At 73.8% G+C, this 112,734-nt stretch carries 111 protein-coding genes and 1 tRNA gene (2 of these 112 running past the window's edge); 30 read left to right on the top strand and 82 right to left on the bottom strand.

Features of this window, described 5'->3' with window-relative positions; all coding sequences use genetic code 11:
* From prcB to dop, 3 genes are all read right to left on the bottom strand, one after another.
* Positions 1-669, bottom strand: the 5' portion of a protein-coding gene (prcB, locus tag Q6350_RS09265; protein WP_304604031.1) for a proteasome subunit beta. Its footprint begins 183 nt before the window's first position; the window shows 669 of its 852 coding nt (coding positions 1-669); the start codon lies at positions 667-669; its stop codon lies beyond the left edge, outside the window.
* Positions 670-870 (bottom strand): ubiquitin-like protein Pup, encoded by a 201-nt coding sequence (locus Q6350_RS09270; RefSeq protein WP_171248285.1) that lies wholly within the window; start codon positions 868-870, stop codon positions 670-672. It abuts the gene before it with no gap.
* 71 nt (positions 871-941) lie between these two features.
* Positions 942-2,564 carry a depupylase/deamidase Dop gene (gene dop / locus Q6350_RS09275; protein ID WP_304604454.1) on the bottom strand — a complete coding sequence of 541 codons (1,623 nt, stop codon included), beginning with the start codon at positions 2,562-2,564 and terminating at the stop codon, positions 942-944.
* A gap of 69 nt (positions 2,565-2,633) precedes the next feature.
* Between dop and Q6350_RS09280 the strand changes: the two genes are divergently transcribed.
* Positions 2,634-4,211: a PP2C family protein-serine/threonine phosphatase gene (locus Q6350_RS09280; RefSeq protein ID WP_305065987.1), complete on the top strand. Its 1,578-nt coding sequence runs from the start codon at positions 2,634-2,636 to the stop codon at positions 4,209-4,211.
* Between the two features lie 26 nt (positions 4,212-4,237).
* Here the strand turns inward: Q6350_RS09280 and arc are convergent, their stop codons facing one another.
* The 3 genes from arc to Q6350_RS09295 form a co-directional block, all read right to left on the bottom strand.
* Entirely contained in the window at positions 4,238-5,893 is a 1,656-nt protein-coding gene (gene arc / locus Q6350_RS09285) for a proteasome ATPase (protein WP_304604033.1), read from the bottom strand.
* 171 nt (positions 5,894-6,064) lie between these two features.
* Positions 6,065-7,063, bottom strand: coding sequence for a tRNA (adenine-N1)-methyltransferase (locus Q6350_RS09290; protein WP_370375392.1), 999 nt, complete (start codon positions 7,061-7,063; stop codon positions 6,065-6,067).
* 5 nt (positions 7,064-7,068) lie between these two features.
* A complete protein-coding gene (locus Q6350_RS09295; protein WP_304604035.1) occupies positions 7,069-8,199 on the bottom strand; it encodes a site-2 protease family protein in 1,131 nt (376 codons plus the stop codon).
* Between the two features lie 101 nt (positions 8,200-8,300).
* Between Q6350_RS09295 and Q6350_RS09300 the strand changes: the two genes are divergently transcribed.
* Positions 8,301-9,203 carry a PD-(D/E)XK nuclease family protein gene (locus Q6350_RS09300; RefSeq protein ID WP_304604036.1) on the top strand — a complete coding sequence of 301 codons (903 nt, stop codon included), beginning with the start codon at positions 8,301-8,303 and terminating at the stop codon, positions 9,201-9,203.
* Positions 9,204-9,207: 4 nt separating this feature from the next.
* Here Q6350_RS09300 and Q6350_RS09305 read toward each other — a convergent pair whose 3' ends face one another.
* The gene (locus tag Q6350_RS09305) at positions 9,208-9,900 is read right to left on the bottom strand and encodes an HAD family phosphatase (protein ID WP_304604037.1); all 693 of its coding nucleotides are present in this window, start codon (positions 9,898-9,900) and stop codon (positions 9,208-9,210) included.
* 83 nt (positions 9,901-9,983) lie between these two features.
* Between Q6350_RS09305 and Q6350_RS09310 the strand changes: the two genes are divergently transcribed.
* Positions 9,984-10,877 (top strand): PAC2 family protein, encoded by an 894-nt coding sequence (locus Q6350_RS09310; protein WP_171248278.1) that lies wholly within the window; start codon positions 9,984-9,986, stop codon positions 10,875-10,877.
* Positions 10,878-10,923: 46 nt separating this feature from the next.
* Here the strand turns inward: Q6350_RS09310 and mshC are convergent, their stop codons facing one another.
* Together mshC and uppP are read right to left on the bottom strand one after the other, a co-directional pair.
* Positions 10,924-12,213 (bottom strand): cysteine--1-D-myo-inosityl 2-amino-2-deoxy-alpha-D-glucopyranoside ligase, encoded by a 1,290-nt coding sequence (gene mshC / locus Q6350_RS09315; RefSeq protein WP_304604038.1) that lies wholly within the window; start codon positions 12,211-12,213, stop codon positions 10,924-10,926.
* A gap of 18 nt (positions 12,214-12,231) precedes the next feature.
* On the bottom strand, positions 12,232-13,107 hold the full coding sequence (gene uppP / locus Q6350_RS09320; protein WP_304604039.1) for an undecaprenyl-diphosphatase UppP: 876 nt from the start codon (positions 13,105-13,107) through the stop codon (positions 12,232-12,234).
* A gap of 104 nt (positions 13,108-13,211) precedes the next feature.
* On the opposite strand from uppP, the gene Q6350_RS09325 reads away from it, so the two are divergent.
* Positions 13,212-14,183: an aldo/keto reductase gene (locus Q6350_RS09325; RefSeq protein ID WP_304604040.1), complete on the top strand. Its 972-nt coding sequence runs from the start codon at positions 13,212-13,214 to the stop codon at positions 14,181-14,183.
* A gap of 9 nt (positions 14,184-14,192) precedes the next feature.
* On the opposite strand, the gene Q6350_RS09330 is transcribed toward Q6350_RS09325, so the two are convergent.
* Positions 14,193-14,453, bottom strand: coding sequence for a primosomal protein (locus Q6350_RS09330; RefSeq protein ID WP_305065988.1), 261 nt, complete (start codon positions 14,451-14,453; stop codon positions 14,193-14,195).
* Between the two features lie 73 nt (positions 14,454-14,526).
* On the opposite strand from Q6350_RS09330, the gene Q6350_RS09335 reads away from it, so the two are divergent.
* Genes Q6350_RS09335 through Q6350_RS09345 form a run of 3 tightly spaced genes read left to right on the top strand, consistent with a single transcriptional unit; the run spans position 14,527 to position 16,013 of the window.
* Entirely contained in the window at positions 14,527-14,733 is a 207-nt protein-coding gene (locus Q6350_RS09335; protein WP_171248273.1) for a DUF5703 family protein, read from the top strand.
* A gap of 1 nt (position 14,734) precedes the next feature.
* On the top strand, positions 14,735-15,514 hold the full coding sequence (locus Q6350_RS09340) for a fructosamine kinase family protein (RefSeq protein ID WP_305065989.1): 780 nt from the start codon (positions 14,735-14,737) through the stop codon (positions 15,512-15,514).
* A gap of 4 nt (positions 15,515-15,518) precedes the next feature.
* The gene (locus Q6350_RS09345; protein ID WP_305065990.1) at positions 15,519-16,013 is read left to right on the top strand and encodes an NUDIX domain-containing protein; all 495 of its coding nucleotides are present in this window, start codon (positions 15,519-15,521) and stop codon (positions 16,011-16,013) included.
* A gap of 6 nt (positions 16,014-16,019) precedes the next feature.
* Here the strand turns inward: Q6350_RS09345 and Q6350_RS09350 are convergent, their stop codons facing one another.
* The 9 genes from Q6350_RS09350 to Q6350_RS09390 all read right to left on the bottom strand — a co-directional run bounded on the left by Q6350_RS09350 (position 16,020) and on the right by Q6350_RS09390 (position 24,932).
* On the bottom strand, positions 16,020-17,363 hold the full coding sequence (locus tag Q6350_RS09350) for a M20/M25/M40 family metallo-hydrolase (RefSeq protein ID WP_305065991.1): 1,344 nt from the start codon (positions 17,361-17,363) through the stop codon (positions 16,020-16,022).
* Between the two features lie 47 nt (positions 17,364-17,410).
* The gene (locus Q6350_RS09355) at positions 17,411-19,009 is read right to left on the bottom strand and encodes an ABC-F family ATP-binding cassette domain-containing protein (protein ID WP_305065992.1); all 1,599 of its coding nucleotides are present in this window, start codon (positions 19,007-19,009) and stop codon (positions 17,411-17,413) included.
* Positions 19,010-19,237: 228 nt separating this feature from the next.
* On the bottom strand, positions 19,238-20,179 hold the full coding sequence (locus Q6350_RS09360) for an SDR family oxidoreductase (protein ID WP_305065993.1): 942 nt from the start codon (positions 20,177-20,179) through the stop codon (positions 19,238-19,240).
* Entirely contained in the window at positions 20,176-21,096 is a 921-nt protein-coding gene (locus tag Q6350_RS09365; protein WP_305065994.1) for a bile acid:sodium symporter family protein, read from the bottom strand. Before Q6350_RS09365 ends, Q6350_RS09360 begins: the two co-directional genes overlap by 4 nt.
* Positions 21,093-22,451: an NAD(P)/FAD-dependent oxidoreductase gene (locus tag Q6350_RS09370; protein ID WP_305065995.1), complete on the bottom strand. Its 1,359-nt coding sequence runs from the start codon at positions 22,449-22,451 to the stop codon at positions 21,093-21,095. Before Q6350_RS09370 ends, Q6350_RS09365 begins: the two co-directional genes overlap by 4 nt.
* A 106-nt stretch (positions 22,452-22,557) precedes the next feature.
* Positions 22,558-23,160, bottom strand: a complete 603-nt coding sequence (locus Q6350_RS09375) for a GNAT family N-acetyltransferase (protein ID WP_305065996.1) — start codon at positions 23,158-23,160, stop codon at positions 22,558-22,560.
* 31 nt (positions 23,161-23,191) lie between these two features.
* Entirely contained in the window at positions 23,192-24,349 is a 1,158-nt protein-coding gene (locus Q6350_RS09380) for an AI-2E family transporter (protein WP_370375385.1), read from the bottom strand.
* A 109-nt stretch (positions 24,350-24,458) separates the two neighbouring features.
* Complete coding sequence (locus tag Q6350_RS09385) at positions 24,459-24,626, bottom strand: hypothetical protein (protein ID WP_305065997.1); 168 nt, start codon at positions 24,624-24,626, stop codon at positions 24,459-24,461.
* 221 nt (positions 24,627-24,847) lie between these two features.
* Positions 24,848-24,932, bottom strand: a tRNA-Leu gene (locus Q6350_RS09390).
* Positions 24,933-25,056: 124 nt separating this feature from the next.
* Between Q6350_RS09390 and Q6350_RS09395 the strand changes: the two genes are divergently transcribed.
* The 3 genes from Q6350_RS09395 (at position 25,057) to Q6350_RS09405 (ending at position 28,916) form a co-directional block, all read left to right on the top strand.
* Positions 25,057-26,892, top strand: coding sequence for a glycoside hydrolase family 15 protein (locus Q6350_RS09395; protein WP_305065998.1), 1,836 nt, complete (start codon positions 25,057-25,059; stop codon positions 26,890-26,892).
* Between the two features lie 9 nt (positions 26,893-26,901).
* Positions 26,902-27,951: a glucose 1-dehydrogenase gene (locus Q6350_RS09400; protein ID WP_304604051.1), complete on the top strand. Its 1,050-nt coding sequence runs from the start codon at positions 26,902-26,904 to the stop codon at positions 27,949-27,951.
* A 131-nt stretch (positions 27,952-28,082) separates the two neighbouring features.
* Complete coding sequence (locus tag Q6350_RS09405) at positions 28,083-28,916, top strand: metal-dependent hydrolase (protein WP_305065999.1); 834 nt, start codon at positions 28,083-28,085, stop codon at positions 28,914-28,916.
* Between the two features lie 4 nt (positions 28,917-28,920).
* Here Q6350_RS09405 and Q6350_RS09410 read toward each other — a convergent pair whose 3' ends face one another.
* From Q6350_RS09410 to Q6350_RS09520, 23 genes are all read right to left on the bottom strand, one after another.
* Positions 28,921-29,667, bottom strand: coding sequence for an MBL fold metallo-hydrolase (locus Q6350_RS09410; RefSeq protein ID WP_305066000.1), 747 nt, complete (start codon positions 29,665-29,667; stop codon positions 28,921-28,923).
* A gap of 18 nt (positions 29,668-29,685) precedes the next feature.
* Entirely contained in the window at positions 29,686-31,818 is a 2,133-nt protein-coding gene (locus Q6350_RS09415) for a primosomal protein N' (RefSeq protein ID WP_305066001.1), read from the bottom strand.
* A 36-nt stretch (positions 31,819-31,854) separates the two neighbouring features.
* A complete protein-coding gene (gene metK, locus Q6350_RS09420; protein ID WP_304604055.1) occupies positions 31,855-33,063 on the bottom strand; it encodes a methionine adenosyltransferase in 1,209 nt (402 codons plus the stop codon).
* Positions 33,064-33,137: 74 nt separating this feature from the next.
* Positions 33,138-34,373 carry a bifunctional phosphopantothenoylcysteine decarboxylase/phosphopantothenate--cysteine ligase CoaBC gene (coaBC, locus tag Q6350_RS09425; protein ID WP_304604056.1) on the bottom strand — a complete coding sequence of 412 codons (1,236 nt, stop codon included), beginning with the start codon at positions 34,371-34,373 and terminating at the stop codon, positions 33,138-33,140.
* A gap of 22 nt (positions 34,374-34,395) precedes the next feature.
* Positions 34,396-34,734, bottom strand: a complete 339-nt coding sequence (gene rpoZ / locus Q6350_RS09430; protein ID WP_171248256.1) for a DNA-directed RNA polymerase subunit omega — start codon at positions 34,732-34,734, stop codon at positions 34,396-34,398.
* 75 nt (positions 34,735-34,809) lie between these two features.
* The gene (gene gmk / locus Q6350_RS09435; protein ID WP_305066002.1) at positions 34,810-35,466 is read right to left on the bottom strand and encodes a guanylate kinase; all 657 of its coding nucleotides are present in this window, start codon (positions 35,464-35,466) and stop codon (positions 34,810-34,812) included.
* Between the two features lie 22 nt (positions 35,467-35,488).
* Positions 35,489-35,800 (bottom strand): integration host factor, actinobacterial type, encoded by a 312-nt coding sequence (gene mihF / locus Q6350_RS09440; protein WP_171248254.1) that lies wholly within the window; start codon positions 35,798-35,800, stop codon positions 35,489-35,491.
* A 171-nt stretch (positions 35,801-35,971) separates the two neighbouring features.
* Complete coding sequence (gene pyrF, locus Q6350_RS09445; protein ID WP_304604057.1) at positions 35,972-36,841, bottom strand: orotidine-5'-phosphate decarboxylase; 870 nt, start codon at positions 36,839-36,841, stop codon at positions 35,972-35,974.
* Entirely contained in the window at positions 36,838-40,212 is a 3,375-nt protein-coding gene (gene carB, locus Q6350_RS09450) for a carbamoyl-phosphate synthase large subunit (protein WP_304604058.1), read from the bottom strand. Before carB ends, pyrF begins: the two co-directional genes overlap by 4 nt.
* Positions 40,212-41,489, bottom strand: a complete 1,278-nt coding sequence (gene carA / locus Q6350_RS09455; RefSeq protein ID WP_305066003.1) for a glutamine-hydrolyzing carbamoyl-phosphate synthase small subunit — start codon at positions 41,487-41,489, stop codon at positions 40,212-40,214. The genes carB and carA overlap by 1 nt, the downstream gene beginning before the upstream one ends.
* Positions 41,486-42,040 carry a hypothetical protein gene (locus tag Q6350_RS09460; protein WP_305066004.1) on the bottom strand — a complete coding sequence of 185 codons (555 nt, stop codon included), beginning with the start codon at positions 42,038-42,040 and terminating at the stop codon, positions 41,486-41,488. The genes carA and Q6350_RS09460 overlap by 4 nt, the downstream gene beginning before the upstream one ends.
* A complete protein-coding gene (locus tag Q6350_RS09465; RefSeq protein WP_305066005.1) occupies positions 42,037-43,374 on the bottom strand; it encodes a dihydroorotase in 1,338 nt (445 codons plus the stop codon). Before Q6350_RS09465 ends, Q6350_RS09460 begins: the two co-directional genes overlap by 4 nt.
* Positions 43,371-44,360: an aspartate carbamoyltransferase catalytic subunit gene (locus Q6350_RS09470; protein WP_171248248.1), complete on the bottom strand. Its 990-nt coding sequence runs from the start codon at positions 44,358-44,360 to the stop codon at positions 43,371-43,373. The genes Q6350_RS09465 and Q6350_RS09470 overlap by 4 nt, the downstream gene beginning before the upstream one ends.
* Positions 44,357-44,962: a bifunctional pyr operon transcriptional regulator/uracil phosphoribosyltransferase PyrR gene (gene pyrR / locus Q6350_RS09475; RefSeq protein ID WP_304604062.1), complete on the bottom strand. Its 606-nt coding sequence runs from the start codon at positions 44,960-44,962 to the stop codon at positions 44,357-44,359. Before pyrR ends, Q6350_RS09470 begins: the two co-directional genes overlap by 4 nt.
* Positions 44,963-45,084: 122 nt before the next feature.
* Entirely contained in the window at positions 45,085-45,501 is a 417-nt protein-coding gene (gene nusB, locus Q6350_RS09480; RefSeq protein ID WP_171248247.1) for a transcription antitermination factor NusB, read from the bottom strand.
* Between the two features lies 1 nt (position 45,502).
* Positions 45,503-46,066, bottom strand: a complete 564-nt coding sequence (gene efp / locus Q6350_RS09485; RefSeq protein ID WP_171248246.1) for an elongation factor P — start codon at positions 46,064-46,066, stop codon at positions 45,503-45,505.
* Between the two features lie 97 nt (positions 46,067-46,163).
* Positions 46,164-46,535, bottom strand: coding sequence for a hypothetical protein (locus Q6350_RS09490; protein ID WP_171248245.1), 372 nt, complete (start codon positions 46,533-46,535; stop codon positions 46,164-46,166).
* Between the two features lie 4 nt (positions 46,536-46,539).
* Complete coding sequence (locus tag Q6350_RS09495) at positions 46,540-47,220, bottom strand: hypothetical protein (protein WP_305066006.1); 681 nt, start codon at positions 47,218-47,220, stop codon at positions 46,540-46,542.
* A gap of 60 nt (positions 47,221-47,280) precedes the next feature.
* Positions 47,281-47,736: a type II 3-dehydroquinate dehydratase gene (locus Q6350_RS09500; RefSeq protein WP_305066007.1), complete on the bottom strand. Its 456-nt coding sequence runs from the start codon at positions 47,734-47,736 to the stop codon at positions 47,281-47,283.
* A gap of 32 nt (positions 47,737-47,768) precedes the next feature.
* Positions 47,769-48,203 (bottom strand): TIGR03668 family PPOX class F420-dependent oxidoreductase, encoded by a 435-nt coding sequence (locus tag Q6350_RS09505; protein ID WP_305066008.1) that lies wholly within the window; start codon positions 48,201-48,203, stop codon positions 47,769-47,771.
* A 6-nt stretch (positions 48,204-48,209) separates the two neighbouring features.
* On the bottom strand, positions 48,210-48,575 hold the full coding sequence (locus Q6350_RS09510) for an iron chaperone (protein WP_171248241.1): 366 nt from the start codon (positions 48,573-48,575) through the stop codon (positions 48,210-48,212).
* An 81-nt stretch (positions 48,576-48,656) separates the two neighbouring features.
* Entirely contained in the window at positions 48,657-50,036 is a 1,380-nt protein-coding gene (locus Q6350_RS09515) for an MFS transporter (protein WP_305066009.1), read from the bottom strand.
* A 63-nt stretch (positions 50,037-50,099) separates the two neighbouring features.
* Positions 50,100-50,975 carry an oxygenase MpaB family protein gene (locus Q6350_RS09520; RefSeq protein WP_305066010.1) on the bottom strand — a complete coding sequence of 292 codons (876 nt, stop codon included), beginning with the start codon at positions 50,973-50,975 and terminating at the stop codon, positions 50,100-50,102.
* Between the two features lie 47 nt (positions 50,976-51,022).
* Between Q6350_RS09520 and Q6350_RS09525 the strand changes: the two genes are divergently transcribed.
* Together Q6350_RS09525 and Q6350_RS09530 are read left to right on the top strand one after the other, a co-directional pair.
* Positions 51,023-51,982, top strand: a complete 960-nt coding sequence (locus Q6350_RS09525; protein ID WP_304604067.1) for an alpha/beta hydrolase — start codon at positions 51,023-51,025, stop codon at positions 51,980-51,982.
* Positions 51,979-52,785 carry a glycerophosphodiester phosphodiesterase gene (locus Q6350_RS09530; protein ID WP_305066011.1) on the top strand — a complete coding sequence of 269 codons (807 nt, stop codon included), beginning with the start codon at positions 51,979-51,981 and terminating at the stop codon, positions 52,783-52,785. The genes Q6350_RS09525 and Q6350_RS09530 overlap by 4 nt, the downstream gene beginning before the upstream one ends.
* Before the next feature lie 77 nt (positions 52,786-52,862).
* Here the strand turns inward: Q6350_RS09530 and aroB are convergent, their stop codons facing one another.
* From aroB to Q6350_RS09585, 11 genes are all read right to left on the bottom strand, one after another.
* A complete protein-coding gene (aroB, locus tag Q6350_RS09535; RefSeq protein ID WP_304607111.1) occupies positions 52,863-54,005 on the bottom strand; it encodes a 3-dehydroquinate synthase in 1,143 nt (380 codons plus the stop codon).
* Positions 54,002-54,529, bottom strand: coding sequence for a shikimate kinase (locus Q6350_RS09540; protein WP_304604070.1), 528 nt, complete (start codon positions 54,527-54,529; stop codon positions 54,002-54,004). Before Q6350_RS09540 ends, aroB begins: the two co-directional genes overlap by 4 nt.
* Positions 54,526-55,743, bottom strand: coding sequence for a chorismate synthase (gene aroC, locus Q6350_RS09545; protein WP_171248234.1), 1,218 nt, complete (start codon positions 55,741-55,743; stop codon positions 54,526-54,528). The genes Q6350_RS09540 and aroC overlap by 4 nt, the downstream gene beginning before the upstream one ends.
* A 77-nt stretch (positions 55,744-55,820) precedes the next feature.
* Entirely contained in the window at positions 55,821-56,702 is an 882-nt protein-coding gene (locus Q6350_RS09550) for a shikimate dehydrogenase (protein WP_304604072.1), read from the bottom strand.
* Positions 56,702-57,850 (bottom strand): endolytic transglycosylase MltG, encoded by a 1,149-nt coding sequence (mltG, locus tag Q6350_RS09555; RefSeq protein WP_304604073.1) that lies wholly within the window; start codon positions 57,848-57,850, stop codon positions 56,702-56,704. The genes Q6350_RS09550 and mltG overlap by 1 nt, the downstream gene beginning before the upstream one ends.
* Before the next feature lie 42 nt (positions 57,851-57,892).
* Positions 57,893-58,399: a Holliday junction resolvase RuvX gene (ruvX, locus tag Q6350_RS09560; RefSeq protein ID WP_304604074.1), complete on the bottom strand. Its 507-nt coding sequence runs from the start codon at positions 58,397-58,399 to the stop codon at positions 57,893-57,895.
* Positions 58,392-61,088, bottom strand: a complete 2,697-nt coding sequence (gene alaS / locus Q6350_RS09565) for an alanine--tRNA ligase (RefSeq protein ID WP_305066013.1) — start codon at positions 61,086-61,088, stop codon at positions 58,392-58,394. The genes ruvX and alaS overlap by 8 nt, the downstream gene beginning before the upstream one ends.
* Positions 61,089-61,163: 75 nt before the next feature.
* Positions 61,164-61,511, bottom strand: a complete 348-nt coding sequence (locus tag Q6350_RS09570) for a hypothetical protein (RefSeq protein WP_304604076.1) — start codon at positions 61,509-61,511, stop codon at positions 61,164-61,166.
* Positions 61,508-61,885 (bottom strand): DUF948 domain-containing protein, encoded by a 378-nt coding sequence (locus Q6350_RS09575; RefSeq protein WP_171248228.1) that lies wholly within the window; start codon positions 61,883-61,885, stop codon positions 61,508-61,510. The genes Q6350_RS09570 and Q6350_RS09575 overlap by 4 nt, the downstream gene beginning before the upstream one ends.
* Before the next feature lie 105 nt (positions 61,886-61,990).
* On the bottom strand, positions 61,991-62,617 hold the full coding sequence (gene rpsD, locus Q6350_RS09580) for a 30S ribosomal protein S4 (protein WP_171248227.1): 627 nt from the start codon (positions 62,615-62,617) through the stop codon (positions 61,991-61,993).
* Positions 62,618-62,851: 234 nt separating this feature from the next.
* Positions 62,852-64,243 carry a replication-associated recombination protein A gene (locus Q6350_RS09585; RefSeq protein ID WP_305066015.1) on the bottom strand — a complete coding sequence of 464 codons (1,392 nt, stop codon included), beginning with the start codon at positions 64,241-64,243 and terminating at the stop codon, positions 62,852-62,854.
* A gap of 184 nt (positions 64,244-64,427) precedes the next feature.
* On the opposite strand from Q6350_RS09585, the gene Q6350_RS09590 reads away from it, so the two are divergent.
* On the top strand, positions 64,428-66,203 hold the full coding sequence (locus Q6350_RS09590) for an SLC13 family permease (protein WP_305066016.1): 1,776 nt from the start codon (positions 64,428-64,430) through the stop codon (positions 66,201-66,203).
* Positions 66,204-66,227: 24 nt separating this feature from the next.
* Here the strand turns inward: Q6350_RS09590 and aspS are convergent, their stop codons facing one another.
* Positions 66,228-68,009: an aspartate--tRNA ligase gene (gene aspS / locus Q6350_RS09595; protein WP_304607107.1), complete on the bottom strand. Its 1,782-nt coding sequence runs from the start codon at positions 68,007-68,009 to the stop codon at positions 66,228-66,230.
* Positions 68,010-68,129: 120 nt separating this feature from the next.
* Here aspS and Q6350_RS09600 point away from each other — a divergent pair, with 120 nt between their 5' ends.
* Entirely contained in the window at positions 68,130-68,603 is a 474-nt protein-coding gene (locus Q6350_RS09600) for a PPOX class F420-dependent oxidoreductase (RefSeq protein ID WP_304604079.1), read from the top strand.
* Between the two features lie 12 nt (positions 68,604-68,615).
* On the opposite strand, the gene Q6350_RS09605 is transcribed toward Q6350_RS09600, so the two are convergent.
* Positions 68,616-69,680: a hypothetical protein gene (locus Q6350_RS09605; protein WP_305066017.1), complete on the bottom strand. Its 1,065-nt coding sequence runs from the start codon at positions 69,678-69,680 to the stop codon at positions 68,616-68,618.
* Between the two features lie 62 nt (positions 69,681-69,742).
* Between Q6350_RS09605 and Q6350_RS09610 the strand changes: the two genes are divergently transcribed.
* Positions 69,743-71,131, top strand: a complete 1,389-nt coding sequence (locus tag Q6350_RS09610) for a hypothetical protein (protein ID WP_304604081.1) — start codon at positions 69,743-69,745, stop codon at positions 71,129-71,131.
* A 31-nt stretch (positions 71,132-71,162) separates the two neighbouring features.
* Here the strand turns inward: Q6350_RS09610 and Q6350_RS09615 are convergent, their stop codons facing one another.
* The 3 genes from Q6350_RS09615 to Q6350_RS09625 form a co-directional block, all read right to left on the bottom strand.
* Positions 71,163-73,304: an intein-containing Rv2578c family radical SAM protein gene (locus tag Q6350_RS09615; RefSeq protein WP_370375386.1), complete on the bottom strand. Its 2,142-nt coding sequence runs from the start codon at positions 73,302-73,304 to the stop codon at positions 71,163-71,165.
* 65 nt (positions 73,305-73,369) lie between these two features.
* A complete protein-coding gene (hisS, locus tag Q6350_RS09620) occupies positions 73,370-74,734 on the bottom strand; it encodes a histidine--tRNA ligase (RefSeq protein WP_304604082.1) in 1,365 nt (454 codons plus the stop codon).
* A 55-nt stretch (positions 74,735-74,789) separates the two neighbouring features.
* Entirely contained in the window at positions 74,790-75,518 is a 729-nt protein-coding gene (locus Q6350_RS09625) for an MBL fold metallo-hydrolase (RefSeq protein WP_304604083.1), read from the bottom strand.
* A 146-nt stretch (positions 75,519-75,664) separates the two neighbouring features.
* Between Q6350_RS09625 and Q6350_RS09630 the strand changes: the two genes are divergently transcribed.
* The 4 genes from Q6350_RS09630 (at position 75,665) to Q6350_RS09645 (ending at position 79,862) form a co-directional block, all read left to right on the top strand.
* A complete protein-coding gene (locus Q6350_RS09630; protein WP_304604084.1) occupies positions 75,665-76,456 on the top strand; it encodes a peptidylprolyl isomerase in 792 nt (263 codons plus the stop codon).
* Positions 76,453-78,018 carry a DUF349 domain-containing protein gene (locus Q6350_RS09635; protein ID WP_171248216.1) on the top strand — a complete coding sequence of 522 codons (1,566 nt, stop codon included), beginning with the start codon at positions 76,453-76,455 and terminating at the stop codon, positions 78,016-78,018. The genes Q6350_RS09630 and Q6350_RS09635 overlap by 4 nt, the downstream gene beginning before the upstream one ends.
* Before the next feature lie 119 nt (positions 78,019-78,137).
* Complete coding sequence (locus Q6350_RS09640; protein WP_304604085.1) at positions 78,138-78,761, top strand: hypothetical protein; 624 nt, start codon at positions 78,138-78,140, stop codon at positions 78,759-78,761.
* Between the two features lie 24 nt (positions 78,762-78,785).
* On the top strand, positions 78,786-79,862 hold the full coding sequence (locus Q6350_RS09645; RefSeq protein WP_304604086.1) for a DNA polymerase domain-containing protein: 1,077 nt from the start codon (positions 78,786-78,788) through the stop codon (positions 79,860-79,862).
* Positions 79,863-79,871: 9 nt separating this feature from the next.
* On the opposite strand, the gene Q6350_RS09650 is transcribed toward Q6350_RS09645, so the two are convergent.
* The 12 genes from Q6350_RS09650 to pdxT all read right to left on the bottom strand — a co-directional run bounded on the left by Q6350_RS09650 (position 79,872) and on the right by pdxT (position 92,049).
* Entirely contained in the window at positions 79,872-80,456 is a 585-nt protein-coding gene (locus tag Q6350_RS09650; protein ID WP_370375387.1) for a dihydrofolate reductase family protein, read from the bottom strand.
* Positions 80,453-81,619 (bottom strand): ATP-dependent DNA ligase, encoded by a 1,167-nt coding sequence (locus Q6350_RS09655; RefSeq protein WP_305066019.1) that lies wholly within the window; start codon positions 81,617-81,619, stop codon positions 80,453-80,455. Before Q6350_RS09655 ends, Q6350_RS09650 begins: the two co-directional genes overlap by 4 nt.
* A gap of 38 nt (positions 81,620-81,657) precedes the next feature.
* Complete coding sequence (locus Q6350_RS09660) at positions 81,658-84,009, bottom strand: bifunctional (p)ppGpp synthetase/guanosine-3',5'-bis(diphosphate) 3'-pyrophosphohydrolase (RefSeq protein WP_304604089.1); 2,352 nt, start codon at positions 84,007-84,009, stop codon at positions 81,658-81,660.
* Positions 84,010-84,059: 50 nt separating this feature from the next.
* Complete coding sequence (locus tag Q6350_RS09665) at positions 84,060-84,635, bottom strand: adenine phosphoribosyltransferase (protein ID WP_304604457.1); 576 nt, start codon at positions 84,633-84,635, stop codon at positions 84,060-84,062.
* Between the two features lie 11 nt (positions 84,636-84,646).
* Complete coding sequence (gene secF, locus Q6350_RS09670; RefSeq protein ID WP_171248210.1) at positions 84,647-85,750, bottom strand: protein translocase subunit SecF; 1,104 nt, start codon at positions 85,748-85,750, stop codon at positions 84,647-84,649.
* A complete protein-coding gene (secD, locus tag Q6350_RS09675) occupies positions 85,750-87,693 on the bottom strand; it encodes a protein translocase subunit SecD (protein ID WP_370375388.1) in 1,944 nt (647 codons plus the stop codon). Before secD ends, secF begins: the two co-directional genes overlap by 1 nt.
* A gap of 79 nt (positions 87,694-87,772) precedes the next feature.
* A complete protein-coding gene (yajC, locus tag Q6350_RS09680; protein WP_304604090.1) occupies positions 87,773-88,204 on the bottom strand; it encodes a preprotein translocase subunit YajC in 432 nt (143 codons plus the stop codon).
* 65 nt (positions 88,205-88,269) lie between these two features.
* Positions 88,270-89,373 (bottom strand): Holliday junction branch migration DNA helicase RuvB, encoded by a 1,104-nt coding sequence (gene ruvB / locus Q6350_RS09685; RefSeq protein WP_305066021.1) that lies wholly within the window; start codon positions 89,371-89,373, stop codon positions 88,270-88,272.
* Positions 89,366-89,989 (bottom strand): Holliday junction branch migration protein RuvA, encoded by a 624-nt coding sequence (gene ruvA / locus Q6350_RS09690; protein WP_171248208.1) that lies wholly within the window; start codon positions 89,987-89,989, stop codon positions 89,366-89,368. Before ruvA ends, ruvB begins: the two co-directional genes overlap by 8 nt.
* Positions 89,986-90,582 carry a crossover junction endodeoxyribonuclease RuvC gene (gene ruvC / locus Q6350_RS09695; protein ID WP_171248207.1) on the bottom strand — a complete coding sequence of 199 codons (597 nt, stop codon included), beginning with the start codon at positions 90,580-90,582 and terminating at the stop codon, positions 89,986-89,988. Before ruvC ends, ruvA begins: the two co-directional genes overlap by 4 nt.
* A 68-nt stretch (positions 90,583-90,650) precedes the next feature.
* Positions 90,651-91,409: a YebC/PmpR family DNA-binding transcriptional regulator gene (locus tag Q6350_RS09700; RefSeq protein WP_171248206.1), complete on the bottom strand. Its 759-nt coding sequence runs from the start codon at positions 91,407-91,409 to the stop codon at positions 90,651-90,653.
* A 7-nt stretch (positions 91,410-91,416) separates the two neighbouring features.
* The gene (pdxT, locus tag Q6350_RS09705; RefSeq protein ID WP_305066023.1) at positions 91,417-92,049 is read right to left on the bottom strand and encodes a pyridoxal 5'-phosphate synthase glutaminase subunit PdxT; all 633 of its coding nucleotides are present in this window, start codon (positions 92,047-92,049) and stop codon (positions 91,417-91,419) included.
* Positions 92,050-92,107: 58 nt separating this feature from the next.
* Between pdxT and Q6350_RS09710 the strand changes: the two genes are divergently transcribed.
* Positions 92,108-93,481: a chloride channel protein gene (locus Q6350_RS09710; protein ID WP_305066024.1), complete on the top strand. Its 1,374-nt coding sequence runs from the start codon at positions 92,108-92,110 to the stop codon at positions 93,479-93,481.
* Here Q6350_RS09710 and Q6350_RS09715 read toward each other — a convergent pair.
* The 8 genes from Q6350_RS09715 to thrS all read right to left on the bottom strand — a co-directional run bounded on the left by Q6350_RS09715 (position 93,478) and on the right by thrS (position 101,132).
* The gene (locus Q6350_RS09715; RefSeq protein ID WP_304604094.1) at positions 93,478-94,056 is read right to left on the bottom strand and encodes an NUDIX hydrolase; all 579 of its coding nucleotides are present in this window, start codon (positions 94,054-94,056) and stop codon (positions 93,478-93,480) included. The two genes, Q6350_RS09710 and Q6350_RS09715, sit on opposite strands and share 4 nt — an antisense overlap.
* Positions 94,053-94,976: a pyridoxal 5'-phosphate synthase lyase subunit PdxS gene (pdxS, locus tag Q6350_RS09720; RefSeq protein ID WP_171248202.1), complete on the bottom strand. Its 924-nt coding sequence runs from the start codon at positions 94,974-94,976 to the stop codon at positions 94,053-94,055. The genes Q6350_RS09715 and pdxS overlap by 4 nt, the downstream gene beginning before the upstream one ends.
* A 105-nt stretch (positions 94,977-95,081) precedes the next feature.
* On the bottom strand, positions 95,082-95,681 hold the full coding sequence (locus Q6350_RS09725; RefSeq protein ID WP_171248201.1) for a hypothetical protein: 600 nt from the start codon (positions 95,679-95,681) through the stop codon (positions 95,082-95,084).
* The gene (locus Q6350_RS09730) at positions 95,678-96,889 is read right to left on the bottom strand and encodes a glycosyltransferase family 4 protein (protein WP_304604459.1); all 1,212 of its coding nucleotides are present in this window, start codon (positions 96,887-96,889) and stop codon (positions 95,678-95,680) included. Before Q6350_RS09730 ends, Q6350_RS09725 begins: the two co-directional genes overlap by 4 nt.
* Positions 96,890-96,897: 8 nt before the next feature.
* The gene (locus Q6350_RS09735; protein ID WP_304604095.1) at positions 96,898-97,848 is read right to left on the bottom strand and encodes a phosphatidylinositol mannoside acyltransferase; all 951 of its coding nucleotides are present in this window, start codon (positions 97,846-97,848) and stop codon (positions 96,898-96,900) included.
* Positions 97,848-98,483, bottom strand: coding sequence for a phosphatidylinositol phosphate synthase (pgsA, locus tag Q6350_RS09740; protein WP_305066025.1), 636 nt, complete (start codon positions 98,481-98,483; stop codon positions 97,848-97,850). The genes Q6350_RS09735 and pgsA overlap by 1 nt, the downstream gene beginning before the upstream one ends.
* 68 nt (positions 98,484-98,551) lie before the next feature.
* Positions 98,552-99,049, bottom strand: a complete 498-nt coding sequence (locus Q6350_RS09745; RefSeq protein WP_171248337.1) for an HIT domain-containing protein — start codon at positions 99,047-99,049, stop codon at positions 98,552-98,554.
* 67 nt (positions 99,050-99,116) lie between these two features.
* Positions 99,117-101,132, bottom strand: a complete 2,016-nt coding sequence (gene thrS, locus Q6350_RS09750; protein ID WP_305066027.1) for a threonine--tRNA ligase — start codon at positions 101,130-101,132, stop codon at positions 99,117-99,119.
* A 290-nt stretch (positions 101,133-101,422) separates the two neighbouring features.
* Between thrS and Q6350_RS09755 the strand changes: the two genes are divergently transcribed.
* The 3 genes from Q6350_RS09755 to Q6350_RS09765 all read left to right on the top strand — a co-directional run bounded on the left by Q6350_RS09755 (position 101,423) and on the right by Q6350_RS09765 (position 103,283).
* Positions 101,423-101,899 (top strand): aromatic ring-opening dioxygenase LigA, encoded by a 477-nt coding sequence (locus tag Q6350_RS09755; RefSeq protein WP_304604098.1) that lies wholly within the window; start codon positions 101,423-101,425, stop codon positions 101,897-101,899.
* A gap of 80 nt (positions 101,900-101,979) precedes the next feature.
* Complete coding sequence (locus Q6350_RS09760) at positions 101,980-102,750, top strand: uracil-DNA glycosylase (protein ID WP_305066029.1); 771 nt, start codon at positions 101,980-101,982, stop codon at positions 102,748-102,750.
* Positions 102,747-103,283 (top strand): DinB family protein, encoded by a 537-nt coding sequence (locus Q6350_RS09765; RefSeq protein WP_305066030.1) that lies wholly within the window; start codon positions 102,747-102,749, stop codon positions 103,281-103,283. The genes Q6350_RS09760 and Q6350_RS09765 overlap by 4 nt, the downstream gene beginning before the upstream one ends.
* Positions 103,284-103,289: 6 nt before the next feature.
* Here the strand turns inward: Q6350_RS09765 and Q6350_RS09770 are convergent, their stop codons facing one another.
* Genes Q6350_RS09770 through Q6350_RS09780 form a run of 3 tightly spaced genes read right to left on the bottom strand, consistent with a single transcriptional unit; the run spans position 103,290 to position 105,382 of the window.
* Positions 103,290-104,621 carry a chloride channel protein gene (locus tag Q6350_RS09770; RefSeq protein WP_305066031.1) on the bottom strand — a complete coding sequence of 444 codons (1,332 nt, stop codon included), beginning with the start codon at positions 104,619-104,621 and terminating at the stop codon, positions 103,290-103,292.
* A gap of 7 nt (positions 104,622-104,628) precedes the next feature.
* A complete protein-coding gene (locus Q6350_RS09775) occupies positions 104,629-104,961 on the bottom strand; it encodes an SHOCT domain-containing protein (protein WP_171248195.1) in 333 nt (110 codons plus the stop codon).
* A gap of 1 nt (position 104,962) precedes the next feature.
* Positions 104,963-105,382, bottom strand: a complete 420-nt coding sequence (locus tag Q6350_RS09780; protein WP_304604102.1) for a DUF6325 family protein — start codon at positions 105,380-105,382, stop codon at positions 104,963-104,965.
* Between the two features lie 238 nt (positions 105,383-105,620).
* Between Q6350_RS09780 and Q6350_RS09785 the strand changes: the two genes are divergently transcribed.
* The 5 genes from Q6350_RS09785 to Q6350_RS09805 all read left to right on the top strand — a co-directional run bounded on the left by Q6350_RS09785 (position 105,621) and on the right by Q6350_RS09805 (position 108,966).
* Positions 105,621-105,827, top strand: coding sequence for a hypothetical protein (locus tag Q6350_RS09785; RefSeq protein ID WP_171248193.1), 207 nt, complete (start codon positions 105,621-105,623; stop codon positions 105,825-105,827).
* A 130-nt stretch (positions 105,828-105,957) separates the two neighbouring features.
* On the top strand, positions 105,958-106,803 hold the full coding sequence (locus Q6350_RS09790; protein WP_171248192.1) for a DUF4397 domain-containing protein: 846 nt from the start codon (positions 105,958-105,960) through the stop codon (positions 106,801-106,803).
* Positions 106,800-107,555 (top strand): class F sortase, encoded by a 756-nt coding sequence (locus Q6350_RS09795; protein WP_305066033.1) that lies wholly within the window; start codon positions 106,800-106,802, stop codon positions 107,553-107,555. The genes Q6350_RS09790 and Q6350_RS09795 overlap by 4 nt, the downstream gene beginning before the upstream one ends.
* Before the next feature lie 75 nt (positions 107,556-107,630).
* Positions 107,631-108,218 (top strand): RNA polymerase sigma factor, encoded by a 588-nt coding sequence (locus tag Q6350_RS09800; RefSeq protein ID WP_171248190.1) that lies wholly within the window; start codon positions 107,631-107,633, stop codon positions 108,216-108,218.
* The gene (locus Q6350_RS09805; RefSeq protein ID WP_304607099.1) at positions 108,202-108,966 is read left to right on the top strand and encodes an anti-sigma factor; all 765 of its coding nucleotides are present in this window, start codon (positions 108,202-108,204) and stop codon (positions 108,964-108,966) included. The genes Q6350_RS09800 and Q6350_RS09805 overlap by 17 nt, the downstream gene beginning before the upstream one ends.
* Positions 108,967-109,067: 101 nt before the next feature.
* On the opposite strand, the gene Q6350_RS09810 is transcribed toward Q6350_RS09805, so the two are convergent.
* Entirely contained in the window at positions 109,068-109,643 is a 576-nt protein-coding gene (locus Q6350_RS09810) for a 4'-phosphopantetheinyl transferase superfamily protein (RefSeq protein ID WP_305066035.1), read from the bottom strand.
* Between the two features lie 52 nt (positions 109,644-109,695).
* Here Q6350_RS09810 and Q6350_RS09815 point away from each other — a divergent pair, with 52 nt between their 5' ends.
* Both Q6350_RS09815 and Q6350_RS09820 read left to right on the top strand, forming a co-directional pair.
* Entirely contained in the window at positions 109,696-112,299 is a 2,604-nt protein-coding gene (locus tag Q6350_RS09815) for an AMP-binding protein (RefSeq protein WP_305066036.1), read from the top strand.
* Positions 112,300-112,313: 14 nt separating this feature from the next.
* On the top strand, positions 112,314-112,734 hold the start of the coding sequence (locus Q6350_RS09820) for an extracellular solute-binding protein (protein ID WP_305066037.1). The gene runs 617 nt beyond the window's last position; the window shows 421 of its 1,038 coding nt (coding positions 1-421); it begins with the start codon at positions 112,314-112,316; the stop codon falls past the right edge of the window.

A 112,734-nucleotide genomic window follows, 5' to 3' on the forward strand; every position in this document is an offset into this window, starting at 1 on the left:
CACGGCCACGGCGACGGCGGCGTCCGCGTCCAGACCCTGGCGCCAGCGCTTCTTCAGCGACCCCCGGGCGAAGACCGAGCCCGACCCCACCGAGTGGTGGTCGTGCTCCTCGTACCGCCCGCCGGTGACGTCGTAGCTGAACAGCCGGCCGGTGGACCGGTCGAGGTCGAAGCCGCCGAACAGCGGCACGACGGCCAGCCCCTGCATCGCCAGCGGCAGGTTGCCGCGGATGATCGCCGCGAGCCGGTTCGCCTTGCCGTCCAGCGAGAGCTGGGAGCCTTCGATCTTCTCGTAGTGCTCCAGCTCGAGCTGGAACAGCCGCACGAGCTCGAGCGCGATCCCGGCGGACCCGGCGATCCCGACGGCGGAGTGGTCGTCGGCGTCGAAGACCTTCTCGATCTCGCGGTTCGCGATGAGGTTGCCCATCGTCGCCCGGCGGTCGCCCGCCATGACGACGCCGCGGCCGTGCTCGTCGTCCCCGAAGGTGAGGGCGACGATGGTGGTCGCATGCGGCGCCATGTCCGAGGCCGACCCCGTCAGGCCGGTCGGACGGTTCCCGGGCAGCAGCGCCGGGGCGTGCTCGCCCAGGAAGTCGACGAACGAGCTCGACCCCGGACGCAGGAACGCGTCCGGCAGCCGGCCGGAGGACTCAGCGGATGAGGCGGTCACTCACTGCCCACCCTTCTGCACGAATCCCCGGACGAACGACTCCGCGTTCGACTCCAGGACCTCGTCGATCTCCTCCAGCAGCGAGTCGACCTCCGCGTCGCGGTCGGCGGCCTGCGGGGCGGCCGGGGCAGGGGCCTCCGCGTCGTCGTCCTCGGGCGTGCGGTCGTGGTCCTGCGGGTTGATGCGTTCCTGACCGGCCATGGTCCGCCTCCTTCGCGTTCCCTGCGGGTGTTGGCAAGCCTATGTCGTCCTGGGCGAGGTGCAGCGCAGACTCACGATTCCCCCCGCAACCCCGTCAGCAGGGTGGTCGCGTCCGGGCTCGCGTCCAGGAGCTGGCCGATGTGCTGGGCGGTGCCGCGCAGCGGGTCCGGCATCGGCACGCGCTGCAACGAGGCGGCACCCGCGACGTCGAAGATCACCGAGTCCCAGCTGGCCGCCGAGACCTCGTCGGCGTAGCGCTCCATCACCTCGCCGCGGAACCACGCCCGCGTGTCCGTCGGCGGGTGGTGCACCGCGCGGGCGACCTCGTCCTCGGTGGTGATCCGCTCCACCGCCCCGGAGGCCACCAGCCGGTGGTAGATCCCCCGCTCGGGGCGCACGTCCGACCACTGCAGGTCGAGGGCTCCCAGCCGCGGGTGGTCCCAGTCCAGGCCGTCGCGGGAGCGCAGGCGCTCCAGGAGGCGCAGCTTGGCCACCCACTCGACCTCGCGGGCGCAGGACATCGGGTCCTCGGCGAGCCGCTCGAGGACGTCGCGCCAGCGGGCGACGACCTCGTCGGACGCGGCGTCCGAGCCGAGGGCCGCCAGCGACCGCGTCACGAGGTCGAGCAGTCGCCGCTGGATCTCCAGCGCGGTGGCCGTCGTCCCGTCGGCGAGGTCGAGACCGGCGTCCAGGTCGAGGTCGCGCGAGACCTGCCGCACGGCCGGGACCGGGTCGGCGAGCCGGAGCCGGGACAGCTCGGCGCGGGCCGCGACCCCGGCCTCGGCGAGGTCGTCCAGGTGCTCGAGCACCCACAGCACCAGCGAGGTGGTGCCCAGCTTGAGGTAGGTGGCGACCTCGAGGTGGTTGGCGTCGCCGAGGATGAGGTGCAGGCGGCGCCAGCGCGTCCGATCGGCGTGCGGCTCGTCGCGCGTGTTGACGATCGGTCGGCGCAGGGTCGTCTCCAGGCCGATCTCGGCCTCGATGTAGTCGGCACGCTGCGAGAGCTGGAACCCGGGCTCGTCCCCGGTCTGGCCGAGCCCGACACGGCCGGAGCCGGTGTACACCTGCCGGGTGACGAGGAACGCGGTGACCAGCTCCGCGAGCGTGCTGAAGGGCAGGTCGCGGTCGACCAGGTAGTTCTCGTGGGTGCCGTAGCTCGCGCCCTTGCCGTCGACGTTGTTCTTGTAGAGCACGATCTCGGTGCCCGGCACCTGGGCCAGGTGCCGGGAGGCCGCCAGCATCACCCGTTCGCCGGCCACGTCCCACACGACGGCGTCGCGCGGGTTGGTGACCTCCGGCGAGGAGTACTCGGGATGGGCGTGGTCCACATACAGCCGGGCGCCGTTGGTGAGGATGCAGTTGGCGGCGCTCGGGTCGTCGTAGTCCTCCGCCTCCGGGCGCTCGACGCTCTCGGGCGTGGCCGCCGTGTCCCCGGCGCCGTCCGTGCCGGACGGCGCCGGGGCGTCCGGGTCGTCCGTCAGCAGGGACGGGTGGGCGGAGGCGCGGTCGAGGTGGAAGCCGCGGGCGTCCGCCAGCGGGTCCTCGTCGTCGTAGTCCCACCGCGCCGGCGGGTGGCCGGGACGGCCGTCCTGGACCAGCGCCCGATAGGTGGTCACGACCTGGGAGCTCATCAGCATCGGGTTCGCCATCGGGCGCCCCGGGGACAGCACGCCGTACTCGGTCTCGATGCCCATCACGCGTCGCACGCTCACACGCCCACCCTATGCGGGGACCGGTCCCCACCGCGTCGATAGGGTGAGCCCGTGGTGGATTGGTTCACGCGGGCCGTGCGCGGCCACGACTGCGGCGAGGCCGCGCTCGCCGTCGACTGGTCGGCGACGCCGCTCGGCCCTCCCGACGCCTGGCCCACGGGCCTGCGACGGGCCGTCGATCTGTGCTTCAGCACCCGGTTCGCCGTCCTGGTGACCTGGGGCCCCGAGCTCACCATGATCTACAACGACGGGTACCGCGAGATGCTCGGTCGCGACCTGCACCCGCAGGCCATGGGCGCTGCCGCGCCGAAGCTCTGGGGACAGATCTGGGACGAGGTCGGTCCCCTGTTCGACGACGTCATGCGCACGGGCAGGCCCACCTGGGACGTCGACATGCCGTTGATGATGGACCGGTCGGGGTTCGTCGAGGAGACCCGGTTCACCTTCTCGTACAGCCCGCTGCGAGACGACGACGGTGTGGTGCAGGGCGTCATGGACATCGCGACCGAGACCACCGACCAGGTCGTCGACCGACGTCGCCTGTCCACCCTCAGCCGCCTCTCGTTCGCGCTCCACGGCCACCACGGCGACCCCGAGGATGTGGCCGACCTGGCCACCGCGGTGCTGCGAGACGCCGAGGACGTCGGCTTGGTGCACGTCTCCCTCGGTGACCCGGGCGGGCCGGACCGGCACGACGAGGCGACCGACCGCCGGGACACGGCATGGCCCGCGGGACCGGTCTGGCACGGCCGGACGCTGTTCGCTCCCCTGGACACCCACCCGGAGCGGCCTCCGCTCGGGACGATCACGCTGCGGGGCAACGAGCAGCGGCCTCTCGACGAGACGCAGCGCGCCTTCCTCCTGCTGCTCGCGTCGACCGTGTCGCACGCCGTCGCCGCGGCGGAGGAGCACCGGAGCCGCGTCGGTCGGCTCACCAGCGTCAGCGACGCGCTGCAGCAGGCCATGGTGCCCGCCACCCCGGCGTCACCACGTTGGCAGACGCACTACCGACCCGCCGACCACAGGATGGCGGTGGGCGGGGACTGGTTCGACGTGGTCGAGCTGTCCTCGGGCCGGTTCGGGCTGGTCGTCGGCGACTGCGTCGGCCACGGTGTCGTGGCGGCCGCGTCCATGGGGAGGCTCAGCAGCGCGGGACGCGCGCTGATGCTGGCGGGGTCCGGTCCCGCGCAGGTCCTCACGATGCTCGACGAGTTCGCCCGGACCGTGCCCGGTGCCGAGCTCGCGACGGTCTTCTGCGGCGTGGTCGAGCCCGCGACGATGACGCTCACCTACTCCAGCGCCGGGCATCCCCCGGGACTGCTGGTCGGCACCGACGGCGCCAGCGCATGGCTGGACGGTGCCCGCGGCCCGCTGCTCACCCTGCCGCACGCCGGCCGGTCGGAGCACACGACGACGCTCGCCCCCGGCGACACCGTGCTGCTCTACACCGACGGCCTGGTCGAACGGCGCGACACGAGGATCCGGGACGGCCTCGAGCGTCTCGCGGCGTTGGCCCGCGCCGAGTGCCGCGGCACCCCGCTGGGCGAGCTGCCCGAGCGCCTCCTCGACGCGATGCTGCCCGACGGCGCCCGCGACGACGTCGCTCTCGTGGCCTACCGCACCGACTGAGCGCCGCACCCCCACGGCCCCCCCGGTTACAGGTACTGACCGGTGGAGTGCACCGTGTCGATGGTCCGCGGCGTGCTGTGCTCGCCCTTCTTCTTCGAGATCGTGCGGATGAAGACGATCCGCTCGCCCTTCTTGCCGCTGATACGGGCCCAGTCGTCGGGGTTCGTCGTGTTCGGCAGGTCCTCGTTCTCCTGGAACTCGTCGACGCACGCCGCCAGCAGGTGCTCCACGCGGATCCCGCGCTGACCGGAGGCCAGGAGGTCCTTGATCGCCGACTTCTTGGCCCGGTCCACGACGTTCTCGATCATGGCCCCGGAGTTGAAGTCCTTGAAGTACAGCGTCTCCTTGTCGCCGCTGGCGTAGGTGACCTCGAGGAACTGGTTGTCCTCGTCCTCGGCGTACATCCGCTCCACGACGGACCGGACCATCGCCTGGACGGCCTCCGCCGGGTCCCCGCCGTGCTCGGCGAGGTCGTCGGTGTGGATCGGCAGGTCGGGGGTGAGGTACTTGCCGAAGATCTCCGTGGCCCCCTCCGCGTCGGGACGCTCGATCTTGATCTTCACGTCCAGCCGCCCGGGACGCAGGATCGCCGGGTCGATCATGTCCTCCCGGTTGGAGGCACCGATGACGATGACGTTGTCGAGCCGCTCCACCCCGTCGATCTCGGCGAGCAGCTGCGGCACGATCGTGGTCTCGACGTCCGAGGAGAGCCCCGTCCCGCGGGTGCGGAACAGCGACTCCATCTCGTCGAAGAACACGACCACGGGCATCCCCTGGCTGGCCTTCTCCCGGGCCCGGGCGAAGATCAGGCGGATGTGCCGCTCGGTCTCCCCGACGTACTTGTTGAGCAGCTCGGGGCCCTTGACGTTGAGGAAGAAGCTCTTCGCGTTGGGGTCGCCCCCGCGCTTCTCGGCCACCATGTGCGCCAGCGAGGAGGCGACGGCCTTGGCGATGAGGGTCTTGCCGCAGCCCGGAGGGCCGTAGAGCAGGACGCCCTTGGGCGGGCGCAGCCCGTGCTCGCGGAACAGGTCGGGGTGGGAGAAGGGCAGCTCGACGGCGTCACGGATCGCCTCGATCTGCTCCCCCAGGCCGCCGATGTCCTCGTAGGCGATGTCCGGCACCTCTTCGAGGACCAGCTCCTCGACCTCCGACTTCGGCACCACCTCGAAGACGAACCCGCTGCGTACGTCGACCGTCAGGGCGTCGCCGACCCGCAGCGTGTCGGCGGCGACGGAGCCGGCCAGACGCACGACGCGCTCCTCGTCGGCGCGTCCGACGACCAGCACGCGCTCGTGGTCGAGGACCTCCTTGACCGTGACGAGCTCACCGGTGCGCTCGTAGCCCCCGGCGCCGACGACGGTCATCGCCTCGTTGAGCTTGACCTCCTGGCCCGGGGCGAGGTCGGCCAGCCGCAGCTGGGGACTGGCCTGGACGTGCATCTTGCGGCCCTGCGAGACGACGTCGACCGACCCGTCGTCGTGCGCCGACAGGAACGTGGCGTAGGTCCCGGGCGGCTTGGCGAGGTCGTCGATCTGCTTCTTCAGCTCGACGATCTGCTCGCGGGCCGCGCGCAGCGCCTCGGCGAGCCGCTCGTTCTTCGCCGCGAGCAGCGCCAGCTGGGCGTCGCGACCGGACGGCGCCGGCGTGTCCGAGTGCTCCGGGCGAACAGGCTGGTCGGTCATGGCGTCCCCTTCCGTGCGGCCCGGGCATCCTCCCCTCCGCTGAGAGGATTCCTCCCGGGTGACAGCACCCTACGGGTCAACGCCGACAACGTGTGGCACATTTCACGGTCGGGTCCCGACGTTCACACGATGACGACCGAACCGTGACTCCCCCGCAATCTGCCGGGAACGTCACTCCGGTTCCTGGCCGACCTGACGACGCACGCGACGGATCTTCTTGTCCGAGACCGCCTTCTCGCCGAGCTCCTCCTCGTTCCAGCGGCCGGCGCCCCACTGTTCCTCGTCGCCCGGGCGCGAACCCTTGGCCGGACGCCGCTTGCGCACCGGCGGGGTGACGCCGTCGGCCAGCCGGCGCGCGGTCAGCAGGAAGCCGGTGTGCCCGACCATCCGGTGCTGCGGCCGGACCGCCAGGCCCTCGAGGTGCCAGCCGCGCACCATCGACTCCCAGGCGGACGGCTCGGCGAACCGTCCGTCGGCGCGCAGCGCCTCGGCGGTCCGGGACAGCTGGGTCGCGGTGGCGACGTAGCAGACCAGCACACCGCCCGGGATCAGTGCCTCGGCGACCGCGTCCACGTTCTCCCACGGCGCGAGCATGTCCAGCACGACGCGGTCCACCGAGCCAGGGTCCACGACCTCGCCCGCCCGGTCGGCCAGGTCGCCGGTGTGCAGGTGCCAGGCGGGGTGGGGGCCGCCGAAGAACGTCTCGACGTTGCCGCGCGCGATCGCGGCGAAGTCCTCTCGGCGCTCGATCGAGTGCAGCTCGCCCGCGTCGCCGACGGCGCGCAGCAGCGACATGGTCAGCGCCCCCGAGCCGACGCCGGCCTCGAGGACCCGGGCGCCGGGGAAGATGTCCGCCATCTGGATGATCTGGCCGGCGTCCTTGGGGTAGACGACGGCGGCACCCCGCGGCATCGACAGCACGTAGTCGCTGAGCAGCGGGCGCAGGGCGAGGTACTCGATCCCGGCGGTGTTGGTGACCACCCACCCCTCGGGGCGACCGATGAGGTCCTCGTGGCGGAAGTAGCCCTTGTGCGTGTGGAAGGTGGCGTTCTCGGCGAGCGTGATCGTGTGCATCCGACCCTTGGGGTCGGTCAGCTGGACCTTGTCGCCGACGCGGAAGGGACCGCGGCGGATGTCGGCACCGGTGGCGGAGGAGGAAGTCACGCCGATCGAGTCTACCGGCGGCCCGCCGGGCGGACCGCCGCCGCGACCCGTGCCACGTCCAGCACCCCGACGACCCGGCCGCCGTCCGTCACCGGCACCACGCGCGCGCCGCCGGAGACACGGGCCAGGTGCTCCAGCAGCTCGGGTCCGGACTGCTCGAGCGCGACGGCCGCTCCCGCGGGGAACGGGACGAGCGCCGACTCGACCGGGACGGCCGCCGCCTGGTCGGCCGGGACGGCGGCCGCGGCCTGCGGGTCCACCCACCCGGTCGGCTCCCCCCGGTCGTCCACGACCACGACCGCGACCTCGCCGTGGCCGCGCGCCGCCCGACCGGCCTCGGCGACGGGAGTCCCCGCCGGGACCACGACGGCGGTGGTCATCAGGGTGCGCACGTCGATCCGGCTGACGGCGTCGCGCCGCCGGCCGGCACGCATGGCCTCGGAGGCACCGGACCAGAGGAACGCCCCGATGAGCGCGGCCCACATGACGGTGAAGAGGTCCGGGCTGCGCCCGTCGACGAGCGGCCAGACCAGGGCGCCGAGCACGACGGCGAGACCGACGGCACGGCCGACCCACCCGGCGGCCACCGTGCCCGTCGTCCGGGACCCGGTGAGGGCCCAGACGGCGGACTCGAGCACCTGCCCGCCGTCGAGCGGAAGGCCGGGGAGCAGGTTGAACGCCCCGACGAACGCGTTGGAGAACGCCCCCGCGTACAGCAGCAGCGCAGGGATCGACGACGACGACTGGGCGGTGAAGAGGAACCAGAACGCGGCGGCGAGCGCCAGGTTCGTCAGAGGTCCGACGACGGCGATCAGCGCGCTGTCCCGCGGGCGGCGCACGGCCCCCGAGTAGGCCGTGTGACCACCCCACAGCGTCAGGGCCAGCTCGTCCACGCGGTGACCGCGCGCCCGCGCCACCAGCGCGTGCGCGACCTCGTGGCAGAACACCGAGGCGAACAGCAGCAGGACGAACGCGAAGGCCACGACCAGGACGCCGACCGTTCCCATCGCCGGGGCGAAGGCGCGCACCGTCGGCGCGAAGAGCAGCGTCAGCACGACGGCTGCCACGAACCACGACCGGGTCACCAGGACGGGTGCACCGGCCACGCGGCCGATCCGCCACCCGGAGGAGCGTTGAGTCACCGGTCCAGGCTATCCGGCGTGGCGCCCGGGAACCGCTGGCGCCCGGGAACCGCTGGCGCCCGGCAGCGGTCGTGTGGGCGGCCGGCCGTAGGGTGTCACGCATGACGACGACGGCGGATCCTGCCACCGGTTCACCGGACGCCACGGAGGTCGACACCGCGGCGGAGGCGCCCCGCAGACCGGCCCTGTCGCCGTCGCGGGCGAACGACTTCATGCAGTGCCCGCTGCTGTTCCGGTTCCGGACGGTGGACCGGCTGCCGGAGCCTCCGTCCTCGGCCGCGGCGCGCGGCACCCTCGTCCACGCCGTGCTGGAGCGCCTCTACGACGCCCCGCTCGGGGAGCGCACCCCCGAGGCGGCGCGCGCCCTGCTGCCGGGCGAGTGGGAGCGGCTGGTCGAGGTCGAGCCCCGCTACGCCGAGCTTTTCACCCCCGGCGGCGACGCCACCGGCCAACCCCTCGAGACCTGGCTCGAGGGCGCCGGACGACTGCTGGGCACGTACTTCACGCTGGAGGACCCGAACCGGCTCGAACCCGCGGCGCGCGAGCTGAAGGTGGAGAGCCAGCTCGAGGACGGGCCGCTGCTGCGCGGCGTCGTCGACCGCCTCGACGTCGCCCCCGACGGGGCGGTCCGCGTGGTCGACTACAAGTCCGGCCGGTCGCCGCGCCCGGGTTTCGAGGCCTCGGCGCTGTTCCAGATGCGGTTCTACGGTCTGGTCGTCTGGCGCGAGCGGGGCGTCCTGCCGAAGATGCTGCAGCTCGTCTACCTGGGGGACGGCCAGGTGCTGCGCGCCGAGCCCCGCGCACGCGAGCTGGAGGTCACCGAGGCCAAGGTGCGCAGCCTGTGGGACGCCATCACCACGGCGGCCCGCCGGGGGGAGTTCGTCCCGAAGCAGAGCAAGCTGTGCGGCTGGTGCGCCCACCAGGCCGTGTGCCCGGCCTTCGACGGCACTCCCCCGCCGCTCCCGGCCGACGCCCTGCGCCGACGGCTGGGGGTCGAGGTCTAGCGGCTCAGGTGGCGGCCGGGGTGAGGTCGAACACCTCGCCCGCGACGAGGCGACGCATCGTGCCCAGGTCGACGTCCGCGAGGCTGGCCGCGCGGCTCAGCCCGGGCCGTGGCTCGACGGGCAGGACGGCCTCGACGCCGAGGGTGCGCGCCCCGGACGCCAGCGCGGAGGAGATGCCGGCCGGCGAGTCCTCGAGCGCCACGCACTCCTCGACCGGCACGCCCAGCCGCTCGACGGCGACCAGGTACGGCTCGGGGTCCGGCTTGCCGCGGGTCACCTGGTCGCCGGTGACGAGCGTCTCGAACGCCCCGGGCACGTGCGCGGTGACGGCCTCGGCGAGCACCGTGTAGCTCATCGTGACCAGGGCGCAGCGCACGCCGGCCTCACCCAGGGCGGCGAGCAGCTCGCGGGCACCGGGCCGCCACGGCACGGACTCGGCGACCTGGGCCTGCACCCGTCCCAGGAGGTGCTGCACGATGGCGTCGAGGGGCAGGTCGACGCCGGCCTCCTGCAGGACACCCGCCGAGACCGTCAACGGGTTGCCCACGAGCTCCAGCGCCTGCTCGTGGGACCACCGGCCACCGTGGGCGGCGACGAGCTCGTGCTCGGCGCGGATCCAGTACGGCTCGGTGTCGACGAGGGTGCCGTCCATGTCCCACAGGACGGCGGCGGGCAGCGCGGCGGTGTCGTCAGGCATCACCCCGTCATCGTACGAGGGCCGTCGGCGGGACCCGGGGCCCGTCGAGGACGGTTCCGGGCCCGCCTGTATAGGCTGACCAGATGACCACCGAGCAGCCGGTCGGCCGTCACGCCGCACGTCAGACCGTCATGATCGCGGCCTTCGAGGGGTGGAACGACGCGGGCAGCGCCGCCACGGACGCCCTCGAGCACCTCGCCGACGTGTGGGGAGCCTCACTGCACCGCGAGCTCGACCCCGAGGACTACCACGACTTCCAGGTGAACCGACCGATGATCGGCAGCGGGCCGGACGGACGTCGGATCATCGCCTGGCCCACCACGACCGTGTCCGTCGCCGAGCTGGCGGACCGCCGTGTCGTGCTGGTGCACGGCATCGAGCCGTCGTTCCGCTGGAAGACCTACTGCCGCGAGCTGCTGGACATCGCGACGGAGCTGGGGGTGCGGACCGTGGTCACGCTCGGGGCGCTCCTCGCCGACGTGCCGCACACCCGCCCCATCCCCCTGACGGCGACCACGGAGAGCCCGGGGCTCCGAGCGGTGCTCGACGTCGAGCCGAGCACCTACGAGGGTCCGACCGGGATCGTCGGGGTGCTGCAGCACGAGGCCGCCGCCCGCGAGTTCCAGGCGGTGTCGTTGTGGGCGGCGGTGCCGCACTACGTCGCCAACCCGCCCTCGCCCAAGGCCACGCTCGCCATCCTGACCCGGGTGGAGGACCTGGTGGGCGCGTCGGTGCCGATGCGTGACCTGCCCGAGGACGCCGAGGCGTGGCAGGAAGGGGTGGACGAGCTGGCCCGCGAGGACTCCGAGATCTCCGAGTACGTGCAGCAGCTCGAGGAGGCGAAGGACACCGCGGAGCTGCCGGAGGCGTCCGGGGAGGCGATCGCCCAGGAGTTCGAGCGCTACCTGCGGCGCCGGGACCTGGGACCGGGCCGGGGTGGCGGCCACGGGACACCGGGGAACCCGGACAAGAGCTGACGCCCCGCCCGCGGCGGGCCCGGCCGGCACCGTGCCGGCCGGGGCGTCACAGCCGGACGCCGAGCAGCGCGTTGACGGCGCGGGCGACGACGCCGGGAGCGCCCTCGGTGTCCGCGGAGGTGTCCCGCCCCGGCGCGAGCGCCTCGTCGGCCCACGCGTCGACGGCCGCGAGGGCACGCGGGGCGTCCAGGTCGTCGGCGAGAGCGTCCCGCATCTCGGCCAGGGTGGCCTCCCAGGCCGGCCCCCCGTTGCCGGACACGGCCTCCCGCCACCTGTCCAGGCGGGCCTGCGCGGTCGTGAGCAGGTCGTGCGTCCACTCCCACTCGGCGCGGTAGTGCTGCGACAGGATGCCCAGCCGCACCGCCATCGGGTCGACGCCCTCGCGGCGCAGGGCCGAGACCAGCACGAGGTTGCCCCGCGACTTGCTCATCTTGTGGCCCTCGTAGGCGATGAGTCCGGCGTGCGCGTGCGCGCCGGGCGCGGAGGACGGGCCGGCGAGCATGCGCCCGTGCGAGACCGACATCTCGTGGTGCGGGAAGACCAGGTCCGAGCCGCCGCCCTGGACGTCGAAGGGCAGCCCGATCCCGTCGCGGGCGATGACCGTGCACTCGACGTGCCACCCGGGGCGCCCGGTGCCCAGGACGCCGCCGTCCCAGGTGGGCTCGCCCGGCCGCTCACGGCGCCACAGCAGCGGGTCGAGCGGGTTCTTCTTGCCCTCGCGGTCGGGGTCGCCGCCCCGCTCGGCGAACAGCTCGGCCATCGTGACCCGGTCGAACCCGGAGACGGCGCCGAAGTCGGGGTCGGCGGTCAGGTCCGCGTACACGTCCCCCAGACAGGGGTCGTCGCCGCCCGCCCCGGGCTCGACGGGGACGCGGTAGGCGCTCCCTTCCTCCAGCATCCGGGCCACGGCCTCGGCGATCGGCCCCACGTACTCGGCGACACCGGTCCACGGGTCGGGCGGGATGACGCCGAGCGCCGTCATGTCCTCGCGGAAGAGCGCCACCTGCTCGGCCGCGAGCTCGTGCCAGTCCACGCCGGTGGCCGCGGCCCGCTCCAGCAGCGGGTCGTCGACGTCGGTGACGTTGGAGCTGTACGTCACGTCCTTGCCGGCGTCGATCCAGGCCCGGTGCAGCAGGTCGAACGCGACGTAGGTCGCGGCGTGCCCGAGGTGGGTCGCGTCGTACGGCGTGATCCCGCACACGTAGCTGCGTGCCGTCGACCCGGGGGCCGCCTCGACGAGACATCCGGTCGTCGTGTCGTGGATGCGCACGACGGGACGGCGGCCGTCCGCGGGCGCGGGCAGCTCGGGGATCTGAGGGGTGGGCCAGGATCGCACGGCCCCAGGGTACCGGCGTCAGACGGTGGTCACGGCGGGGTCGGCCTCCAGGACGCCCGTGAGAATCAGCACGACGACCAGCACCGCCAGGCCGTAGCGGTAGTAGACGAACGGCTTGTAGGAGTACGTCGAGACGATCTTGAGGAAGCCGATCAGCACGACGTAGCCGAGGGCGAAGGCCACGAGGGTCGCGATCAGGGTCGCGCCCCACCCCGCCGACCCGGGCGCCGGGTCTCCCCCGGCGGCCTTGGCCAGCTGGTAGAAGCCCGAGCCCAGCACGGCCGGGATCGCCAGGAGGAACGAGTAGTCGGCCGCGGCGCGCCGGGTGAAACCCATCGCGAGCCCGGCCGTGATGGTGCCACCGGACCGCGACACGCCGGGGATGAGCGCCAGCGCCTGCGCGAGCCCGTACCCGATCGCCCGCTTCGGGGTCAGGTCCTCCACGACGCGGGTGCGCCGCCCGTAGCGGTCGGCCAGGTCGAGCAGGACGCCGAAGACCACCAGCGTCGCCACGGTGATCCACAGGTTGCGCAGCGTGGTCTCGATCGCCTCGTCGAAGAGCACGCCCAGCACGACGATCGGCAGCGAGCCGAGGGCGATGTACCAGGCCATGCGGGCGTCGGCGTCGTGCGCGCCGAACCGGTCGCGCCACGTGGTGCCGTGGTCGCCGCGCAGCGAGGTCCACCACCCCACGCAGATGTCCCGGATCGCGCGGCGGTAGTACAGCAGGACCGCCACCTCGGTGCCGATCTGGGTCACGGCCGTGAACAGGGCGCCCGGGTCGGCACCACCGATCAGCTCACCGACGATCCTCAGCTGTGCGCTGGAGGAGACCGGCAGGAACTCGGTGAAACCCTGGACCAGACCGAGGATGATCGCTTCCCACGCACTCACGAGCGGCCACACTACCGTTCCTGCAGGTGGGCTCCGGCACGTGCCGTCCCGGCCTCCGGCGAGGTTCCGGGGCGCGGTCGCGCCCCGCCGGTAGGGTCACGGCCATGGAAAGACGCCAGGTGGGAGGCTCGGGGCTGCACGTCTCGGCGCTGGGACTCGGCACCATGTCGTGGGGTCGCGACACGGACGCGGACGACGCTGCACAGATCCTGCGGGCGTTCCTGGACGCGGGCGGGTCGCTCGTCGACACCGCGGCCGCGTACGGCGACGGGGACGCCGAGCAGATGCTCGGCGACCTGCTGGACGGCCCCGTCGCACGCGAGGAGCTGGTGATCGCGACGAAGGCCGGGGTGCGCCACGGCCCGGAGGGCACGCGTCGCGACGCGTCGCGCGGGGGGCTGCTGGGCGAGCTGGATGCCTCCCTGCAGCGGCTGGGCACCGACCACGTCGACCTGTTCCTGGTCGCGTGCCCCGACCCCGTCACGCCGCTGGAGGAGACCGTCTCGGCCCTGCGGCTGGCCGTGACGTCCGGCCGGGCACGCTACGTCGGGCTCTCGAACTTCCCGGCCTGGGCCTCGGCGCGGGCCGCGACGCTGCTGGAGTCGACCGACGGCATCGGGCTCGCGGCCCTGCAGCTGGAGTACTCGCTGCTGCAGCGCGGGCTGGAACGAGAGGTCGGGCCGGCGGCCGCCGCCCTGGGTCTCGGGCTGCTCGCCTGGTCGCCGCTCGGCCGCGGCGTGCTGACCGGCAAGTACCGGCGCAGCGTCCCGGCGGACTCACGGGGTGCCTCGAACCGGCTGGCCGGCTTCGTCGAGCCGTACGTCGAGGACGCGGGCGCGGCGTCCGTCGTCGAGGCCGTCGCCACGGCCGCGGACGGTCTGGGCCGCGCCCCCCTGGAGGTGGCCCTGGCCTGGCTGCTCGCCCGCCCCCAGGTGGCGTCCGCCATCGTGGGGGCGCGGACCCCGGTCCACCTGCGCGGGGCGACGGGGGCGGTGGACCTCGACCTGCCGGCCGAGGTGCACGGGGCCCTCGACGACGTCTCCGGACTGTCCCTGGGCTATCCCGAGCGCTGGTAGCGGCCCGCCTCAGCGGGCACTGGCCTCGTCCTCGTCCTCGTCGTAGTCCTCGTCCTCGTCGTCGTCGTCATCGTCGTCGAGGTAGAACGGCGTCACCTCGCTGTAGGCCTGCGCCAGCGCGTCCTCGTACACCTCGAACGCGTCGGCGAGCACCTCGTAGGCGTCGTCGACGGCGGGGTCCTCGTCCCCCCGGCGGGAGGACACCGCGTGGAAGTGCCCCTCGAGGGCGGCGACGAAACGGTCCAGCGCGGCACGCGGGTCAGCGGTCATGCTCCGACCGTAGCGCCAAGAGCGGCAGAATGGGCACACGAAAACGACGCACGGCCTGATCGGGAGGCGACGGATGGCATCGAGCTGGCGCACGCACGGGCAGTACGAGTACCGGGTGGTCACGATCGACCGCGGCACCTCGGTGCCGGACGCCCGCAAGCGGCTCACCGAGGAGGCCGAGTACGGACGGTGGGAGCTCGCCCGCACCCGCCTCTACCTGGGTGGAGAGCGGCGGGTGTGGCTGCGTCGCAAGATCATCAAGGCGACCTCGACGCTCTGAGATGGAGACCTTCCGCAAGTCCCGCGCCGGCGCGCCGGCCGGGTTCTTCGACACCGAGGCGGCGGGGCTGCGCTGGCTCACGGTCGACGGCGGGCCCCGGGTGGCCCGGGTGCTGGAGACCGGCCCGGGGCACCTCGACCTCGAACGTCTCGACGCGGCCCCGCCGACCGCGGCGGCCGCCCGCGCGTTCGGCGGCCGGCTGGCGACGCTGCACGACGCCGGAGCCCCCGCCTTCGGCGCCCTGCCCCCGGACGCCGAGCGGGGATGGTTCGGGCCGCTGGAGGACCCGCTCGACATGCCCGCCGGCGCGTTCGAGGACTGGCCGACGTTCTACGCCGAGGCGCGGCTGCGACCGATCGTCGCCCAGGGGCTCGAGCGCGGGGTGCTCGGTCGCCGCGACGCCGAGGCGATGGAGGCGGTGTGCCGGGTGCTGCCCGACCTCGCCGGTCCGCCGGACTCCCCGGCGCGGCTGCACGGCGACCTGTGGTCGGGCAACCTGATGTGGACCGCCGACGACGACGGCGGCGGCACCGAGGCGGCGCTCATCGATCCCGCCGCCCACGGTGGCCACCGGGAGACGGACCTGGCCATGCTCGCTCTCTTCGGTGCGCCGCACCTGGACGAGATCCTCGTCGGCTACGACGCCGTGCACCCGCTGGCCCCCGGGTGGGAGGACCGCGTCGCGCTGCACCAGCTCTACCCCCTGGCGGTGCACGCGGTGCTGTTCGGCGGCGGGTACGTCGACGGGACCAGGCGGTCGATGGCCGCGCTGAGCGGGTGACACCGTGCCGGTCACGAGCGCCGGGCTGCTCTTCTACCGTCGCACCGACGGCCGGCTCGCGGTGCTCCTGGCGCACATGGGCGGCCCGTTCTGGGCTCGCCGCGAGGTGGGCGCCTGGACGATCCTCAAGGGTGAGGTCGCTCCGGACGAGGACGCCCACACCGCCGCCGTCCGGGAGGCCGCCGAGGAGCTGGGCGTGCCGCTTCCCACGGAGACCGTGCCGGACCTCGACCTCGGCGAGGTGCGCCAGCGCTCCGGCAAACGGGTCCGGGCGTGGGCCCGGCGCTGGCCGCCGCCCGGCCCCGACCCGGAGGCGGTGCGCAGCAACACCGTCCGGATCGAGTGGCCGCCCCGGTCGGGCCGGCACGTGGACGTCCCGGAGATCGACCGGGTCGCCTGGTTCAGCCCGGACGAGGCGCGCCGGGTGGTCGTGCGCGGCCAGGCCGACCTGGTCGACCGGCTCGAACGGGCGCTGGACGACCGGGACGCCGCGACCTGAGGTCGGTCAGCAGGTCGACAGCATCCGGTCCAGGACCCGCGTGCCGAACTTCAGGGCGTCGACCGGAACACGCTCGTCGACGCCGTGGAACATGCCGGCGAAGTCCAGCTCGGCGGGCAGGCGGAGGGGCGCGAAGCCGTAGCCGGTGATGCCGAGGCGGGCCAGCGACTTGTTGTCCGTGCCGCCGGACAGCGTGTAGGGCAGGACGGCGGCGCCCGGGTCCTCGGCGTGCAGCGCGTCCACCATCGCGTCCACCAGTCCCCCGCTGAAGGGCACCTCCAGGGAGCGGTCGGCGTGGATGGTCTCGACGCGCACCTGCGGGCCGGCGAGCTCGCGCAGCACGTCCCAGGCCTCGGCGTCGTGGCCGGGCACCGTGCGCATGTCCAGCGCCGCGGTGGCGGACCCGGGGATGACGTTCGCCTTGTACCCGGCGTCGAGCTGGGTCGGGTTGGTGGTGTGCCGCACGGTGGCCCCGACGAACTTCGCGGCGGGCCCGAGGGCGGCCACCAGGGCGTCCACCTGCTCCCGGTCGGCGCCGCCCTCCGGGTCGAAGGGCAGGCCGGTCAGGTCCGACACGCCGCGCAGCAGCCGCTCCACCGTGGGGGTCAGCGTGTACGGCCAGGCGTGCTTGCCGATGCGGGCCACCGCGGCCGCCAGCTCGGTGACGGCGTTCTCGTGGTTGACCTGCGACCCGTGGCCGGCCCGGCCGTCGGCCACCAGGCGCAGCCAGGCGAGACCCTTCTCGGCGGTCTGGACCAGGTAGGCGCGCCGGCCGCCGACGTCCACCGAGAACCCGCCGACCTCGCTGACGGCCTCGGTGGCCCCCTCGAAGAGCTCGGGGTGGTGGTCCACCAGCCAGCGCGCGCCCAGCACGCCGCCGGCCTCCTCGTCGGCGAACATGCCGATCACGACGTCCCGTGCCGGGCGGCGGCCCTCGCGGACCATCTGGCGCACGACCGCCAGGATCATCGCGTCCATGTCCTTCATGTCGACGGCGCCGCGCCCCCACAGCAGCCCGTCGATCTCCTCGCCGGCGAACGGGTCGACCGACCAGTCCGACGCCTGCGCGGGCACGACGTCGGTGTGCCCGTGCAGGACCAGCGCGTCCCGCGTCGGGTCGCTGCCCTCGAACCGGGCCACGACCGAGGCGCGGCCCGGCCGGGACTCGAAGATCTGCGGCTCGAGCCCGACGTCGGCGAGCAGCCCGGCCACGTACTCGGCGGCCTTGCGCTCGCCGGGTCCCTGGTTCTCGCCGTAGTTGGACGTGTCGATCCGCAGCAGGTCCTGGCAGATCCCGGCGACCTCGTCGGCGGCGGTGGGCTGGTGCTGGTCGTTCCCGGGTGCGTTCACGCACACACCGTACCCACGCCGGACACCCTCCCCCGCGCCTCCGCCGCTCAGGAGGTCTCCGTCAGGCGGCCGTCAGACCTGAGCAGCAGCCGGGTGTCGACGCCGACCCGGTCCAGGAACGCCCGGTCGTGGCTCACCACCAGCAGCGCGCCCCGGTACGACGTCAGTGCCTGGACGAGGCGGTCGACGCTGGCCAGGTCCAGGTTGTTCGTCGGCTCGTCCAGCACGAGCAGCTGCGCGGGCGGTTCCGCGAGCAGCAGCCGGGCCAGGTGCACCCGGAACAGCTCTCCGCCGGACAGGGTGGCGACGGTGCGCTCGACCTGGGCGCCGCGCACGAGGAACCGGGCCAGCCGGGCGCGCAGCTCGCCCGGTGGGACGCCGGGGGTTCCGGTGCGCACGGCCTCCAGCACGGTGGCGCGCGGGTCCAGGCCGTCCAGGCGCTGCGGCAGGTAACCGACCCGGTCCGTGCACAGCTCACCGGCCGGGGACGGGCCGGCGAGCAGCCGCTGCAGCAGCGTCGTCTTGCCCACGCCGTTCGGCCCGGCCAGGGCGACACGCTGCGGGCCGGCGACGACGACGTCCCGGCCGTCGGACGACCCGAGCACCGCGATGCGCCGCGACGCCGGGACCTGCGGGTCCGGCAGGTCGACCGTGATGCGGTCGTCGTCACGGACCGCGCTCCGGGCGGTCTCGACGGCCGTGCGCGCCGTGCTCTCCGCGGCCGCGGCGGCCCCGCGCCGGGCGCCCTGCGACTTCTCCGCGCTGTTGCGTCGGTCGTTGATCGCCGCCTTGACGAACTTCGCGTCGGCCGCGTCCTTGCGCCCCTGACGCTGGGAGTGCGCGACCCGCTCGGCGATCTTGATCCGTTCGCGGCGTTCGCGGCGCCAGGTCTGCTCGGCGTCCCGCACCGACCGCAGGGCGGCCTCCTGCTGCACGGCGAGGTGCCGCTCGTACGCGCTGTACGGTCCGCCGAAGGTCGTCAGCGACCCGGCGCGCAGCTCGGCGGTGGCGTCGGTGAGCTCGAGGAGGTCCCGGTCGTGGGACACCACGACCAGGGCGCCGCGCCAGGTGCGCACGAGCTCGGCGAGGCGCTCCCGGGCGTGGCCGTCGAGGTTGTTGGTGGGTTCGTCGAGCAGCGCCACGTCGGGACGGCGCAGTCGCAGGCCGATGACGGCGGTGAGCACGGCCTCGCCGCCGGACAGCGCGCCGACGGCGCGGTCCAGGGCGCCGCCGGTGTGCGGAAGCCCCGCGGCCGCGAGCGCCGCCACGGCCCGCTCCTCGACGTCCCAGTCGGCCCCGACGGCGTCGAACAGCTCGGGGCGCACGTCGCCGTCGGCGATCGCCCGCACGGCGTCGAGGGCGGTCCGGAGGCCGAGGAGGTCCGCGACGGTCGCGTCGGTGTCGAGGGTGAGGCGCTGCGGCACGTAGCCCGCGGTACCGGCCACGGACACGGTCCCGGAGGACGGGGCGAGCTCGCCGGCGATCAGCCGCAGCAGCGTGGACTTGCCGGTGCCGTTGTCACCGACCAGGCCGGTGCGGCCGGTCGGGAAGGTGCCGGTGACGCCCGTCAGCGCGGGGGCGCCGTCGGGCCAGGTGAAGGTGAGGTCGCGCAGGGCGACGGCAGGGGACGGAGCAGGGGTGGGCACGGGATCTCCCGGGGGCGCGGCGGTCGTGCGCCGACGGCGGCCGTCCACCGGGAGGTGCACCGGTCCGGGTGCGGGTGGGCAGGCGTCAGCGCGAGGTCGTCGGACCGTGCGCCGTGTCGGTCACCGGCGTCCCTTCCGTCCGCCCCCTGTCACACGCGGCCTGCCCGCGGGGGCTCCCCAGCAGGCTGGCACCCGCGGGGCAGGCACCGCAACGCCTTTTCGCGCCGGTCAGGCGCGCACGCGCAACCACTGCTCGAACGCCTCGGCGCTGGTGTACCGCGGGGTGTACCCGAGCTCGGTGCGCAGCCGGGTGTTGTCCAGCACCGGGCGGTGCTGCAGGAACCCGACGCGTTCGGGCCCGTGCACGGTCAGGCGCAGCGCCCTGCCGACGCGCAGCCCGGCGGCGAGCAGCGGGGCGGGCACGTCCAGCGTCCGCTTGCCGAGCCGGTCGGCGATGTCGGCGACGGTCAGGCGTCCGTCGCCGCACACGTTGAACGCCCCGGTCGCCGTCCCGGTGGCCCCGGTGACGATCGCTCCGGTGACGTCGTCGACCCAGGCGAAGACGAACGGCCCCTCCGAGCCCCGCACGCGGATCAGCCGCGGCGCGTCCCACAGCGCGGTGATCTGGTTCGCCACCCCCGGGCCGAGGATCGTGCCGATGCGCAGGATCACCTGCTCCAGCTCCGGGTGGTCGCGCCGGTAGGTGGCGAGCAGCTCCTCCACGAGGCGCTTGTGCCGGGAGTAGGTGAACTCCTCGTTGCCCCGCAGCGGGTCGCTCTCGCGCAGCGGGACGGGGTTGTCGGCGTGGTAGCCGTAGGCGGCCCCCGAGGAGGAGATCACCACACGGCGCACTCCCCCGTCGACGCACGCCTCCAGCACGTGCCGGGTGCCGTCGACGTCGACGCGGCGCTCGGTCTCCTCGTCCAGGGTGCCGGGGTTCACGATGGCCGCGAGGTGGACCACGGTGTCGACCCGGTGCGTCGCGATCGTGTCGCGGACCGCGGCGGCGTCCGTGACGTCGAGCGTGACCGCGGTGACGCCGTCCGCCACCGTGGCGGGCGTGCGCAGGTCGGCGGAGACGACGTGCGCGACGTCGTCCCGTGCGGCGAGCGCCGCGACGGCGTGCGACCCGAGGAACCCCGAGCCGCCGGTGACCAGGACCCGCCTCATGCCGACACCTCCTGGGCCTGGCGCACGCGGGTGCGCCGCGCCCACACGGTCGCCAGCGCGAGCCCGGCGATGATGTCCCACACACCCCACCAGCCGGCCACGACGGCCATCCCGCCGATGCCGTCGAAGAACGTCATGACCAGCCCCAGCCCGAGCGCGGCGTTGCGGATGCCGACCTCGAAGGTCACGGCCTTGCGCTCGCGGACGGCGAGGCCCCCGGCGCGCGCGGCGGCGTACCCGAGCGCCAGGGCGACGGCGTCGTGCAGGAACACGGCCACCAGCACGACGCCGACCCAGGCGACGAAGACGGCGAAGTTGCCCGCGAGCGCGGCGACGACGAAGCCGACCAGGGCGAGGATGCTGACGACGTGCACGGGTCGGTGCACCCGTGCCGCGATCGCGGGCCAGCGCGTGCGCACCAGCAGCCCGAGGGCGAAGGGCACCCCGATGATGAGGACGATGTCGAGCATCATCTCCAGCGGGTCGAGGCTGACCTCGGCGAGGATGTCGCGGCCGGTGGGGTGCAGGCTGCCCCACAGGGCGATGTTGAGCGGCATGGCGACCAGGTAGAGCGCGTTGCCGACGGCGGTCAGGGACACCGACAGCGCGACGTTGCCGCCGGAGCGGTAGGTGAGGATCTGCGAGACGTTCCCCGGCGGGCAGCAGGCGACGAGGATCATGCCCAGCGCGATCGACGCCTGGACGCCGAGCAGGAGCGTCAGCAGGAAGGTCACGGCCGGCAGCAGCACGATCTGGGCGGCCAGCGCCAGGACCGCCGCGCGCGGGGCGCGGCGCAGCACCCGGAAGTCCGCCGGGGAGGTGTCCAGCGCGATACCCAGCATGATGAGGGCCAGCACGAGGCTGAGGGCGACCATCGAGCCCTCGGAGAAGTTCACGGCGACGTCGTCGATGGTCATCGGTCACCCTCCCCCGCGAGCTGGTCGGCCAGCCGGCGCACGGTGCGGCGGTAGGCGTCCTTGTTGACGTAGTAGCTCATCCGCTCCAGGCCGAGGTAGCGGTAGCCGCCGGTCAGGTCGGGCCATCGCTCGCCGACACGGCGCCGGAACGCCGCCACGCGGTCGCGGGCCGCGGTGTCGCCGTCGGCGCTCGCGGCGTCGGCGGCCAGGTAGCGCGCCACGAGCTCGGCCTGCTCGGCGCGTCCCTGCCACCCGATGCCCGAGGCCTCGAGCATCCCGACGACGAAGAGCCCGTTGAGCGACGGCGGGACGATGTTGCAGAACAGCCCGGGGGCGGTGCCCGAGCCGGGGCCGTCCCAGGCGAGGTGCTTGGGGTCCACGAACGGGTAGTCCAGCCGGTACCCGGTGGCCAGCAGCACGAGGTCGTACTCCCCGCTGGTGCCGTCGACGAAGTGCACGGTGCGGCCCTCGAAGCGGTCGATGTCGCGCCGGACCCGCAGGTCGCCCTGGCCCGCGTGCTGCAGCACGAGGGAGTTCACCACAGGGTGGGACTCGTAGATCTTGTGGTCCGGCGCCGGGAAGCCGAACCGTTGCGGGTCGCCGTTGAGCAGGGTCAGCACGCGCGAGTCCACGGCCTGCTTGATCCGCGCCGGCAGCGGCCGCCCCTGGTTGAGGGTGTCGGTGGGGCGCCCGAGCAGGTACCGCGGGACGAACCAGTAGCCGCGCCGCACCGACAGGTCGACCGACGCCGCCCGGTGCACGGCGTCGACCGCCACGTCGCAGCCGGAGTTGCCGCCGCCGACCACCAGCACCCGCTTGCCGGCGAACACCTCGGCCCGCTTGTACTCCGACGAGTGAAGCAGCTCCCCGGTGAACTCGCCGGCGAAGGTCGGCACGTTCGGCTCGGCCAGGGTGCCGTTGGCGACGACGACGTGGCTGAACCGCTCCCGCCTCGAGGCACCGTCGGGCCCGGTGGAGCAGACGTCCCACCCGGAGCGCCCGCTCGCGTCCCCGTCCCCGGGCTCGACGGCGGTGACCCGCGTGCCGAACCGGTAGTGGCGGCGCAGGTCGAAGGTGTCGGCGTAGTCGTGGAAGTAGCGCAGCAGCTCGCGGTGGCTCGGGTAGTCGACCTGCGTGGCCATCGGCAGCTCGGCGAACTCGGTGGTGGTCCGCGAGGAGATGAGGTGCGCCGACTCGTAGACGGTCGAGCGGGGGTTGTCGATGTCCCACAGACCGCCGACGTCGTCGTGGGCCTCGAACCCCGTCAGCGCGAGTCCGTGCCGGTCCAGGGCGCGGGCGGCGGCCAGGCCGGACGGTCCGGCACCGACGACCGCGACCCGTCGTGGCTGCGTCATGGCGTGAGCACTCCTTCGTGTCCCCCACGCCCGGGTGTGACGTGGGTCGCACGGGAGTGTACGGCGAGCACCGCCGCGGGTTTCCCAGCAGAGGCCCAGCGGACGCTCAGGAGGTCGCGGCCTCCTGCGGCCAGGGTTCGCTCGCCTCGCGGGGGTCCTCCGGCAGCAGCGAGGCGATCCAGTCGTCGCAGACCGTGCCGTTCCGCACGCCGTGCCGTCGCAGCAGGCCCTCGTAGCGGAACCCGAGCTTCCAGGCCACGCGCCGCGAGGCCCAGTTGCCCTCGAAGCCGCGCCACTGCAGACGCTCGAGGGCGAGCCCGGACGGGTCCAGCGCCCAGTCCGCCGCGAGACGGCCGGCCGCGGTCGTCAGCCCCCTTCCGCGGGCGTCGGGCGCGGTCCAGAAGCCGATCTCCCCGGCGTGGGCGTCACCCGGGCCGCCGGGGATCAGGCCGATGGCCATCATCCCGAGCACTGTCCCGTCGGGCTGCCCGGGGGCGCGGACGGCCCACGTGAACATGGTCTCGCGCGCCCAGCCGTCGACGACCATGCCGGTCACGAAGGTCTCGGCGTCGGCGCGGGTGTACGGCGAGGGGACGGTCGTCCATTCCGCGATCGCCGGATCGGTGCAGACGGCGGCGATGCGGTCGATGTCGGCCGAGGTCGGGACGGACAGCAGGACCTCAGGACTGTGCAGGACGAACGGTGGCATGGGCGAATCGTGTCACGCGCGACGGCGCGGGTCAGACCGCCCTGCGGCCCTCGGGCCCCGGCGCCGGGCCCGGCTCGTCGTCGCCGTCGTCGTCGGGGGGATCCGGCGACGCCATCGCCCCCGGTGGCACGGGGACGGGCCGGTCGCCGCGCAGCGTCGAGAACACCGTCCAGGCCACCGCCACCAGCGGCACGGCCACCACCGCGCCCAGCAGCCCGGCCAGCACGGTTCCCGCGAGGACGACCACCGCGACCACCACCGGGTGCAGGGCCACCTGCTTGCCCATGATGAGCGGCTGCAGCACGTGTCCCTCGAGCTGGCCGATGGCGGCGATGCCGAGCGTGACGATCAGCGCTGTGATGAATCCCTCGGCGGCGAGGGCGACGACGGCGGCGATGATCATCGCCAGCGGCGCCCCGATGAGCGGGATGAACGCGCCGATGAACACGAGCACCGCCAGCGGTGCGGCCAGCGGCACCCCGAGGATCATCAGGAGGACGAAGGCGAGGATGCCGTCGATGAACGCGATGATGACGGTGCCGCGGGCGAAGCCCGAGAAGGTGTACCAGCCGGCACCGGCCGCCTCGACCCACCGCCGGCGGTGCTCGGCGGGCACCTGGTGCAGGAACCAGTGCCACATCTGCTCGCCCGAGTAGACGAAGAACACGGTCAGGAAGATCGCCAGCGCGGCGACCATGAACCCCTCGAGCACGGACCCGGCGCTCTCGGCGGCCTGCCCGACGAGGTTCTCCGCGTTGTCCGCCACCCACTGCTGCCCGGAGTCCAGCCACTCCTGGAGCTGGCCGGCGCTGATCGACAGGCCGAAGAGCCCCGTCTCGAGGAAGTCGAGGATCTGCTGCACACCGGTCTCGAACTGCCCGCCGAGCTCGGTCCACTGCCCGGCCACCGACGCCACGACGTAGGCGATCAGACCGCCGAACACCACGACCCCGCTGAGCAGCGCGAGCGCCGTGGCCAGCGCGCGGGGCATCACCTTCTGGTACAGGTCGGTCAGCGGGCTGAACACCGAGGTGAGCACGAGCGCCAGGAAGATCGCGAAGAACACGAACTGCACCTGGGCCGTGGCGTACACCACGAGCGCGACGGCCACCACGAGCATGACCAGCCGCCACGACCAGCCGGCCGCGCTGCGCAGCCACTGCGGGACGTTCTCCCTGGCCTCCGCCACGACGCTCCCTCCACCTCGGACGAGACCAGTGTGCTGCGCCGACGTGCTGGGTGCACGAGGACCCGCCGTCCCGGCGCACGTCCGCGGGCCGGGACGCCCGGACGATGCGTCAGTCCTCGGTGGTGCTGGTCGCCTCGGTGCGGAGTCTCCTGAGCTCGACGAGCGCCGCGTCGATCGTCGCTTGCAGCTCGGCCACGGCGGCGTCCGCCGCTCTCGCCCGGTCAGAGGCCTCGGCAGCCTGCCGCGAGCGGTCGCTCCGCGTGTCCTGAGATTCCACGTCGCTCTCCGTCGTCAACTCGATGAGTTCGTCCCACGTCATGCCGGACGTGCCGGCACGCAGCCGGGCGGGCAGCCCCTACCCACCCACGAGTGGTGGTGGGACTCGCGCACCTCATCGTGGAGGAGAGCCCGACGCTCCTCGGTGATACGTCGGCCCGAGAACGACGAAGGCCCCCGGTCGTGGAACCGGGGGCCTTCGACGTCGCTGTCTCAAACGAGTGTCCGGAGGGGGACTTGAACCCCCACGCCCTATAACGGGCACTAGCACCTCAAGCTAGCGCGTCTGCCATTCCGCCACCCGGACGAGTGGACCGTCCCGGAGCTCCTGCTCCGTTCCGGCGCGGTAAGAAAGATAGCACGGCGAGGCCCCTGACCTGCAAACCGTCGAGCCGTGGCGCAGGTCACGCCGCTGCCCTAGCGTGAAGCGGGTGGCGCTGCGCATCGAGGACTACGGCATCGTCGGCGACCTGCAGACGGTCGCCCTCGTCGGGCGCGACGGCAGCGTCGACTGGCTCTGCCTGCCGGACATCGACTCCCCGGCCTGCCTGGCGGCCCTGCTGGGGGACGACTCGCACGGGTCGTGGCGCGTCGCTCCCGCCGGCGCCGGGACGTGCACGCGGCGCCGCTACCGCGGCGAGACCCTGGTGCTCGAGACGGAGTGGGAGACGCCCGACGGCCACGTCCGGGTGACGGACCTCATGCCGCCGCGTGGACGCACCCCCGACATGGTCCGGATCGTCGAGGGCGTCAGCGGCCGCGTCGCCGTCGAGAGCGTCCTGCGCCCACGGTTCGACTACGGGGCCGTCGTCCCCTGGGTCACCGAGTCGCCGAGCGTCCTGGGTACCGAGCGCAGCGGCACGGTCTGCGCGGTCGCGGGCCCCGACGCGCTGAACCTCGCCGCGACCGTTCCGCACACCGTCTCGGGCGAGACGATCGGCTCCCGCTTCGAGGTGTCCGCCGGCGACCGCGTCTCCTTCGTGCTCAGCTACCACCGCTCCTACGACCCCGTCCCCGAGCCGGTTGACGCCGAGGAGGCCCTGTCCGACACCCTGGAGTACTGGCGCGACTGGGTCGGCCGCACCCGGTACGAGGGCCGGTACGGCGACGCCGTGCGGCGGTCGCTCATCACGCTCAAGTCGCTCACCTACGCCCCGACCGGGGCGATCGCCGCGGCGGCCACGACGTCGCTGCCCGAGCAGCTCGGCGGTGTCCGCAACTGGGACTACCGGTACTGCTGGCTGCGCGACGCCGCGTTCACCCTGCTGGCCCTGCTCAGCACCGGCCATCGGGAGGAGGCCAAGGCCTGGCGCGAGTGGCTGCTGCGCTCGGTGGCGGGCGACCCGGCGGATCTGCGGATCATGTACGGCCTCGACGGCCGGCGCCGGCTCCCGGAGACCACGCTCGACTGGCTGCCGGGGTACGAGGGCAGCACCCCGGTCCGCGTGGGCAACGGCGCCGCCGACCAGCTCCAGCTCGACGTCTGGGGCGAGGCCCTCGTCGGCCTGAGCCTGACCCGGTCGAACGGGATCGCCGAGGACGAGGACACGTGGCGGCTGCAACGGTCCCTGCTCGACCACCTGGAGGGTCACTGGGACGACGTGGACAACGGTCTGTGGGAGGTGCGCGGACCGCAGCGGGCGTTCGTGCACTCGCGCGTCATGGCCTGGGCCGGTGTCTCCGCCATGATCCGCGGCGTCGAGCGGTTCGGCCTCGACGGACCGGTCGACCGGTGGCGGAGGCTGCGCGAGTCGATCCGCACCGACGTGCTCACCCACGGCTACGACGCCGAGCGGAACACCTTCACCCAGTTCTACGGGTCCCGCGGTCTCGACGCGGCCCTGTTGCTCATTCCCCGAGTGGGCTTCCTGCCGTGGTCGGACCACCGGGTGATCGGCACGGTCGACGCCGTGCAGCGTGAGCTCGGTCGGGACGGCCTGCTGCTGCGGTACCGCCAGGACGCCGACGGCGTCGACGGGTTGGCGGGCACCGAGGGCACGTTCCTGATCGCCAGCTTCTGGCTCGTCGACGCCCTGCACGCGATCGGCCGCGACGCCGAGTCGCACGCGCTGTTCGAGCGGCTGCTCGGTCTGCGCAACGACCTCGGGCTGCTGGCGGAGGAGTTCGACGTCACCGCGGGCCGTCAGCTCGGCAACGTCCCGCAGGCGTTCAGCCACCTCGGCGTCGTGAACTCCGCGCGCATCCTGTCCGGCATCCGGGGCGCCGGCACCGACATGACCGGCATGCCCGAGCATCCCACCGACTGAGGAGCACGCGTGAGAGCACTGACCATCGTCCCCGGGCAGGCCGACTCCCTGGCCGTCACCGACGTGGCCGACCCTGTCGCCGGTCCGGACGAGCTGCTGGTCGACGGCGTGGCGGTCGGGATCTGCGGCACGGACCACGAGATCGCCCGCGGCGAGCACGGCGCCCCACCGCCCGGCCAGGAGCGGCTCGTGCTCGGTCACGAGTCCCTGGGACGGGTCCGCGAGGCGCCGGACGACTCCGGGTTCTCCCCCGGCGACCTCGTGGTCGGGGTCGTCCGCCGTCCCGACCCGGTGCCCTGCGGCGCCTGCGCCCACGGCGAGTGGGACATGTGCCGCAACGGGCTGTTCACCGAGCACGGGATCAAGGAGGTCGACGGCTTCGCCGCCGAGCGGTGGACGGTCGCGGCGGACCGCGCCGTGCGCCTCGACCCCGACCTGGCCGACGTGGGCGTGCTCCTCGAGCCCACGACCGTCGTGACCAAGGCCTGGGAGCAGGTGGACCGGATCGGCGCGCGCTCGTGGTTCGACCCGCAGCGGGTGCTCGTGACGGGCGCCGGGCCGATCGGCCTGCTCGCCGCCCTGGTCGGAGCCCGGCGCGGGCTCGACGTGCACGTCCTCGACCGCGCGACCGACGGCCCGAAACCCGGCCTCGTGCGCGACCTCGGGGCGACCTACCACCACGACGACCCGACCGCCGTGGCCGACCGGGTCGAGCCGGACGTGATCGTCGAGTGCACCGGCGCACCCGCCGTCGTCATGGACACCGTCACGTCCACGCGGCCCTACGGCATCACGGTCCTGACCGGCATCTCCTCCGCGGGTCACCAGGTGCCCGTCGACGCCGGCGCCGCCAACCGGTCCGTCGTGCTGGAGAACGACGTCGTCGTGGGCTCCGTGAACGCCAACCTCCGGCACTACCGCGCCGCGGCCGAGGCCCTGGCCGGGGCCGACCGCGACTGGCTGGCGCGCCTCGTCACCCGGCGTCTGCCCCTGGACCGCGCGGTCGAGGCCCTCACGCCGCAGGACGACGACGTCAAGGTCGTCGTCGACCTCGCCTGACCTGGGCGCGCGTCGACCATCGCGCCGGCAGCGCCCGGCTCTGCGGTGCTCGCGAGGGAGGTGTAGCGTTCCGTCCGACCCCGACCAAACGGTCATCAAGGGGCACACCGGACGAAGGAGGACGACGCACCATGATGGGTGGGCACCACGCCGCCTCCGGGGCAGCCGCCTGGGTGGCGGTCACGGCCTCGACCCCGATCGCCTTCGGGTGGTACCCGGTGTCCGACGTCGGCGTGATGACCGGTGCCCTGGTCTGCGCCGGGGCGGCCCTGCTGCCGGACGCCGACCACCACAACGGCACCATCTCGCACTCGTTGCCGCCGCTGTCGGAGGCGCTGACGAAGTTCGTCTGCACCATCTCCGGCGGCCACCGCAACGGCACCCACTCGATCCTGGGGATCGCGGTCTTCACGCTCATCGCGTGGGCGATGAGCTTCCTGACGATCAGCACCGAGACGTTCGGCGAGGTGCTGATCGGCCCCGGCATCATGGCCGTGCTGCTCGTCGCCTTCGCCCTCCGAGCCCTGCACCTGACGGGGCGCCGACGCTGGTGGACCTGGACGTCGTCCATCTCCCTCGCCCTGTTCATCGCGGTGTTCGCCCCCGAGGAGTGGTACTGGATGCCGTTCTGCGTGGGCCTCGGCGCCACGGTGCACATCCTCGGCGACCTGGTCACCACCCAGGGGGTCCCGTTGCTGTGGCCGATCCGCTTCGGCTCGCCCCGATGGGTGCGCCGGCACCGGTGGCTCCCGCTGGATGACATGTGGGGCCGCACCGGCAACATCGCCGTGCCGGTGCTCGGGGACGCCGGCTCCTGGCGCGAGTGGCTCGTCATGACCCCGGTCAGCGTCTACGCCGTCGTGGGCGTCGCCTGGGCCGTGCTCTCCCAGATGGGGTTCGACGCCACCGGCGCCTGGAACGACGGCACCGCGCTGCTGACCTCCGCGGTGGCGTCGCTGGGCTGAGCGCTCAGCGCGCGGCCTCCCGGGGGTCGTCCGGGTCGCGCCCGGCCAGCAGCGCGTCGACGTACCGGCGGTCGGCGTCGAGCCGGGTGCGCGCGTGCCGGGTGGGCGTCCCGTGCCCGGGCACGACGACCTCGGCCCGCGCCACGTACGGGGCCAGCCGTTCGAGCCCCTCGCGGTAGCCGACCAGGTCGGTGTCTCCGGAGATCTCGTCCGCGGGCAGCGGCGGCTCGACGTCGGACAGCATGTCCCCCGCGACCAGGACGCGGGCGTCCGGCAGCCACAGCGCCACGTGCCCCGGGGCGTGCGCGTCGTGCACGACGAGCTCGGAGCGCGGCAGCTCACCGTCCGGGTCGGGCACGCGGTCACCCGGCAGCGCGGCCACGGCGGCGAAGAGCTCCAGCACGGCCTCCCGCCGGCCCTCGGACCGGACCACGGCGTCCAGGACGTCCCGGTGGCTCCGCACGACCTCCGTCGCCCGCGACGACGCCCACCGCGGCCCCGCCCCGAACCGCGGGTGCCAGAGCAGATGGTCGTGGTGCGCGTGCGTCGACAGCCCGGCGGCCACCCGCACCTGCCGCGCGACCAGCTCGGCGGCGATCCCCTCCAGCTCGTCGTCGTCCCAGGCCGGGTCCACGAGCAGGGCGGGACGCCGCCCGGTCGCGCGCCGCGGCCCGAGGGCGAGGACCGACGTCGTGACGTCGCGCCGGCTGGTGCGGACCAGCACGTCCGGGGCCACGGCGCGGAAGGTCATGCCCGCACGCTAGCGCCCCTAGAGCATCTCCTGCGGGTCGACCTGCACCCGCACCCGGCCGCCTTCGCGGCGGGCCGACCGCACGGCCGTCGACGCGCGGAGCTGGGCCGCGAGCTCCGCGCCGTCGGCGAGGGGCACGCGCACGACGACGCGCACCCGCGCCTCGAGCCGGTCGTCGGCGGGCAGCTCGACCGGGCCGAGGACGGTCTCGGGCGTGGCGAGCGCGACGCGGTCGACGACGGCGCGTACGGCGTCGGCGTCCCCCGTCACCGCCGCCACGCGGACCGCGGGCGGCAGGTCGAGCTCGCGACGCTCGTCCAGCTCCCGCTCGGCCAGCCCGGCCGGGTCGAAGCGGACCAGCGCGCCGGTCGGTGCCGGCGCGGCGTCCCCCACGAGGAGTACCTGCCCGTCCGGACCGGGCCGCACGAGCGCGGCCGCCGCGATCCACCGGTGCAGGGCACGCGTGGCCATCGCGAGGTCGGTACCGGCGGTGGCCGTCGCGGCGTCGAGCAGCAGCGCGGCCGCGTAGCCGTTCTCGGCCACCGGCTCGGCACCCGGGGTGGCCACTACCAGGGCGGGACGCTCCTCGACGTGGTCGAGGATCCCGCCGGGCGCCGAGGAGGCCGAGACCCGCACCGGCACCCCGGCGAAGGCTCGTCCGAGCTCCTCGGCGGTGCGTTCGGACCCCACCCGCACGGCGCGCACGCGGTCGTGGCCGCACTCGTCGCAGCGCCAGGTGCCGGCGAGCCGGCCGCACCAGGTGCACTGCGGGGTGGCGCGCGCACCCCGCAGCCCGAGAGGGCCGTGGCAGTGGGTGCAGCGTGCGGCCGTCCGGCAGGCGGCGCACGCCACGACCGGCAGGTAGCCGGTCCGCGGCACCTGGACGAGCACGGGTCCCCGCTCCAGAGCAGACCGAGCGGTCCGCCACGCGGCCGTCGGCAGGCGTGCGGCCGCCCCCGGCCCCTCGGACGCCAGCTCGACCGACGTCAGCGCGCGCACCCGCGGCGCCCGGGCCCGCACGACGTCGCGCGACGCCGCGATCTCGGCGGCCCAGCCGCGCGCGAGCATCGCCTGGGCCTGCACCGTGCGGCCCGGGGAACCGAGCAGGAACCCCGCACCCTCCGCTTCGGAGCGCATCGCCAGCACCTCGCGGGCGGCCGGGTACGGGGCGTGCGGTTCGTCGAGGGTCTCCTCGCCGTCGCCCCACAGCACGACCAGCCCCAGGTCGGGCACGGGGGCGAACATCGCGGCCCGGGTCCCGACCACCACCGAGGCCAGTCCGTGCCGGGCGTGCAAGAAGGACCGGTAGCGGGGCGCCGGACCGTCCTCGGCCTGCAGCGTCCGGACGTCGGCGACCCCGGCGGCCTCGAGCGCGGCGCGGATCCTGTCGACGTCCCGGGCGTCCGGGGCGACGACGAGCGCCCGCCGGCCGCCGGCCAGCGCCGCCCGTACCGCACCGGCGATCGCGGCGGCCCAGTGCGGCACGCGGGCCGCCGTCTCCTCGCCCGCGGGTGGCTGGAGCCCCGGCAGCGGCGTCCAGACGGCCCGGGGCGCCTGGCCGCCCAGAAGGTGACGGCAGAACGCCTCGCCCGACCGGTACGGTGCCCAGACGCCGGGCCAGCCCTCCCCCGCAGGGGCGGACGGCGGCGGGACGACCCCGTCGTGCGTCCGGTCGTCCAGGTCGGCGAGCTGCGCGAGCACCTCCGCCTCGACCCGCGCGTGGCGCGGGGGGACGGCCAGCCGCAGCACGTCCGGGACGGTCCCCGCGTAGCGGGCCGCGACCCGACGCGCCAGGTCCAGCACCGCCGGGCTCAGGACCGGATCCGCGGAGACGACCCGCCGCAGCGGTTGCAGGCGCCCCTCGTGGTCCGAGGTCGCCGAGCGCGCGACGACGAACCCGGCGACGTCCTGCGGCCCGAACCGGGCCCGGACGCGCACCCCGGGCACGGCGTCATCGGCCATCGCCGCCGGGACCAGGTAGTCGTACTCGCGGTCCAGGTGCGGTGGGGACAGGTCCAGGACCACGCGGGCGACGGGGTCCACCGCGGCGGGCTCGCTGCCGGGCTTGCGCCCCGTCCGGCGCCGCGGGGCGGCCGGGACGTCGTCGAGCCCGAGCAGGGCGGGCTGCTCGGGCTCGTCTGGGGTGGTCACAGGGCTATGCCACCACGAGCCACCGACGTCGTGCGCTCAGCGCACGGCGGCACGCAGCTCCTCCACCCGATCGGTGCGCTCCCAGGTGAACTCCTCGAGCTCACGCCCGAAGTGGCCGTAGGCGGCGGTCGCCGCGTAGATGGGCCGCAGCAGGTCGAGGTCGTGGATGATCGCCGCCGGGCGCAGGTCGAACACGGCACGGATCGCGGCCTCGATACGCACCGGGTCCACGGTCTCGGTCCCGAACGTCTCGACGTAGAGCCCCACCGGGTGCGCCTTGCCGATGGCGTAGGCCACCTGCACCTCGCAGCGGCGGGCCAACCCGGCCGCGACGACGTTCTTGGCCACCCAGCGCATCGCGTAGGCGGCCGACCGGTCGACCTTCGAGGGGTCCTTGCCGGAGAACGCCCCGCCGCCGTGCCGGGCCATCCCGCCGTAGGTGTCGACGATGATCTTGCGGCCCGTCAGCCCCGCGTCGCCCTGGGGGCCGCCGATGACGAACTGCCCGGTCGGGTTGACGAGCACCCGCACCTCGTCGGTCCGGATGCCGGCGGAACCCGCCACCTGCGCCACGACCGGGTCGATGACGTGGGCGCGCACCTCGGTGGCGAGCTTGTCCTGCTCGAGGTCGGCGTCGTGCTGGGTGGACAGCACCACCGTGTCCAGGCTCACGGGGCGGTCGCCGTCGTAGCCGACGGTCACCTGCGTCTTGCCGTCCGGTCGCAGCCCGGCGACCTCGCCGGTGCGGCGCACCTCGGCCAGCCGCTCGGCCAACCGGTGCGCGAGGAAGACGGGCAGCGGCATCAGCGACGGGGTCTCGTCGGTCGCGTAGCCGAACATCAGACCCTGGTCGCCCGCGCCCTGTGCGTCGTAGGGGTCGAGGTCGTCGGCGTTGGTCCGACGCTCGAGCGCCGTGTCGACACCCTGGGCGATGTCGGGCGACTGCTGGCCGATGGAGACCGACACGCCGCAGGAGTCGCCGTCGAACCCGATGGACGACGAGGTGTAGCCGATCCCCCGCACGACCTCGCGCACGATCTGCGGGATCTCCACGTAGGCCTCGGTGGTGACCTCGCCGGCCACGTGCACCAGCCCCGTGGTGACCATGGTCTCCACCGCGACGCGCGAACGCGGGTCCTGGGCGAGCAGCGCGTCGAGGATGGCGTCCGAGATCTGGTCGCACACCTTGTCCGGGTGCCCTTCGGTCACGGACTCGGACGTGAACAGGCGCAGCGCTTCGGTCATGGGATCAGCCTACGGTTCACCGGGGCCGGACGACGCCATGTGAGCACTCCGGTCGCTCACATGCTGAGACAATCTCACGATGCGGTCATCCGGGCGACGGCGGCGTCCCAGATCGCGTCCGCCACCTCCCGCTTCGAGCCCGCGGCCTTCGCCACCGTCTCACCGTGCTCGTCGAGCAGCGTGACCTCGTTGACCTCGGTGCCGAACCCGAGCGCCTCGCCGACGGCGTTGACGGCCAGCAGGTCGGCACCCTTGCGGCGCGCCTTGGCGCGGCCGTGCTCGAGCACACCGCCCGTCTCGTCACCCGTCTCGGCGGCGAACCCGACGACGACCTGTCCCGCGCGCAGCCGCTCGGCGGCCAGCTCCGCCAGCACGTCGGGGTTCTCGACCAGCTCGATCGACGGCGGCGCCTGCCCGGCGACCTTCTTGATCTTGGCCTCGGTGGCGGCCACCGGCCGGAAGTCCGCGACCGCGGCGGCCATGACGACGGCGTCGGCGCCGACCGCTGCCCGGCGGACCGCCGTCCGCAGCTCGGCGGTGGTCGAGACCGGCACGACCTCCACGCCGGCGGCCACCAACGGGTCGGTCAGGTCCGCGGCGACGTGGGCCGCGACGAGCGTCACCCGGGCACCGCGGGCCCGGGCGGCTGCGGCCAGGGCGGCACCCTGGCGACCGCTGGACCGGTTGCCGACGAACCGCACGGGGTCGATCGGCTCCCGGGTACCCCCGGCCGACACGACGACGGACCGGCCGGTCAGGTCCTGGTCGGTGACCGGCTCGGCGGGACCGGCCGCCACCGCCAGTGCCACCCGGGCGATCTCCTCGGGGTCGGGCAGCCGACCGGGACCGGTGTCCTTGCCGGTCAGACGGCCCGACGCGGGCTCGATGACGTGGACCCCCCGGTCGCGCAACGTCGCGACGTTGGCCCGGGTGGCCGCGTGCTCCCACATCTCGGTGTGCATCGCCGGGGCCATGACGACCGGGCACCGCGCGGCGAGCAGGCTCGAGGTGAGCAGGTCGTCCGCGCGTCCCGTCGCGGCCCGCGCCAGCAGGTCCGCCGTGGCCGGAGCGACGATCACGAGGTCGGCACCCTGCCCGAGCGCCACGTGCTGGACGTTCTCGACGTCGTCGAACACCTCGGCGCTCACCGGCTCGCCCGACAACGCCTCGAAGGTGGGCGCGCCGACGAACCGCAGCGCCGCCGCGGTGGGCACGACCCGCACCGCGTGGCCCTGCTCGCGCAGCAGGCGCAGCAGCAGCACCGCCTTGTAGGCGGCGATACCGCCGGAGACCCCGAGCAGAATCCTCATCGACGACGCCCGCGCACTCGGCTCAGACGATCTCGTCGTCGCCCACGGCGTGCTCGGACTCGGCCGTCGGGTCGGCCGGCGTCGAGGCGGACTCGGTCGGCTCCGGGGCCGGCTCGGCGGTCAGGAGCCCCTGGTTGATCTCGCGCATCGCGATCGACAGCGGCTTCTCCTGGTTGCGGGCCTCGACGAGCGGGCCGACGTTCTCCAGGAGCCCCTCGTTGAGCTGGGCGTAGTAGGCGTTGATCTGACGCGCCCGCTTGGCCGCGTAGAGCACCAGCCCGTACTTGGACTCGCTGTGCTGCAGCAGGTCGTCGATGGGCGGGTCGGTGATGCCGATCGGCTGCGGCGTCGTTCCTGCCATGTGTCTCACTCCAAGCAGAGGTCGGGGCCGGTGGCGAGCGCCACCGGTGGAAGATCAGGGGTTCGGCTGGCCAGTCTACCGTCCGCCGTGCGAGGGCTCGGGGCGGCGTTCCTCACCGTCGGCCCCGGGGACGCCCAGCAGTCCCGCGAGCTCGTCCGTGGCGCGCGTCACGTCGTCGTTGACGATGGTCACGTCGAACTCGGGCTCGGCCGCCATCTCCACCTCGGCGGTGGCCAGCCGGCGCGCGCGTTCCTCGGCGTCCTCCGTGCCGCGTCCCACGAGGCGCCGGACCAGCTCCTCGGTGCTCGGCGGGGACAGGAACACGAACTGGGCGTCCAGGGCGCTGTCCCGCACCGCCTCCCGCACCTGGCGGGCTCCCTGCAGGTCGATCTCGAGCAGCGTCGGACGGCCGGCGGCCAGGTGCTCCTCGACCGGGCCGCGCGGGGTGCCGTACCGATGGCGGCCGTGCACGACCGCCCACTCCAGCATCTCCCCCTCCGCGACCATCCGGTCGAACTCCTCGGGCGTGACGAAGAGGTAGTGCACGCCGTGCACCTCACCGGGGCGGGGTGACCGGGTCGTGGCGGACACGGACAGCCACACCTCGGGGTACCGGGCGCGGATGTCCGCCGACACGGTTCCCTTGCCGACGGCGGTCGGCCCGGCGAGCACGGTCAGCCGTGCCGGGCCTCGCGCATCGTCGGGGACGACGGTGTCTCGGGGTGCCGGCACGGCGGCGGATGGTGCGGAAATCTCAGCCAAACCTCTCGATCAGCGCCTGGGACTGGTGCGGTCCGAGACCGCGGACCCGGCGGGTCTCGGCGATCCCGATCTCTTCCATGATCGCCCGGGCCTTCACCTTACCGACTCCGGGGAGCGACTCGAGCAGGGAGACGACCTTGAGCTTGCCCACGACGTCGTCCTTCTGACCCTGCTCGATCACCTCCTTGAGCGACCCCTGGGAGTACTTCAGACGGTTCTTGATCTCGGCGCGCACCCGGCGCGCCTCGGCTGCCTTCTCGAGGGCCGCCGCACGCTGTTCCGGGGTGAGGGGAGGGAGGGCCACGCAAGTCACCTACTCAGTCGGACCGACAGGGAGTACTGCTCCCTCGAAAGTAGCCACGACCTGCGGGAGCGGCAATCGCTGGGGGCCCCTGTGGGAAAACCCACGCCGGCCGACCGTCGACATTCGTCCCGAACCGCATCCAACCGGACGCGGCCGGGACGTCCCGGCCGGTCAGCGCGCCGGACGCAGCGCCGCGGACACCTCGGCGACGGCCGCCGCGGCAGCACCGCGCAGAGCGCCGGCGTCGGGTCCGGCGGCCAGCACGCCCCGCGACGACGAGGCCAGGACCTGGCCTCGCGCGGCGCCGAACACGGCGGCCAGCTCGCGCTCCCCCGCGCCCTGCGCCCCGACCCCCGGGGCCAGCAGCGGACCGTTGACGGCCGACAGGTCCGTCCCGGTCGCGCGCACCGCGTCCCCGACCGTCGCACCGACCACCAGGCCGACCGACCCCAGCGGTTCGGCGTCGGCGTTCAGGGCCGCCGCCTCGGCCGCGACCGACGCGGCGACGCTGCGCCCGTCGGCGGCGACCGCGTGCTGCACCCGCGCGCCCTCCGGGTTGGAGGTCAGGCACAGCACGAAGACGCCGCGCCCCGTCCCGGCCGCCAGGTCCAGCGCCGGCCGGAGGGAGCCGAAGCCGAGGTAGGGGGTCAGGGTGACGGCGTCGCCCGCCAGGGGCGAGCCGTCCGCGAGGAACGCCTCGGCATAGCCGGCCATCGTGGAGCCGATGTCGCCGCGCTTGGCGTCGACGACCGTCAGGGTGCCCGCCGCGCGGGCGGCGGCCAGGACGTCCTCCAGGGCCGCCAGCCCCCGCGAGCCGTGCCGCTCGAAGAACGCCACCTGCGGCTTCAGGGCCGCCACCCGGCCGCCGAGCGCCTCGACGACACGCAGGCCGAACTCGCGCACACCGGTGGCGTCGTCGGGCAGGGACCAGGCCTCCAGCAGCGCCGCGTGCGGGTCGATGCCCACGCAGAGCGGGCCGTGGTCGTCCATGGCCCCGGCCAGCCGGGCCCCGAACGGCACCGGACCTGCCGGCGCGGTCACGCGTCCGCCCGGACGGCGGCCTCGCGACGCGCCACGGTGGCGGCGGTGTGCTCCTGCAGGCTGCCGACGTCGAACGGGCCGCCGCGCACGGCCTCGATCCCCTGCACCGCCGCGGCGAGCTGGTCGACCGTGGTGACCATGGGCTTGTCGGCGGCCGTCGTGGCCGCCCGGATCTCGTACCCGTCGGCACGCGCGCCCTGACCGGACGGCGAGTTCACCACCAGGTCGACCTTGCCGTCGTTGATGAGGTCGACGACGGTCGGCTCACCGTCCGCGCCCTCGCCCTGGGAGTACTTGCGCACGGTCGTGGCCGCGATGCCGTTGCGGGCCAGCACCTGGGCGGTGCCGGCCGTGGCCAGCACCTCGAAGCCGATCTCCGCCAGCCGCAGCACGGGGAAGACGATCGAGCGCTTGTCCCGGTCGGCGACCGAGACGAACACGGTGCCCCCGGTGGGCAGGCCCCCGTAGGCGGCGGCCTGCGACTTGGCGAAGGCGTGCGGGAAGTCCTTGTCGAACCCCATCACCTCACCGGTCGACCGCATCTCCGGACCGAGCACGGTGTCCACCACGTGCCCCTCGGCGGTGCGGAAACGCTTGAACGGCAGCACGGCCTCCTTGACGGCCAGCGGTGCGCCCAGGTCCAGGCTGCCGCCGTCGCCGGTGGCCGGCAGGACGCCCTCGGCGCGCAGGTCGGCGATCGACTCGCCGACCATGATGCGCGCGGCCGCCTTGGCCAGCGAGGCGCCCGTGGCCTTCGAGACGAACGGCACGGTGCGCGAGGCCCGCGGGTTCGCCTCCAGCACGTACAGCACGTCCGAGACCAGCGCGTACTGGACGTTGAGCAGCCCCCGCACGCCCACGCCGCGGGCGATCGCCTCCGTGGACCGGCGGATCCGCTCGATCTCGGCCTCGCTGAGCGACACCGGGGGCAGCACGCACGCCGAGTCGCCGGAGTGGATGCCCGCCTCCTCGATGTGCTCCATGACGCCGCCGAGGAACAGCTCCTCCCCGTCGAACAGCGCGTCGACGTCGATCTCCATGGCGTCGTCCAGGAAGCGGTCGATGAGCAGCGGGGCGGGCAGGACGCCGGGGGCGCGGGAGGTCACCGCGTGCGCCGCGGCCTCCTCCAGGGCGCGCTCGACGTACCCGGTGAGCTGGTCCGAGGAGTAGACGATCTCCATGCCGCGGCCGCCGAGCACGTAAGACGGGCGCACCAGCACCGGGTAGCCGATGCGGTCCGCGACGTCCCGGGCCTCACCCAGGGACCGCGCGGTGCCGAACGCCGGGGCCGGGAGGCCGGCCTGGGCGAGCACCTCGCCGAACAGGCCGCGGTCCTCGGCCGCGTCGATGGCCTCGGGCGTCGTGCCCAGGACCGGCAGACCGGCGTCGGACAGGCGCTGCGCCAGCGACAGCGGGGTCTGGCCGCCGAGCTGGACGATGATGCCCTTGACCGGCCCCGCGGCGAGCTCGGCCTCGTAGACCTCCAGGACGTCCTCGAAGGTCAGCGGCTCGAAGTACAGCCGGTCCGAGGTGTCGTAGTCCGTCGAGACCGTCTCGGGGTTGCAGTTGACCATGACGGTCTCGTAGGTGTCCTTCAGGGTCAGGGCGGCGTGCACGCACGAGTAGTCGAACTCGATGCCCTGGCCGATCCGGTTGGGTCCGGAACCGAGGATGATGACGGCTTCCCGCTCGCGCGGGGAGACCTCGGTCTCGGTGTCGTAGGACGAGTAGTGGTACGGCGTGCGCGCGGCGAACTCCGCGGCGCAGGTGTCCACCGTCTTGTACACCGGCCGCACGCCCAGGGCGTGACGCGCCTCGCGCACACCGGCCGCTCCCCCGGGCCCCATGGACCGCAGCGCGGCGACCTGGACGTCGGACAGCCCGTGGCGCTTGGCGAGCCGCAGCAGGTCCGCGGTGAGGTTCGGCGCGGCGGCCACCTCGGCGGCGACCTCGTTGACCAGCAGGATCTGGTCCAGGAACCACGGGTCGATCTTGGTCGCGTCGAAGACCTGCTCGAGCGTGGCGTGCCCCGCCTCGACCGCGCGCAGTGCCTGCTGGACGCCGACCAGACGCTGCTCGGTGGGCGTGCGGATCGCGGTGAGGAGCTCGGCCAGCTCGTCGCCGGACGGCGCCTCGCCGGTCCAGTGGAAGTCGACGCCGCCCTTGTCGATGCTGCGCAGCGCCTTGCCGAGGGCCTCGGTGAAGTTGCGGCCCAGGGCCATGGCCTCGCCCACGGACTTCATCGTGGTGGTGAGGGTGTCGTCCGCCGCCGGGAACTTCTCGAAGGCGAACCGCGGCACCTTGACCACGACGTAGTCGAGCGTCGGCTCGAAGCTGGCCGGGGTGACCTGCGTGATGTCGTTGGGGATCTCGTCGAGCGTGTAGCCGACGGCGAGCTTGGCGGCGATCTTCGCGATCGGGAACCCGGTGGCCTTGGAGGCCAGCGCCGACGAGCGCGACACCCGCGGGTTCATCTCGATGACGACGACGCGCCCCGTATCGGGCTCGACCGCGAACTGGATGTTGCAGCCGCCGGTGTCCACGCCCACCTCGCGGATGACCGCGATGCCGATGTCGCGCAGCGTCTGGTACTCGCGGTCGGTGAGGGTCATCGCCGGGGCGACGGTCACCGAGTCGCCGGTGTGCACGCCGACCGGGTCGACGTTCTCGATGGAGCACACGACCACGACGTTGTCGTTCTTGTCGCGCATGAGCTCCAGCTCGTACTCCTTCCAGCCGAGGATCGACTCCTCCAGGAGCACCTCGGTCACCGGGGAGTAGTGCAGGCCCTGACTCACGATGCGGCGCAGGTCCGCCTCGTCGTAGGCGAGGCCCGACCCGAGCCCGCCCATGGTGTAGGACGGCCGCACGACCATCGGGTAGCCGAGGTCCTCGGCGGCCTCGAGCGCACCGTCGACGGAGTGGATGATGCGCGAGCGGGCGGACTCGCCGCCGCAGACCTCGACGACCTCCTTGAACTCCTCGCGGTCCTCGCCCTTGCGGATGGCCGGGATGTTCGCGCCGATGAGCTCGACGCCGTACTCCTCCAGCACCCCGGCCTCGTGCAGCTCGATGGCCGCGTTGAGGGCCGTCTGCCCGCCGAGGGTGGGCAGCAGGGCGTCGGGTCGCTCCTTGGCGATGATGGAGGTGAGCACCTCGCGGGTGATCGGCTCGACGTAGGTGGCGTCGGCGAACTCCGGGTCGGTCATGATCGTGGCCGGGTTGGAGTTGACCAGCACGACGCGCAGGCCCTCCTCCTTCAGCACACGGCACGCCTGGGTGCCGGAGTAGTCGAACTCGCAGGCCTGGCCGATGACGATCGGGCCGGACCCGATGACCAGGACGGAGGAGAGGTCGGAACGGCGGGGCATCAGTTCTCCTTCTCGCCGGTGGTGGTGCCCGGTGCGGTCAGCGCCGTGAGCGCTGCGTCGGGGACGTGCACGGGCCGGCGGGTGGTCATGAGCTCGACGAAGCGGTCGAACAGGTAGGCGCTGTCGTGCGGTCCGGCGGCGGCCTCGGGGTGGTACTGGACGGAGAACGCCGGCAGGTCCAGGGCGGTCAGGCCCTCGACCACCCGGTCGTTGAGCCCGACGTGGGAGACGATGACGCGCCCGTAGCGGGTGTCGTCGTCGCGCTCGCCGTCGTGCGGGGCGGTGCTGACCGCCTCGACCGGGGCGTCCACGGCGAACCCGTGGTTGTGTGCCGTGACCTCCACCTTGTCCGTGGTGCGGTCCAGGACGGGCTGGTTGATGCCGCGGTGGCCGTAGCCGAGCTTGTAGGTGCCGTAGCCCAGCGCCCGGCCGAAGAGCTGGTTGCCGAAGCAGATGCCGAAGAACGGGATCCGGCGGTCGAGCACCCGGCGCAGGAGGTCGACCTCGGCCGTCGCGGCGGCAGGGTCGCCCGGGCCGTTGGAGAAGAAGACGCCGGACGGGCCGTCCTCGGGCAGCAGCGCGACGACGTCCTCGAAGGTCGCCGACTGGGGCACCACGTGCACGCGCACGCCACGTTCGGCGAGACGCGCGGGCGTCATCGCCTTGATGCCGAGGTCGACGGCCACCACGGTGGCCACGGGGTCGGCCCCGGCGAAGTCGCCGGAGGGCTCGACCGTGTAGGTCTCGGCGGTCGACACCTCGCGGGCGAGGTCCGCGCCGGCCATGGGCGGTGCGGCCCGCACCTCCGCCACGAGGTCCGCGACGTCCCGCTCGACGCCGTCGGTGAACAGCGCGTCGCCGGAGAAGATGCCGGCGCGCATGACGCCGAGCTCGCGCAGGTGGCGCGTGAGGAATCGGGTGTCGACGCCGGCGATGCTGACGACGTCCTGGGACGCCAGCTCCTCGTCGAGGCTGCCGGTGGCCCGCCAGCTCGAGTGCCGGCGGGCGGGGTCGCGCAGGACGTAGCCGGCGACCCAGATGCGGTGCGACTCGGGGTCGTCGGCGTTGATGCCGGTGTTGCCGATGTGCGGCGCGGTCATCACGACGATCTGGCGGTGGTAGGAGGGGTCGGTGAGGGTCTCCTGGTAGCCGGTCATGCCGGTGGAGAACACGATCTCGCCGACGGTGGCGCCCCGGGCGCCGTAGGCGGTGCCGCGGGCGACGGTGCCGTCCTCGAGGACGAGGACCGCCGGTTCGGTGCTGGTGGTGGTGCTCACTGCGGATCCTTCGGGCTCGGCGTGGACGGGGAGATCAGGGGCCGCACGGCGGCCAGGAGCCGGTCGTGGTCGGCCCGGTGGCGGGTGCGCAGCCCCGTGTCGACGGTGGTGGCCTCGACGGTGCCGTCGGCCGGCACCTGCCAGGTCAGCACGACGAGGCCGTCGCGCCCGACGTACTTGCCGGCCATGCCCGGCGCGGTCCCGGCGGCGCGCAGCGCGTCGGCGGGCAGCAGCAGGGGCCGGGCGGCGTCGCGGTCGACGACGACGCCGCCGGCGTACACGGTGACCTCGGCGTGGGACCGGTCGCCCAGTCCGTGGGCACCGATCCGGGCCAACCAGTCCCCGTGCAGGGTGCTGGAGACGTAGACGGCCTCCACCGGGCCGACGACCATCTCGCCGAGCTCTCCCTCGGTCAGGGGCGGCTCCGGCGGGGAGGGCACCAGGTGCCGGGTGCGGGTGGCCAGGCGACGGCGGCCGGTGAGGACGAGCAGCAGCAGGACGAGGCCGACGACGACCCAGATCCCGACGGCGACGGGCAGCGGCAGGTTCATCGGACCGCCTCCCCCACCGCGACCGGCGTGCCGTCGAGCACGGTCGCCCGGCCACGCAGGAACGTCGCGCGGACCTCTCCGGGCAGGGTGCGCCCGCGGAACGGCGTGTTGCCGCTCGCGGTGACCTGCGCGGCACCGTCGACCGTCCGGCGGACCGCCGGGTCGACGAGGGTGAGGTTGGCGGGCTCGCCGACGGCGACCGGTCGACCCTGGGCGGCCGGTCCGGTGTCGACCCGGCCGATCCGTGCGGGGGCGGCCGACAGCACCCGGGCGACGTCCGCCCAGGTCAGCCGCCCGGTGTCGACCATCGTCTCCTGCACCACGCTCAGCGCGGTCTCCAGGCCGGTCATGCCGAACGCGGCGGCGCCCCACTCGCAGTCCTTGTCCTCGCGGGTGTGCGGGGCGTGGTCGGTGGCGACGATGTCGATCGTGCCGTCGGCCAGGCCCTCGCGCACGGCCTCGACGTCGGCCGCGGTGCGCAGCGGCGGGTTCACCTTGAACGTGGGGTCGTAGCTGCGCGCCAGGTCGTCGGTGAGCAGCAGGTGGTGCGGGGTGACCTCGGCGGTGACGTCGATGCCCCGGGACTTGGCCCAGCGCACGATCTCCACCGACCCGGCGGTGGACAGGTGGCACACGTGCAGCCGCGAGCCGACGTGCTCGGCGAGGAGCACGTCGCGGGCGATGATCGCCTCCTCGGCGACGGCGGGCCATCCGGTCAGGCCGATCTCGCCGGAGACGACGCCCTCGTTCATCTGGGCGCCCTCGGTCAGGCGCGGCTCCTGGGCGTGCTGGGCGACGACGCCGTCGAACGCCTTGACGTACTCCAGCGCGCGCCGCATGAGCACGGGGTCCGCGACACACCTGCCGTCGTCGGAGAAGACCCGCACGTGGGCCGCGGAGTCGGCCATGGCCCCCAGCTCGGCGAGACGCTCGCCGTCGAGACCCACCGTCACGGCCCCGACGGGGTGCACGTCGACCCATCCGGCCTCCTGGCCGAGACGGTGGACCTGCTCCACGACACCGGCGGTGTCGGCCACGGGCGAGGTGTTCGCCATCGCGTGCACGGCGGTGAAGCCGCCGGCCGCGGCGGCCCGGGTCCCCGAGGCGACGGTCTCGGCGTCCTCGCGTCCGGGTTCGCGCAGGTGCGTGTGCAGGTCGACCAGCCCGGGCAGCAGGACCTGCCCGTCGGCCTCGACGACCTCCGCCCCGGTGGTGTCGGCCGCGCCGGCCGCGGTGATCTCGGCGACCATGCCGTCGCGCAGCACGACGTCGGCGGGCTCCCCGCCCAGCGGACGTGCCCCGCGCAGGACGTAGGTGGTGGACTGCTGGCTCACAGGTCGTTCCCTTCTGCCGAGTCCTCCCCGGCCATCAGCAGGTAGAGGGCCGCCATCCGCACGGCGACGCCGTTGGCGACCTGCTCGACGATGACGGCGCGGTCGGAGTCGGCGGCCTCCGCGGAGATCTCCAGGCCCCGGTTCATCGGGCCGGGGTGCAGCACGATCGCGTGGTCGGCCAGCCGCGCCAGGCGCCGGGCGTCCAGGCCGTAGTAGCGGGTGTACTCCAGCGGGCTCGGGAAGAACCCGCCCGCGCCGCCGGACATCCGTTCGCGCTGGACGCGCAGCATCATGACGGCGTCCGGCTGGAACTCCGCCAGGGTCTGGTCGAGGTGGTAGGACACGGCGCACGGCCACGTCTCCACCCCGACGGGGACGAGAGTGGGCGGGGCGACCAGGGTCACCTCGGCGCCGAGCGTGTGCAGCAGCGCCACGTTGGCCCGCGCGACCCGGGAGTGCAGCACGTCGCCGACGATGGCGACCTTCAGGCCTGCCAGGTCGGCACCGACGCCCTCGCCCGCGCCGCCGCGGAGACCCACGAGGTGCCGCCGGATCGTGTACGCGTCCAGCAGCGCCTGGGTGGGGTGCTGGTGCGTGCCGTCGCCCGCGTTGAGCACGCCCGCGTCCAGCCAGCCGGCGTGCGCGAGCTGGTAGGGGGCGCCGGAGGCCCAGTGCCGCACCACGACGGCGTCGGCGCCCATGGCGTGCAGCGTCAGGGCCGTGTCCTTGAGGGACTCTCCCTTGGAGACGCTCGACCCCTTGGCGGAGAAGTTGATGACGTCGGCGGACAGCCGCTTGGCGGCGGTCTCGAAGGAGATCCGGGTGCGGGTGGAGTCCTCGAAGAAGAGGTTGACCACGGTGCGCCCGCGCAGGGTGGGCAGCTTCTTGATCTCGCGGGACTGGGTCGCGGCCATCTGCGCCGCGGTGTCCAGCAGCAGCACCGCCTCGTCCTTGCTCAGGTCGGCGGTGGAGAGCAGGTGCTTCATCGCGCACCCCCCTCGCCGTGCTCGCGGCCGGAGATGACCACGGCGTCCTCGACCCCGTCGACCTCGGAGAGCAGCACGCGGACACGCTCCGAGGTGGAGGTCGGCAGGTTCTTGCCCACGAAGTCCGGGCGGATGGGCAGCTCGCGGTGCCCGCGGTCGACCAGGCAGGCCAGGCGGACCGCCCGCGGGCGGCCCAGGTCGCCGAGGGCGTCCAGCGCGGCGCGGATGGTCCGGCCGGAGTAGAGCACGTCGTCGACGAGCACGACCGTGCGCCCCTCGATCCCCGCCTGCGGCAGGCGGGTGACGCCGACGGCGCGGGTGGGCTGGCGACGCAGGTCGTCGCGGTACATCGTGACGTCGAGCTCGCCGGTGCTCGCGGCGGGGTCGAAGGCCGGTTCGATGCCGGCCAACCGCTCGGCGAGCCGGTGGGCGAGGGTCACCCCGCGGGTCGGGATGCCGAGCAGCACCACGTCGTCGGCGCCCTTGGCGCGTTCGACGATCTCGTGGGCGATGCGGGTGAGGGCGCGGGAGACGTCGCTCGCGCCGAGGACGGTCGTGCCGTCCGGGGTGGGGTCTGCGGGCAGCGCAGGGCCAGGGCTCAACGGGACTCCTTCTCCGCCTCACGGGACGGCATTAAAGGGGGTCTGTTCCGGGCAAGCCTAACCCGGAACCTCGGCGCCGGGTGCCGGGCGTCCGCACGGTGGACGCCCGGCGACCCGCGCCGTCAGTCGAGCAGGGTCGGCTTGATCTCCATCAGCCGCCCGAGGACGCCGTTGACGAAGCTCGGCGACTCGTCGGTGGACAGCTGGCCCGCCAGGTCCACCGCCTCGTCGACGGCCACGGCGTCGGGCACGTCGTCGTTGTACAGCAGCTCGTAGGCACCCACCCGCAGCAGCGACCGGTCGACCGCCGGCATGCGCGCCAGCGTCCAGTCGCGCGAGTAGGTCTCGAGCAGCTCGTCGATCCGCTCGCGGTGGGCGACGACGCCCTCGACGAGCTCGACGGTGTACTGCGGCACGCTCGCCTCGGCGTGCGGCTCGATCACCCGGTCGGCGAGCAGCACGAGCGGGTCCATCGCGCGCTGCTCCGACTCGAAGAGGATGTCGGCGGCGCGCTTGCGCGCCTTGGTCCGTGCGCCCACGTCAGTCGTTCACGCGGCCGAGGTACGACCCGTCACGGGTGTCGACCTTGACCTTGGTGCCCTGGTCGAGGAACAGCGGGACCTGGACCTCGGCGCCGGTCTCCAGGGTGGCCGGCTTCGTGCCGCCGGTGGAGCGGTCGCCCTGCAGGCCCGGCTCGGTGTAGGTGATCTCCAGCACGACCGACGGGGGCAGCTCGACGTAGAGGGGGACGCCCTCGTTCATGGCGACCATGACGCTCATGCCCTCGAGCATGTAGTCCTTGGCGCCGCCCACGACGGTCGTGGAGACCGGGATCTGGTCGTAGGTGTCGGTGTCCATGAAGACGAAGTCCTCGCCGTCCATGTACAGGTACTGGTAGTCGCGGCGGTCCACGTTGGCCGTCTCGACCTTCGCGCCGGCGTTGAACGTCTTGTCGACCACCTTGCCCGAGAGCACGTTCTTCAGCTTGGTGCGGACGAACGCGCCACCCTTGCCCGGCTTGACGTGCTGGAACTCGAGAACGGACCAGAGCTGGCCGTCGATGCGCAGCACGGTGCCGTTCTTGATGTCGTTGGAGGTAGCCACGGTGTTGTTCGTCCTCGACAGGTCTCGGGAAAGGATGGTCGGCCGGTCGCCCCGGCGGGATGTCGGCATCCCCGGCGGCAGAACGGCCCGGGACAGTCTACAGGGACGACAGCAGCGCCTGCCCGGCCACCCCGAGCGACCCCGCCCACACCAACGAGGCGAGGCTGCCCACGACGAACCGCTCCCCCGCCACGGGGTGCTCGCGCAGCTCCGGCAGCCGGCCCAGCGCCTTGACGGCGACGACGACGGCGACCCCCTCCGGGTAGCCGGCCAGGACGGTGCCGGTGATCGCGAACCGCTCGAGCAGACCGATCCACGTGCCGTTGCCGAGCACGGCCAGCGCCTCGGCCTGCGCCCGCGCCCCGGCCCGGGACTCGGCGTGCCGCAGCACGAGGGGCACCAGCCAGGCACCGCCCCCGACGCTCAGGGCGAGGGTGACCACCCACAGCCCGACGGCCCACCAGATCATCGCCTCACTCCTCCACCGGTCCGCCGGGTCCGTCCGCGGCGCACGCCGCCACGTCGGCCGCCCGCAGCAGCCGCGCGGCCAGGGGACGCACCGCCAGCTCCTCGGCCCACAGGGCGGTGCGCAGCCGTTGGCTGACCGCCTGCTCGCTCACGCCCAGGACCTCCGCCGTCGCCCGTTGCGGCGCCGCCGACGCCTCCTGCTCGCCGAGGGTATCGACGGCCTCCCAGCCGGCCGGGGACCGACGCGCCGCGACGGCGCCCAGCAGCCGGAGCAGCGACTGGGCGTCCCCGGCGATCGTGGCTCCCGGCTCGTCCGTGGCACCGACGACGGCGAGCGGCACGACGCTGCCGCGCCGCTTGGCGTCCTCGACCGCCTCGCGCGCGCGGACGAACGCCGGGCCGGACGCGGCGCGCGAGGCGGCCGGCAACGGATCCTGCACGGCCCCGACGCCGACGCCGACCGACCAGCCCCCGTCGCGCAGGAGGTCGGCGACGATCTCGACGGCGAGCCGTGCACCGTCGTCGCCGTCCAGCACACCCTGCACCTCGTCGCCGACCGTCCGGTCGAACCCGAGGCGCACGCCGGGCCGCTCGCCGCCCGTGCGGGTGCGCAGCAGCGCGAGCACCTCCGGCACGAGGTCACCCCGGGTGGTGCTGTCCCGCTGGTCCACCGTCAGCACGATCATGCATCAAGCATAGAAACTTGATGGTGCCTGATCAAGCAAGAGGGCTTGATATGCGGTGATCTAGTGCGAGAGCTTGTGAGCGATCGCCTCGAGCGCCAGACGGTAGGAGTCGAAGCCGAACCCGGCCACGGTCCCCGTCGCGATACCGGCGACCACCGAGTAGTGCCGGAACGACTCCCGCGCCGCCGGGTTGGACAGGTGCACCTCGACCAGCAGCAGCGACGACGTCGTCACCTGGGCCGCGGCGTCACGCAGCGCATAGCTGTAGTGGGTGAAGGCTGCAGGGTTGAGGACGACGTGCGACCGCGAGTCCACGGCCTCGTGCAGCCAGCCCACGATCTGCGCCTCGTCGTCGGTCTGGCGCACCTCCACGTCCAGACCGAGCCGCGCGCCCCAGTCGTCGGCGGCCTCGCGCAGGTCCGCCATCGACGCGTGGCCGTAGATCTCCGGCTCGCGCACGCCGAGCCGGCCGAGGTTCGGGCCGTTGAGGATCATCACGCGCGGTGTGTCGGTCATGTCCCGAGCCTAGCCAGCACTCCCCCGCCCGGTCACCGGGCCGCCCACCCGCGCCAGCGCTCCACGGCGAGCCGGACCACCGGACCGGACGGTCGCGCGCGTCGGTACGGCGCGTACCGGGCGGCCAGCGCGGCCAGCGCGGCCTCGCGGCCGGCGTCGTCCGACCGGGCGCGGACGTCCGCCCGGACCCACCACAGCCGGTCCCAGTCGTCGTCGTAGACGTCGACCAGCAGCGCCGCCCGCGGGTTGGCCCGCAGGTTGCGCAGCCGGCGCAGGTCGCTCGTCCGCTTGGGCTTGTGGTCGACGGCGGTCACCACGTCGACCCGGTCCGGGCCGCCCTCCAGCGCGGGAACCACGGCGAACGTCACCGGCACCAGGTGCGGCACGTCGTCGGCGGAGGTGGCGAGCACCGCGTGACGTGCCGCGGCGAACCGGTGGCGGCAGGTGGCCGCGTCGAGGGCCGGCACGGGCGTCTACACCGGCCGACGCGTCCGGAGGGCGTCGATCTCCTCACGGCGCAGCGTCACCAGCCGGTCCACGACCTCGCCGGGCAGCGGATGATCGGGCTGGAACGCGATCGACCCCTTCGTCACCCGGAAGTCGGCCAGCCGGTCGGCGAGCGCCACGATCGCCGCCGGGCTGAACGGGTAGACACCGACGTGGTGCGCCCGGGCGACGACGGCGAGCAGCGGGCTGTCCCGGTACCGCAGCGCCGGCATGCCGTAGCCGACACCCTCGGTGGCCTCGGGCACGAGCCGGCGCGCCCGGGCGACGACGTCGGCCACCGCGGACCGGTCGGGCTCGTCCAGGCCGGCCACGTACGCGGTCACCTGCCCCATGCGACCCATGCTGCGGGCGTCCCGGGTACCTCGCCAGCGGGTCGCACCGGCAGGTCCCGTGGGCAGGTCACGAGGGAGAGGTCAGCGTTCGGCGGGATCGGTGACCACGAGCATGAGCACCAGCCCGGCGAGCAGGACGGCGACGATCGCGAGCGTGCCCCAGATCGTCGCACCGGTCAGGGCGATGACGGCGGTCCACAGCGCCGGGGTCAGGAACGAGACGGCGCGGCCGGTGGTGGCGTACAGCCCGAACACCTCCGACTCCCGGCCCGCGGGCGTGACCCGCGCCAGGAACGACCGGGAGGCGGACTGCGCGGGCCCGACGAACGCCGTCAGGGCGAGCCCGGCGACCCAGAACACCGGAGCCCCCAGGGGGTACAGCGCGACGATCGCCGTGCCGCACAGCACCAGGGCGGCCAGCGACCACAGGATCACCGTGCGCGGCCCCAACCGGTCGTCGAAGAGCCCCGCGGCCATGGTGCTCACGCCGGCGATGAGGTTCGCCGCGATGCCGAAGATCATCACGTCGTTGTCGCCGAAGCGGTAGGACACGGCCGCGACGATCGCGCCAAAGGTGAACACGCCGGCCAGCCCGTCGCGGTAGACGGCGCTGGCCAGCAGGAACCAGAAGGTCGTGCGCGCGGTGCGCCACAGGTCGACGACGTCCCGCCACAGCTCGACGTAGCCCGCGAAGAACCCCACCCGGGGCCTGTCAGCGGCCGGCGGGGCCTCGGGCACCCGGCGGAAGAGCGGCCAGGCGAAGGCGACGGCCCACAACCCGCACCCGATCGCGATCGCCCGGTAGCCCCAGCCGTCCGAGGTGTCCATCCCGAAGAAGTCCGCGCTGCTGGCCACGACCACCAGGACGAGCGCGACGATCCCGCCCATGTAGCCCAGGCCCCAGCCCAGCCCGGAGACGCGACCCACGGTGGACGGCGTCGAGACCTGCGTGAGCATCGCGTTGTAGTTCACCCCGGCGATCTCCCCCGCCACGCTGCCCAGCGACACGAGCGCGGCCCCGAGCGCGAAGTACGCCGGCTCCGCCCGCACGAGGCCGAGACCGAACATCGCCACGACGAGCACGACCGTGCCCCCGGCGAGCCAGGCCTTGCGGCGGCCGGCCACGTCCGCCCGGCGGCCCAGCACCGGTGCGAGCAGCGCCACCAGCACCCCGCCGGCCGTGATCCAGGCGCCCAGCCCGCTGGAGAGCGTGGCCAGGGCGCTCTCCCGGGCCGGGTCGTCCGCGCCCAGCGCCGCCACGGACGGTTCCAGGAAGGCGTCGCTGGTCAGGTACAGGGCGGTGAAGACGAAGGTGACGATCACCGTGTTGAACGGCTGGGTGGCCCAGTCCCACAGGGCCCACGCCACCACGCGACGCCGCCGCTCGGTGGGCGGCAGCGTGGCGAAGGTGGCGGAGGCGTCGTCGTGGCCCGACGACGTCGTCGGTGTCGTGTCGCTCATGGTCGGTGAGTCTGGCGCATCCCGGGGGGTGGCGGGTAGCCCCGCGCGCTCGGGGTGCCGATCTCAGGCGGGTCGGCGGGGCGGCGGGTCTCCCGCGAGCGCCCACCGGATCGCGCGCGTGGCCAGGTGCCCGCCCACCCGGACGGGCGCGGGCTCACCGCGCAGCGGCCACGGGGCCGGGGTCAGCTCCTGGGCCCACCGGGGCAGCGCTCCGTAGGAGGCCGCAGCGAGCAGGACGTAGGGGCCGCGGGCCGTCCACGGCAGCGGGGGTTCGGCGAGCAGGAACCGGGCGACGTCGCGCGAGGCGTCCGTGGCGGCGAGCTCGTCGCGGTACTCGTCCAGGGCCTTGCGCAGCTCGGTCCGCGAGCGTGGTGGCCGGTCCGCGCCGAGCCGCTCGGCGACGGTCGCGGTCTCGGCGAGGTAGGCGTCGCACCCGGCGCCGTCGAGCGGGCGGCGGCCGTACCGCTGGTGGGCGCCGAGAAAGCTGTCGACCTCGGCGACGTGCACCCAGCGCAGCAGCCACGGGTCGTCGGCCGCGTAGGGTCGTCCGTCGGGCGCGACGCCGGCGACGCGCGCGTGCACGGCCCGGACGACGTCGACCGCCCGCTGGGCGTCGTCCGCGGTGGCGAAGGTGGTCTCGGCGAGGAACGTGCTGGTGCGGCCCAGCCGGCCCCACGGGTCGCCCCGGTAGCCGGAGTGGTCCGCCACGGCCGCCATGGCCAGGGGGTGCAGCGACTGCAGCAGCAGGGCGCGGACCCCGCCGACGAACATGGAGGCGTCGCCGTGCACGCGGGCGATGGCGGAGTCGTCGGCGAACCAGCGCGGCCCGGGGCTCGTGTGGATGCGTTCGCGCGCGGCACGGCCGGCGCTGCCGCCGGAGACCTGTTCGAAGAGCTGCCGGCCGGCGCGGCGCTGGAGATGGCGCAACGGGGATCGCACGGACCCATTCTGCGCCAGGTCCGGGGATGCTCCGGTAGGTTGCCGGTGTGCGCGACGACACCGTGGCCACCACCTGGCGGCCGGACGAGCTGCTGGGCGGGCCGTTCGAGAGCACGCCGGTCGGCGGGGGCACGCTGGTGCGCTCGGCCACGGCTCCCCCGCGTCCGCGCGCCGTGGTGCTGCACCTGCACGGCTACAACGACTACTTCTTCCAGGACCACTTCGCCCGGGCGCTCGAGGAGCAGGGCGTCGCCCTGCTGGGCGTCGACCTGCCGGGCGCGGGACGCTCGCTGCGCGCCGACCAGATCCCGCACTTCGTCACCGACCTGCGCGAGCACGGCCCCGCGCTCACCGCCGCGGTGCACGCCGCCCGAGCGGCCGCGCACGGCGTCCCGCTCGTCCTGCACGCGCACTCGACCGGCGGGCTGCTGGCGGCGCTGTGGGCGCACGCCCACCGGGGCCGGGGCGACGTCGACGCCCTCGCGCTGGACAGCCCGTTCCTCGACCTGCACGCCTCGTGGCTGCAGCGCACCCTGGGCACCTGGGTGCTGGACGCCGTCGGACCGTGGTCGCCGACGGCGGTGCTGTCGACGACCCCGTCCGTGTACGCGACGCACCAGCTCGCGACGAACGGCGGCCGGTGGGACTTCGACGTGCGCTACAAGAGGCCCGAGGGTCAGCCGGTCCGTGCCGGGTGGCTGCGCGCGGTGCGCCGCGGCCAGGCCCGGGTGGCGCGAGGGCTGGCCATCGATGTCCCGGTGCTGGTGGCACGCTCGGACCGCTCCGGTCCGGACGTGGCGACCAACCCCGACCTCGACGTCCAGGACACGGTGCTCGACGTCGCGCAGATCGCCCGGCTGGCACCGCGCCTGGGCGATCGGGTCGACACCCTGACCGTGCCGGGCGGGGTGCACGACCTGCTGCTGTCCCGCGAGGAGCCCCGCCTGCGGTACCTCACCGGCCTGACGGGCTGGATCGACGACGTCGTGACAGGGTCGAAGCCATGAACGAGCACCGCAGCACCCACCCGTACCTCGACCCGCGCCCCGGCACCCCCGGCCGGCAGGTGGTCGCGCTGGCGCACCGGGGCTTCTCCCACGGGGACGAGAACCTGGAGAACTCGATGGCCGCGTTCGAGGCGGCCGTCGACCTCGGCTTCGGCTACGTGGAGACCGACGCGCACGGCACCCGCGACGGCGTCGCCGTCGCGCTGCACGACTCCTCGCTGGACCGCACCACCGACGGCAGCGGCGAGGTGGCCGACCAGACCTGGGACCAGGTGTCGCGCGCCCGGATCGGCGGGCAGGAGCCCGTGCCCCGGCTGGACGACCTGCTGGGCACCTGGCCGGACCTGCGGGTCAACATCGACGTCAAGGGAGACTCGAGCATCGAGCCCGTGGCCGAGGCGATCGAGCGCACCGCGAGCCACGACCGGGTCTGCGTCACGTCGTTCTCCCCGGGCCGGCGCCGGCGCACGCTGGCGAGGATGTCCCGGCCGGTGGCCACCAGCGCGGGTACGAGCGAGGTGCTCGGGTTCCTCGCCGGGGCCCGGCTGCGGGTCCCCGGTCTCGTGCAGCGGGCGCTGCGCGACGTCGACGCCCTGCAGGTGCCGCCGGCGCAGGGCGGCGTCACCGTGGTGGACGCCGCCACGGTGGCCGCGGCGCACCGCGCGGGTCGGCACGTGCACGTCTGGACCATCAACGACCCGGACGAGATGCGCCGGCTGCTCGACCTCAACGTCGACGGCATCGTCACCGACCGCGCCGACCTGCTGCGCGACGTCCTGCGCGAGCGGGGCCTCTGGTCCTGACCGACCCGTTGTGGGCATGAAGAATGCGGGTCCCGGCAGCGGGAACCCGCATTTTTCATGCCCACAACGGGCGGGGGTCAGGCGCCGAGCTGGACGGTGACCCCCGGGTTGCCCGACGGCGGTTCCTTGGAGATCTCGGCGTAGGCGGCCGCGAGGACCGTCGGGTCGGGCCCCTCGAGCCGCACCGGCTTGGCGACGTCGTCGAGCACGACGAAGCGCAGCAGGTCGCCGCGCGTCTTCTTGTCGCGGCGCATGGCGGCCAGGAGCTGGTCCCAGCGGTCCCCGCGGTACGTCGTCGGCAGCCCGAGGGCCGTGAGGATCTCCCGGTGCCGGTCGACGACGGCGTCGTCGAGCTTGCCGCCGAGGCGTCCCAGCTCGGCGGCGAAGACCATGCCCACGGCGACGGCCGCGCCGTGCCGCAGCTGGTACCGCTCGACCAGCTCGATCGCGTGGCCCAGGGTGTGCCCGTAGTTGAGGATCTCGCGCAGGCCCTGCTCGGTGAGGTCCTCCCCCACGACGCGCGCCTTGACGCGCACCGACCGCTCGATGAGCTCGGTCAGGACGTCCCACGTCTCCTCGGAGGTGTTCGGTCCCTCCCACTCGCGGATCGCGTCGGCGTGCTCCTCGACCAGCTCCAGGATCCGCTCGTCGGCGATGAACCCGGTCTTGACCACCTCGGCCATACCCGCCACGAGGTCCCACCGCTCCAGCGACTCCAGCGCGGCCAGGTCGCACAGCACGCCGGCCGGCGGGTGGAACGCGCCGACGAGGTTCTTGCCCTCGGCGGTGTTGATGCCCGTCTTGCCCCCGACGGCCGCGTCGACCATGGCGAGCAGCGTGGTCGGCACGTGCACGACCCGGATGCCGCGCAGCCAGGTGGCCGCGACGAACCCGGCCAGGTCCGTCGTCGCGCCGCCGCCGACCGCGACGATCGCGTCCGAGCGGGTGAAGTCGGCCTGGCCCATGACCTGCCAGCAGAAGGCCGCGACCTGCGCCGTCTTCTGCTCCTCGGCGTCGGGGAGCTCGGCGGCGAACGCCTCGTACCCCTGCGCGGCGAGGTCCTCGCGCACGGCGTCCCCGGTGGCCTGCAGCGAGGCCGGGTGCATCACCAGGACCCGGCGCACCCCCTCCCCGAGCAGGGTCGGGATCTCCCCGAGCAGGTGGCGGCCCACGACGACGTCATAGGGCTTGTCACCGGGCACGGTCACGCGGACCGTCATGAGCGGACCTCCTGAAGGATCTCGTCGGCGACCTGCGCGGCGGTGCGCTCGTCGGACACCACCACCGTGGTCGCCAGTCGTTCGTAGGTGGGGCGGCGCGCCTGCATCAGCTCGGCCCAGCGGCCGCGCGGGTTGCCCACCAGCAGCGGGCGCGACCGGTTGAACCCGACCCGCGGGGCCGCCTGCGCCAGGGAGACGTCCAGGAACACGACGGTCCCCCCGTCGGCCGCGTAGCCCGTCAGGGCGCTCTGGGTGTGCGCGTCCATGACGGCACCGCCGCCCAGGGCCAGGACGCCGTCGTGGGTGGCGAGGGCCGTGGTGACGGCCTCGCGCTCGAGCTCGCGGAACCGGGGCTCGCCGTCGTCGACGAAGATGTCGGCCACCGCCTTGCCGGCCGTGCGCTCGACGTCGGCGTCGGTGTCCCGGAACGCGACGCCCAGGCGCTCGGCGAGGATCCTGCCGACCGTGGTCTTGCCGCTGCCGGGCGGGCCCGTGAGCACCACCCGCGGTCGCGTCGCCGTCATCGCAGCAGCTCGGGGATCGACGCCAGGTAGGCCTCGGCGTTGCGCCGCACCTCGGCGACCGAGTCGCCGCCGAACTTCTCCAGGGCGACCTGCGCGAGTTCCAGGGCGACCATCGCCTCGGCCACGACGGCGGCCGGCGGCACCGCGCACACGTCAGATCGCTGGTGGTGGGCGGTGACCTCCTCGCCGGTGGCGACGTCGACGGTCGCCAGGGCGCGGGGCACGGTGGAGATGGGCTTCATCGCGGCCGAGACCCGCAGCACCTCGCCGTTGGTCATGCCGCCCTCGATACCGCCGGCCCGGTTGGACCGGCGCACGATCCGGCCGTCGGCGTCCCGCTCGATCTCGTCGTGCGCCGCCGACCCGCGCCGGCGGGCCGTGCGGAAGCCGTCGCCCACGCCCACGCCCTTGATCGCCTGGATCCCCATGAGGGCGGCGGCGAGGCGGGCGTCGAGGCGGCGGTCGGAGTGGGTGTAGGTGCCCAGGCCGGTCGGGACGTCGTAGGCGAGCACCTCGACGACGCCGCCGAGGGTGTCGCCGTCCTTGCGGCAGGCGTCGATCTCCGCGACCATCGCCTCGCTCGTGGGGCCGTGGAAGCAGCGCACCGGGTCGGCGTCCAGCGCGGCGACGTCGTCGGGCGTGGGCAGGTCGGCGTCCTCGGGGACCTCGACGGTCCCGATGGCGGTCACGTGGCTGACCAGCCGCACGCCGAGCGCCTGCTCGAGGAACTTGGCCGCGGCGGTGCCCAGCGCGACCCGCGTCGCGGTCTCCCGGGCGCTGGCCCGTTCCAGGACCGGCCGGGCGTCGTCGAACCCGTACTTGCGCATGCCCACCAGGTCCGCGTGGCCGGGGCGCGGGCGGGTCAGCGGCCGGTTGCGGGCGATCTCGCGCTCGTCGCCGGTGCCGGCGTCGCGCAGCAGCGCCTCGCGCGGCACGGGGTCGGCGGACATCACGTCGACCCACTTGGGCCACTCGGTGTTCGCGATCTCGATCGACAGCGGACCGCCCTGGGTCACGCCGTGGCGCAACCCGCCCAGGACGCGGACCTCGTCCTTCTCGAACTTCATCCGGGCGCCGCGGCCGTAGCCGAGGCGGCGCCGGGCGAGGGCGTCCTGGATGTCGGAGGTGAGGATCTCCACCCCGGCGGGCAGTCCGTCCATCAGGCCCACCAGGGCCTGACCGTGCGACTCCCCGGAGGTCAACCAGCGCAGCATGCTCGCGATTCTGTCACGCCCGCGGGGCGACCGACGTCGACGGTCGGATGGCGGACGTCACCCCCGGGCGGTCGTGCTCAGCCCGTCGGGGCTCCGAGCGCTCGCTGCAGCGCGGCGTCCATGGCGTCGACGGGCCCGGGACGACCGGTCATCAGCCGGACCTGCTCCACCGCCTGGTGCAGCAGCATCCGCTCCCCGCCGACGACGGTCCCGCCGGTCGCCGCCCACGCCTGGGACACGGCGGTCGGGCGCGGGTCGTAGACGACGTCCAGCAGCACGCCGTGAACGCGTGTCCCCCGTGTCCGCAGCGACGCGGCGACCGGGTCCGCGGCACGGGCCGGCATGGTCGAGACCACGACGTCGGCGTCGGCGAGCACGTCGGGGGCCGTTGCGGTGTCGAGCACCTCGTACCGCGGCGTCACGCCCATCCGTGCGGCGGCCTCCTGCAACGGCCCGGTCCGCCCGAGGTCACGCACGAGCACCAGCGGTGCCGTGCACCCCAGCTCGCCGAGGGCGGCCAGCGTGGACGCGGCGGTCGCTCCCCCGCCGAGCACGACGGCATCGCGCACCGTCACGTCGCGGGTGCCGTGCCGCTCGGTCAGTCCCTCACGGACCGCCTGCACCAGCCCGTGCACGTCGGTGTTGGTCCCGGTGAGGGACACACCGGCCCGTGCCGGAGCGACCAGCACCGTGTTGACGGCACCGACCACCTGCGCCAGCGGGTCGACGTGGTCGACCAGCTTCATCACCGCGTGCTTGAGCGGCATGGTGACGCTCAGCCCCGCCCAGGCCAGGTCCAGACCGCGCACGACCCCGGACAGCTGCTCCACGGTCGTGTCGATCGCGGAGTACTGCCATCCCTCGAGACCGAGCGCCTCGTACGCCGCCGTGTGCAGGGTCGGCGACAGCGAGTGCGCGACCGGGTGTCCCACGACGGCCGCGCGCCTCACCGCTGCCATCAGTAGCCGTTCTCCGCTTCCCAGGCGCGCAGCTCCGCGACGTTCTGCTGGTGCTCCTCGAACGTCTCGGCGAACTTGGTCTCGCCCGTGTCGAGATTGACCGCGACCCAGAAGATCCAGTCACCCTCCGGCGGGTTCGCGACGGCCTCGACCGAGGCGGCTCCGGGGTTCGCGATGGGCCCCGGCGGCAGCCCGGCGTGCTGGTACGTGTTGTACGGGTTGCTCGGATCGTTGGTGTCGTCCCGGGTCAGCTCGGTGCCGGGGATCCCGAGACCGTAGGCGACCGCCGCATCGATCTGCAGACGCTGGCCGATGTCCAGACGATTCTCGATGGCCCGAGCCATCTTCGGACGGTCCTCGTCGGCCCGGGCCTCACGCTCGACGAGCGACGCCTTGATGAGCACGTTCTGCCGGTCGTCCTTGGCCACGCCCAGCGAGTCGAGCTCGGCCTTGGTCTGGTCGATCATCGTCGACAGCAGGTCGACGGCCGTGTCCCCCGGCTGGACGGCGTAGGTCTTGGGGAACAGCCAGCCCTCGGCGTCGCCGTCGGCCTCGCCGGGCAGCCCGATCTTCTTGGGCGAGTCCAGGGCCGCGGACAACTCGTCCTGCGTGATGGGCGTGACGGAGGCGATCTTGTCGACGACCTGCTCGACCGTGAACCCCTCGGGGATGGTCACGTTGGTCTCGACCTTCTCGTTCGCGACCAGCGCCTCGACCGCGTCGGCGGCACGCATCTGGGTGTACAGCTCGTAGGTGCCCGGCTGGATGCCGGACGCACCCGGCGTGGCGTCGAACGCCGCGTTGAACGCGCCCACGCTGGCGACCACGTCGGCCTCCACGAGCGCCGACCCCATCATCGCGCCCGTGGCGCCCTCGGGGATCTTGACCTGCACCGGGTCGACACCGGGTCCGGCGTAGTCCTCGGGCGCCGAGTCGAACAGGTCGAACCCCGACAGCGAACTGCCGAGCCGGTCGACGAGGAAGTAGCCGCCGACGCCGAGGACGCCGAGCAGCACCACGAGGATGACGGCCGTGCGACGCTGCCGCTGGCGCCTGCGCTTGCGCGCCGCGCGCTTGCTCGCCGCTGAGCGTCCCCGCGACGGCGAGGCGTGCCGCTGGACGGTGGTGGTCTCGAAGAGATCCGTCACGCCGGAAACATCCTTCTCATGGAACGGTCACTGGACATGCTCTCACGCCACCTCGACCAGCTCGCCGACCCGGTCCCCCGTGGTCCGCTCCGCCTCGAGTGCGTGTTGCAGAATGATAACGGCTGCGGCTTGGTCGATGACAGGGCGGTGCTTGGCCGTCTTCTTGCCCGCGGCCCGGAGCTGGGCATGGGCCGTCACCGTCGTCATCCGTTCGTCCACCAAGCGGACCGGCACCGGATCGACCGCGGCGGCCAGTCGGCCCGCGAACTCCCGGGCGTCCGTGGTCGCGGCCCCCTCGTTCCCCGACAGGTGCCGGGGCAGGCCGACGTAGACCACGGCGGCCGACCGCTCGGCGACCTCCGCAGCGATCCGCGCGACGTCCGCCGTCGGCCCCGGCGCACCGTCCGTGCCGGTCGGCACGGACAGCACGCGGCCCACGGTCTCGACCGGCGTGGCGACCAGCCCGTCCGGGTCGGACCCCGCCAGGCCGATCCGGGCCCTGCCGACGTCGACGCCGAGCCGGGCACCACGCGGCAGCGCGTCAAGCACCGGCGGCCTCGCGCACCTGGGCCCGGACGCCGTCGAGCGCCGCCGGGACCGCCCCGACGTCGGAGCCGCCGCCCTGGGCGAGGTCCGGCTTGCCGCCGCCCCCGCCGCCGAGGGTCCGGGCAGCGGTCTTGACGAAGTCCCCGGCCCGCAGGCCGGCGTCCCGCGCCGCCGCGTTGGTGGCGACGACGACGAGCGGACGACCGTTCGACTCCCCGGCGACCGCGACGACGGCGGCGTCCGACTCGCCGAGCCGGCCCCGGACGTCCAGCGCGAGCGTGCGCAGGTCGTCCGCGGAGCCGACCTCCCCGGCGTCGTGCGCGACGACCCGCACGTCGCCTTCGCGGGACGCCTCGGCGGCCAGCGTCGCGGCCTGCGCCAGCAGCTGTCCCTGACGCAGGGTGGCGAGCTCCTTCTCGGTGTCCCGCAGGCGGCTCATGAGCGAACCCACCCGGTCGGTCAGCTCCTCGGGCCGCGCGTTGAGCATGCCGGTCAGCTGACCGACCAGCGCGTGCTCCTTGGCGTGGAAGCCGTAGGCGCCGGCGCCGACCAGCGCGTCCACACGGCGCACCCCCGAGCCGATGGACGACTCCCCGAGCAGCGCCACCCGACCGACCTCGCCGGTCGCGCCGACGTGCGTGCCGCCGCACAGCTCGCGCGACCACTCGCCGCCGATGGAGACGACCCGGACGTTCTCGCCGTACTTCTCCCCGAACAGCGCCATCGCGCCCAGCTCCTTGGCCCGGGACAGCGGCATGACGGCGTCGGTGACCTCGAGGTTCTCCGTGAGGCGCTCGTTGACCCGCTCCTCGATCTCGCTGAGCTGGGCGGCCGAGACGGCCGTGGGCGAGCGGAAGTCGAACCGGACCCGGCTCGGCGCGTTCTCCGACCCGGCCTGGGTGCGGTCCTCGCCGACCATCTCGTGCAGCGCCTTGTGGATCATGTGCGTCGCCGAGTGCGCCCGACTGATGGCCACGCGCCGACCGGCGTCGATCGTGGCGGTCCCGGGGTCGCCGAGCGCCACGGTGCCCTCCACCAGACGGCCGCGGTGCACGGACAGCCCCGCCACGGGACGCTGCACGTCGTCGACCTCGATCGTGGCGCCGGAGTCCAGCGTGATGGTGCCCTGGTCCGCGAGCTGGCCACCGGCCTCGGCGTAGAACGGCGTCCGGTCCAGGACGACCTCGACCTCCGCGGGGGCCGTGGCGGCCGGCGCGGACGCGCCGTCCACGAGAAGCCCCTCGACGTGCACCGAGGCCTGGTGGTCGGAGTACCCAAGGAACTCGACGGGGGCCGAGAGCTTCTTGGACAGCTCCTCGTAGGCCCGCAGGTCCCCGTGGCCGGTCTTCTTCGCCAGCGCGTCGGCGCGCGCCCGCTGCTTCTGCTCCGCCATGAGGTCGCGGAACGCCTTCTCGTCGACCCGGACGCCCTGCTCGGCGGCCATCTCGAGGGTCAGGTCGATCGGGAACCCGTAGGTGTCGTGCAGCTGGAAGGCCTCGGCCCCGCCGAGGACGACCGGACCGCCGTCGGCGGTCGTCTTGGCACGCTGCACCGCGGTGTCCAGGATCGTCGTGCCGGAGGCGAGCGTGCGCCGGAAGGCGTCCTCCTCGCCGTAGGCGACGTCGGCGATGCGCCCGAAGTCCGTCTCGAGCTCGGGGTAGGACGCCTTCATCGCGTCCTTGGAGACCGGCAGCAGGGCGGGCAGTGCCTGCTCGTCGACGCCGAGCAGGCGCACCGCGCGCACCGCGCGGCGGATGAGCCGCCGCAGCACGTAGCCGCGACCCTCGTTGGCGGGGCGGACGCCGTCGCCGATGACCATCAGCGCCGAGCGCACGTGGTCCGCGACGACGCGCATGCGCACGTCGTCCTCGAGGTTCGCGCCGTAGCGCTTGCCGGTCATCTCCTCGACGGTGGCGATGACGGGGTAGACCTCGTCGATCTCGTAGAGGTTCTCCTTGCCCTGGAGGAGGTAGGCGATGCGCTCGAGGCCGGCGCCGGTGTCGATGCTCTTGTGGTCGAGCTCGCCCAGCAGCGGGTAGCTCTTGCCCTGTCCCTCACCGCGGACGAACTCGTCGAAGACGAGGTTCCAGATCTCCAGGTACCGATCGCCGCCCGGGTCCACCGTCCCGCCCTCGGCCTCGGGTCCGTAGGCCGGACCACGGTCGTAGTGCCACTCGGCGCAGGGGCCGGCCGGCCCGGGCTGGCCCGTGTCCCAGAAGTTCTCCTCGCGCGGCAGCCGCACGACGTGCTTCGGGTCCAGGCCGATGCCCTTCGTCAGGGCGTCGTAGGCCTCGGTGTCCTGCTCCCAGATGGTGACCCACATGCGGTCGCCGTCGAAGCCGTAGCCACCGGCGCTCTGCTCGGTCGTCAGCAGCTCCCACGCGAAGTCGATGGCCTCGCGCTTGAAGTAGTCGCCGAACGAGAAGTTGCCGTTCATCTGGAAGAACGTGCCGTGCCGCGTCGTGCGCCCGACGTTCTCGATGTCGTTGGTGCGGATGCACTTCTGCACGCTGGCGGCCCGGGGCCAGGGCGCCTTCTCGGTGCCGAGGATGTACGGGATGAACGGCACCATGCCGGCGATCGTGAAGAGGATCGACGGGTCCGGCGAGACCAGCGGGACGCTCGGGACGATCTCGTGGTCCTTCGAGCGGAAGTAGTCCAGCCAACGCTGGCGGATGTCGGCGGTGCGCATGGTGTCCTTCGTCAGAGTCGTTGCCTGGTGGCCCTGGGGCCATTGTCCCGCGCCGGAGCGGTGCCGGCGGCGGGCTCAGAACGAGTAGCCCAGCTCGTCCTCGTCGGCGCGCGTGGCGGCCTCCGGGTCGACGGCGGCGTGCCGGCCGCGGCGGGCCCGGACGTCGACGTCGTCCGGGTGCGGCTGGCCCTCGGCGAGCAGCGCCGCGACGAGCTCGTCCTCGCGGGACTCGCGGGCCACGGAGAACTCGTGCCGGAACGTCTCCAGGAAGGTCCCGGTGCGGCGCGAGACGTCACGTCCGAGGTCCTCGGCACGTGCGGCGACGGCCTCGGGGGTGTAGCGGGCCACCAGCCGCCGACCACGCTGGATCACGACGACCGTGATCGTCACGCCCACGCCCACCCAGAACAGCCGCCGCGTCATCGCGACGCCCCGTTCCCGGTCGACGACCGCCAGGCCTTGCCCAGGCCCTGGCGCACGCCGTAGGAGAACGCGGCGACCTTGACCAGGGGGCGACCCAGCGTCGAGGCGTACAGACCGGCCAGGGCCGAGACGTTCTCGCTCACCTGGGCGGCGGACGTCGTGATGACGTCGACCTTGACGAGCTGGTCGTTCGTCGAGGACACGGTGCTCGCGGCCTCGTCGAGGATCGGCACGGAGTGCTCCGTGAGCTCACGGATGCTGCGCGAGGTCTCGTCGAGCGTCCGCCCGAGCTTGACCAGCGGGACGGCCAGCAGGCCGACCAGCAGCACGAATGCGATGGCGGCGATCAGTCCCGCCACGTCCCCCACGGTCATCTCTCATCTCCTCGGTCGGGTGAGTCGCCACCCTATCCAAACGACGACGCCCCGTCCCCGATCGGGGGACGGGGCGTCGTGCCTGCTGAGCGCGGTGGCGCTGGATCAGCGGGCGTAGTACTCGACGACCATCTGGACGTCGCAGGTCACGGGGACCTCGGAGCGCTTCGGGGCGCGGGTCAGCGTCGTCGACAGCTTCTCCAGGTTGACGTCCAGGTAGCCCGGGACCTCGGGCAGCACGTCGCGGTGCGCACCGGCGGCGGCGACCTGGAACGGCGTCGTGGTCTGCGACTTCGGCTTGACCTGGAGGGTCTGGCCGGGCTTCACGCGGAACGACGGGCGGTCGACGATCTTGCCGTCCACCATGATGTGGCGGTGCGTCACGGCCTGGCGCGCCTGCAGGATGGTGCGGGCGAAACCGGCACGGAGCACCAGCGCGTCGATGCGGGTCTCCAGGTCCTCGACCATGACCTCACCGGTCAGACCCGGGTGCTTGCGGGCGTTCTCGTAGACCTTGAGCAGCTGCTTCTCGCGCAGCGCGTACTGGGCGCGCAGACGCTGCTTCTCGCGCAGACGCACCGCGTAGTCGGACTCGGTGCGGCGGCGGGCACGGCCGTGCTCGCCCGGGGGGTACGGACGCTTCTCGAAGTGGCGGACGGCCTTCGGGGTGAGGGCCAGACCGAGCTTGCGGCTCAGGCGCACCTGGCGGCGCGACTTGCGGACTGCAGTCACAGTGTTCTTCCTGTCCTGTCGTGGTTCTGAGGTCACACCCGAGGCGCAGCGGTCCGTGGACCAGGGCGTCGGGTGCGGGACCAGCCGACGGAACCCTCGTCGACACCGTGACGATGTCGCAGGAGGAGTTCGCAGGGCCGAGGTCCCAGGTGGTCGCCGCGCGGGCAACCCGTCCATGTTACCCCATCGCCGCCGCGCCCCCGTGCCGGCCCCGCCGTCGTCACGCGACGGCGGTCAGGACCCGCCGTCGAGGATCTGCCGGATCCGGTCCAGCCGTTCACCGACCTGCCGCTCGAAACCCCGGTCGGTGGGTTCGTAGTACCGGCGCCCCGCCAGCTCGTCGGGCAGGTACCGCTGCGCGGCGACGCCGTGCGGCTCGTCGTGGGCGTAGCGGTACCCCTTCCCGTGGCCGAGCTTCTCCGCACCGGCGTAGTGGGCGTCACGCAGATGGGCGGGGACCACCCCGACGCGACCCGCCGAGACGTCCGCGAGCGCCGCGCCGATCCCCGCGTACGCGCGGTTGGACTTCGGCGCCGTGGCGAGGTGGACCACGGCCTCGGCGAGGACGATGCGCCCCTCGGGCATCCCGACGAGCTGGACGGCCTGCGCCGCGGCGACGGCCGTCTGCAGAGCGGAGGGGTCCGCCATCCCGACGTCCTCGGCGGCCGAGATCACCAGCCGGCGGGCGATGAACCGGGGGTCCTCCCCTGCCGCGACCATGCGCGCGAGGTAGTGCAGCGCGGCGTCCACGTCGGAGCCGCGGATCGACTTGATGAAGGCCGACACGACGTCGTAGTGCTGGTCGCCGTCACGGTCGTACCGCACGGCCGCCACGTCGACGGCGCGCTCGACCGTGTCGAGGTCGACGGTGACCGGCTCGTCGGGGGCGACCTCGTCGCGGGCGTCGCTGAGGGCCGCACCGGCCGCCGCCTCGAGGACCGTCAGCGCCTTGCGCGCGTCGCCGCCGGCCATGCGCACGAGCTGCTCCTCGGCGTCGTCGGCCAGCGTCACGGCACCGTCGAGCCCGCGCTCGTCCCGGATCGCCCGCCGGACCAGGCCGCGCACGTCCTCGGCGGTGAGCGGCCGCAGGGTCAGCAGCAGCGACCGGGACAGCAGCGGGGAGTTGACGGAGAACGACGGGTTCTCGGTGGTGGCCGCCACGAGGGTGACCCACCGGTTCTCCACGCTGGGCAGCAGGGCGTCCTGCTGCGTCTTGGAGAAGCGGTGGACCTCGTCGATGAACAGCACCGTCTCCTCGCCGCCGGTGGCGAGGCGACGACGCGCGTCCTCGATGACCTGCCGGACGTCCTTGACCCCGGCGGTGACGGCGGAGAGCTCGACGAACCGTCGCCCGGAGCTCGTCGCGACGAGGTAGGCCAGCGTCGTCTTGCCGACACCCGGCGGACCCCACAGGATCACCGAGCCGGGCGCGGCCCGGCGCGCGGCGTCGTCGGTGGGTTCCACCAGGCGCCGCAACGGGGACCCGGCGACGAGCAGGTGCCCCTGACCGGTCACCTCGTCGAGCGAGGCGGGACGCATCCGGACGGCCAGCGGGGCACCGGCGCCGCTGCGCGCGACCACCGGCGTGCCGTGCTCCCCGGTCGTCGCGGCGTTGAAGAGGTCCATGGGAAGGAGCCTAAGTGCCGCCGCCGACGATCGCACACCTGTTCGACGGCCGTCCCGGGTGCGGCGGCGCGGGGTGCCGTCGCGTGCGGGCGCCGCTGCTAACCTGTCGCGGCGATGCCCGGGCCGCCGGCCTCGTGGGAGGCCGCCACCCTCCCGACGCCGGAACGACAGACAGGGGCCGACCGTGACGCTGGACGCTTGGCTGACGCTCGCCGTGGTGCTGGCGGTGCTGGCGACGCTCGTGCGCGGTCGGGTCTCCCCCGCCGTGACGGTCTTCGCCGGCGCCGTGGCCGTGATGATCCTCGGGGTGGTGCCCGCCGAGGACGCGTTCTCCGGGTTCTCCAACGCGGCACCGATCACGGTGGCGGCCCTGTACGTGCTGGCGGCCGGGATCGAGAAGACCGGGGCGCTGACCCCGGTGATGCAGTCCACCCTGGGCGAGGACGGCGCCTATCGCCGCCCCCTGGTGCGCACGCTGGCCCCGACGATGGCGGCCTCGGCGTTCCTCAACAACACGCCGATCGTGGCGATGCTCGTGCCCCAGGTGACCGCGTGGGCGAACCGCCGACGGCTGGCCGTGTCCAAGATCCTCATGCCGGTCTCGTTCGCCGCCGTCCTGGGCGGGCTGATCACCGTGATCGGGACCTCGACGAACCTCGTCGTGTCGGGCCAGATGTCCACGTTGGGCCTGGAGCCGATCGGGTTCTTCGAGATCGGCAAGGTCGGGCTGCCGATCGCCCTGGTCGGGTTCGTCGCACTGGTCGCCCTGGCGCCCGTGCTGCTGCCCGACCGCCGGTCGGCCCGCGCGGAGATGGAGCAGGAGGGCCGGCGGTTCTCGTTCGAGATGATCGTCGAGCCGGGCGGCCCGGTCGACGGTCGCACCGTCGAGCAGGCCCGGCTGCGCGACCTGTCCGGCCTGTTCCTGGCGTCGGTGGACCGCGGGGACACGATCATCGCCCCGGTGCGTCCCGAGACCGTGCTGCGCGGCGGCAACCGGCTGCACTTCGTGGGGCCGATCGACCGCGTGGTCAACCTGCAGGAGATGCGCGGGCTGCGCTCGGCCGAGATGGAGCACGTGCTCGATCTGGACGAGCCCTCGGTGCGCTACTACGAGGCCGTGGTCGGCTCCCGCTCGCCGCTGGTGGGACGCACGCTGAAGGACGTGGGCTTCCGCGCCACCTACCAGGCGGCGGTGCTGGCGATCCACCGCTCCGGCCAGCTCGTCGAGAGCCGGCTCGGCACCGAACGGATCCGCCTGGGCGACACCCTGATCCTGGTCAGCGACCCCGACTTCCGCGACCGGTGGCGCGACCGTGCGGACTTCCTCCTGGTGGCCGGCCTGGACGGGCACCCGCCGTCACGGGCGTCGCGCAGCTGGATCCCGGTCGGCCTGCTGGCCGCGGTCGTGGTGCTCGCCGCCACCGGCCTGGTGCCGATCCTGCACGGTTCGCTGGTGGCGGCGATCGTGCTGGTGGCCTCGAAGGTGCTCTCGCCGCTGGAGGCGCGCCGCGCGATCGACGTCGAGGTGATCGTCGTCATCGCGTCCGCCTTCGGGCTCGCCGCCGCCATGGAGGCGTCGGGCCTGGCCGACGTCGTGGCCCAGGGCCTCGTGGGATTGTTCGGGGACTACGCCCCCTACGGGGTGCTGCTCGGCCTCGTGCTGGCGACCGTGGTGCTGACCGAGCTCGTGACGAACAACGCCGCGGCGCTGCTGATGCTGCCGGTCGCGGTGAGCACGGCCGCCTCGGCGGGCCTGGACCCGCGGGGCGCGGCGATCGCGGTCGCCGTCGCCGCGTCCGCCTCGTTCCTGTCCCCCATCGGCTACCAGACCAACATGATGGTCTACGGCCCGGGCGGGTACCGGTTCACCGACTACGCGCGCCTGGGGTGGATCCTGACGCTCGTGACGGTGGTGGCCACCGTCGTGCTGGTGCCGACCTTGTGGCCGGCACCAGCCTGACGGCGGCGTGCAGGACGGAGCGCGTCAGGCCCCGTCGCCCTCGGGTTCGGCGTCCACGCCGGCCTCCTGGCGCTGCTCCGCGGTGATCGGTGCCGGTGCGTCGGTCAGCGGGTCGTAGCCGCCGCCGGACTTCGGGAAGGCGATGACGTCGCGGATGGACGGCGACTGCGTCAGCAGCGCGACGATCCGGTCCCAGCCGAAGGCGATGCCGCCGTGCGGCGGGGCGCCGAACTTGAAGGCGTCCAGCAGGAAGCCGAACTTCTCCTGGGCCTCCTCGTGACCGATGCCCATGACCTCGAAGATGCGCTCCTGCACGTCCCGGCGATGGATACGGATGGACCCGCCACCGATCTCGTTGCCGTTGCAGACGATGTCGTAGGCGTAGGCGAGCGCGTTGCCCGGGTCGGACTCGAACGTGTCGAGCCACTCCGGCTTCGGGGAGGTGAAGGCGTGGTGCAGGGCGGTCCACGCCGACGTGCCGAGCGCCACGTCCCCGTCGTCGGCGGCCTCTCCCGCCGGCTTGAACAGCGGCGCGTCCACGACCCACACGAACGACCACGCGTCGTGGTCGATCTGGCCGGTGCGCTCGGCGATCTCCACCCGCGCGGCGCCCAGCAGGGCCCGGGAGTCGGTGGTGCGGCCGGCCGCGAAGAACACGGCGTCACCGGGCTGCGCACCGGTGGCCTCGGCGAGCCCGGCGCGCTCCGCGTCGGAGAGGTTCTTGGCGACCGGGCCGCCGAGCGTGCCGTCCTCGGCGAACGTGACGTAGGCGAGGCCCTTGGCGCCGCGCTGCTTGGCCCAGTCCTGCCAGGCGTCGAACTGGCGGCGCGGCTGCGAGGCCCCGCCGGGCATCACGACGGCGCCGACGTACTCGTTCTGGAACACCCGGAACGAGGTGTCGGCGAAGTACTCGGTGAGCTCGACGAGCGGGTTGCCGAACCGCAGGTCGGGCTTGTCCGTGCCGTACAGGCGCATGGCGTCGGCGAAGGTGATCCGCTCGAACGGACGGGGCACCTCGACGTCGACGAGCCGCCAGATCTCGGCGAGCAGCTCCTCGGTCAGGGCGATGACGTCGTCCTGCTCGACGAAGCTCATCTCGACGTCGAGCTGGGTGAACTCGGGCTGCCGGTCGGCCCGGAAGTCCTCGTCGCGGTAGCAGCGCGCGATCTGGTAGTAGCGCTCCAGGCCGCCGACCATGAGGAGCTGCTTGAACAGCTGCGGCGACTGCGGCAGCGCGTACCAGGAGCCGGGCGAGAGCCGGGCCGGGACGAGGAAGTCCCGCGCACCCTCGGGCGTGGAGCGGGTCAGCGTGGGCGTCTCGACCTCGACGAACTCGTGCGAGTCCAGCACGCGCCGCGCCGCGGCGTTGACCTTGGCCCGCAGCCGCATGGCGTGCGCCGGCGCCGGGCGGCGCAGGTCCAGGTAGCGGTGCTTGAGCCGGGCCTCCTCACCGATCGTCTCGGTGTCCGCGAGCGCGGTGGAGACCTGGAAGGGCAGCGCCTCGGAGGTGTTGAGCACCTCGACCTCGGTGGCGATGACCTCGATGTCCCCGGTCGCGAGGTTCGCGTTGGCGTTGCCCTCGGGGCGCCGGGAGACCTCGCCGGTGACGCGCAGCACGAACTCGGAGCGCAGCGGGTGGGCGACCTCCTCGTCCCGGATGACGACCTGGGCGATGCCGGAGGCGTCGCGCAGGTCGATGAAGGCCACTCCTCCGTGATCACGGCGGCGATCGACCCAGCCCGTGAGGATGACGGTCTGGCCGATGTGCTCGGCTCGCAACGAGCCGGCCGTGTGGGTGCGGAGCACGGAAGGTTCCTTTCGCACGATGTCGGGAGTCTCACCGTCGGGTCCGCCGACGGAGTGGGGCGCACGCGACGCCCGTGACATCCTACGGGGGCAACCGCCCCGGACTGCGAGGAGAGATCGATGGCCCGCCAGATTGCGACGAACACCACCGTGGGTCGCGAGGAGCTGACCGAGTTCCTGCGGTCCCGTCACCACGGGGTGCTCGTCACCACCCGCGACGACGGGCGTCCGCAGCTCAGCCCGGTGGCCTTCGGCGTCGACCCGGCGGGGCGCGTCGTGGTCTCGACCTACCCGGAGCGCGCGAAGGCGGTCAACCTGCGCAAGCGCCCGCAGGTGTCGTTCATGGCCCAGAGCGACGACTTCGGCGACGCCTGGGTGCAGGTGGACGGCACGGCGGAGGTCCTGGACATGCCCGAAGCCCTGGAGCCGCTGGTGGAGTACTTCCGGGCAGCGGCCGGCAAGGAGCACCCGGACTGGGACGAGTACCGCGAGGCGATGAAGAAGCAGGACAAGTCGGTGATCCGGATCACCGTGGAGCGGTGGGGCCCGATCGCGACGGGCGGGTTCCCGCCGCGGCTCGCCGACGAGGGCTGAGCGGCCCCCGGTTCAGCCGCGCAGGCGCCGAAGGGCCCGCCGGGCCCGGGTCACCTGCGACGACGGCCGGGCCTGCAGCTCGACGAGCAGGTCCGCCACGGTGGCGACCGCCGCGTCGGCGACCTGGCGAGGCATCCGCCGGTCGGGATCGACCCAGCGGGGCGCGGGCGGCTCGGGCACCAGGTCGTCGAGGTCACCGTGCACCCGGACCCCCCGGTCCCGCAGCCACCGGGTCCAGCGCTCGGTGCGTTCGACCACCCACGGGTGGTCGTGCGGCCCGATCGTGATCCGGGCGGCCGGTCTCGAGCCCATGCCGGGCACGACGACGGACTCGATGAGGGGCGAGGCGGCCCCTCCCCGTCGGGCGTCGTCACCGAGCTCCCGGTTCAGCCGCCGGAGCAGCCGGGCCTGCGCGACGCCGATCGACTCGTTCACGCGGGCCGCCTCGCGCGGTGCGACGTCGGCCGGGACTCCCAGGGCGTCGAGGAACCTGCGCCAGAGCACGTCCGGTGACCCCGCCGCCGGTGCCGTCACCACGTGGAGCCGGTCGGCGGGCAGGTCCGCACCCCACACCGTCAGCAGCCGGGGGACGTCGAACGACGCCATGAACCCCAGGCGGTTCTCGCGCGCACGACGCATGTACGCCGCGAAGGACCTCGTGCTGCCGAACTTGACCATCTCCTGCCAGCCGCTCGCCAGCTCCCGGGCGAGGTCACGTGCCGTGACCACCACGTGCACCTCGTCCCCGGTCCCGCTCAGGTCCTCGAGGACGCGTCGGGCCTGCTCCTCGGAGGCCGAGGAGAAGATCTCGTGGCTCACGACGACGTCCCCGCGGGACCGTCGCACGGCGCGCCGGAGCCTCGGCCAGGCGTCCCGCAGCGTGCGCGGGTCCAGCCCGTGGTCCTTGCCGGTGACGTCCAGGGCCGCCCGGTAGTGGATCTCGGGGTCGCGGAGCGGACCCAGCGGATAGGTCAGGCCGTGGCGCCGCAGGGCTCGCTCGTTGAGCAGGAGCCGGGACTGCAGCGAGGTCGTGCCCGACTTCGGGGCACCGACGTGCAGGAAGATTCGTCGCGGCATCGCAGCACCATGACACATCCCCGTGCGTCGGGCGCGCCGTCGGGTGGCCCTACGATGCCTGCATGGCAGCAGGGCAGATCATCGGGTGGGTGACGGGCCTGGTGGTGGCCCTCGTCGTCGTCACGGCCGTCGTCTGGTGGGTGAGGCGCCGTCGAACGGAACGACGCCGGCGGCAGGACGAGCAGCTGCGGCGCCGCACCCAGGACGCCGGCCAGGTGCTCGTGCGCACCGACGAGCGCGCCCGCCTGGCCGAGGACGAGCTCTCCTTCGCCGTGGCCGAGGTGGGCGACGGCGTCCGGGACGAGTTCGGCCCGACGCTGCAGCGGGCGCGCACGCACCTCGGCGAGGCGTTCCACCTCAACCAGCTGCTGCACGACGAGATCCCGGACACCGACGCCGAGCGGCACACCTGGTCCGGGCGCATCCTCGCGGCATGCACCGAGGCCGAGACGCTGCTGGACGACATCGAGCGAGCCCTGGCCGAGCGTCGCTCCGCGGTGCGCGCGACGCCGGACCTCCTGGAGCGGACCGCGACCCGTGCCGACTCCCTCGGCGACGGAGTGGCCGCGGCCCGCGAGGACGTCGAGCGGCTGCGCGGGCAGTACACCGAGGAGGCGCTGCGCCCCGTGGCGGACAACCCCGAGCAGGCCGAGCGGCTGCTCGACTTCGCGCGGCGCGGCGTGACGGCCGCGCGGAAGCGGCTGGCGGCGGGGCGCAAGGACGAGGCCGCCACGACCGCGCGCGCCGCGGAGGAGTCGGTGCGCCGCGCCGAGGGCCTGCTGGCGGCCGTCGACGACTTCGAGCACGAGGTGCTGCGTGCCGAGGCCGCGCTCGGCGCGGTCGTGGCCGAGTGCCGCGACGAGCTGGCGCAGGCGCGCGCCCTCCCGCAGCGCACCGGGGCCGTCGACGAGGCGGTCCGCGCCCTCGAGGCGGCGCTGGCGGCCGTCCCTGCCGCGGGCCAGCCGTCGGACCCCGTGGGTGCGCTGACGCGCCTGCGCGGGGCCGCCCAGGGGTTGGACGAGGCGGTGCGCGAGCACGAGGAGCGCGCCGCGCAGGCACGGCGTGCCGAGGCGGCCCGCGGCCCCGCGATCCAGGACGCCGAACGGCAGATCGCCGCCGCCCGCGGCGTCGTCGACGACTACCGGGCACCCGTCGGTCCGGACGCGCGGACCCGGCTGGCCGAGGCGGAGCGCGAGCTCGCGGCGGCCCGGGACGCCGCCGACGCGGAGCAGGCCGTGACCCGGGCACGGCGCGCGGCCTCGCTGGGGGCGGAGGCGGCGACGCTCGCCCAGCGGGACCTGCGGGCCCACCACGGACAGGGCGGCTACGGCCAGGGAATGGGACTGCCCCGCGGCCGGTCCGGCTCGGACGTCTTCGGCGCGGTGCTGGGCGGCATGGTGCTTGGCGGGATCCTCGACGACATCGGCGACCTGGGCGACTTCTTCGACTGACGCTCGCGCACGGTCACGGCCGCGGTCACCATCAGAACAGGGTCGCCGACCGCTCCTCCGGCGCGGTGGGCGCAGCGGCGACCATCGACCCGGCCGGGTAGTCGGCGTCGTCGTGGGGGCGCAGGTCGTCGTCGTAGCGGCCGGTGGCGCCGGAGGCGGCCCGGTGCGCGGACCCCGCGAACCCCCGCTCCTCGAGCAGGGGCCGCACCCGCTGCCAGAGCCAGTCCCGGTACCCGTCGTGCACGTCGGCACCTCGGGCGAAGACGCGCCGGTAGCCCGCCACCCGGTCGGGGTGCTCCCGGGCGAGCCACTGCAGGTACCACTCCCGCACGCCGGGCTTGAGCCGCAGCGGGACGACCGTCACGCCCGTCGCGCCCGCGTCGGCGATCGCGTCGAGCAGCCGGGTGAGGTGGTCCGTGGAGTCCGTCAGCCACGGCAGCACCGGGGCGACCATGACACCGCACGGCAGGCCCGCGGCACGGATCGTGCGGACGAGGTCCAGCCGCGCCTTCGGCGTCGGCGTGCCGGGTTCGACGGCCTGCTGGAGCTCGGCGTCGACGAACGACAACGAGACACCGAGACCGACGTCGACGTGCGTGGCGGCGTCGGCGATCAGCGGCAGGTCGCGGCGCAGCAGCGTGCCCTTGGTGAGGATCGAGAACGGCGTCCGCGAGTCAGCGAGCGCCGAGATGATCCCGGGCATGAGCCGGTAGCGCCCCTCGGCGCGCTGGTACGGGTCGGTGTTGGTGCCCAGCGCGACCGGCTCGCGCCGCCAGGAGGGCCGGGCCAGCTCGGCGCGCAGCACCTGGTCGACGTTCGTCTTCACCACGACCTGGGAGTCGAAGTCGGTCCCCGCGTCCAGGTCGAGGTACTCGTGCGTCGGGCGAGCAAAGCAGTTGTGGGCGACCACACCGTTGGCCACGAAGTCGCCTGTTCCTGTCGTGATGTCGACCATCTCCTGGTCGAAGCCACAGGCCTCGACCATCACGACACCGAGGTCCACCGAGGTCTTCAGCGCCATACCCGTCACGGAGAGCTTGCGGACGATCGCGGGCCGGACGAGGCGGAAGAACCGTTCCCGCGCCGCGAGACCACCTCGCACACGCACGCGCGCCACACCGTTCGGTCGTGGAGGCTCGAGCGTGTGGTCCAGGGCGAACCGCCGGAGGGAATCGGCCACCTGGGACAGGATCGCCTCGTCCTTGTTGGCGATCCTCAAGATCCCCCGGGAGCACGAACCCTCAGCGTCGAAGATCCCTGACAGAAAGCCCCTCGACCATTCCGCGCTCGGCACCGCCGGCCACTCGATCAGCCTTCTGATCGCATCGACGTCCGCCGACCGCGCGGTGTGCAGTGCGCTCATGGCGCGACGTGTCTCCGTCGCGGTCACGAACGGACGACGTCTCGTGACGATCCCGTCGAGGGCCAGGTACCGGGCGGTCCGGTCGAGACCCTCCCGGTCGGCCAGGGCGAGGCGGAACATGCACACGCGGGCACCGCCCCGCGATGTCCTCGGGTAGGTCTTCTCGAAGATCATGCCGTCGCCGCGGATCATCCCGGTGAGATAACCGCGCCGGTAGTCGCGCGACTCGGTACTGCCTGTGCCTTCTTCCGGCCGGCCGGTACCGAACCCCATCAAGGAGTCGTTCGTCGTGAGGTGCGGGCGCTGCGTGCCCGGTGGCCCGGCGGCGACGTGCTTCCATCCACGACCCCGGGCCAGGAACCGGTGCTCGGCGCTCGCCACGATCTCGGTGCCGTCGCGCAGGATCACCCGGTAGGCGGGTTTCACCGACGTCCATCGCGCCAGCACCGTGGTCTCGACGAACCGTCGGTAGGTCCCCTGGCGGCGCGTGCCGACGATCCGGTCACCGACCGACACCTGGCCGATCGGCTTCTGCGTGCCGTCCGCCATCAGGACGAGCGTGGACGGAGAGACGCAGTAGGTGCACGCGTGAGAGCAGCCGCGGTAAGGGTTGACCGTCCACCGGAACGGCATGCGCGAGGCGGCCGGCACCTTGGACAGCGCACTCTTGGCCATCACCTCGTGGAAGGTGATGCCGGCGAACTCCGGGGTGCGCGTGCTGCGCACGAGGCCGAGCCGGGCCAGCCCCGGCCGCTCCAGACCGGGCAGCGCCCCGTCGTCGGCCGTCGTCGCCTGCCCGTCCCATCGCACCCCCGTAGTCGAACACGCGTTCGACGACGGGTCAAGGGACGCGGGTCACCCGCAGGGGCGGGGCCTCACTCCCCCGGGACGACCCGGGGGTGCAGGTCCTCGGCGGGCGGCGCCCAGGTCGTCGGGTCCGCCTCGACCTGCTCGCCGGAGCGGATGTCCTTGACCTGGTGCTCCTCGCCCGGGAACCAGACGAACGGGATCCCGCGACGGTCGGCGACCTTGATCTGCCTGCCGAACTTCGCCGCGGACGGGGCCACGTCGGTGGGGATGCCACGGGCCCGCAGGGCCGCGGCCACGGCGTCGGACTGCGCACGGTGGTCCTCGTCGGTCACGGCGACCAGCACGGCGGTCGGCACCCCGCGCGTGGCGGTCATGAGTCCGGCGGAGAGCAGCCGCGAGACGAGCCGGGAGACCCCCACGGACAGCCCGACGCCGGGGTAGGTGTTCTTGCCGTCGGACGCGAGCGTGTCGTAACGGCCGCCGGAGCAGATCGAGCCGAGCTGCTCGTGGCCGACCAGCACGGTCTCGTAGACGGACCCCGTGTAGTAGTCGAGGCCGCGGGCGATCTTGAGGTCGGCCACCACGACGCCCGGAGCGCGGGCACCCGCCGCCTCGATCAGCGCGCCGAGCTCGGCCAGGCCGGTCTCCAGCAGGTCCGTGGCGGCGTCGTACCGCGCCGCGAGCTTGCGCACGTCGTCGACCACGGTCGTGTCGCTGCCGTGGATCGCCGCCAGGTCGAGGCAGGCGGCGGCCTGCTCGGCCGTCGCGCCCTGCTCGGCGACGAGCAGCTCGGCGACCTTCTCCACGCCGATCTTGTCGAGCTTGTCGATCTGGCGCAGCACGCCCTCGACGTCGCTCAGGCCCAGCCCGCGGTAGAACCCCTCGGCCACCTTGCGGTTGTTGACCAGGACCCGCACGGGCGGCAGCCCGACCTCGCGCAGGGCGCCGAGCGCCTCGGCCATGACCAGCGGCACCTCGACCTCGTAGTGGTAGGGCAGCTCGCCCGCGCCGACCACGTCGATGTCGGCCTGGACGAACTCCCGGAACCGACCCTCCTGCGGCCGTTCACCACGCCAGACCTTCTGGATCTGGTAGCGCTTGAACGGGAAGGCGAGACGTCCCGCGTTCTCCAGCACGTACCGGGCGAACGGGACCGTCAGGTCGAAGTGCAGCCCGAGCTGCTTCTCGCCACGTCCACCGTCCGCGGAGGTGTCCTCGCCCTCCTCCTGGAGGCGGCGCAGGACGTACACCTCCTTCGACGTCTCGCCCTTGCGCAGCAGCTGGTCGAGCGGCTCCACCGCGCGGGTCTCGATCCCCGCGAACCCGTGCAGCTCGAAGGTGCGGCGCAGCACGTCCAGCACGTGCTGCTCCACCACGCGACCGTCGGGGAGCCATTCGGGGAAACCGGAGAGAGGGGTGACGCGAGCCATGGGGACGATCTTCCCACGATCCCGGACGGTGCCCGGGCCACGTCCACCGCTGCCGTCAGGCCGGCAGGAACGGGTTGGCCGCCAGCTCCCGGCGCACCGTGGTCGTGGGTCCGTGCCCCGGGACGACGCCGAGCGCCGGGTCGAGGGCGCGGACGACGTCGCGCAGCGTGGCGAGCATCGCGTCCACGTCCGCGCCCGGCAGGTCGGTGCGCCCCACCCCGCCGGCGAAGAGGACGTCACCGCTGAGCACGACACCCGGTCCGCCGTCGCTCCCGTCGACGAGGTAGAGGGTCGACCCCTCGGTGTGCCCGGGGGCGTGCACGGCGTGCAGCGTGACGTCCCCGGCCACGATCTCGGTGGTCGACCCGTCGAAGGGCTCGACCGTCGCCGGGACCCGGTAGTCCCGCGGGTCGCGGCCGAAGTCGCCGAGCGCCTGCGCCAGCGCGCTGCTGACGCTCGTGGCCGCGGCGTCGTCCCCGCCGCGCAGGATCGTGCCGAACGGGTCGTCGATCCGGTAGGCGTCGGCGGCGTGCAGTCGGAGCGGCACGTCGAACCGGGCGCACAGCGCCGCGGCGTCCCAGGTGTGGTCGACGTGCCCGTGGGTGGCCAGCACGGCCCGTGGCACGAGCGAGCGGTCCGCGACGAGCTGTGCCACGCGGTCGGCCGTGCCGGCCCCCGCGTCGACGACGACGCAGTCGCGCCGGCCGTCGTCGCGGACGGCGTCGGCGACCACGACGCAGCAGTTGGTGCCGAACACGGGGGCGACCACGACATGCACGTCCATGGCGCCCACCGTAGTGCCGGACGGCGGGCCGTCACCGCCCGCGGGCCCGGATGCCGGAGTTCGTGCGGATGACCTGGGTCGCGAGCCCTAGACTGTCGGAGGCGCACGGTTGTCGTGCGCCGAGGATCCGAGGAGGCCGACGGACGGTGGCGCCGAGCAAGCGCGAGCGCGAGTACGCCCGGAAGCGCGAGGCGAAGTTCGCCGCGCGCCGACGCGCCAAGCAGGAGCGCCGTCGCCGCATCGGCATCGTCGTGGCGATCGTGGCGATCCTCGGCCTGGTCGGCGGCGGTGCGCTGGTCGCGGGGCTCACCGCGTCCGAGGACGCCCCCGTCGCGTCGGGCGTGGAGACCCCGGCCGGCGCGGCGTGCCCGCTGGGATCGACGGAGGCGCGCGACGGCGGTGAGCTGCCCGACCCATCGGTCGCCGAGGACCGGTCCTGGACGGCCTCGCTCGACCTGTGCGTGGACGGGGTCACCGAGACCGTCGAGCTGGAGCTGGCGGGAGCCGACGCACCGCAGGCGGTGGCGAGCTTCGTCGCGCTGGCCGACCAGGGCTACTTCGACGGCACCCAGTGCCACCGCCTGACCACCCAGGGGATCTACGTCCTGCAGTGCGGCGACCCGACCGCCACGGGCACCGGTGGCCCCGGCTACTCGTTCGGCCCGGTGGAGAACGCGCCCGCGGACGACGTGTACCCGGCCGGCACCCTGGCCATGGCCCGCCGCGGCGGCGACGCCGCGTCGATGGGCTCGCAGTTCTTCCTCGTCTACGAGGACTCGACCATCCCGTCCGACGCAGCCGGCGGGTACACGGTGTTCGGCACCGTGACGTCCGGCCTGGACCTGATCCAGGCAGTCGCTGACGCGGGCACGGCCGACGGAGCCGGTGACGGCTCCCCGGTCAGCCCCGTCATCATCGAAGGAGTGGAGACCCAGTGAGCGAGAGCACCCCCGGCTCGGCCGGCCCCGAGAACGTCGAGGCCGCCGAGCAGGCACAGGCCGAAACTCCTGGCGCCGGGACCGAGCGGTCGACGAACGCACCGTCCGACCCGGCACCGTCCGACCCGGCACCGTCCGCGCCCGAGGCCCCCCGGCCGTCGGCACCGAAGCCCTCGGCGCCGAAGCCGGGCCCGCCCGGAGCAGGCGCGCCCAAGCCGTCGGCGCTGCACCGGCCCACGCCCCGGACGGCGCCGACCCCCACCACCCCGGCCGCCCCGGTCCCCCCGGTGCACGACGCCGCCGAGACCGCTGCGGCCGCCGCCTTCGGCCGGGTGGACGACGACGGCACGGTGCACGTGCGCGAGGGCGACGGAGAGCGCCCCGTCGGGCAGTACCCGGGTGTCCCGGCCGAGGAGGCGCTGTCGCTCTACGTGCGGCGCTACCTGGACCTCGTGGCGAAGGTCGCCCTCTTCGAGACCCGCCTGGACAGCGCCGACCTGGCGATCCGCGAGATCGACCAGACGCTGGCCAAGCTGGCCGAGGAGACCACCGAGCCGGCCGCCGTCGGCGACCTGGACGCCCTGCGGAAGCGGGTGGAGCAGGTCCGCTCCCGCGCGGGCGAGCGTCGCGCGGCCCTGGAGGCCGAGCGGGTGGCCGCCAAGGAGCGTGCCGTCGAGGCCCGGACCGAGATCGTCGAGGCCGCGGAGAAGATCGCGGCGACCGACCCGGAGAAGATGCAGTGGCGCCCGGCGGGCGAGGAGCTGCGCAACCTGCTCGAGCGCTGGAAGGAGTCGCAGCGCACCGGCCCCCGCATCGACCGGCCGACCGAGGAGTCGCTCTGGAAGCGGTTCAGCCAGGCGCGCACCGCGTTCGACCGCGAGCGCCGGCACTTCTTCGCCGAGCTGGAGCAGCGCAACGCCTCCGCGAAGGCCGCCAAGGAGCAGATCGTGGCGGAGGCCGAGGCGCTCCAGCACTCCACCGAGTGGGGTCCCACGACCCGCGAGTACCGCGACCTGATGAACCGCTGGAAGGCTGCGGGCCGGGCGCACCGCAAGGACGACGACGCGCTGTGGGCCCGCTTCCGGGCGGCCCAGGACGTCTTCTTCGGTGCCCGGGACGAGGCGAACGCGGCGATCGACGCCGAGTACGGCGAGAACCTCAAGGTCAAGGAGGCGCTGCTGGCCGAGGCCGAGGCGCTGGTGCCCGTCAAGGACGTCAACGCCGCCAAGGAGGCGCTGCGCGGCATCCAGGACCGCTGGGAGGAGGCCGGCAAGGTGCCGCGGGCGGACCTGTCCCGCGTCGAGGGTCGCCTCCGGGCGGTCGAGAGCGCGATCCGGGACGCCGAGGACGACAAGTGGCGCCGGACGAACCCCGAGACGCAGGCGCGCGCGGAGGGCGCGGCCGCCCAGCTCGAGGAGGCGATCTCCGGCATGGAGTCCGAGCTCGCCGACGCCGAGGCGGCCGGGGACGAGCGCTCCGCCGACGAGATCCGGGGCGCCATCGCGGCGCGCAAGGCGTGGCTGGAGCAGATCGTCAAGGCTGCCGAGGACTCGCGCGGCTGACGCACGTCCTGTGGACGCCGCCCGGCGTCCACAGGACGACGGCCGCCGGGCGGTCGGCGCGGCGACGGGTCCCTAGGGTCGCTGGCAGGAGACCGCGCGTCCAGCCCGGAGGTGACCGCGTGCCCGCCGTCCCGACGTCGGCCCCCCGTCCGTTGCGCGAGCTGCTGCACGGGCCGGGCCCCGCACCGCCGGTCGTCCGCCCGGGGGACGTCGGCGGCCGGGCCGCCTGGCAGACCCTGGTGCACGAGGGCGTCCTGCGGGTGCTGCGGGTCGACGCCGCGTGCCCGGCGGGCCGGGTCGTGGACGCGGCGCTGCGCGCCTCGGTGCTCGCCCCCGAGGTCCCGGCCGGCGCCGTCGTCACCGCACGCACGGCCGTCTGGGTGCACACCGGACGCGGCCGGCCGGAGACGCTGGACCTCACCTACCCGGCGGGCCGCCACCGTCCCGAGCGGCCCCGGGGTGCACGGCTGTGGCAGGGCCACCTGCTCGGTCCCGACACCCGGCGGCTCGGGGGCGTGGCCGTGACGACACCGCAGCGCACCCTGGTCGAGCTGGTGCTGCACGGCGCCCGGAACCCGGAGACGACCCTGCTGGCCGCCGCGCTCCTGCGGGCCGGCGCCGACCCGGGGCGTGCGCGACGCGCGATCGAGGCCCGGTCCCGGGTCGCCGCGCGCGGACCCGCGCACGCCGCCCTGTCCGCCGCGGCCGCGACGCTCGTCGGCGTGGAGTCCGCGCACCGGTGACGGCCCCGGCGTAGGTTGGGGTCCATGCCTTCCGCGGGAGCCGTCGAGGTCGAGGTCGCCGGTCGTCGGGTGCGGGTGTCCAGCCCGGACCGGGTCGTGTTCGGCGACCTGGGGATCACCAAGCTCGAGGTGGTCGAGTACTTCCTCGCCGTCGGCGACGGGATCCTCGGCGCGCTGCTGGACCGGCCCACGACGCTGGAGCGGTGGCCCAAGGGCTACTCCCCCGACGCCGTGATGGCGACCCGCCAGGACTCCCACGGCGACGCCTTCTACCAGAAGCGGATCCCGAAGGGCGCGCCGGACTACGTGCGCACCGCGCGGATCGCCTTCCCGTCCGGCCGCACGGCCGACGAGGTGGCCCCGACCGAGCTCGCCGTGATCGCCTGGGCGGCCCAGCTCGGCACCCTGACGTTCCACCCGTGGCCCGTCCGGCGGGACGACGTCGAGGCCGTCGACCAGCTCCGCATCGACCTCGATCCTCAGCCCGGCACGGACTTCGCCGACGCCGCGCGCGCCTCGCTGACCTTGCGCGAGGTGCTCGACGAGCTCGACCTGGTCGGCTACCCGAAGACCTCCGGGGGCCGAGGGCTGCACGTGTTCGTGCCCGTCGCGCCGCGCTGGAGCTTCGTCCAGGCCCGACGCGCCACCATCGCGATCGGTCGCGAGCTCGAACGACGCCTGCCGGACGCGGTGACGACCCGCTGGTGGAAGGAGGAGCGGGGGGAGCGCCTGTTCGTGGACTACAACCAGATGGCGCGCGACCGCACGATCGCCTCGGCGTACTCGCTGCGGCCCAACCCCCGGGCCACGGTCTCGACACCGCTGGACTGGGACGAGGTCACCGAGGTCCACCCGGACGACTTCACCCTGCGCACGGTGCCCGAGCGGTTCGCGGCGCGGGGCGACCTCTTCGCCGCCCTGCGGGCCGACCGTGACCCGGCCCTGGACTGCTCGTTGGAGCCGGCGCTGGAGCTGGCGCGCCGGGACGAGACCGAGCACGGGCTCGGCGACCTCCCCTATCCCCCGGAGTACCCGAAGATGCCGGGCGAGCCGCTGCGGGTGCAGCCCAGCCGGGCGAAGGACCGGCCGCCGGACGACTGACGGTCCTCGTCAGGGCCGGGTGCGGTACCGGAGGAAGACCGCGCCGGCGGCGAAGGGCCGGCTCTCCACGAGCTCCAGGGCCGTGCGCATCCCGTCCGGGAAGGCGCGGGTGCCACCGCCGAGCACGTGCGGGGCGACGAACATCTCGATCTCGTCGACGAGGCCCGCGCGCAGCGCCTCGGCCGCGACCGTCGGGCCCGCCACCTCGACGACGCCGTCCGCGCCGGCCGCGATCTCGGCGAGGCGCTCGGTGGTGAGTCGCGGTTCGAGGGTCGTGCGGGGAGCCGCGAGCGCGTCGAGCGAGTCGGAGCAGACGATCTTGTCCCGCCCCGCCCACAGGTCGGCGAACTCCTGCTCGACCGCGGAGTCCGCCTCCCAGTCGTCCCAGACCTTCAGCGTCTCGTACATGGCGCGGCCGAGGACGAATGTGCTGAGCTCACGGACACGGCGGTTGACGAAGGCGTGCATCTCCTCGCTTGGCGCGGTCCACCGGAAGTCGCCGTCGGGGTCGGTGACGTACCCGTCGAGGGAGCAGGTCATGCTGAATCTCACGGTTCCCATGCCGTGCCGACCTCTCGGGACCCCGGAACTCATCGGTCGATGCCCGGGGCATCGGGCAGGATCGTCGCCAGGTCGTACCCGACGGGTTCGACGAGCTGGTCGTACGTGCACGAGCCGGGGTCGCGGTCCGGTCGCCAGCGCTTGAACTGCGCGGTGTGCCGGAACCTCCGCCCCTCCATGTGGTCGTAGCCGACCTCGAGGACCCGCTCGACCCGCAGCGGGGTGAACGACAGGTCCTTGCCCGCGCTCCACCGCGACTGCGCGCCGGGCCGCCGCTCCCCCGCGCTGCCGTCCGCGACGGCGGGATCCTGCCAGTCGGCCCACGGGTGGTCGCCCGCCGCGGACGTCCCCGGCTCGACCCGCAGCGGTGCGAGCTCGTCGTACAACGCGGCGCGACGCGCGGCGGGGAAGGACGCGGCGACCCCCACGAACTGCAGCGACGGACCGGCGTCCTCCCCGGCGCCGTCCAGGTAGAGGCCCAGCAGGAGCGAGCCCACCAACGGCCGGTCGGCCGTCGAGGTCTTGTGCTCCCGCAGACCGGCCAGGACGACGTCGGCCGTCCGGGCGTGCTTGACCTTCCACCACCCCCGCTTGTTGGGCTGGTACGGCTCGTCGTCGCGCTTGGCCACGACCCCGTCCAGCCCCGCCCCCTCGAACGCCGCGAACCACTCGCGGGCCGTGGCCGCGTCGTCGGTGCGCGGCGTGGCGTGCACCCGGGGGTCGTCCAGCCCGAGCCCGTCCAGCCGGGCGAGCCGCTCGGCCAGCGGACGGACCGACAGGTCCTCGTCGTCGAGGGCCAGCACGTCGAAGACGACGAGGGTGGCGGGGACCTCCTCGGCCAGGCGCCGGACCCGCGAGTCGGCCGGGTGGATGCGCTGGCTCAACGCGTCGAAGTCGAGGTGGGCGTCGGGACGGCCCGGGCCGGGCGGACGGGCGACGACGATCTCGGCGTCGACGACGCACCGCGACGGCAACGCCTCCCGCACGGCGTCGACGACCTCCGGGAAGTAGCGCTGCATCGGCCGGGCGTTGCGCGAGTCGATGCGCACCTCGTCGCCGTCGCGGTAGACGATCGCGCGGAACCCGTCCCACTTGGGTTCGTACACCCAGGCAACGCCGTCGTCCGGCTGGTCGGGCACCGCGGCGACCGACCGGGCGAGCATAGGTCGGATCGGCGGGCGGAGCGGCAGGTCCATGCCGGTGAAACTACGCCCGTCGGGGCGTCACCGCCCGGTCAGGCGTCGGCGGGTGCCTCGGGTGCGTCGGAGCCGACGTCCTCGGCCTTGGTGCCGGTGATGCGGTAGACGTCGAAGACGCCGTCGATCTTGCGGGCGGCGGCCAGCACCTGCTGCAGGTGCGCCGGCTCGGCCATCTCGAAGACGAACCGGGAGATCGCGATGCGGTCCGTCGACGTGGAGACCGTCGCCGAGAGGATGTTCACGTGGTGGTCGGACAGCACCCGCGTCACGTCCGACAGCAGCCGGGACCGGTCGAGGGCCTCGACCTGGATCTGGACGAGGAACATCGTGTTCGCGCCGTTGGTCCAGGACACGTCGACGATCCGCTCGGGCTGCTCGCGCAGCTGGGCGAGGTTCGCGCAGTCCGCGCGGTGCACGCTCACGCCCGCACCCCGCGTGACGAACCCGACGATCTCGTCGCCGGGGACGGGGGTGCAGCACTTGGCGAGCTTGACCCAGATGTCGTCCATGCCCTTGACGGCCACGCCCGGGTCGCCGGTGGAGCGCGAGCGGCGCACGGCCTGACCCGGCCGCGCGACCTCGGCGGTGTCCTCGGCCGTGCCGTCCTCCCCGCCGAGGGACTTCACGAGCGTCTCGACGACGTGCTGGGCGGAGACGTTGTTCTCCCCCACCGCGGCGTACAGCGCGGAGACGTCGTCGTAGCGCAGGTCGTTGGCCAGCCCCACGAGCGCCTCGTGGCTCATCAGGCGCTGGATCGGCAGGTTCTGCTTGCGCATCGCCCGCGTGATCGCGTCCTTGCCGCGCTCGATCGCCTCGTCCCGGCGTTCCTTGGTGAACCACTGGCGGATCTTGTTGCGCGCCCGGCCGGACTTCACGAAGTTGAGCCAGTCCTGGGACGGTCCGGCCGTCTCGGCCTTGGAGGTCAGCACCTCCACGACGTCGCCGTTCTGCAGCGGCGAGTCGAGCGGCACCAGCCGTCCGTTGACGCGTGCGCCCATGGTCCGGTGACCGACCTCGGTGTGCACCGAGTAGGCGAAGTCGACCGGGGTGGCACCGGCCGGCAGCGCCATGACCTCACCCTTGGGCGTGAAGACGTAGACCTCGGCCGCACCGATCTCGTAGCGCAGGGAGTCGAGGAACTCGCCCGGGTCGGCCGTCTCGCGCTGCCAGTCCACGAGCTGGCGCAGCCAGGCCATGTCGTTCGCCCGCGGGTCGTTCGACCCGCCCTTGCCGGCGCGCGCCGTCTCCTTGTACTTCCAGTGCGCCGCGACGCCGTACTCGGCGCGGCGGTGCATGTCGTGCGTGCGGATCTGGATCTCGACCGGCTTGCCGCCGGGTCCGACGACCGTCGTGTGCAACGACTGGTACATGTTGAACTTCGGCATCGCGATGTAGTCCTTGAACCGGCCCGGGACCGGGTTCCACCGCGCGTGCAGCGCACCGAGCGCCGCGTAGCAGTCGCGCACCGAGTCCACCAGGACACGGGTGCCGACCAGGTCGTAGATCTCCGTGAAGTCGTGCCCGCGCACGATCATCTTCTGGTAGATCGAGTAGTAGTGCTTGGGGCGGCCCGTCACCGTCGCGCGGATCTTCGCCCCGCGCAGGTCCGCCGAGATCTGCTCGCGCACCACACCGAGGTACTCCTCGCGGGCGGGGGCCCGCTCGGCCACGAGGTGCACGATCTCGTCGTAGACCTTCGGGTACAGGGTCTGGAAGGAGAGGTCCTCCAGCTCCCACTTGATCGTGTTCATGCCCAGCCGGTGGGCCAGGGGCGCGTAGATCTCCAGGGTCTCGCGGGCCTTGCGCGACGCCGAGGACCCGGAGACGTACTTCCAGGTACGGGCGTTGTGCAGGCGGTCGGCGAGCTTGATGACCAGGACGCGGATGTCCTTGGCCATCGCCACGACCATCTTGCGCACGGTCTCGGCCTGCGCCGCGTCGCCGTAGGTGACCTTGTCCAGCTTCGTGACGCCGTCGACGAGCATCGCGATCTCGCTGCCGAAGTCGCGCGTGAGGTCGTCCAGCGAGTAGTCGGTGTCCTCGACGGTGTCGTGCAGCAGCGCGGCGGCCAGCGTGGCGCCGTCGAATCCCAGCTCGGCCAGGATCGTGGCGACCGCCACGGGGTGGGTGATGTACGGGTCGCCCGACTTGCGCTGCTGACCGCGGTGGGCGCGCTCGGCGATGCCGTAGGCACGCTCCAGCACGCTCAGGTCGCTCTTGGGGTGGTTGGTGCGCACCGCCTGGAGCAGCGGCTCGAGCGCCGGCGTCGAGGGGGTCGCACCGCCCAGACCGAGGCGCACGAGGCGGTTGCGCACCCGGTTCCCGGCTCCGGTGGAGGAGGATCGGGGCGCGTCGGCGGCAGAGCGGGTCTGCGTGTCGTCGCTCACGAGCACCTCCTTCGCCCATCGCCGCCGGGGTGACCTCCGGGACGGCAAGTCTACGTCCCCACCCGCAACAGGGTCTCGACGGTGTGGTCACCGAGCCGGGCCCGACCGCCCAGGGCGGCCAGCTCGAGCAGGAACGCCAGTGCCACGACCGTCCCCCCGCAGCGCTGCACCAGCCGGGCGGCGGCCTCGGCCGTCCCACCCGTGGCGAGCACGTCGTCGACCACGAGAACACGCGCACCGGGCTGCAGTGTTCCCCGGCGCAGCTCGATGGACGCCGTGCCGTACTCCAGCTCGTAGTCCTCGCGCTCGACCGGCGGCGGCAGCTTGCCCGCCTTGCGCAGCGGGACGAAGCCCACGCCGAGCCGGGTGGCCAGCGGCGCGCCGAGGAGGAACCCGCGCGCCTCCATCCCGGCGACCACGTCGACGCCGCCGTCGGCCTCCACCAGGGAGGCGAACGCGTCGGTGACGTCGGCCAGGGCCGCACCGTCCGCCAGCAGGGGCATGATGTCCCGGAAGACGACCGGCGGGTGCGGGTAGTCCGGGATGTCCTGGATGAGCGAGCGGATCTCGGCCGCCCTGGCCGGACCGAGCCCGGCCAGGGCGACCACCGAGATGTCGTCCTCGATCACGGGTGACGTCACCTGCCGCCGCGCTTCCGGCGCGGCTGGGACCCGTGCCCCTGGTGGTGCCCCGGGATCAGCTGGGACCGTCCGGCGGCCACGGCCGCGAGCTCGGCCTCGTGGCCGCCCTCGTCGGCCAGGCGACCCCGCTCGGCCAGCACCTCCTCGGTGTGGCGGCGGATCTTCGGCTCGCGCTGGCGCAGCGACACGTCCAGCGGCGTGGCCAGGAAGATCGACGAGGCCGCACCGACCGCGATACCGACGAACAGCGAGAGCGAGAGGTCCCGCAGGGTTCCCGCGCCGAGCACGAAGGCACCGAGGAAGAGGATGCCCGCCACCGGGAGCAGGGCCACCACGGAGGTGTTGATGGACCGCACCAGGGTCTGGTTGACGGCCAGGTTGGCCCGCTCGGCGTAGGTGTTGCGCGACTGGTCGAGCACACCGGTGGTGTTCTCGCGCACCTTGTCGAACACGACCATCTTGTCGTAGAGCGAGAAGCCCAGGATCGTCAGGAAGCCGATGATCGTGGACGGCGTGACCTCCCAGCCGATCAGGGCGTACACCCCGGCGGAGATCAGCAGGTCGCTGAGCATCGCCAGGATGCCGGCGACCGACATCCGCCAGGCGCGGAAGTACACGGCCATGAAGGCCGCCGCGAGGAGGACGAAGACCGTCACGCCCCACAGCGCCTTCTCGGAGACCGACTCACCCCACGTGGGGCCGACGAACGAGGAGTCGACGTCCGCGGCCTCGACGCCGTACCCGGCGGCGAGGGCCTCGACCACGGCCGTCTCGTCGGCGCCGGAGACCTGCGAGGTCTGGACCCGGACGGCGTCGCCGCCGACGACCGCGACGCGCGGCTCGTCCTCCGGCAGCACCTCGTGCACGGCGTCGACGGCGACCGACTGCTCGGTCGTCGACGTGCCGTTGACCGTGAACTCCGAACCGCCCCGGAAGTCGATCCCGAGGGTGAGGCCCTTGGTGAGCAGGATGATGATCGAGGCGATCCCCAGGACGCCGACGATCGAGAACCAGACCCGCCGCTTCGCGACGATCGGGTAGGAGCGACGACCCGTGTACAGGTCGTTGCCCCACTGGGCGAAGGTCATGCTGCCGGCCATCAGCGGCTCTCCTCGTTCTCGCCGGGGACGGCGTCGTCACGGCGTTCGTCGGTCCCGGGGTCGTCCGGCGGCCCGTCCGCGGCGGCCGCACGGCGCTGCGCCGCGCGGCGCTCGGCGATCGTCATCCGGCGACCGGAGTCGTCGGTGCTCGGCGCCGGCGAGGCGGTGGCCCCGGCGAAGGCGGGCACCGGTTCCTTCTCGGGCTCCTCGGAGGTCTCCGGTGTCGGCTCCGGCGTCGAGAAGCGCCCCGCCCCCACGTACCGGGGGCCGCTGGTGCTGCGCAGGCGCTCGGGCGAGAGCCCGGACAGCGAGTGACCGTCGCGGAAGAACGGCACCTTGGTCAGCAGCTGCAGCGTCGGGTGCGTGAACCAGAAGACCACGGCGATGTCGATGATCGTCGTCAGACCCAGGGTGAACGCGAAGCCCTGCACCCCGCCGACGGCGAGGAAGTAGAGCACGATCGCGGAGATCAGCGTGACCGACTTGGCGGCCAGGACGGTGCGCTTGGCCCGTCGCCATCCTCGCTCGACCGCCATCGCCATCGAGCGTCCGTCACGCATCTCGTCCCGGATGCGTTCGAAGTACACGATGAACGAGTCCGCGGTGAAGCCGATGGCCACGATCAGACCGGCGACGCCCGCCAGGGACAGGCGGTAGTCGATCGTCCAGGACAGCAGCGCGATGAACACGTAGGTGATGGCGCCCGCGATGAGCAGCGAACCGACGGTCACCAGACCCAGGGTGCGGTACTGGAAGAGCGAGTAGACGACCACCAGGGCCATACCGATCAGACCCGCGATGAGACCGTTGCGGAGCTGCTCGGAGCCGAGCGTGGCCGAGATCGTCTCCTGGCTCTGGACCTCGTAGGCGATCGGCAGCGAGCCGAAGCTCAGCTGGTTGGCCAGCGTGGCCGCCGAGTCCCGGGTGAACGACCCGGAGATCTGCGCCTGGCCGTCGGTGATGATCACACCGGGCGCCAGCGACGGGGCCGAGATGACGAGCCCGTCCAGGACCATCGCGAACTGGTTGCGCGGGGACTCCAGGCTCTGCAGCCGCTCGGTGACCTGGCGGAACTCCGTGGTGCCCTCGGCGTCGAACTCGATGTTCACGACCCACTCGTTGGTGGTCGTGCCGTTGGGGCCGGAGCCGAGCCCGGAGCTGGCGTTGCTCAGGTGCGTGCCGTCGACCTCGACCGGGCCGAGGACGTACTTCAGCATGCTGCCGTCGTTGGAGCAGGTGACCAGGACCTGGTCCGGGTCCGCCCCGCCGCCACCGGCCAGGTTGGCCGGGTCGGTGCAGTCGAGGGCGTCGAACTTCTCCTGCACGGCGGGCGTGATCTGCGCGAGGTCGGAGGCGTCGGTGGGGTCGACGTCCTGCGCCTCGGTCGCGATCTGCTCGTCGAGCGCGGCGAGCTCCTCCGGGGTGGCTCCGGCCGGGGTCTCGCCCTCGGCCGCGTCGCCCTCACCGGACCCGTCGGCGCCCTCGGACGCCTCCGCGGACGGCTGCTGGGACGGGATCCCGAGCTCGTAGGCCAGGACCGGGCGGAAGCGCATCTGCGCCGGCTGGGAGACGAGGTCGATCGTCGCCTGGGACACCTCGCCAGGGATGGAGACGACGATGTTCTCGCCACCCTGGTTGACGATCTCGGCCTCGACGACGCCGGAGGAGTCGATGCGCTGCCGGATCACGTTGATCGACTCGTCGATCGCCTCCGGCGTGAGCTCGGAACCATCCGTCGACGTCGGCGTCAGGATGATCTGGGTCCCGCCCTGCAGGTCGAGAGCGAGTCCGGGTGCCAGGCTGGCGCCGCCGGGGTTGTCGTCGCTCTTGGGGTCCAGGTAGGTCCCGACGAGGAGGGCCACGAACGGCACCACCATCGACAGGAGCGCGAAGACCACGAGCGTGCGTACCGGACGCGAGCGCCGCGTGCTGGAGTTGGCCACTTGGTTCTCTTCCCGTGTGCGCGCCGCCGGAGCGGAGCGTGATGGCGCCGGTCGGGTCAGGGCCCGACCGGCGCGGAGGTCACTTGTCCTCGGTCTCGCCGTGCTCCCGGCGCTTGTCCTCCTGGACCTTCCGCTCCGCGGTGTCCAGCTCCGACAGGTCGTCCGGCACCTCGACGGGACCGTCTGCGGGGGCGATGCTACCGGCTTCCGACGTGTCCTCGGTCACCTCGTCGTCCTCGGAGTCCGCCACCGGCTGGTCCATCCGCTTGACGACGGCGGCCCGCAGCCAGCGGGTCTGGGAACCCGGGGTGGACTCGAGGGTGACGATGTCCGACTCCTCGTCGATGTCGACCACGGTGCCGACGAGCCCGGAACCCGTCATGACTTCCTGGCCGGGGGCGAGCGAGGACCGGAACTCGGCCTGCTGCTTCTGCTGCTTGCGCGTCCGCGAGCTCATGAACAGCATGAGCGCGGCGAGCGCGACGAAGAGGATGATGATCGTGGGGTCCACGGGGATTCAGTCCTTCTATCGGAAGATCGTGTGTTCGTCTCAGTCTAGGGTGCCGTGCGGCACCCTCAGACCTCGTCGAACAACGTGCGCGACGTCGCCCCGGTTCCCTCACCGCTCGCCGACGCCGGTGCGGCCCACGTCCCCGCCGGCGGCTCCAGCCCCAGGTGCTCCCACGCCGCGGCGGTCGCGACCCGCCCGCGGGGGGTGCGCGCGACCAGTCCCTCGCGCACGAGGTACGGCTCGGCGACCGTCTCGACGGTGTCGGACTCCTCGCCGACGGTCATCGCCAGCGTCGTCAGCCCGACCGGCCCGCCGCCGAACCGGCGGCACAGCGCCGCCAGGACGGCGCGGTCCAGTCGGTCCAGGCCGATCGGGTCGACCTCGTAGACCTCCAGCGCGGCCCGGGCCGCCCGCAGGTCGAGCACGCCGTCGCCGCGCACCTGCGCCCAGTCCCGGACGCGGCGCAGCAGGCGGTTGGCGATCCGCGGGGTGCCGCGCGAGCGGCCCGCGATCTCGTGCGCGGCCTCGTGCTTGATCTCGACACCGAGCAGCCCGGCCGAGCGCAGGATCACCCGTTCCAGCTCGGCCGCCTCGTAGAAGTCGAGGTGCCCGGTGAACCCGAAGCGGTCGCGCAGCGGGGCCGGCAGCAGCCCCGACCGGGTGGTGGCCCCCACCACCGTGAACGGCGGCAGGGTCAGCGGGATCGCGCTGGCACCGGCGCCCTTGCCCACCACGACGTCGACCCGGAAGTCCTCCATCGCGACGTAGAGCAGCTCCTCGGCCGGGCGGGCGAGCCGGTGGATCTCGTCGATGAACAGCACCTCGCCCTCCTCGAGCGAGGACAGCACGGCGGCGAGGTCGCCCGCGTGCTGGATCGCCGGGCCGCTGGTGACCCGCAGCGAGGTCCCCAGCTCGGCGGCGATGATCATGGCCAGCGTGGTCTTGCCCAGCCCGGGCGGACCCGACAGCAGCACGTGGTCCGGGGCGGTGTCGCGCGCCATGGAGGCCTGCAGCACCAGGGAGAGCTGGTCGCGCACCACCCGCTGCCCGACGAAGTCGTCGAGCTTCTTGGGCCGCAGCGCCGCCTCGGCCGCGCGCTCGACCTCGTCGGCACCCGCGCCGATGAGCCGTTCGCCGAGGTCCTGGGGGTCGATCGCGCCCTCAGCCATGGCGCGGCCCCAGCTGCCTCAGAGCCGCGCGGAGCACGGCAGGAACGTCGGCGGCGGCGATCCTCTCGGTGCCGGCCTCCGCCAGCGCCTTGTCGACGGCGCCCTCGGCGATCTTGGCGGACCAGCCCAGACCGACCAGCGCCTCGACGACCTGGTCGCGACCGTCGCCGCCGGTCGGGGCGGTGCCGCCGTCCTCGGTGCCGGCCGCGTCCGTCGGTGCACCGAGCCGCCCGGAGAGCTCGAGCACGATGCGCTGGGCGCTCTTGGTGCCGATCCCGGGCACGCGCCGCAGCGCGGCCGTGTCCTCGTCCGCCACCGCGCGGCGCAGGGCGGACGGGGTGAGCACGGCGAGCATCGCCAGGGCGATCCGCGGGCCGACCCCGGACACCGACTGCGCGGTCTCGAACACCTCGCGCTCCTCGGTGTCGGCGAAGCCGTAGAGCGTCAGCGAGTCCTCGCGCACCACGAGGGTCGTGTGCAGCAGGGTCCGCTCCCCCACGCGCAGACCGGCCAGCGTCGACGGCGTCGCGTGGACCAGGTGGCCCACGCCGCCGACGTCGACCACCGCGCGGTCCAGGGCGACCTGCGCCACGGTGCCGGTCAGGGAGGCGATCATCGGACGTGTTCCTTCCGTGGGGTGCGCGGGGCGCGCTGCCGCCCGCGTGCGCGGTGCTCGGCCGCCGCCCAGGCGCGCTGCGCGGGGGTGAGCTCGTGGTGGTCGCCGCCCTGCAGGGCACCCGCCGGGCGCCACAGGTGGGTGATGGCGAGCGCGAGGGCGTCGGCGGCGTCCGCCGGGCTCGGTGCGGTGTCCAGCCGCAGGATCGAGGCGACCATGCGCTGGACCTGCGCCTTCTCCGCCCGGCCGGAACCGGTCACGGCGGCCTTGACCTCGCTGGGGGTGTGCAGGGCGACCGGGACGCCGCGCCGGGCGGCGGCGACCATCGCCAGGCCGGCGACCTGCGCGGTGCCCATGACGGTCCCCCGGTTGTTCTGGGCGAAGACGCGCTCCACCGCCACGACGTCCGGGGTGTGCTCGTCCAGCCAGCTCTCCAGGCCGTCGGCGATCGTCAGCAGGCGCAGGTCCGTGCTCGTGCCCGGCGCCGAGCCCAGCACACCGACGCCCACGAGGGCGGCCCGGCGCCCCCGCCGGGAGTCCACGACCCCGACACCGCACCGGGTCAGCCCCGGATCCACTCCCAGCACTCGCACGCCGTCACTGTCTCACGCACCCCCGACAGGGCCGCCGAGGCGCGCCCGCACCTGCGGTGCGCTGCGCGTCAGTCCTCGTCGAGCGCGGCCATGACCTCGTCGGGGGCGTCGAAGTTCGCGTACACGTTCTGCACGTCGTCGCTGTCCTCGAGGGCGTCGATGAGCCGCATGATCTTGCGCGCCCCCTCGACGTCGACCTCGACCTGCATCGACGGGTGCCAGATCGAGTCCGCGGAGTCGTACTCGATCCCGGCGTCCACGATCGCGGAGCGCACGTCGACCAGGTCGGTCGCCTCGGACAGCACCTCGATGTAGTCGCCCTGGTCGATGACCTCCTCGGCGCCCGCGTCCAGCGCCGCCAGCATGACGTCGTCCTCCGTGACGCCGTCGGCCTTGGGCACCACGACCTGACCCTTGCGGGAGAACAGGTAGGACACCGAGCCGGGGTCGGCCAGCGACCCGCCGTTGCGCGTGAAGGCCGTGCGCACCTCGGCCGCGGCACGGTTCTTGTTGTCGGTGAGGCACTCCACGAGGACGGCGATGCCGTTGTTGCCGTAACCCTCGTACATGATGACCTGGTAGTCGACGGCGTCGGCGCCCTCACCGGAACCGCGCTTGACCGCGCGGTCGATGTTGTCGTTGGGGACGGACGACTTCTTCGCCTTCTGGATGGCGTCGAACAGCGTCGGGTTGCCCGCGGGGTCGCCGCCGCCGGTGCGGGCCGCGACCTCGATGTTCTTGATCAGCTTCGCGAAGAGCTTGCCACGCTTGGCATCGATCGCCGCCTTCTTGTGCTTGGTCGTGGCCCACTTCGAGTGACCGGACATGACCTGACTAACTCCTTCGCGTGGCGTTGACTTCGCGGACGAACTGCGCGTGCACCCGCCAGTCCCCGGTGACCTCCGGATGGAACGCGGTCGCGAGCAGTCGCCCCGAACGGGCTGCCACGATCTTACCGGCGGCCTCGCCGAGATCCGCGCCGGCGGTCGAGCGCTCGGGGATGCGGGCGAGCACCTCCACCCCCGGACCCGCCTCGGTGATCCAGGGCGCGCGGATGAACACCGCCCGCACCGGACCGCCGTCCAGCCCCTGCATCGGCAGGTCCGCCTCGAAGGAGTCGACCTGACGGCCGAACGCGTTGCGCTGGACGGTCACGTCCATCCCCCCGAGCGTCTGCTGGCCCTCGATCCCGCCGGTGATGCGGTCCGCCAGCAGGATCATGCCCGCGCACGAGCCGTAGACCGGCAGGCCGGCGGCGATCGCGGCGCACAGCGGGTCGCGCAGCTCGAACACGCGCAGCAGCTTGTCCATCGTCGTGGACTCCCCGCCGGGCAGCACGAGGCCGTCGACCGCCTCGAGCTCGGCGCGGCGGCGGACCGGCACGACGCGCGCACCGGCGCCCTCCAGGGCCCGGGTGTGCTCGCGCACGTCCCCCTGCAGGGCGAGTACTCCGATCGTCGTGGTCACCGCGGCAGTGTACGCACCACGGCGCCGCGGCCGAAGCCGGTCGTCTAGCATCGAACAGGTGCACACCCCCGGTTCCCGCTCGTGGCGCGCCGGTCTGGTGCCCACGGGGCGCCCCGGTGCGCACGAGGTGCGCCCCGCGGCGCTCGTCGTGGTCGCCGTCGCGGCCGGCGCCCTCGGCGCCCTCGGCGGGGTCGCCCTCCGCGCGCTGGTGGGGCTGCTCACGCAGGTGTTCACCGGCTCCGCCGACCCGTCCGCGCACGGGGTGGGGGTCGGCCTCTCGCACCCGGCGGTGCCCTGGCTCGGTGCCGGGGTGCTCGTCGCGGCGCCCGTGCTGGGCGGGCTCCTGCAGGGACCGGTCGTGCACCGGTGGGCTCCCGTGAGCGCCCGCGGGCTCGGGGTGCCCGAGGTGATGCTCGCCGTCGCCCGCGACGGGGGCCGCGTGCCGCCCCGGGTCGCCGCGGTCAAGGCGTACGCCGCCTCGGTCTGCCTGGGCTCGGGAGGCAGCGTGGGCGTGGTCGGCCCGACGGTCCAGATCGGTGCCGTGCTGGCCTCCGGGGCCGGCCAGCTCCTGCGCCTGCCGGACCACCGGTTGCGCGCCGTGGTCGCCGCCGGCGCGGCGGCGGGCATCACGGGCGCGTTCGACGCCCCGCTCGCCGGGGCGCTCTTCGCGGTCGAGCTCGTGCTGCTCGAGATCAGCGGCGGGGCCCTGGCCGTGCTGGCGCTCGCCGTCGCCACCGCCGTCGGGGTCGGGCACCTGCTCGGCACCGGCGGGCCGCTGCTGGCGCTGCCCCCGCACACCGTCGCCGGCGGGCCGGCGCTCGCGGCCGTGGGCGTGCTGGGCGTGGCCGCCGGTGCGACCGGAGCCCTGTTCACCCGCTTCCTGTACGCGACCGCCGACGTCTGCGACCGGCTGTGGCGCGGCCCGGAGTGGCTGCGCCCGGCCGTCGGCGGGCTGCTGCTCGGCGGTCTGCTGCTGTGGTGGCCGCAGCTGTACGGCGTGGGCTACGGCGCGGTGGCCGACGCGCTGGCCGGTCGGTTCGTCCTGGTCACGCTGCTGGCCCTGGTGGCTCTGAAGATCCTGGCGACGAGCCTCACCCTGGGCGTGGGCGGCTCCGGCGGGGTGTTCGCCCCGGCGCTGTTCGTCGGGGCGATGCTCGGCGGCGCGTGCGGCCAGGTGGTGACCACGGTGTGGCCGGCGTCGGGCACCGACGCCGCCGCCTTCACCGTCATCGGGATGGCGGCCGTCCTGGCCGGGACCGTCCGGGCACCGGCCACCGCGGTGGCGTTCGTCGTGGAGGCGCTGGCCGTCCCCGAGCTGCTGGCCGCGCTGCTGGTCGCGGTGCTGCTGGCCGCGGTGACGAGCCGGCTGCTGTGCGCCGACACCGTCTACACCCGCAAGCTGACCCGACGCGGGGTCGCGCTGCACCGCTAGTCGCGGTGCTCGAGCGCCTCGTCGTCGTTCTCCTCACCCAGGTGCCGCACGACGCCGTCCCAGCCCGCGACCAGGTGGTCCAGCAGGTCCGGCAGCACGCGGGGGAACACCTCGCGCGTCTCGGCCCGCAGGTCGTCCGCGCTGAGCCAGCGCATCTCGTCGAGCACGTCCCGCTCGACGTCGGTCCACCCGTGGTCGGTCGGCTCGTGACCGTCCTCGACGCGGGCCACGAAGAACACCTCGTCCTGGCGGCAGGTCTCGGCGAAGAAGTGGAAGAGCCCGGCGCGGGTCATGACCGGGCCCTCCAGGTCGGCCGGTCCGAGCTCCAGGCCGGCCTCCTCGCGCAGCTCGCGCAGCGCCGCCTGCTCCTCCGTCTCGCCGGCGTCGATGCCGCCGCCCACGGTGAACCACCACGACCGGGTGGGGTCGTCGGCGTCGTGGCCGCGCACCAGCAGGGCCCGGCCGGCCCCGTCCAGGACGATGACGCGGGCGGCGCGCCGGTGGCGCCGGCCGTCGTCCCCGGGCACCCAGTCGGGGCCCAACGAGGACGACGCCGGCGTCTCCGGCGAGCTCACCAACCGCGCTCCGCGAGCCGGACCGGCTCCGGGTCCTCGTCGACGTTGATGCCGACCATGGCCTCGCCCAGACCGCGGGAGACCTTCGCCAGGACGTCCGGGTCGTCGTAGAAGGTCGTCGCCTGCACGATCGCCTTGGCGCGCGCCACCGGGTCGCCGGACTTGAAGATGCCCGACCCCACGAAGACGCCCTCGGCGCCGAGCTGACGCATCATCGCGGCGTCCGCCGGCGTCGCGATGCCGCCGGCCGTGAACAGCACGACGGGCAGGCGACCGGCGCGGGCGACCTCCGCCACGAGCTCGTACGGCGCCTGCAGCTCCTTGGCCGCGACGAACAGCTCGTCGGCGGGCAGCGAGCTGAGCCGCTGGATCTCGCCACGGATCTGGCGCATGTGGGTCGTGGCGTTCGAGACGTCGCCCGTCCCGGCCTCGCCCTTCGAACGGATCATCGCCGCACCCTCGGTGATGCGGCGCAGGGCCTCGCCGAGGTTGGTGGCGCCGCACACGAACGGCACGGTGAAGGCCCACTTGTCGATGTGGTGGGTGTAGTCGGCGGGCGTGAGCACCTCGGACTCGTCGACGTAGTCGACGCCGAGGGACTGCAGCACCTGGGCCTCGACGAAGTGCCCGATGCGCGCCTTGGCCATCACGGGGATGGAGACGGCGTCCACGATGCCCGCGATCATGTCCGGGTCGCTCATGCGGGCGACGCCGCCCTGAGCGCGGATGTCCGCGGGGACCCGCTCGAGGGCCATGACCGCGACGGCCCCGGCGTCCTCGGCGATCTTCGCCTGTTCGGGGGTGACGACGTCCATGATGACGCCCCCCGTGAGCATCTCGGCCATCCCCCGCTTGACGCGGGCCGTGCCCACCTCGCCGACGCCCGTCGTGCCGGCAGGTGTCCCGGTGGTCTCGCTCAACGCAACCTCACAGAAGTTCTTCGAGCACGCCGCGACCTCCGGGCCGCCCGCGTGCCGGCGTGGTCCCACGCCGTAGGCCCCATCCTACGGCGGTTCGCCGGCGGGTCAGGCCCGCTCGAGCCCGGCCGGCATCTGGTCGTCGAGCTCGACCGTGCGGGGAAGCGGTGCCCGGCCCGCCAGCCGCAGCCAGCGCACGACGCGGGGACGCCGGGCACGGCGCGCCTGCGCCACGGCCTCGTTGTGGAAGCGCCGGGCGAGCTGGGCCCGGTACCAGGCCGAGTACAGGTCGCCCAGCAGGTCGTCGCCGACCTCGGTCACCCGCAGCTCGGCCACCTCGTCCGGGTCCTCGAGCACGGACCGCAACGTCATGGACAGCGCCGACTCGGCGCGCTCGCGCTCGGGCGGGAGGCCGCGCAGCGAGAAGGCCTCGCTGGGGCGCGGGTCGGCGGTGCGGTCGGGCACGTCCAGGGCGGCCAGCGCGGCGTCGGCGAGCAGCACGGCGCTGGCGGGATCGAGCAGCCCGGCGGACGCCAGGTCGACGGACACCCGCCCGCGCCGGTCCAGCTGCGCCTGCAGCGCGTGCCGCGAGGCGACGACCTTGCGGTGCAGACGGTCCAGCCGCGAGGCCGTGACCCAACCCAGCCACAGCGCCAGACCCACGAGGACGACGACGACGAGCGCCGTCTCGGACCAGCTCCAGCTCATCGGTCGACACCCCCGCGGGTCCGGGGGCCACGACCCAGCAGCCACGGCGGGCGCCCGGCCAGGAGGTCCTCGTGCACGGCCCCGTCGCCCAGCGCCTCGGAGGCGGCGAGGGCCATCTCGTAGACCGCCAGTACCCGCTCGGTGACCTCCGACCAGTCGAAGGTGCGCACGAACCGCCGGGCCCGTTCGCGGCGTTCCTCGGTGCCCGCCGGGTCCGCGAGCGCCGCCAGGACCGTCGCGGCCAGGTCCTCGGCGTCGCCGGTGCGGAAGAGCCGACCCGCCGTGCCGTCGTCCAGCACCCGGCGGAACGCCCCCAGGTCGCTCGCGACGACGCCGGTGCCCGCGCTCATCGCCTCGACGAGCACGATGCCGAAGCTCTCGCCGCCGGTCTGCGGGGCCACGTACAGGTCGGCCGACGCCAGCAGCGTCGCCTTGTCGGCGTCGCTGACGCCCCCGAGCCACTCGAACGACGACGCGTGCCCGCCCAGCGCGGCCTCGGCCTCGGCCCGGCCCTCGTCACCGCGCCCGGCGACGAGGAAGCGCGTCCCGGGCACCTCGGCGAGGATCCGGGGGGCCGCCGCCGCCAGGACCTGCAGCCCCTTGCGCGGTTCGTCGAGCCGGCCCAGGAAGGCCACGGTGGGCGCCTCGGGCGTGCCCTGCCAGCGTGGCGCCGGGGGCACGTCGAAGTGGTCGACGTAGACCCCGTTGGGCACCACCACCGCGTCCCCGCCGAGGTGGTCGATCAGGGTGCGTCGGGCGTCCTCGGACACGGCGATGCGCGCCGAGATCTTCTCCAGCGACTGCCGCAGCAGCGGGTGGGCGATCTGCAGGGCCCGCGACCGCACCTGCGAGGTGTGGAAGGTGGCGACCACCGGTCCGTCGGCGACCCACAGGGCCAGCATGGACAACGACGGGGTCATGGGCTCGTGCAGGTGGAGCACGTCGAAGCGGCCCGCGTCGATCCACCGGCGCACGCGCGCGGCGGCCCGCGGGCCGAAGGCGAGGCGCGCCACCGAGCCGTTGTAGCGCACCGGCACGGCCCGGCCGGCCGGGGTGACGACGTCGGGCACCTCGGTGTCCTCGTCGGCCGGGGCCAGGACGGAGACCTCGTGCCCACCCGCGCGCAGCGCCTCGGCCAGGTCGCGCACGTGGAACTGCACCCCGCCGGGGGCGTCGAAGGAGTACGGGCACACGATGCCCACGCGCAGCGGTCGCATCACGCCTCACCCGCCCGGGCCTTCGTGCGGGCGTACCGTTCGGGGTCGAGGTCGTCGACGAACACCTTCTGCAGCATGTGCCAGTCCGCGGTGCGCTCGACGAGGAACTCCCCGACGGCGTCGACCCACTCCTGGGTGAGCAGCGCGACCTGCTCGGCCCGATTCTGACCGGCGGGGACGGGGACCGGGGGCATGAAACGGATGACGGTCCCCCAGGCCGACCCCGCGCGGCGGCGGCGCTCGCCGTGCAGGCGTTCGTGGAAGACACCGGTCGGCACCAGCGGGGCGCCGGTGGCCAGCGCCAGCGCCGCGGGGCCGGCGGCGACCCGGGCCCGGTGGCCGCACAGGTCGACCTCGACGCCGCGGGAGGTCAGGTCCCGGTCGGCCAGCAGCGGGAGGAGGCGGGGGCCGTCCTCGGCACCGCGCACCAGGTCGCGGAACACGCCGTCGTCGCCGAGGGCGAGCACGTCGATCCCGATCGAGCGGCGGAACGCGACGAACTCGGTGAACAGCGCGGCGGGTTCGAGGCGTTCGGCGACCGTCAGCACCGGTGCCAGGTGCGGCGTGGCCCAGGCCCCGGCGAGGTCCCAGTTGCCGCAGTGGCTCAGCGCCATGACGACCGAACCGCCCGCCTCCACCACCGGGCGGACGTTCTCCTCGCCCTCGACGCGCACCCGGGCGGCGATCTGGTCGGGGTCGGCGCCCTGGAGCGTGAACGCCTCGCGGAAGTAGCGCAGGTAGCGGCGCATCCCCTCGCGGGACAGCCGGCGCAGCGCCCGCGCGTCCAGCTCGGGCCGGACGCGGGCGTAGTTGGCCTCCAGCCGGCGCACCCCGGCACCGTGGCGCCACCAGGTCAGGTCGGCCGCCACCGTGGCGGCGGCCCGCTGCAGCGGTTCGGGCACCCGGTGGGCGTGCCGCCAGGCGAAGGTGTAGAGCGCCGCGACGTCCATCAGGCATCCTCCAGGGGACGGCCGCCCAGGTGGATCTGACGGCGGACCGTCATGATCCGCTGGACGACCGTGACGAGGCTGGCGACCGCCAGCAGGGACAGCACCACGACGAGCACGAGGACCGGCAGGCCGACCTGGACGAACCCGGTGGGCGCCAGGGCGATGACCAGCCGGTCGGTCCGCGCGGCGATGCCCACGTCCGCGCTCGCCCCGACGGACTCGGCGCGGGCCCGGGCGTACGGCACCACCGAGCCCAGGGCGAGGCAGGCCAGCGCGGCCACGGTGCCCCAGGTGGCGAAGGGCACGTCGGGGTGGAGCACGAACCAGAGGGTGATACCGACGAAGACCGCGCCGTCGGAGATCCGGTCCAGGGTCGAGTCGAGGAAGGCCCCCCAGGGGCCGCTGCGGCCGGAGAGGCGCGCCATGACCCCGTCCAGGGAGTCCAGCAGCGCGAAGAGCCCGATGAGCACCCCGCCGAGCAGCAGGTGCCCGGTGGGCAGCAGGGTCAGGGCGACCACCGTGACGACCACCGTGCCCGCCACGGTCACGGTGTCCGGCGAGACGCCCCGGCGGAGCAGCAGGTGCGCGAGCGGGGTGAACAGTCGCTGCATGGTGGCCCGCAGGCGGCCGAACATGGGTGTTGCTCCTCGGTCTGTGGTGTGCCGGCTCCGGCCGGCGACGCCAGGGTAGCGGTCGGCCCGGCTCAGGCGTCGGGCCACGCCGCGGCGAGCCGGGCGCGGGTGTCGGCGAGCAGCTCCGGCAACGACTTCGTGCGGCCCACCACGGGCAGGAAGTTCGCGTCCCCGAGCCACCGCGGCACGACGTGCTGGTGCAGGTGCGCGGCGATCCCGGCACCCGCGACCTCCCCCTGGTTCATCCCGAGGTTGAACCCGGCCGGCGCGTAGACGTCCCGCACGACCTGCATCGCCGTCTGGGTCATCGTCGCCAGCTCGAGGGTCTCGTCGTGGGTCAGGTCCGGGTAGTCCGACACGTGCCGGTACGGCAGCACCATCAGGTGCGCGCTGTTGTACGGGTACAGGTTCAGCACGACGTAGCACGCGGCCCCGCGGGCGACGACGAGGCCGTCCTCGTCGTCGCCCGTGGGGATCCGGCAGAACGGGCAGTGCTGCACCGAGGAGTCGGCGGGCTTGTCCTGCCCGCCGATGTAGACCATCCGGTGCGGCGTCCACAGCCGCGCCATGTCGTCCTCCGGCGGGCCGAAGCGGTCCGCCGGCACCTGCTCGGGTCCGGTCGCGGGATCCGTCACGTCAGACCTGCTCGCGGTCGCGGACCGCGGTCACGATGCGCTGCACGGCCTCGTCGACCGGCACCCCGTTCTCCTGGGTCCCGTCGCGGAACCGGAAGGAGACGGCGCCGGCGTCGGCGTCCTCTCCCCCGGCGATGAGCACGAACGGCACCTTCTGCTTGGCGGCGTTGCGGATCTTCTTGCCGAACCGGTCGTCGGAGGTGTCGAGCTCGGCCCGCACGCCCTCGGCACGGAGCTTCGCCACGACGTCGCCGAGGTAGTCGTCGAACGCCTCGGCCACGGGCACGGCGAGCACCTGCACCGGGGCGAGCCAGGCCGGGAAGGCGCCGGCGTAGTGCTCGAGCAGGACGGCGAAGAACCGCTCGATCGAACCGAACAGCGCCCGGTGGATCATGACCGGCCGCTGCCGGGTCCCGTCGGCCGCGGTGTACTCCAGGTCGAACTTCTCCGGCAGGTTGAAGTCGAGCTGGATCGTCGACATCTGCCAGGTGCGGCCGATGGCGTCCCGGGCCTGGACCGAGATCTTCGGGCCGTAGAACGCGGCACCGCCCGGGTCGGGCACGAGGTCCAGACCGGAGGCGGTGGCCACCTCCTCCAGGGTGCGGGTCGCCTCCTCCCAGGCCTCGTCCTCGCCGACGGACTTCTCCGGGTCGCGGGTGGACAGCTCGAGGTAGAAGTCGTCGAGTCCGTAGTCCTTGAGCAGGTCCAGCACGAACGTCAGCGTGGTGGACAGCTCGTCGCGCATCTGCTCGCGGGTGCAGTAGATGTGCGCGTCGTCCTGGGTGAACCCGCGCGCGCGGGTCAGGCCGTGCACGACGCCGGACTTCTCGTACCGGTACACCGTCCCGAACTCGAACAGCCGCAGCGGCAGCTCCCGGTAGGACCGCCCGCGCGAGTCGAAGATCAGGTTGTGCATCGGGCAGTTCATCGGCTTGAGGTAGTAGTCCTGCCCCGGCTTGCGCACGACGCCGTCGTCGTCGAGCTCGGCGTCCAGGTGCATGGGCGGGTACATGCCGTCCGCGTACCAGTCCAGGTGCCCCGAGGTCTCGAAGAGCCGGCCCTTGGTGATGTGCGGGCTGGCGACGAACGAGTAGCCGCCCTCGATGTGCTTGCGCCGCGAGTAGTCCTCCATCTCCGTGCGCACGATGCCGCCCTTGGGGTGGAACACCGCGAGCCCGGAACCGATCTCGTCGGGGAAGCTGAACAGGTCCAGCTCGCTGCCCAGGCGTCGGTGGTCGCGTCGCTCGGCCTCCGCGAGCCGCTCCAGGTAGGCCTTCAGGTCGTCCTTGGTCGGCCAGGCGGTGCCGTAGACCCGCTGCAGCTGCGGGTTCTTCTCGCTGCCGCGCCAGTACGCCGCGGCCGAGCGCATGAGCTGCACGCCGTTGCCGATGAGCCGGGTGGACGGCAGGTGCGGGCCGCGGCACAGGTCGGACCAGACGACCTGCTCGCTCTCGCGGCCGGCGCCGCGGACGTTGTCGTAGATGGTCAGCTCGCCGCCGCCGACCTCGACGGAGGAGCCGTCCTCGTCGGACGCGCCTCCCTTGAGGCCGATCAGCTCGAGCTTGTACGGCTCGGCGGCCAGCTCGGCCCGCGCCTCGTCCTCGGTGACCACGCGCCGGCGGAAGGTCTGGCCCTCCTTGATGATGCGGGCCATCACCTTGTCCAGCTTCTTGAGGTCCTCGGGCGTGAACGGCTCGGCGACGTCGAAGTCGTAGTAGAAGCCGTCGGTCACCGGCGGACCGATGCCGAGCCTCGCCTCGGGGTTGACCTGCTGCACCGCCTGGGCGAGGACGTGCGCCGCGCTGTGCCGCAGGACCGCCAGCCCGTCCGGCGAACCGACGGTGACCGGCTCGACGACGGTGCCGGGCACGACCTCGCGGGACAGGTCCAGCAGCTCGCCGTCCACGCGCATGACCACGACGTCGCGCCGGTCGGCGAAGAGCTCGGTGCCCGTCGTCGCCTGCTCCACCGTCACCGCGGTCGTGGGGTCGGTGGCGTTCGCTACGGCGTCGGACACGGTGGTGCTCCTTGCGCTGGTGGTTCGGGTGGGCGGCGGCCCGCGGGCCGCCGGGCGACATCGCCGGTGGCGACGCCCCTCGATCGTACCGACCCGGCGCGGACGCCGGTGCCCGCGACCCGGGCCGCCGGCGGGTGCGGTGCGGGACCGACGCCCCGGACATCCATGTGAAGTAATTCACAAGTAACGTCCTCGCAGGTCAGGCTATGTGGTCTTACCATGGAGCCAGACGCCGGATCGGCGCCGCACACCGGCCGCGAGAGTCGCGACCCGGACCCTCGGAGGGGAACATGACCACCATCGCCCGCACCACCAGCACCACCCCCACCGGCAACCGCGGGGTGCGCATCGTGGGAATCGTCGCCCTGATCGCCGGCCTCGTGATGATCGTCGCCGGTGCGGTCACGTGGGCGACCGTCAGCTCCCAGCTCAGCGCGCAGAACATCACCGTCTCGGAGGACGCCGCCTTCCTCGCCGGGGACGAGGTCGACGGACCGTTCTCCGCCTACGCCCAGGCGCAGATCATCGACAAGCACGCGCTGGACGCCACCGACGGGCTCACCTACGCCGAGCTCGACCGGGAGGACCCGCGCCGCGACACCGCGATGAACGCCTCGTTCCTGCGGGCCTCGCTGTTCACCTCGGTCGTCGCCTACGGCGTCAGCGCGCTGGTCATCGGCCTCGGTGTCCTGTTCGGCCTGCTGGGCTGGTCGGTGCGCTCCCTCGCCGTCGAGGCGCCGCCCGTCAAGACCGCCGCGGAGGCCTGAGCGACACCGCACGCAGGGCCCGCTCCCCCGTCGGGGAGCGGGCCCTCGCCGTGTCCGCGGGGACCGGGCAGGATGGCACGGTGGACCCCTCCGACGGACCGCCCGTCGACCCGCCCTCGGCGGCCCGGACGGCACGCAGCCTCGCCGAGCTCGACGCGCACCTGGTCTCCTGCCGCGCCTGCCCCCGCCTGGTCGCCTGGCGCGAGCAGGTCGGCCGGGAGAAGCGCGCAGCGTTCCGCGACGAGACGTACTGGGCCCGGCCGGTCCCCGGTTTCGGGGACGCGCACGCGTCCGTCGTCGTCGTCGGGCTCGCCCCCGCGGCCCACGGGGCGAACCGCACCGGCCGGATGTTCACCGGCGACCGCAGCGGGGACTTCCTGTTCGCCGCGCTGCACCGCTGCGGGCTCGCCAACCAGCCCGAGTCGACGGGCCGGGGCGACGGCATGGCCCTCGACGGCGTCCGCCTGGTGGCGCCCGTGCGGTGCGTGCCGCCCGAGAACCGCCCCACGCCGCAGGAACGTCGGCGCTGCGCGCCCTACCTCGCGCGCGAGCTGGAGCTGCTCGCCCCGACGCTGCGGGTCACGGTGGCGCTCGGCGCCATCGGCTGGAACGCGCTGCTGGGCTCGCTGTCCGAGCAGGGCTGGTCGGTCCCGCGCCCCCGGCCGCGGTTCGCCCACGGAGCCGAGCTCGCCCTGCAGCACCTCGACGGCGGGCCGCGGCGCCTGACCGTGCTCGGCAGCTACCACGTCTCGCCGCACAACACCTCGACCGGCCGGCTGACCCCGTCGATGCTCGACGCCGTGCTGGGCCGGGCGGCGGCCCTCGCCGGGCACCCGAGGGCAGCGACGTGACGAGCGTCCCCGACCGCACCGAGCCGCCGCTGCGCGCCGACGAGACCCGCACGCTGCGCGCCTTCCTCGACTACCACCGCGACACCCTGCGCCGGAAGACGTCCGGCCTGACCGCCGACCAGCTGCGCACCCCGCTGCCGCCGTCGGACATGACGCTCGGCGGGCTGCTCAAGCACCTCGCCTACGTCGAGTCGCACTGGTGCAGCGTCGTCCTGACCGGCGCCCCCGCCCTCGCCCCCTTCGACACGGTCGACTGGTCGGCCGACCCGGACTGGGACTGGCACTCGGCGGCGGACGACTCCCCCGCCGCGTTGCGCGAGCTGTACGACACGACCGTCGCCGCCGCGGACCGGCTCCTGGACGCGGCGCTGGCGGTCGCCGGTCCGGAACAGCTGTCCGCGCGGGAGGACCGGCACGGCGGCGGCCGGTTCAGCCTGCGCTGGATCCTCGTGCACCTGGTCGAGGAGTACGCCCGCCACAACGGGCACGCCGACCTGCTGCGCGAGGCGGTCGACGGCTCGACGGGCGAGTGACGCAGGTCAGGCCGGGCGGCGCCGCTCCGTCGCGATGATCTGCTCGGAGACGAACGCCACGACGACGGCGAGCAGGACGACCGGCGTCATCGCGGCCGCGTTGGAGCCCAGCAGCACCACCACCAGGACCGCCGAGGCCACGGGGTAGGGAAGGATCGCGGCCGTCGCGGCGGCCATCCCCGCCGCCATGGCCGGGATCACCCCGTAGCCCGGCAGGCCGGAGACGAGCACGCCCGCCGCGGCGCCCAGGAGCACGGCCGGGAAGATGGCGCCGCCGCGCAACGCGCCGAGAGACACCCCGTACCCGATCGACTTGAAGGCGAGGAGCGCGACCAGCACCGGCGCGGACCAGGCGCCGGGGTCGGCGGCGAGCGGCTCCAGCAGCCCCTGACCGCTGAGCGCCACCTCCTCGGGGGACCGACCGGTCAGCAGGGCGTAGGCACCCGCGCACCCGCCGACGACCAGCGCCGCACCGACCGCGGCGGACAGCGGCCGGTCCGCCGCCCGTCGCGCCGTCCAGCGGCCGAGGTGGTGCACCTGCCGCACCGCGAACGCGGTGGCCACGGCGAACGGCACGGTCCACAGCACGTCGCCGAGGTCGGGCCGGTCGGGGCCGGCGAGGTCCGGCAGCGCGAGCGAGGGGATCTGCAGACCGGTCCAGGTGCCCATGCCGGTGAAGACCAGGGACCCGATCCCGGCGGACAGCAGGCAGGGCAGCACGACACGGGCGAGACGGGGACCGGCCAGCCCGGCCGCCTCCAGGACGAAGATCGCGGCGACCAGCGGGCTGCCGAAGATGGCCGCGAGCGCCGCGGCGGCGCCGGCGACCGTGATCAGCGCGCCGGCCCCGGGCGCCCCGGACGCCGCGACGGGTCGCACGAGCAGCAGGGCGACGGCCGACCCGAGGGCGAGCAGCGGCGCCTCCGGACCGAGCACCACGCCGAGCGGGAGCCCGCCGAGCGCCGCGAGGAGGATCCCGGGCACGAACCGTGCGGGCACGGGGTCGATGCCCAGGCCGTCGATCGGGACGTGACCCCCGTGACCGGGCAGCCACCGGACGGCGACACCGACGAGCACACCACCGAGCAGCAGCCACGGCAGGGCCCACCACCAGGGCGCCACCTCGTGGCCGAACGTCGCGGGCCACGTCTCCCAGACCGCGTGCTCCAGGGCGTGCAGGAGCGCGAGGAACCCGAAGGCCACCAGGGACACCGGGACACCGATGCCCGCGGCGAGCAGCAGCACCCCCACGTACCCGCGCGTGCGGGCGGCACGCTGCTCGGGGGTCAGGTCCTCCTCGGCCGGGGCGGGGTCCGCCGACGGCTGCTCGGCTGTCACCGCCCGGTCAGCCGAGGACCTTGGCCTTGGCGGCGGAGAACTCGGCGTCGGTCAGCAGTCCGGCCGAGCGCATGTCGCCGAGCTGCTGGAGCTGGGACATGGTTTCCGTGGCCGGGGCCACGGCCTGGGTCGGCTGCTGCTGCGCGAGCAGCTGCTGCATCTGTTGCTGCTGCGCGAAGTGCGCCTCCTGGGCGTGGTACGCCTCCGCGGAGGCCTGCTGGGTGCCCCGGGCCCCCGCCCGGTCGTCCATCCGCCGGCTGACGGCACCGGCGGTCCCCGCGATCACGGCGGTCCGGGCCATGGTGCCGATCAGGCCCGGGCGGCCGACTCTCCTGACCATGTCAGTCCTCCTCGTCCAGCACGCTCGTCAGCTCCTCGATCGCGGCCGCCGGCACGGTCATCATGTCGATGACGCGCCCACCCGCGTCCCGGACGGCACCGGCCAGGCCGGTCGCCCAGGTGTGCTCGAACACGAGCATCCCGACCGCCGTCCCCGGGGCGAGGTCGGCGGCCACGGCGTCGACGTCGTCCTCGGCCAGGAACCCGGCGGGCTCACCGACCAGGTCGCCGAGCTCGGAGCCGGCGTCGGCGGCCTCGAACCACTCGATCTCGCCCTCGAGGTCACGACGGATCGCCAGCGCGTCCAGGACGTTGATCGTCCCGGCGTCCTGCAGCCGGGTCAGCTCGGCCAGGACCGCGCCGGTGAACTCACGGTGCGGGAACTCGACCAGGAGGAGCTCCACGGGGGCGGTGACTGTCATGTCGGGCCTTTCCGTCGGGCGCCCGCGGCGGACGCCGGGATCGGCGGGACCGGGCGGCGGACGCGAAGGCGCTGCTCAACCGCCACGATCATGGTCCGGGGCGGGACGTGGCGCAACAGGAGCGCCGACCCGGAGGCCGTGACGGGCCGGGGACGGTTGGCGCGCGTTGTGTGAGACGGGTGTGAACACCGCCGTGTCGCGGCGGACAGCCGGGCGCCGACGACCCACCATGGTGGGCGTGCCACGCGACGACACCCCGATCTTCGACGCCCTCGCCCGCGAGTTCGAGGCGGGGCGCCCCCTGCTGCACGTGGCTCGTGCGCTCGGGGGCGACCCCTTCGGCGACCCCCTGGCGCGCACGCGCGCCACCGAGGTCCGCCTCGTCTCGCCGGACGCCGCGTCCCGCCTTCCCCGCCGGTCGCGCCGCAGCCGGGCCCGCGACTGACCGCCGGTCGGGGCGACGGCGAAAAAAGTCCATCCACGTGCATCCAGATCGGTCACCGTTCACGAACACCTGGTGTCAAGCCACCGGAGCAACCCCGCCAAGGACGGCGGGACCGACACCAGGAGGACACATGCGTACGATCCGAACCACGGCCGCCCTCGGCGCCACCGCGTTGGCCGCCGCAGCGGGCACCGCACTCGCCCTGCCCGCCTCGGCGGACGGACATGTCGCGATGCTGAGCGTCCTGCACGGCGTGCCGGACACGACCGTGGACGTGTACGTCAACGGTGAGCTCACGCTCGACGACTTCGAGCCCGGTGACCTCGCCGGCCCGCTCGAGCTCGAGCCCGACACCTACTCGGTGGCGATCACCGCCGCCGACGCCGAGGACGACTCCGACCCGGTCATCGGCCCCGTGGACCTGCCGCTCGAGGGCGGCATGAACTACACCGCGGCCGCGCACCTCGACGCCGAGGGCTCGCCGACCGCGACGCTGTTCACCAACGACACCTCGGAGATCGCCGCCGGTGAGGGCCGCCTGACCGTCCGTCACGTGGCGGCCGCCCCGGCCGTCGACGTGCTGGCCGGCGGTGACCCGGTGATCGAGGGCCTCGAGAACCCTGACGAGCAGGTGCTCGACCTCCCGGCCGGCACAGTCTCCGCGGCGGTCGCCGCCGCCGGGACCACCGACCCGGTGATCGGGCCGGCCGACGTCGACGTGGCCGAGGGTGTCAACACCATCGTCTACGCCTGGGGCTCGCTGGAGAACGACTCGCTGGCTCTCGCCACGCAGACCGTCGAGGGCATGCACTCCGCTCCTGACGGCGTCGACGCCGGGACCACCGGCGCCGCGGCGGCCGACCACCACGGCTTCTTCACGCCGTTCACCGTCGGCACCATCATGACCCTGCTGGCCGGGTTCGTCATCGCGATCGCGGTCCGGGAGGGCGTCCGGGCGCACCGGGCACGCCGGTGACACGCACGCACCGCTCCGCGGCGGGCCGGGTCACGCGCCCGGTCCGCCGCGTGGCCCTGGCCACCGTGGCCGCCGTCTCCGTCTCGATCCTGGCCGGCGTGCTGATGGTCGTGGCCGACGACACCCCCACGGTCGGGGCCGACGTCCCCCGGGTGGAGGCCGCCGAGGCGACCTCCGCACCGGAGGCACCGGCGTCCCCCTCGGCGTCCGCCGACCCGACGCCGGGGGGCGCCGGCGACCAGGAGGGTGCCGGCGGGCCGGCGGTCCCGGACATCCCCGTCGTCTCGGCCGATCTCGCGGGGAGCGAGCCGGCCGCGCCGCCCGAGCTGGTCACGGTCCAGGGACTGCTGGAGACACCGGTCCGTCCGGTGGGCGTGGACCCCGACGGCACGATGGAGCTCCCCGAGTCGGGCGACGTGGCGGGCTGGTACCGCTTCGGCCCGGCCCCGGGCGACCCGCAGGGCGCGGCCGTTCTCGCGTCCCACGTCGACACCCAGGAGGGTGTCGGGCAGTTCGCCCGGCTGGCCGAGGCGACGGCCGGCGACAAGGTCACGGTGACCGACGCCGACGGCGTCCGGCACCGGTACGAGGTCACGGAGATCACGCGGTACTCGAAGGAGGCGGTGCCCTGGGAGAAGTTCTTCGACCGCTCGGGTGAGCGGCGACTGGTCCTGGTGACGTGCGGCGGCCGGTGGGACGCCGAGGCGGGCCACTACGAGGACAACCTGGTGGTGACGGCCGTGGCGACGTGACGCGCGGCGGCTGACGCGCTAGGTTCGACCCCGAAGCCGCCGATCGCGCGGGACGACCCGTATCACGGAGGTTCTGTGACCACTGGGGCCGAAGGTGCCGCACTGCCGGCCGCCGACCCCGACGCGGACGTGAGCGCCGCGTTCGCAGCCGGCACCGAGGACGGACTGGCAGCGGCCTACCGTCGCTGGTCGGCTCTCGTGCACACGGTCGCACTCCGGTCGTTGGGCGAGGTCTCGGACGCCGAGGACGTCACCCAGCAGGTCTTCGTCGCCGCCTGGCAAGCACGCGGGTCCTACGACCCGCAGCGGGCCAAGCTGTCGACCTGGTTGCTGGGCATCGCCCGGCACAAGATCGCGGACGTGCACGCCTCCCGGGAGAGGCTGCGACGCCAACGCCGAGCCGCGGAGGCGTTCACGCCGAACCCCGTCGGGGAGGCCGACCCGGTCGGTGCCCCCGTCGTGGACCGGGCGATCGTGGCCGACGAGCTGGACCGGCTCGGCGACCCGGCCGGTACGATCCTGCGGCTCGCGTTCTACCGGGACATGACACACACGCAGATCGCCGAGGAGATGTCCCTTCCCCTCGGCACCGTCAAGAGCCATGTCAGACGAAGTCTGACCCGGCTGCGCACACGATTGGAGGTGGATGGTGCAGCACGTTGACCCGGAGGTCCTCGCGCTCCTCGCGCTCGGGGAGCAGGACGTCGTGTCCGACGACGAGCGCGCCCACCTCGCCTCGTGCGTGGCCTGCCAGGCCGAGCGCGACAGCCTCGCCGACGTGGCCTCCACGGCGCGCGAGCTGGGGCCCGAGGAGCTGGTGGCACCGGCGCCCCACGTGTGGGACAGGATCCGCGCCGAGATCGACCAGGAGGAGGCGTCGAGCGACGCCGCCTGGGTCGCCGGAGTCGAGTCCGCCGAGGCGGAGGTCGTCGACCTCGCCTCCCGACGGCGCCCGGCCGCGCTCTGGGCCGTGGCGGCCGCCAGCGCGGCGCTCGTCGTGGGTGTCGGTGGCGGGATCGCCTGGGAACGGGCGCAGGGCCCCGAGGCCGTGACGGCCCCCACGCCCGTCGCCGTCGCCCAGGCCGAGCTCGAACCGCTGCCCGACTGGCCCGACTCGACAGGTAGCGCGACGGTCGAGGAGGCCGCCGGCGGCGAGCTCGAGATCGTCGTCTCCGTCGCCGGGGCGGACGGCTCCGGCGAGGGTGCCTACCGCGAGGTCTGGCTCATCGCCGACGACCTCAGCGGCATGGTCAGCCTGGGCGTGCTCAAGGGCGACACCGGGACGTTCCCGGTGCCCGCCGGGCTGGACCTGGATCGCTACTCGCTGGTCGACGTCTCGGAGGAGCCGTTCGACGGCGACCCCACGCACTCCGGCGACTCGATCGTCCGCGGGGGTCTCGACCAGGCCTGACCGCCCGCACGACGCGTCACCCTCTCCCGTCCGGCCCGGACGCCGTGGACCCTCTGGGGCCGCGAGCGTCCGGGCCGGACGTCCGTGCGTCGCGGGACCGGTCACCGTCCGCGCGCAGACCTCAGGCCCTGCGTGCGGTCCACGTGGCGCACGGTGCGCTCGCCGACGGTGGTCAGTGCCGCGGCGTAACCGCCCACGGGAGGACGCAGGTCGCTGGTGACCAGTGCCGCCGGCGACGCTCCGCCGAGATCGGTCCAGGTGCGCGCCTTGACCGCGGCCTCGCGGCGCACCCAGTCCCCGACGGCGCCCGGGTCCGGCAGGTCGGACGCCCGCTGGACGTCGACGCCGACGGGACCGTGCGGGTCCAGCGCGACGACGACCAGGACGCCGGAGTGCGCGACGGAGACCCCGGGGCGGCGGTCGCCCGCCCCCAGGACGCGCGGCGCCCCGTGCGGCCGGCCGCACTCGGCGCAGGTGCGGTCCAGCACGACCTCCGCGGCGCCCACCCCGAGGTGCGCGGCGACCGCGAGGCGCAGCAGGGCCGCACCGACCAGCGACCGCCCGCGGTCGGCGGGGCGGTCGAACGAGTCCAGGCGCGCCCGTTCGGTGTCGTCGAGCAGGGCGGTCAGCTCGTGGTCCGCGGCGGCGAGGGTGGACCACCAGACCTCGACCGTCACCGTCTCACCTGCCACTTTGTGTTCCGCATCTAGGTAAGGCTAACCTCACTGCGTGCCGACAACGACCCCCGCCGCCCTGCCGCGCCCGGACAGCACCCTGCTGCCCGCGCTCGCGGACGTGTCGGCGCCGGCCCGGCCCGCGCTGGTCACGTCGTCCGGCGAGACGCTCACCCACGCCGCGCTGCGCGAACGCGTCGGCGATCTCGCCGCCCGGCTCCCGGACGTCGCCGACGGCCGGCGCCTCGTGCACCTGCCGCTGCGCCCGGACCTGGGCGGGGTCCTGGCGTACCTGGCCACGCTCGAGGCCGGTCACGTCGCGCTCGTCACGGCCGACGACGACCGGACCTCCCAGATCCTGGACCGGTACCAGCCCGACGTCCGGGCGACCGGTGACCCCGACGAGCCGTTCACCGTGACGTCGCCGGACCCGGCACACCTCCTCCACCCCGATCTGGCACTGCTCCTGAGCACGTCGGGCAGCACCGGCTCGCCGAAGCTGGTGCGCCTGTCGCACGAGAACCTCACGAGCAACGCCCTCGCCATCGCCCAGGCCCTGGGGCTGACCGCGGCCGACCGGGCCGTGACCAGCCTCCCGCTGCACTACACGTTCGGGTTGTCCGTGCTGCACTCCCACCTGGCGGTCGGCGCCTCGGTGGTGCTGCAGGAGGCGTCGGTCCTGGACGAGGCGTTCTGGCGCACCGTGGACGGCCTGCAGGTGACGACGCTGGCGGCCGTGCCGCACACGGTCGAGCTGATGGAGTCCACCGGCGTGCTCGAGCGGCCGCACCCCTCGCTGCGCCTGCTGACCCAGGCGGGCGGACGCCTGCACCCCGACCGGGTGGTGCGCACCGCGGCGCTCGGCCGCGAGCACGGCTGGGGCCTGTCGGTCATGTACGGCCAGACCGAGGCCACGGCCCGCATCTGCGTGCTCGACCCGTCCCTCGCGGCGGACCACCCCGACGCCGTCGGACGACCCGTCCCGGGCACCTCCCTCGAGATCGACACCACCGTGCCGGAGGCCTCCGACGGTGCCGGTGAGGTCGTCGTGCGCGGCCCCGGCGTCATGATGGGCTACGCCGAGCACGCCGACGACCTCGCGCTCGGCCCGCTGCTCACCGAGCTGCGCACGGGCGACCTGGGACGGGTGGGGCCGGACGGTCTTCTGCGGCTGGTCGGCCGCCGCTCCGGCTTCGTCAAGGTGATGGGCCTGCGGATCGCCCTCGCCCCGGTCGAGGCCGCCCTCGAGTCCGCCGGGCTGAGCGCCTGCGTGGGAGGGGACGACGACGGTCTGACGGTCGCGGTCGCACCGGAGCCGGGCGGCGACGACACCGCGACCGCCGTCCGCGCCCGCGAGGTCGTCGCGGCGGCCTCCGGCCTCGGTCCCGCGGCCGTGTCCGTCGCCGTCGGCGAGCTGCCCCGCCTGCAGAGCGGCAAGGTCGACCGCCGCGGCTGCGCCGCCCTGGTGCGCGAGACCTGCGTCGGATGCCCGGTCGCGCCGAACGGCTCGGCCTCCCCGTCCGCCGTCCAGGTGGCCCACGCCGTCGGCGAGGTGCTCGGCCGGGACGCCGTCGACCTCGACCGCAGCTTCGTCCAGCAGGGCGGAGACTCGCTCAGCCACGTGCAGGCGTCCGTCCGGCTCGAGGGGCTCGTCGGCCCGCTCGCCCGCGGCTGGCACCACCGCCCCCTGCGCGAGCTCGCGGAGCTGGACCGCTCCCGCGCCGACGCCTCGCCCGCGAACCCCGCACCGGCTGGGGGACGTCGTGGGTGGCGCACGGTGGAGACCTCGGTGCTGCTGCGCGCGATCGCTGTCGTCATCATCTGCGGGTCGCACGCCGACCTGTTCCGCGTCCTCGGCGGCGCGCACACCCTGCTCGCCGTGGCCGGCTTCAACGCGGCGCGCTTCGGCCTGTCGGCCGACACGCCCCGGGGGCGTTGGCGGGCCACCGCGCGCACGCTCGTCGGCGTGGCGGTCCCCACGATGGCCGTCGTGCTGTTCGGCATGGTCACCCACGACCGCTACGGGTGGGGCAACCTCGCGCTCTCCAACTGGCTGTTCGGCGACGTCACCTACGGGTTCCGCAACGAGCTGTGGTTCGTCGACGCGCTCGTGGCCTGCACGCTCGTGCTGACCGCCGCGCTGTCGGTCCCCGCCGTCTCCCGGCTCTGGCGACGCGACCCCTGGCTCGTCGCGGCCGGGGTCGCCGTGCTGGCCCTCGTGCCGCGTTTCGTCGTGCTCGCGCTCGGCGAGGGTGTGCTGCGCGGCATCATGCCCACCACGCTCTGGCTCTTCGCCGTCGGCGCGGCCGCGGCGCACGCCGACACCCGCCGGCGCCGTCTGCTCACCCTCGCGGTCGCGGTGGTCGGCGGGGCGACGTTCTTCCCCGACGACCCGGTGCGCAACGCCACCGTCCTGGCCGGCGTCGCCCTGCTCACCCTCGTGCCCGAGGTGCGGGCGCCCGCCCGCTGGGTGCCGGTCATCGGCCTCCTGGCCGCCGCCTCGCTGTACGTCTACCTCGTCCAGTTCCAGATCCTCGACGTCGTGCCCACGGCGCTCGGCGCCACCGCCGTCGCGATCGCGGCCGGCTGCCTCCTCTGGCGTCTCGCGGACCGCCCGGTCCGCCGGCTCCAGGACCTCCTCGTCCCCCCGACCCGATGAAACGGAAGCCCTTCGTGTCACGTCAGCACCGCCGTCCCCTCGTCGCCGCCCTCCTCGCCCTCCCGCTCGCGCTCACCGCGTGCAGCACCGACGGCGAGTCCGAGGACGCCTTCGCGGCCGAGCCCGGGGCGCTGCAGATCTACTCCTCCCAGCACCGCGACGTCACGCAGGCCTGGGCCGAGGCGTTCACCGAGAAGACCGGCATCGAGACCCAGGTCCGCGAGGGCCAGGACTCCTCGATGGGCCACATGATCGTCGAGGAGGGCGAGGCCTCCCCGGCGGACGTGTTCCTCACGGAGAACTCCCCCGCGATGACGGTGGTGGAGCGCGCCGACCTGCTCGCCCCGGTGGACGAGGAGACCCAGGCCCAGGTGCGCGACGGGATGGCGCCGTCGTCCGGCCGGTGGACGGCGGTCGCCGCCCGCTCGACCGTGC

The organism is Isoptericola sp. b515, assembly GCF_030588125.1.
In the GTDB taxonomy this organism is placed as follows: Bacteria; Actinomycetota; Actinomycetes; order Actinomycetales; family Cellulomonadaceae; genus Isoptericola; species Isoptericola sediminis.

What these genes read in the sequence shown, in the direction of transcription:
- Q6350_RS09270 (WP_171248285.1), bottom strand. Translation starts at nt 870, where the DNA reads ATGGCCGGTCAGGAACGCATCAACCCGCAGGACCACGACCGCACGCCC.
- dop (WP_304604454.1), bottom strand. Translation starts at nt 2,564, where the DNA reads ATGGGCATCGAGACCGAGTACGGCGTGCTGTCCCCGGGGCGCCCGATG.
- arc (WP_304604033.1), bottom strand. Translation starts at nt 5,893, where the DNA reads ATGACCGACCAGCCTGTTCGCCCGGAGCACTCGGACACGCCGGCGCCG.
- Q6350_RS09300 (WP_304604036.1), top strand. Translation starts at nt 8,301, where the DNA reads ATGACGACGACGGCGGATCCTGCCACCGGTTCACCGGACGCCACGGAG.
- Q6350_RS09305 (WP_304604037.1), bottom strand. Translation starts at nt 9,900, where the DNA reads ATGCCTGACGACACCGCCGCGCTGCCCGCCGCCGTCCTGTGGGACATG.
- Q6350_RS09310 (WP_171248278.1), top strand. Translation starts at nt 9,984, where the DNA reads ATGACCACCGAGCAGCCGGTCGGCCGTCACGCCGCACGTCAGACCGTC.
- Q6350_RS09325 (WP_304604040.1), top strand. Translation starts at nt 13,212, where the DNA reads ATGGAAAGACGCCAGGTGGGAGGCTCGGGGCTGCACGTCTCGGCGCTG.
- Q6350_RS09330 (WP_305065988.1), bottom strand. Translation starts at nt 14,453, where the DNA reads ATGACCGCTGACCCGCGTGCCGCGCTGGACCGTTTCGTCGCCGCCCTC.
- Q6350_RS09335 (WP_171248273.1), top strand. Translation starts at nt 14,527, where the DNA reads ATGGCATCGAGCTGGCGCACGCACGGGCAGTACGAGTACCGGGTGGTC.
- Q6350_RS09340 (WP_305065989.1), top strand. Translation starts at nt 14,735, where the DNA reads ATGGAGACCTTCCGCAAGTCCCGCGCCGGCGCGCCGGCCGGGTTCTTC.
- Q6350_RS09360 (WP_305065993.1), bottom strand. Translation starts at nt 20,179, where the DNA reads ATGAGGCGGGTCCTGGTCACCGGCGGCTCGGGGTTCCTCGGGTCGCAC.
- Q6350_RS09365 (WP_305065994.1), bottom strand. Translation starts at nt 21,096, where the DNA reads ATGACCATCGACGACGTCGCCGTGAACTTCTCCGAGGGCTCGATGGTC.
- Q6350_RS09370 (WP_305065995.1), bottom strand. Translation starts at nt 22,451, where the DNA reads ATGACGCAGCCACGACGGGTCGCGGTCGTCGGTGCCGGACCGTCCGGC.
- Q6350_RS09375 (WP_305065996.1), bottom strand. Translation starts at nt 23,160, where the DNA reads ATGCCACCGTTCGTCCTGCACAGTCCTGAGGTCCTGCTGTCCGTCCCG.
- Q6350_RS09405 (WP_305065999.1), top strand. Translation starts at nt 28,083, where the DNA reads ATGATGGGTGGGCACCACGCCGCCTCCGGGGCAGCCGCCTGGGTGGCG.
- Q6350_RS09410 (WP_305066000.1), bottom strand. Translation starts at nt 29,667, where the DNA reads ATGACCTTCCGCGCCGTGGCCCCGGACGTGCTGGTCCGCACCAGCCGG.
- metK (WP_304604055.1), bottom strand. Translation starts at nt 33,063, where the DNA reads ATGACCGAAGCGCTGCGCCTGTTCACGTCCGAGTCCGTGACCGAAGGG.
- coaBC (WP_304604056.1), bottom strand. Translation starts at nt 34,373, where the DNA reads ATGAGGATTCTGCTCGGGGTCTCCGGCGGTATCGCCGCCTACAAGGCG.
- rpoZ (WP_171248256.1), bottom strand. Translation starts at nt 34,734, where the DNA reads ATGGCAGGAACGACGCCGCAGCCGATCGGCATCACCGACCCGCCCATC.
- carB (WP_304604058.1), bottom strand. Translation starts at nt 40,212, where the DNA reads ATGCCCCGCCGTTCCGACCTCTCCTCCGTCCTGGTCATCGGGTCCGGC.
- Q6350_RS09460 (WP_305066004.1), bottom strand. Translation starts at nt 42,040, where the DNA reads ATGAACCTGCCGCTGCCCGTCGCCGTCGGGATCTGGGTCGTCGTCGGC.
- Q6350_RS09470 (WP_171248248.1), bottom strand. Translation starts at nt 44,360, where the DNA reads ATGAAGCACCTGCTCTCCACCGCCGACCTGAGCAAGGACGAGGCGGTG.
- Q6350_RS09490 (WP_171248245.1), bottom strand. Translation starts at nt 46,535, where the DNA reads ATGATCTGGTGGGCCGTCGGGCTGTGGGTGGTCACCCTCGCCCTGAGC.
- Q6350_RS09495 (WP_305066006.1), bottom strand. Translation starts at nt 47,220, where the DNA reads ATGATCGTGCTGACGGTGGACCAGCGGGACAGCACCACCCGGGGTGAC.
- Q6350_RS09500 (WP_305066007.1), bottom strand. Translation starts at nt 47,736, where the DNA reads ATGACCGACACACCGCGCGTGATGATCCTCAACGGCCCGAACCTCGGC.
- Q6350_RS09510 (WP_171248241.1), bottom strand. Translation starts at nt 48,575, where the DNA reads ATGGGGCAGGTGACCGCGTACGTGGCCGGCCTGGACGAGCCCGACCGG.
- Q6350_RS09515 (WP_305066009.1), bottom strand. Translation starts at nt 50,036, where the DNA reads ATGAGCGACACGACACCGACGACGTCGTCGGGCCACGACGACGCCTCC.
- Q6350_RS09530 (WP_305066011.1), top strand. Translation starts at nt 51,979, where the DNA reads ATGAACGAGCACCGCAGCACCCACCCGTACCTCGACCCGCGCCCCGGC.
- aroB (WP_304607111.1), bottom strand. Translation starts at nt 54,005, where the DNA reads ATGACGGTCCGCGTGACCGTGCCCGGTGACAAGCCCTATGACGTCGTC.
- Q6350_RS09540 (WP_304604070.1), bottom strand. Translation starts at nt 54,529, where the DNA reads ATGACGGCGACGCGACCGCGGGTGGTGCTCACGGGCCCGCCCGGCAGC.
- aroC (WP_171248234.1), bottom strand. Translation starts at nt 55,743, where the DNA reads ATGCTGCGCTGGTTGACCTCCGGGGAGTCGCACGGTCAGGCCCTGGTG.
- Q6350_RS09550 (WP_304604072.1), bottom strand. Translation starts at nt 56,702, where the DNA reads ATGGCAGCGGTGAGGCGCGCGGCCGTCGTGGGACACCCGGTCGCGCAC.
- alaS (WP_305066013.1), bottom strand. Translation starts at nt 61,088, where the DNA reads ATGCGCACCGCCGACATCCGCCAGCGTTGGCTGGACTACTTCCGCTCG.
- Q6350_RS09570 (WP_304604076.1), bottom strand. Translation starts at nt 61,511, where the DNA reads ATGACGCGGCGGCTGTTCTGGGTGGGCGTGGGCGTGACGATCACGGTC.
- Q6350_RS09575 (WP_171248228.1), bottom strand. Translation starts at nt 61,885, where the DNA reads ATGACCGTGGGGGACGTGGCGGGACTGATCGCCGCCATCGCATTCGTG.
- Q6350_RS09585 (WP_305066015.1), bottom strand. Translation starts at nt 64,243, where the DNA reads ATGGACCTCTTCAACGCCGCGACGACCGGGGAGCACGGCACGCCGGTG.
- Q6350_RS09600 (WP_304604079.1), top strand. Translation starts at nt 68,130, where the DNA reads ATGGCCCGCCAGATTGCGACGAACACCACCGTGGGTCGCGAGGAGCTG.
- Q6350_RS09605 (WP_305066017.1), bottom strand. Translation starts at nt 69,680, where the DNA reads ATGCCGCGACGAATCTTCCTGCACGTCGGTGCCCCGAAGTCGGGCACG.
- Q6350_RS09610 (WP_304604081.1), top strand. Translation starts at nt 69,743, where the DNA reads ATGGCAGCAGGGCAGATCATCGGGTGGGTGACGGGCCTGGTGGTGGCC.
- hisS (WP_304604082.1), bottom strand. Translation starts at nt 74,734, where the DNA reads ATGGCTCGCGTCACCCCTCTCTCCGGTTTCCCCGAATGGCTCCCCGAC.
- Q6350_RS09625 (WP_304604083.1), bottom strand. Translation starts at nt 75,518, where the DNA reads ATGGACGTGCATGTCGTGGTCGCCCCCGTGTTCGGCACCAACTGCTGC.
- Q6350_RS09645 (WP_304604086.1), top strand. Translation starts at nt 78,786, where the DNA reads ATGCCTTCCGCGGGAGCCGTCGAGGTCGAGGTCGCCGGTCGTCGGGTG.
- Q6350_RS09650 (WP_370375387.1), bottom strand. Translation starts at nt 80,456, where the DNA reads ATGAGTTCCGGGGTCCCGAGAGGTCGGCACGGCATGGGAACCGTGAGA.
- Q6350_RS09655 (WP_305066019.1), bottom strand. Translation starts at nt 81,619, where the DNA reads ATGGACCTGCCGCTCCGCCCGCCGATCCGACCTATGCTCGCCCGGTCG.
- secF (WP_171248210.1), bottom strand. Translation starts at nt 85,750, where the DNA reads ATGGCCGGCAGCATGACCTTCGCCCAGTGGGGCAACGACCTGTACACG.
- ruvB (WP_305066021.1), bottom strand. Translation starts at nt 89,373, where the DNA reads ATGGCTGAGGGCGCGATCGACCCCCAGGACCTCGGCGAACGGCTCATC.
- ruvA (WP_171248208.1), bottom strand. Translation starts at nt 89,989, where the DNA reads ATGATCGCCTCCCTGACCGGCACCGTGGCGCAGGTCGCCCTGGACCGC.
- Q6350_RS09700 (WP_171248206.1), bottom strand. Translation starts at nt 91,409, where the DNA reads ATGTCCGGTCACTCGAAGTGGGCCACGACCAAGCACAAGAAGGCGGCG.
- Q6350_RS09725 (WP_171248201.1), bottom strand. Translation starts at nt 95,681, where the DNA reads ATGAGCTGGAGCTGGTCCGAGACGGCGCTCGTCGTCGTCGTCCTCGTG.
- Q6350_RS09735 (WP_304604095.1), bottom strand. Translation starts at nt 97,848, where the DNA reads ATGGACGTCGCGGCGCTCTACACCTTCGCCTGGCGGCACGCCCACCGG.
- pgsA (WP_305066025.1), bottom strand. Translation starts at nt 98,483, where the DNA reads ATGTTCGGCCGCCTGCGGGCCACCATGCAGCGACTGTTCACCCCGCTC.
- Q6350_RS09745 (WP_171248337.1), bottom strand. Translation starts at nt 99,049, where the DNA reads ATGGCGCGGCTGTGGACGCCGCACCGGATGGTCTACATCGGCGGGCAG.
- Q6350_RS09755 (WP_304604098.1), top strand. Translation starts at nt 101,423, where the DNA reads ATGACCACCATCGCCCGCACCACCAGCACCACCCCCACCGGCAACCGC.
- Q6350_RS09775 (WP_171248195.1), bottom strand. Translation starts at nt 104,961, where the DNA reads ATGGTCAGGAGAGTCGGCCGCCCGGGCCTGATCGGCACCATGGCCCGG.
- Q6350_RS09780 (WP_304604102.1), bottom strand. Translation starts at nt 105,382, where the DNA reads ATGACAGTCACCGCCCCCGTGGAGCTCCTCCTGGTCGAGTTCCCGCAC.
- Q6350_RS09790 (WP_171248192.1), top strand. Translation starts at nt 105,958, where the DNA reads ATGCGTACGATCCGAACCACGGCCGCCCTCGGCGCCACCGCGTTGGCC.
- Q6350_RS09805 (WP_304607099.1), top strand. Translation starts at nt 108,202, where the DNA reads ATGGTGCAGCACGTTGACCCGGAGGTCCTCGCGCTCCTCGCGCTCGGG.